Origin of the sequence: Pseudolabrys sp. (genome assembly GCF_050250095.1) — a bacterium.
In the GTDB taxonomy this organism is placed as follows: domain Bacteria; phylum Pseudomonadota; class Alphaproteobacteria; order Rhizobiales; family Xanthobacteraceae; genus Pseudolabrys.
Genome location: NZ_JBFWPH010000001.1, coordinates 227,995 through 340,065, shown reverse-complemented (window position 1 = coordinate 340,065; position 112,071 = coordinate 227,995). Strand labels below are relative to the sequence as shown.

109 protein-coding genes, 1 other RNA gene and 1 pseudogene (2 of these 111 cut by a window edge) are annotated in these 112,071 nt (G+C 66.6%); 50 read left to right on the top strand and 61 right to left on the bottom strand.

The features are described from left to right. A protein-coding gene (locus tag AB7F10_RS01670; protein WP_428558025.1) for a bifunctional riboflavin kinase/FAD synthetase crosses the window boundary here: on the bottom strand, window positions 1–376 show its beginning. 617 nt of this gene lie to the left of the window's left edge; 376 of the gene's 993 nt are visible here — the first part of the coding sequence; its start codon is at window positions 374–376; the stop codon falls past the left edge of the window. 193 nt (window positions 377–569) lie between these two features. Here AB7F10_RS01670 and AB7F10_RS01665 point away from each other — a divergent pair, with 193 nt between their 5' ends. Beyond that, on the top strand, window positions 570–968 hold the full coding sequence (locus AB7F10_RS01665; protein WP_428558027.1) for a response regulator: 399 nt from the start codon (window positions 570–572) through the stop codon (window positions 966–968). On the opposite strand, the gene AB7F10_RS01660 is transcribed toward AB7F10_RS01665, so the two are convergent. The 4 genes from AB7F10_RS01660 to AB7F10_RS01645 all read right to left on the bottom strand — a co-directional run bounded on the left by AB7F10_RS01660 (window position 969) and on the right by AB7F10_RS01645 (window position 6,331). Further along, window positions 969–1,826 (bottom strand): TIGR01459 family HAD-type hydrolase, encoded by an 858-nt coding sequence (locus AB7F10_RS01660; protein ID WP_428558029.1) that lies wholly within the window; start codon window positions 1,824–1,826, stop codon window positions 969–971. 39 nt (window positions 1,827–1,865) lie between these two features. After that, on the bottom strand, window positions 1,866–3,314 hold the full coding sequence (locus AB7F10_RS01655; protein ID WP_428558030.1) for an EAL domain-containing protein: 1,449 nt from the start codon (window positions 3,312–3,314) through the stop codon (window positions 1,866–1,868). 111 nt (window positions 3,315–3,425) lie between these two features. Next, window positions 3,426–4,958, bottom strand: a complete 1,533-nt coding sequence (locus AB7F10_RS01650; protein WP_428558031.1) for a glycosyltransferase family 39 protein — start codon at window positions 4,956–4,958, stop codon at window positions 3,426–3,428. 32 nt (window positions 4,959–4,990) lie between these two features. Further along, a complete protein-coding gene (locus AB7F10_RS01645; RefSeq protein ID WP_428558032.1) occupies window positions 4,991–6,331 on the bottom strand; it encodes an aspartate aminotransferase family protein in 1,341 nt (446 codons plus the stop codon). Between the two features lie 124 nt (window positions 6,332–6,455). Between AB7F10_RS01645 and hisS the strand changes: the two genes are divergently transcribed. Then, the gene (gene hisS / locus AB7F10_RS01640; protein WP_428558033.1) at window positions 6,456–8,075 is read left to right on the top strand and encodes a histidine--tRNA ligase; all 1,620 of its coding nucleotides are present in this window, start codon (window positions 6,456–6,458) and stop codon (window positions 8,073–8,075) included. Window positions 8,076–8,207: 132 nt separating this feature from the next. On the opposite strand, the gene AB7F10_RS01635 is transcribed toward hisS, so the two are convergent. Both AB7F10_RS01635 and AB7F10_RS01630 read right to left on the bottom strand, forming a co-directional pair. Continuing rightward, window positions 8,208–8,669, bottom strand: a complete 462-nt coding sequence (locus AB7F10_RS01635; protein ID WP_428558034.1) for a nuclear transport factor 2 family protein — start codon at window positions 8,667–8,669, stop codon at window positions 8,208–8,210. Window positions 8,670–8,745: 76 nt separating this feature from the next. Further along, a complete protein-coding gene (locus AB7F10_RS01630) occupies window positions 8,746–9,201 on the bottom strand; it encodes a nuclear transport factor 2 family protein (RefSeq protein ID WP_428558036.1) in 456 nt (151 codons plus the stop codon). A gap of 254 nt (window positions 9,202–9,455) precedes the next feature. Between AB7F10_RS01630 and AB7F10_RS01625 the strand changes: the two genes are divergently transcribed. Together AB7F10_RS01625 and hisG are read left to right on the top strand one after the other, a co-directional pair. Next, the gene (locus tag AB7F10_RS01625; protein WP_428558037.1) at window positions 9,456–10,604 is read left to right on the top strand and encodes an ATP phosphoribosyltransferase regulatory subunit; all 1,149 of its coding nucleotides are present in this window, start codon (window positions 9,456–9,458) and stop codon (window positions 10,602–10,604) included. Further along, window positions 10,601–11,590 (top strand): ATP phosphoribosyltransferase, encoded by a 990-nt coding sequence (gene hisG / locus AB7F10_RS01620; protein WP_428558038.1) that lies wholly within the window; start codon window positions 10,601–10,603, stop codon window positions 11,588–11,590. The genes AB7F10_RS01625 and hisG overlap by 4 nt, the downstream gene beginning before the upstream one ends. Here hisG and AB7F10_RS01615 read toward each other — a convergent pair. Beyond that, the gene (locus AB7F10_RS01615) at window positions 11,545–12,006 is read right to left on the bottom strand and encodes a GtrA family protein (protein WP_428587081.1); all 462 of its coding nucleotides are present in this window, start codon (window positions 12,004–12,006) and stop codon (window positions 11,545–11,547) included. The genes hisG and AB7F10_RS01615 overlap by 46 nt on opposite strands. A 143-nt stretch (window positions 12,007–12,149) precedes the next feature. On the opposite strand from AB7F10_RS01615, the gene AB7F10_RS01610 reads away from it, so the two are divergent. The 3 genes from AB7F10_RS01610 to AB7F10_RS01600 all read left to right on the top strand — a co-directional run bounded on the left by AB7F10_RS01610 (window position 12,150) and on the right by AB7F10_RS01600 (window position 14,792). Beyond that, window positions 12,150–13,190 carry a glycosyltransferase gene (locus AB7F10_RS01610; protein WP_428558040.1) on the top strand — a complete coding sequence of 347 codons (1,041 nt, stop codon included), beginning with the start codon at window positions 12,150–12,152 and terminating at the stop codon, window positions 13,188–13,190. An 11-nt stretch (window positions 13,191–13,201) separates the two neighbouring features. Then, window positions 13,202–14,023, top strand: a complete 822-nt coding sequence (locus tag AB7F10_RS01605; protein ID WP_428558041.1) for a ChbG/HpnK family deacetylase — start codon at window positions 13,202–13,204, stop codon at window positions 14,021–14,023. Between the two features lie 94 nt (window positions 14,024–14,117). Further along, a complete protein-coding gene (locus AB7F10_RS01600; protein ID WP_428558043.1) occupies window positions 14,118–14,792 on the top strand; it encodes a DUF2076 domain-containing protein in 675 nt (224 codons plus the stop codon). Here the strand turns inward: AB7F10_RS01600 and AB7F10_RS01595 are convergent. Continuing rightward, window positions 14,789–15,538, bottom strand: a complete 750-nt coding sequence (locus AB7F10_RS01595) for a L,D-transpeptidase family protein (RefSeq protein ID WP_428558044.1) — start codon at window positions 15,536–15,538, stop codon at window positions 14,789–14,791. The two genes, AB7F10_RS01600 and AB7F10_RS01595, sit on opposite strands and share 4 nt — an antisense overlap. Window positions 15,539–15,781: 243 nt before the next feature. On the opposite strand from AB7F10_RS01595, the gene AB7F10_RS01590 reads away from it, so the two are divergent. Beyond that, entirely contained in the window at window positions 15,782–16,453 is a 672-nt protein-coding gene (locus AB7F10_RS01590) for a protein phosphatase CheZ (protein WP_428558046.1), read from the top strand. Here AB7F10_RS01590 and AB7F10_RS01585 read toward each other — a convergent pair. Further along, window positions 16,450–17,655: an MFS transporter gene (locus AB7F10_RS01585; protein ID WP_428558047.1), complete on the bottom strand. Its 1,206-nt coding sequence runs from the start codon at window positions 17,653–17,655 to the stop codon at window positions 16,450–16,452. The two genes, AB7F10_RS01590 and AB7F10_RS01585, sit on opposite strands and share 4 nt — an antisense overlap. Window positions 17,656–17,753: 98 nt before the next feature. Then, the gene (locus tag AB7F10_RS01580) at window positions 17,754–18,293 is read right to left on the bottom strand and encodes a hypothetical protein (RefSeq protein WP_428558048.1); all 540 of its coding nucleotides are present in this window, start codon (window positions 18,291–18,293) and stop codon (window positions 17,754–17,756) included. Window positions 18,294–18,490: 197 nt separating this feature from the next. Between AB7F10_RS01580 and AB7F10_RS01575 the strand changes: the two genes are divergently transcribed. The 6 genes from AB7F10_RS01575 to AB7F10_RS01550 all read left to right on the top strand — a co-directional run bounded on the left by AB7F10_RS01575 (window position 18,491) and on the right by AB7F10_RS01550 (window position 24,479). Further along, the gene (locus AB7F10_RS01575) at window positions 18,491–18,787 is read left to right on the top strand and encodes a co-chaperone GroES (RefSeq protein WP_428558049.1); all 297 of its coding nucleotides are present in this window, start codon (window positions 18,491–18,493) and stop codon (window positions 18,785–18,787) included. Window positions 18,788–18,819: 32 nt separating this feature from the next. Continuing rightward, window positions 18,820–20,457, top strand: coding sequence for a chaperonin GroEL (gene groL / locus AB7F10_RS01570; protein ID WP_428558050.1), 1,638 nt, complete (start codon window positions 18,820–18,822; stop codon window positions 20,455–20,457). Window positions 20,458–20,635: 178 nt separating this feature from the next. Beyond that, on the top strand, window positions 20,636–21,598 hold the full coding sequence (locus AB7F10_RS01565) for a cation diffusion facilitator family transporter (RefSeq protein ID WP_428558051.1): 963 nt from the start codon (window positions 20,636–20,638) through the stop codon (window positions 21,596–21,598). A gap of 191 nt (window positions 21,599–21,789) precedes the next feature. After that, on the top strand, window positions 21,790–22,851 hold the full coding sequence (locus AB7F10_RS01560; protein WP_428558052.1) for an ABC transporter substrate-binding protein: 1,062 nt from the start codon (window positions 21,790–21,792) through the stop codon (window positions 22,849–22,851). Between the two features lie 4 nt (window positions 22,852–22,855). Further along, entirely contained in the window at window positions 22,856–23,668 is an 813-nt protein-coding gene (locus AB7F10_RS01555; RefSeq protein WP_428558053.1) for an ABC transporter ATP-binding protein, read from the top strand. A 1-nt stretch (window position 23,669) separates the two neighbouring features. Then, window positions 23,670–24,479, top strand: a complete 810-nt coding sequence (locus AB7F10_RS01550) for an ABC transporter permease (protein WP_428558054.1) — start codon at window positions 23,670–23,672, stop codon at window positions 24,477–24,479. Window positions 24,480–24,504: 25 nt separating this feature from the next. On the opposite strand, the gene AB7F10_RS01545 is transcribed toward AB7F10_RS01550, so the two are convergent. Beyond that, on the bottom strand, window positions 24,505–24,942 hold the full coding sequence (locus AB7F10_RS01545) for an META domain-containing protein (protein ID WP_428558055.1): 438 nt from the start codon (window positions 24,940–24,942) through the stop codon (window positions 24,505–24,507). Between the two features lie 336 nt (window positions 24,943–25,278). On the opposite strand from AB7F10_RS01545, the gene AB7F10_RS01540 reads away from it, so the two are divergent. Next, entirely contained in the window at window positions 25,279–25,464 is a 186-nt protein-coding gene (locus AB7F10_RS01540) for a hypothetical protein (protein WP_428558056.1), read from the top strand. Window positions 25,465–25,471: 7 nt separating this feature from the next. On the opposite strand, the gene AB7F10_RS01535 is transcribed toward AB7F10_RS01540, so the two are convergent. The 4 genes from AB7F10_RS01535 to AB7F10_RS01520 all read right to left on the bottom strand — a co-directional run bounded on the left by AB7F10_RS01535 (window position 25,472) and on the right by AB7F10_RS01520 (window position 29,950). After that, window positions 25,472–26,806: an amidase gene (locus AB7F10_RS01535; protein WP_428558057.1), complete on the bottom strand. Its 1,335-nt coding sequence runs from the start codon at window positions 26,804–26,806 to the stop codon at window positions 25,472–25,474. A gap of 3 nt (window positions 26,807–26,809) precedes the next feature. Beyond that, a complete protein-coding gene (locus AB7F10_RS01530) occupies window positions 26,810–28,138 on the bottom strand; it encodes a TRAP transporter large permease (protein WP_428558058.1) in 1,329 nt (442 codons plus the stop codon). Continuing rightward, window positions 28,135–28,698, bottom strand: coding sequence for a TRAP transporter small permease subunit (locus tag AB7F10_RS01525; protein ID WP_428558059.1), 564 nt, complete (start codon window positions 28,696–28,698; stop codon window positions 28,135–28,137). Before AB7F10_RS01525 ends, AB7F10_RS01530 begins: the two co-directional genes overlap by 4 nt. Before the next feature lie 118 nt (window positions 28,699–28,816). Then, complete coding sequence (locus tag AB7F10_RS01520; RefSeq protein WP_428558060.1) at window positions 28,817–29,950, bottom strand: TRAP transporter substrate-binding protein; 1,134 nt, start codon at window positions 29,948–29,950, stop codon at window positions 28,817–28,819. A gap of 322 nt (window positions 29,951–30,272) precedes the next feature. Between AB7F10_RS01520 and AB7F10_RS01515 the strand changes: the two genes are divergently transcribed. Further along, window positions 30,273–32,009 (top strand): ABC transporter ATP-binding protein/permease, encoded by a 1,737-nt coding sequence (locus tag AB7F10_RS01515; protein WP_428558061.1) that lies wholly within the window; start codon window positions 30,273–30,275, stop codon window positions 32,007–32,009. A gap of 10 nt (window positions 32,010–32,019) precedes the next feature. Here the strand turns inward: AB7F10_RS01515 and AB7F10_RS01510 are convergent, their stop codons facing one another. Further along, window positions 32,020–33,783: a chloride channel protein gene (locus AB7F10_RS01510; RefSeq protein ID WP_428558062.1), complete on the bottom strand. Its 1,764-nt coding sequence runs from the start codon at window positions 33,781–33,783 to the stop codon at window positions 32,020–32,022. Between the two features lie 162 nt (window positions 33,784–33,945). Next, window positions 33,946–34,863, bottom strand: coding sequence for a TorF family putative porin (locus AB7F10_RS01505; RefSeq protein WP_428558063.1), 918 nt, complete (start codon window positions 34,861–34,863; stop codon window positions 33,946–33,948). Window positions 34,864–35,257: 394 nt separating this feature from the next. Here AB7F10_RS01505 and AB7F10_RS01500 point away from each other — a divergent pair. The 3 genes and pseudogenes from AB7F10_RS01500 to AB7F10_RS01490 all read left to right on the top strand — a co-directional run. Beyond that, window positions 35,258–35,902, top strand: a pseudogene (locus AB7F10_RS01500) (PAS domain-containing protein); the annotation flags it as partial. Then, complete coding sequence (locus tag AB7F10_RS01495) at window positions 35,894–37,483, top strand: ATP-binding protein (protein ID WP_428587118.1); 1,590 nt, start codon at window positions 35,894–35,896, stop codon at window positions 37,481–37,483. The pseudogene AB7F10_RS01500 and the gene AB7F10_RS01495, both read left to right, overlap by 9 nt. A 74-nt stretch (window positions 37,484–37,557) precedes the next feature. Further along, a complete protein-coding gene (locus AB7F10_RS01490) occupies window positions 37,558–37,995 on the top strand; it encodes a response regulator (protein WP_428558065.1) in 438 nt (145 codons plus the stop codon). On the opposite strand, the gene AB7F10_RS01485 is transcribed toward AB7F10_RS01490, so the two are convergent. Then, the gene (locus tag AB7F10_RS01485; RefSeq protein WP_428558066.1) at window positions 37,992–39,053 is read right to left on the bottom strand and encodes a hypothetical protein; all 1,062 of its coding nucleotides are present in this window, start codon (window positions 39,051–39,053) and stop codon (window positions 37,992–37,994) included. The genes AB7F10_RS01490 and AB7F10_RS01485 overlap by 4 nt on opposite strands. A 258-nt stretch (window positions 39,054–39,311) precedes the next feature. On the opposite strand from AB7F10_RS01485, the gene AB7F10_RS01480 reads away from it, so the two are divergent. Next, complete coding sequence (locus AB7F10_RS01480; RefSeq protein ID WP_428558067.1) at window positions 39,312–39,767, top strand: hypothetical protein; 456 nt, start codon at window positions 39,312–39,314, stop codon at window positions 39,765–39,767. Here AB7F10_RS01480 and glcF (AB7F10_RS01475) read toward each other — a convergent pair. The 3 genes from glcF (AB7F10_RS01475) to AB7F10_RS01465 are packed head-to-tail and all read right to left on the bottom strand — an operon-like array spanning window position 39,730 to window position 43,780. After that, on the bottom strand, window positions 39,730–41,058 hold the full coding sequence (gene glcF / locus AB7F10_RS01475) for a glycolate oxidase subunit GlcF (RefSeq protein WP_428558068.1): 1,329 nt from the start codon (window positions 41,056–41,058) through the stop codon (window positions 39,730–39,732). The genes AB7F10_RS01480 and glcF (AB7F10_RS01475) overlap by 38 nt on opposite strands. 6 nt (window positions 41,059–41,064) lie before the next feature. After that, a complete protein-coding gene (gene glcE / locus AB7F10_RS01470; RefSeq protein WP_428558069.1) occupies window positions 41,065–42,279 on the bottom strand; it encodes a glycolate oxidase subunit GlcE in 1,215 nt (404 codons plus the stop codon). A 7-nt stretch (window positions 42,280–42,286) separates the two neighbouring features. Next, the gene (locus AB7F10_RS01465; protein ID WP_428558070.1) at window positions 42,287–43,780 is read right to left on the bottom strand and encodes an FAD-linked oxidase C-terminal domain-containing protein; all 1,494 of its coding nucleotides are present in this window, start codon (window positions 43,778–43,780) and stop codon (window positions 42,287–42,289) included. Window positions 43,781–43,925: 145 nt separating this feature from the next. Here AB7F10_RS01465 and AB7F10_RS01460 point away from each other — a divergent pair, with 145 nt between their 5' ends. The 3 genes from AB7F10_RS01460 to AB7F10_RS01450 all read left to right on the top strand — a co-directional run bounded on the left by AB7F10_RS01460 (window position 43,926) and on the right by AB7F10_RS01450 (window position 45,786). Then, the gene (locus tag AB7F10_RS01460; protein WP_428558071.1) at window positions 43,926–44,312 is read left to right on the top strand and encodes a c-type cytochrome; all 387 of its coding nucleotides are present in this window, start codon (window positions 43,926–43,928) and stop codon (window positions 44,310–44,312) included. 125 nt (window positions 44,313–44,437) lie between these two features. Next, complete coding sequence (locus AB7F10_RS01455; protein WP_428558072.1) at window positions 44,438–45,265, top strand: universal stress protein; 828 nt, start codon at window positions 44,438–44,440, stop codon at window positions 45,263–45,265. Beyond that, window positions 45,262–45,786, top strand: a complete 525-nt coding sequence (locus tag AB7F10_RS01450) for an N-acetyltransferase family protein (protein ID WP_428558074.1) — start codon at window positions 45,262–45,264, stop codon at window positions 45,784–45,786. The genes AB7F10_RS01455 and AB7F10_RS01450 overlap by 4 nt, the downstream gene beginning before the upstream one ends. On the opposite strand, the gene AB7F10_RS01445 is transcribed toward AB7F10_RS01450, so the two are convergent. The 3 genes from AB7F10_RS01445 to AB7F10_RS01435 form a co-directional block, all read right to left on the bottom strand. After that, window positions 45,783–46,454, bottom strand: a complete 672-nt coding sequence (locus AB7F10_RS01445) for a TetR/AcrR family transcriptional regulator (RefSeq protein ID WP_428558076.1) — start codon at window positions 46,452–46,454, stop codon at window positions 45,783–45,785. The two genes, AB7F10_RS01450 and AB7F10_RS01445, sit on opposite strands and share 4 nt — an antisense overlap. 63 nt (window positions 46,455–46,517) lie before the next feature. Next, entirely contained in the window at window positions 46,518–48,203 is a 1,686-nt protein-coding gene (locus AB7F10_RS01440) for a thiamine pyrophosphate-binding protein (RefSeq protein WP_428558077.1), read from the bottom strand. Window positions 48,204–48,328: 125 nt separating this feature from the next. Next, window positions 48,329–48,658, bottom strand: a complete 330-nt coding sequence (locus tag AB7F10_RS01435; protein WP_428558078.1) for an NIPSNAP family protein — start codon at window positions 48,656–48,658, stop codon at window positions 48,329–48,331. 195 nt (window positions 48,659–48,853) lie between these two features. Between AB7F10_RS01435 and AB7F10_RS01430 the strand changes: the two genes are divergently transcribed. After that, a complete protein-coding gene (locus AB7F10_RS01430; RefSeq protein WP_428558079.1) occupies window positions 48,854–50,407 on the top strand; it encodes an AAA family ATPase in 1,554 nt (517 codons plus the stop codon). Window positions 50,408–50,513: 106 nt separating this feature from the next. Next, window positions 50,514–51,725, top strand: a complete 1,212-nt coding sequence (locus AB7F10_RS01425) for an MFS transporter (RefSeq protein WP_428558080.1) — start codon at window positions 50,514–50,516, stop codon at window positions 51,723–51,725. On the opposite strand, the gene AB7F10_RS01420 is transcribed toward AB7F10_RS01425, so the two are convergent. The 16 genes from AB7F10_RS01420 to AB7F10_RS01345 form a co-directional block, all read right to left on the bottom strand. After that, window positions 51,722–52,333: a hypothetical protein gene (locus AB7F10_RS01420; protein ID WP_428558081.1), complete on the bottom strand. Its 612-nt coding sequence runs from the start codon at window positions 52,331–52,333 to the stop codon at window positions 51,722–51,724. The two genes, AB7F10_RS01425 and AB7F10_RS01420, sit on opposite strands and share 4 nt — an antisense overlap. 11 nt (window positions 52,334–52,344) lie before the next feature. Then, window positions 52,345–52,662 (bottom strand): AzlD family protein, encoded by a 318-nt coding sequence (locus AB7F10_RS01415; protein ID WP_428558082.1) that lies wholly within the window; start codon window positions 52,660–52,662, stop codon window positions 52,345–52,347. Further along, window positions 52,659–53,381: an AzlC family ABC transporter permease gene (locus tag AB7F10_RS01410; RefSeq protein ID WP_428558083.1), complete on the bottom strand. Its 723-nt coding sequence runs from the start codon at window positions 53,379–53,381 to the stop codon at window positions 52,659–52,661. The genes AB7F10_RS01415 and AB7F10_RS01410 overlap by 4 nt, the downstream gene beginning before the upstream one ends. A 74-nt stretch (window positions 53,382–53,455) precedes the next feature. Next, a complete protein-coding gene (locus tag AB7F10_RS01405; protein WP_428558084.1) occupies window positions 53,456–54,640 on the bottom strand; it encodes an NnrS family protein in 1,185 nt (394 codons plus the stop codon). A 136-nt stretch (window positions 54,641–54,776) separates the two neighbouring features. Continuing rightward, on the bottom strand, window positions 54,777–56,702 hold the full coding sequence (gene ftsH / locus AB7F10_RS01400; protein WP_428558085.1) for an ATP-dependent zinc metalloprotease FtsH: 1,926 nt from the start codon (window positions 56,700–56,702) through the stop codon (window positions 54,777–54,779). Window positions 56,703–56,869: 167 nt separating this feature from the next. Beyond that, complete coding sequence (gene tilS, locus AB7F10_RS01395) at window positions 56,870–57,964, bottom strand: tRNA lysidine(34) synthetase TilS (protein WP_428558087.1); 1,095 nt, start codon at window positions 57,962–57,964, stop codon at window positions 56,870–56,872. A 144-nt stretch (window positions 57,965–58,108) separates the two neighbouring features. After that, window positions 58,109–59,221 (bottom strand): tol-pal system protein YbgF, encoded by a 1,113-nt coding sequence (gene ybgF / locus AB7F10_RS01390; protein WP_428558089.1) that lies wholly within the window; start codon window positions 59,219–59,221, stop codon window positions 58,109–58,111. Between the two features lie 114 nt (window positions 59,222–59,335). Beyond that, window positions 59,336–62,473 carry an efflux RND transporter permease subunit gene (locus AB7F10_RS01385; protein ID WP_428558090.1) on the bottom strand — a complete coding sequence of 1,046 codons (3,138 nt, stop codon included), beginning with the start codon at window positions 62,471–62,473 and terminating at the stop codon, window positions 59,336–59,338. A 13-nt stretch (window positions 62,474–62,486) separates the two neighbouring features. Beyond that, complete coding sequence (locus AB7F10_RS01380; protein ID WP_428558091.1) at window positions 62,487–63,668, bottom strand: efflux RND transporter periplasmic adaptor subunit; 1,182 nt, start codon at window positions 63,666–63,668, stop codon at window positions 62,487–62,489. Window positions 63,669–63,937: 269 nt separating this feature from the next. Beyond that, entirely contained in the window at window positions 63,938–64,429 is a 492-nt protein-coding gene (gene pal / locus AB7F10_RS01375) for a peptidoglycan-associated lipoprotein Pal (RefSeq protein WP_428558093.1), read from the bottom strand. Between the two features lie 200 nt (window positions 64,430–64,629). After that, complete coding sequence (tolB, locus tag AB7F10_RS01370) at window positions 64,630–65,982, bottom strand: Tol-Pal system beta propeller repeat protein TolB (RefSeq protein WP_428558094.1); 1,353 nt, start codon at window positions 65,980–65,982, stop codon at window positions 64,630–64,632. A 29-nt stretch (window positions 65,983–66,011) separates the two neighbouring features. Continuing rightward, window positions 66,012–66,866, bottom strand: a complete 855-nt coding sequence (locus tag AB7F10_RS01365; protein ID WP_428558095.1) for a cell envelope biogenesis protein TolA — start codon at window positions 66,864–66,866, stop codon at window positions 66,012–66,014. 6 nt (window positions 66,867–66,872) lie between these two features. Then, window positions 66,873–67,325 carry a protein TolR gene (gene tolR, locus AB7F10_RS01360; RefSeq protein WP_428558096.1) on the bottom strand — a complete coding sequence of 151 codons (453 nt, stop codon included), beginning with the start codon at window positions 67,323–67,325 and terminating at the stop codon, window positions 66,873–66,875. Between the two features lie 3 nt (window positions 67,326–67,328). Further along, window positions 67,329–68,048, bottom strand: a complete 720-nt coding sequence (gene tolQ, locus AB7F10_RS01355; protein ID WP_428558097.1) for a protein TolQ — start codon at window positions 68,046–68,048, stop codon at window positions 67,329–67,331. Between the two features lie 413 nt (window positions 68,049–68,461). After that, window positions 68,462–68,908, bottom strand: coding sequence for a DUF2852 domain-containing protein (locus AB7F10_RS01350; protein ID WP_428558098.1), 447 nt, complete (start codon window positions 68,906–68,908; stop codon window positions 68,462–68,464). 213 nt (window positions 68,909–69,121) lie between these two features. Then, entirely contained in the window at window positions 69,122–69,754 is a 633-nt protein-coding gene (locus tag AB7F10_RS01345) for a TetR/AcrR family transcriptional regulator (protein ID WP_428558099.1), read from the bottom strand. A 142-nt stretch (window positions 69,755–69,896) separates the two neighbouring features. On the opposite strand from AB7F10_RS01345, the gene AB7F10_RS01340 reads away from it, so the two are divergent. Then, complete coding sequence (locus tag AB7F10_RS01340; protein ID WP_428558100.1) at window positions 69,897–70,358, top strand: carboxymuconolactone decarboxylase family protein; 462 nt, start codon at window positions 69,897–69,899, stop codon at window positions 70,356–70,358. Then, window positions 70,358–71,245: a sigma-70 family RNA polymerase sigma factor gene (locus AB7F10_RS01335; RefSeq protein WP_428558101.1), complete on the top strand. Its 888-nt coding sequence runs from the start codon at window positions 70,358–70,360 to the stop codon at window positions 71,243–71,245. Before AB7F10_RS01340 ends, AB7F10_RS01335 begins: the two co-directional genes overlap by 1 nt. Before the next feature lie 10 nt (window positions 71,246–71,255). Here the strand turns inward: AB7F10_RS01335 and AB7F10_RS01330 are convergent, their stop codons facing one another. From AB7F10_RS01330 to ruvC, 6 genes are read right to left on the bottom strand one after another with little or no spacing between them, the layout of a single operon-like run. Further along, entirely contained in the window at window positions 71,256–71,825 is a 570-nt protein-coding gene (locus tag AB7F10_RS01330) for a methylated-DNA--[protein]-cysteine S-methyltransferase (RefSeq protein WP_428558103.1), read from the bottom strand. 42 nt (window positions 71,826–71,867) lie between these two features. Then, window positions 71,868–72,320 (bottom strand): tol-pal system-associated acyl-CoA thioesterase, encoded by a 453-nt coding sequence (gene ybgC, locus AB7F10_RS01325; RefSeq protein ID WP_428558104.1) that lies wholly within the window; start codon window positions 72,318–72,320, stop codon window positions 71,868–71,870. 10 nt (window positions 72,321–72,330) lie between these two features. Continuing rightward, window positions 72,331–72,726, bottom strand: coding sequence for an NUDIX hydrolase (locus tag AB7F10_RS01320; protein WP_428558105.1), 396 nt, complete (start codon window positions 72,724–72,726; stop codon window positions 72,331–72,333). Beyond that, complete coding sequence (gene ruvB / locus AB7F10_RS01315; protein WP_428558106.1) at window positions 72,719–73,759, bottom strand: Holliday junction branch migration DNA helicase RuvB; 1,041 nt, start codon at window positions 73,757–73,759, stop codon at window positions 72,719–72,721. Before ruvB ends, AB7F10_RS01320 begins: the two co-directional genes overlap by 8 nt. Next, window positions 73,756–74,373, bottom strand: a complete 618-nt coding sequence (gene ruvA, locus AB7F10_RS01310) for a Holliday junction branch migration protein RuvA (protein ID WP_428558107.1) — start codon at window positions 74,371–74,373, stop codon at window positions 73,756–73,758. The genes ruvB and ruvA overlap by 4 nt, the downstream gene beginning before the upstream one ends. Continuing rightward, the gene (gene ruvC / locus AB7F10_RS01305; protein WP_428558406.1) at window positions 74,370–74,879 is read right to left on the bottom strand and encodes a crossover junction endodeoxyribonuclease RuvC; all 510 of its coding nucleotides are present in this window, start codon (window positions 74,877–74,879) and stop codon (window positions 74,370–74,372) included. Before ruvC ends, ruvA begins: the two co-directional genes overlap by 4 nt. A gap of 145 nt (window positions 74,880–75,024) precedes the next feature. On the opposite strand from ruvC, the gene AB7F10_RS01300 reads away from it, so the two are divergent. The 4 genes from AB7F10_RS01300 to AB7F10_RS01285 all read left to right on the top strand — a co-directional run bounded on the left by AB7F10_RS01300 (window position 75,025) and on the right by AB7F10_RS01285 (window position 79,281). Next, a complete protein-coding gene (locus tag AB7F10_RS01300) occupies window positions 75,025–75,801 on the top strand; it encodes a sulfite exporter TauE/SafE family protein (protein WP_428558109.1) in 777 nt (258 codons plus the stop codon). 86 nt (window positions 75,802–75,887) lie between these two features. Continuing rightward, on the top strand, window positions 75,888–77,141 hold the full coding sequence (locus tag AB7F10_RS01295; protein WP_428558110.1) for an FAD-dependent monooxygenase: 1,254 nt from the start codon (window positions 75,888–75,890) through the stop codon (window positions 77,139–77,141). 2 nt (window positions 77,142–77,143) lie between these two features. Next, window positions 77,144–78,400 carry an LVIVD repeat-containing protein gene (locus tag AB7F10_RS01290; RefSeq protein ID WP_428558112.1) on the top strand — a complete coding sequence of 419 codons (1,257 nt, stop codon included), beginning with the start codon at window positions 77,144–77,146 and terminating at the stop codon, window positions 78,398–78,400. 32 nt (window positions 78,401–78,432) lie between these two features. Then, on the top strand, window positions 78,433–79,281 hold the full coding sequence (locus tag AB7F10_RS01285; RefSeq protein WP_428558114.1) for an EamA family transporter: 849 nt from the start codon (window positions 78,433–78,435) through the stop codon (window positions 79,279–79,281). A 5-nt stretch (window positions 79,282–79,286) separates the two neighbouring features. Here AB7F10_RS01285 and AB7F10_RS01280 read toward each other — a convergent pair whose 3' ends face one another. From AB7F10_RS01280 to AB7F10_RS01265, 4 genes are all read right to left on the bottom strand, one after another. Continuing rightward, on the bottom strand, window positions 79,287–80,033 hold the full coding sequence (locus AB7F10_RS01280; protein WP_428558116.1) for a YebC/PmpR family DNA-binding transcriptional regulator: 747 nt from the start codon (window positions 80,031–80,033) through the stop codon (window positions 79,287–79,289). 195 nt (window positions 80,034–80,228) lie between these two features. Continuing rightward, window positions 80,229–81,602, bottom strand: a complete 1,374-nt coding sequence (locus AB7F10_RS01275) for a hypothetical protein (protein WP_428558118.1) — start codon at window positions 81,600–81,602, stop codon at window positions 80,229–80,231. A 137-nt stretch (window positions 81,603–81,739) separates the two neighbouring features. After that, window positions 81,740–82,573, bottom strand: coding sequence for a TIGR00282 family metallophosphoesterase (locus AB7F10_RS01270; protein ID WP_428558119.1), 834 nt, complete (start codon window positions 82,571–82,573; stop codon window positions 81,740–81,742). Window positions 82,574–82,578: 5 nt separating this feature from the next. Beyond that, window positions 82,579–83,166 (bottom strand): 5-formyltetrahydrofolate cyclo-ligase, encoded by a 588-nt coding sequence (locus AB7F10_RS01265; RefSeq protein WP_428558120.1) that lies wholly within the window; start codon window positions 83,164–83,166, stop codon window positions 82,579–82,581. A 119-nt stretch (window positions 83,167–83,285) separates the two neighbouring features. Between AB7F10_RS01265 and AB7F10_RS01260 the strand changes: the two genes are divergently transcribed. Beyond that, window positions 83,286–83,672 (top strand): hypothetical protein, encoded by a 387-nt coding sequence (locus tag AB7F10_RS01260; RefSeq protein WP_428558121.1) that lies wholly within the window; start codon window positions 83,286–83,288, stop codon window positions 83,670–83,672. A 127-nt stretch (window positions 83,673–83,799) separates the two neighbouring features. Here AB7F10_RS01260 and ssrS read toward each other — a convergent pair. The 4 genes from ssrS to AB7F10_RS01240 form a co-directional block, all read right to left on the bottom strand. Continuing rightward, window positions 83,800–83,953, bottom strand: a non-coding RNA gene (ssrS, locus tag AB7F10_RS01255) — 6S RNA. Window positions 83,954–84,018: 65 nt separating this feature from the next. Beyond that, window positions 84,019–84,402: a PaaI family thioesterase gene (locus tag AB7F10_RS01250; protein ID WP_428558407.1), complete on the bottom strand. Its 384-nt coding sequence runs from the start codon at window positions 84,400–84,402 to the stop codon at window positions 84,019–84,021. A gap of 63 nt (window positions 84,403–84,465) precedes the next feature. Continuing rightward, complete coding sequence (locus tag AB7F10_RS01245; RefSeq protein WP_428558122.1) at window positions 84,466–84,855, bottom strand: cell division protein ZapA; 390 nt, start codon at window positions 84,853–84,855, stop codon at window positions 84,466–84,468. A gap of 2 nt (window positions 84,856–84,857) precedes the next feature. Beyond that, a complete protein-coding gene (locus AB7F10_RS01240; protein WP_428558123.1) occupies window positions 84,858–85,142 on the bottom strand; it encodes a DUF4164 domain-containing protein in 285 nt (94 codons plus the stop codon). Between the two features lie 205 nt (window positions 85,143–85,347). Between AB7F10_RS01240 and tkt the strand changes: the two genes are divergently transcribed. The 4 genes from tkt (at window position 85,348) to AB7F10_RS01220 (ending at window position 90,924) form a co-directional block, all read left to right on the top strand. Further along, window positions 85,348–87,402, top strand: a complete 2,055-nt coding sequence (gene tkt, locus AB7F10_RS01235; RefSeq protein ID WP_428558125.1) for a transketolase — start codon at window positions 85,348–85,350, stop codon at window positions 87,400–87,402. A gap of 34 nt (window positions 87,403–87,436) precedes the next feature. Next, window positions 87,437–88,444 (top strand): type I glyceraldehyde-3-phosphate dehydrogenase, encoded by a 1,008-nt coding sequence (gap, locus tag AB7F10_RS01230; protein WP_428558126.1) that lies wholly within the window; start codon window positions 87,437–87,439, stop codon window positions 88,442–88,444. A 127-nt stretch (window positions 88,445–88,571) separates the two neighbouring features. Continuing rightward, window positions 88,572–89,765 (top strand): phosphoglycerate kinase, encoded by a 1,194-nt coding sequence (locus tag AB7F10_RS01225; RefSeq protein ID WP_428558127.1) that lies wholly within the window; start codon window positions 88,572–88,574, stop codon window positions 89,763–89,765. Window positions 89,766–89,898: 133 nt separating this feature from the next. Then, entirely contained in the window at window positions 89,899–90,924 is a 1,026-nt protein-coding gene (locus AB7F10_RS01220; protein ID WP_428558128.1) for a class I fructose-bisphosphate aldolase, read from the top strand. Window positions 90,925–91,049: 125 nt separating this feature from the next. On the opposite strand, the gene AB7F10_RS01215 is transcribed toward AB7F10_RS01220, so the two are convergent. Next, window positions 91,050–91,979, bottom strand: coding sequence for a helix-turn-helix domain-containing protein (locus tag AB7F10_RS01215; RefSeq protein WP_428558129.1), 930 nt, complete (start codon window positions 91,977–91,979; stop codon window positions 91,050–91,052). Window positions 91,980–92,089: 110 nt separating this feature from the next. Here AB7F10_RS01215 and glcF (AB7F10_RS01210) point away from each other — a divergent pair, with 110 nt between their 5' ends. Next, complete coding sequence (glcF, locus tag AB7F10_RS01210) at window positions 92,090–93,412, top strand: glycolate oxidase subunit GlcF (RefSeq protein WP_428558130.1); 1,323 nt, start codon at window positions 92,090–92,092, stop codon at window positions 93,410–93,412. An 11-nt stretch (window positions 93,413–93,423) separates the two neighbouring features. Further along, the gene (locus AB7F10_RS01205) at window positions 93,424–94,935 is read left to right on the top strand and encodes an FAD-binding oxidoreductase (protein WP_428558131.1); all 1,512 of its coding nucleotides are present in this window, start codon (window positions 93,424–93,426) and stop codon (window positions 94,933–94,935) included. A 108-nt stretch (window positions 94,936–95,043) separates the two neighbouring features. Here the strand turns inward: AB7F10_RS01205 and AB7F10_RS01200 are convergent, their stop codons facing one another. Continuing rightward, the gene (locus tag AB7F10_RS01200) at window positions 95,044–95,334 is read right to left on the bottom strand and encodes a hypothetical protein (protein WP_428558132.1); all 291 of its coding nucleotides are present in this window, start codon (window positions 95,332–95,334) and stop codon (window positions 95,044–95,046) included. Window positions 95,335–95,429: 95 nt separating this feature from the next. On the opposite strand from AB7F10_RS01200, the gene AB7F10_RS01195 reads away from it, so the two are divergent. The 9 genes from AB7F10_RS01195 to AB7F10_RS01155 all read left to right on the top strand — a co-directional run bounded on the left by AB7F10_RS01195 (window position 95,430) and on the right by AB7F10_RS01155 (window position 103,401). Next, window positions 95,430–96,059: a glutathione S-transferase family protein gene (locus AB7F10_RS01195; RefSeq protein WP_428558133.1), complete on the top strand. Its 630-nt coding sequence runs from the start codon at window positions 95,430–95,432 to the stop codon at window positions 96,057–96,059. A 231-nt stretch (window positions 96,060–96,290) separates the two neighbouring features. Then, on the top strand, window positions 96,291–97,628 hold the full coding sequence (locus AB7F10_RS01190) for a lytic transglycosylase domain-containing protein (RefSeq protein ID WP_428558134.1): 1,338 nt from the start codon (window positions 96,291–96,293) through the stop codon (window positions 97,626–97,628). Between the two features lie 40 nt (window positions 97,629–97,668). Continuing rightward, a complete protein-coding gene (locus AB7F10_RS01185) occupies window positions 97,669–98,322 on the top strand; it encodes a thiamine phosphate synthase (RefSeq protein WP_428558135.1) in 654 nt (217 codons plus the stop codon). Between the two features lie 2 nt (window positions 98,323–98,324). After that, window positions 98,325–99,302, top strand: a complete 978-nt coding sequence (locus AB7F10_RS01180; protein WP_428558409.1) for a tetratricopeptide repeat protein — start codon at window positions 98,325–98,327, stop codon at window positions 99,300–99,302. A 55-nt stretch (window positions 99,303–99,357) separates the two neighbouring features. Beyond that, entirely contained in the window at window positions 99,358–100,152 is a 795-nt protein-coding gene (locus tag AB7F10_RS01175; RefSeq protein ID WP_428558136.1) for an inositol monophosphatase family protein, read from the top strand. A gap of 171 nt (window positions 100,153–100,323) precedes the next feature. Then, a complete protein-coding gene (locus tag AB7F10_RS01170) occupies window positions 100,324–101,319 on the top strand; it encodes a flagellar motor protein MotA (RefSeq protein WP_428558137.1) in 996 nt (331 codons plus the stop codon). Window positions 101,320–101,383: 64 nt separating this feature from the next. Continuing rightward, window positions 101,384–102,415: a peptidoglycan -binding protein gene (locus AB7F10_RS01165; RefSeq protein WP_428558138.1), complete on the top strand. Its 1,032-nt coding sequence runs from the start codon at window positions 101,384–101,386 to the stop codon at window positions 102,413–102,415. Next, window positions 102,412–102,867, top strand: coding sequence for an N-acetyltransferase family protein (locus AB7F10_RS01160; RefSeq protein ID WP_428558139.1), 456 nt, complete (start codon window positions 102,412–102,414; stop codon window positions 102,865–102,867). Before AB7F10_RS01165 ends, AB7F10_RS01160 begins: the two co-directional genes overlap by 4 nt. Before the next feature lie 90 nt (window positions 102,868–102,957). Next, the gene (locus AB7F10_RS01155; protein WP_428558141.1) at window positions 102,958–103,401 is read left to right on the top strand and encodes an SRPBCC family protein; all 444 of its coding nucleotides are present in this window, start codon (window positions 102,958–102,960) and stop codon (window positions 103,399–103,401) included. A gap of 115 nt (window positions 103,402–103,516) precedes the next feature. Here AB7F10_RS01155 and AB7F10_RS01150 read toward each other — a convergent pair whose 3' ends face one another. Together AB7F10_RS01150 and AB7F10_RS01145 are read right to left on the bottom strand one after the other, a co-directional pair. Further along, window positions 103,517–103,942, bottom strand: a complete 426-nt coding sequence (locus tag AB7F10_RS01150; RefSeq protein WP_428558142.1) for a DUF1801 domain-containing protein — start codon at window positions 103,940–103,942, stop codon at window positions 103,517–103,519. 756 nt (window positions 103,943–104,698) lie between these two features. Next, on the bottom strand, window positions 104,699–106,507 hold the full coding sequence (locus AB7F10_RS01145) for an ABC transporter transmembrane domain-containing protein (protein WP_428558143.1): 1,809 nt from the start codon (window positions 106,505–106,507) through the stop codon (window positions 104,699–104,701). A gap of 208 nt (window positions 106,508–106,715) precedes the next feature. On the opposite strand from AB7F10_RS01145, the gene rpmE reads away from it, so the two are divergent. Continuing rightward, window positions 106,716–106,949 (top strand): 50S ribosomal protein L31, encoded by a 234-nt coding sequence (gene rpmE, locus AB7F10_RS01140; RefSeq protein ID WP_428558144.1) that lies wholly within the window; start codon window positions 106,716–106,718, stop codon window positions 106,947–106,949. 77 nt (window positions 106,950–107,026) lie between these two features. Here the strand turns inward: rpmE and AB7F10_RS01135 are convergent, their stop codons facing one another. Further along, window positions 107,027–107,548: a DUF1465 family protein gene (locus tag AB7F10_RS01135; protein WP_428558146.1), complete on the bottom strand. Its 522-nt coding sequence runs from the start codon at window positions 107,546–107,548 to the stop codon at window positions 107,027–107,029. Window positions 107,549–107,951: 403 nt separating this feature from the next. Continuing rightward, complete coding sequence (locus tag AB7F10_RS01130; RefSeq protein ID WP_428558147.1) at window positions 107,952–108,146, bottom strand: DUF1192 domain-containing protein; 195 nt, start codon at window positions 108,144–108,146, stop codon at window positions 107,952–107,954. 104 nt (window positions 108,147–108,250) lie between these two features. Between AB7F10_RS01130 and AB7F10_RS01125 the strand changes: the two genes are divergently transcribed. Both AB7F10_RS01125 and AB7F10_RS01120 read left to right on the top strand, forming a co-directional pair. Next, the gene (locus tag AB7F10_RS01125) at window positions 108,251–109,246 is read left to right on the top strand and encodes an NAD(P)H-quinone oxidoreductase (RefSeq protein ID WP_428558148.1); all 996 of its coding nucleotides are present in this window, start codon (window positions 108,251–108,253) and stop codon (window positions 109,244–109,246) included. 194 nt (window positions 109,247–109,440) lie between these two features. Beyond that, window positions 109,441–112,071 carry the 5' portion of an EAL domain-containing protein gene (locus AB7F10_RS01120; protein WP_428558410.1) on the top strand. Its footprint extends 228 nt past the window's final position, so the window shows 2,631 of its 2,859 coding nt (coding positions 1–2,631); the start codon lies at window positions 109,441–109,443; its stop codon lies beyond the right edge, outside the window.

Genomic DNA, 112,071 nt, shown 5'->3' with positions numbered 1-112,071 from the left:
AAATCTTCAGCTGCCCGACCAGCACCTTCTCGATGAAGTCTTCGGCCGGCGTCGCGGCGAAAGCGGCGTCGAAGGTAAAGACGATCGCGCCGGCAAGGCCCGTCGCCGCCAAGAGGCGCATCTTCGAGCGCTCGTCGCTGAGCGCGAACAACGGCTCCTGCGGCCGCAGGAACGTGCGCGGGTGCGGCGAGAAGGTCAGCGCGGCAGCCGGCATCCCGAGTTCCGCGGCGCGTTTTTGCGCCGCCCCGATCACGGCGCGGTGGCCGCGATGAACTCCGTCGAAATTGCCGATCGCCACCACCGCGCCCTGCAGCGCGGCTGGCGCGCCGTCGCGCGCCACAATGAAGCTGTTCGCCGGCTTGCTCGAGAGGGCCATTTGGACGCTGAGACAACCTTGTCGGAACGGAAACGGGGCGGAACCTGATGATTTACGCCACTTTCGTCAAGCAGCGCCAGCACGGTTACCGTGCCGTTAACGGAATACAGGGATTAACTGGATTTTCAATCTGCGCTGGTATCCAGCCGCCAGGACTCCGGGGAGGCACCGCAAAGCGGGCTTGAGAGCGCAAATGGCTATCGATTTTTCGACACCGGTTCTCGTCGTCGACGACTATGGCACGATGGTGCGGATCATCCGCAATCTGCTGAAACAACTCGGCTTCACCACGGTCGACGACGCCAATGACGGCGCGACCGCGCTCGACAAGATGCGTCAGCGCAAATACGGCCTCGTCATCTCCGACTGGAACATGGAGCCGATGACCGGCTACGAACTGCTCCAGCAGGTGCGCGCCGATCCCGACCTGAAGCAGACGCCCTTCATCATGGTGACGGCGGAAACGAAATCCGACAACGTCATCGCGGCGAAGAAGGCCGGCGTCAGCAACTACATCGTCAAGCCGTTCAACGCCGAAACGTTGAAGAGCAAGATCGAGGCGGTCTTCAATCCGCCGGTCCCGGCCGCGTAACTACCAGACCAGCTTCCGCATCACCGCCTTCGGCTGTTCGCCGGCGAAGATTTTCGCCAGGGCGGCAGGGTCCGGCTTTTCGCGCGCGCCGAGTTCTTCCGCGTGGATGCCGGCGGTGATGAACAGGCAGTCGATGCCGAAGGCATGCGCGCCTTTCAGGTCCGTGCGCACCGAATCCCCGATCGCCAGCACCCGCGCGCCGGCTTTCGCGCCCGCCGCTTTCGCGAGCCGCATCGCCTCGTCATAGATCGGGCGATACGGCTTGCCGGCATAAAGCACCTCGCCGCCCATCCCCGCGTAGAGATCGGCGATCGCGCCCGCGCAATAGATAAGCTGCTCGCCACGCTCGACCACGACGTCCGGGTTGCCGCACACCATGAACTGGTTGCGCGCGCGCATGCCTTCGAGCTGTTCGCGATAGTCCTCTGGCGTCTCGCGTTCGTCGTCGAACAGTCCCGAGCAGATCACGTAGTCGGCGCGCTCGAGAGGCGCAAAGGCAACGTCCAGCCCGGCGAAGATCGAGACGTCGCGCTCCGGCCCCATGTGATACAGCGTCTGCCCCGCCCGCGAGCGGATCACGCCGCGCGTCAGTTCGCCCGACGAGACGAGGCCGTCATAGACCTTCGCCGGCACATTCAGGCGTTCGAGCTGGCGGATGACGGACTCGGTCGGCCGTGGCGAATTGGTGATGAGCACCACGGCCCCGCCGGCGGCGCGAAACCGCATGAGCGCGTCGCAAGCCTCGGGGAAGTATTCGAGGCCGTTGTGAATGACGCCCCAGACGTCGGACAGCACGACGTCATAGCCGGAAGCGATTTCGGAAAAATGCGCGCCGAGCGCGATGGAATCGGATGTCATGGGACAGCGGATAGCATGAAGCCGGGGCGGAAACGAACCTCAGGCGCGCGCGGCGAAGGCTTTCGCCGGCTCGCTCGCCGCCCCTGCCCCGATGTCGGAGCCTTCGCCGTCGCCGGCCTTGGCTCCGTCCCTGGCGACGGCATCGCTGACGCCGGACAGCGCCTCGGCGCGCACCGGGCGCGGCGGCGAGAACAGGAAGCCCTGGCCGAAGCGAACGTCGTAGTCGAGCAGGTCCAGCACCATGCTCTCGGTCTCGATGCGCTCCGCGATCAGGTCGACGCCGTTGCGCGCCATCAGGTCGGCGAGATCCTGCGGATGAATATCGGCGCGGGCGCCGGCCTCCGGATTGAGCAGGAGCTTGGCCGGCACCTTGATGAACTTGAACGAGCGGTCGGCGAGTTCGCGCGGCTCGATGCGCAGGTCTTCGACGTGATCGAGCGAGAAGCGGAAGCCTCGCTCGGCGAGCGCCGACAGGCTTTCGTGCTCGATCGGCCCGAACGAGCGATAGGCCTGCTGGGTGAACTCGAACATCATGGCGGGCGCGAGCGCGCGGTTCGCTTCCATGAAATCGAGGAACTGCTGGAAATAGGTCGCGTCCGACAGCGTCGTCGAACTGACGTTGCAGAACAGGCCGACGTCGCGGTTCTTCAGTTGCAGGCGACGCACCACCTGCACGCAGCGGAACAGCAGGAGATTGTCGATCTTCGGCATCAGGCCCGCGGCCTCGGCGAAGTCGATGAAGTCCGCCGCGGGCATGATGTCGCCGTTCTCGGCGCGCAGCCGCGACATCGCTTCGTAGAAGCGCACCTTGCGCTGCGGCAGCGTGACGATCGGCTGGAGATAAAGGTCGATGCGGTTTGAATCGACGGCCGACACGATCATGTCGGTGATGGCGTCGCGGCCCTCTTGCGGTTCGGGGAGAACGGCGAGCGGCGCGGCGGGCACGGTCTCGGCCGCGACTTCGGCCGCCGGTTCATCGGCAGCATCGGCCTCGGCATTCCCGGCGCCGGCGAACTCGGCGACGTCCACGTTCTCTTCGGCCGGCGCGGGTTTCGCCATCGCCTGCAACGCCATGCGGCGCTTGATCTCGATGTCATGCACGGCAACGGTTTCGGCGAGCTGTTTGACCAGCCCGCCCAGTTCGCCGATCTCGGCCGCGAGCGGATCGGGTCCGCTGCGCGTGCGCGGCGCGGCGTGGGAAACGTTCGGCCGGCTCTCGACGACGCCGAGCCGGCGCGCGATCTCCGCGACCTGGCGGGCGAGATCGGCGGTGCCGCGCGACAGATCGGCGATCTGGTCGCCGAGGTCGCGCCGGTCGCGCATGCGGCCGGTCACGGAATTGTAGAGCGCCATGCTGGTCAGCAGCGTCAGCGCGGTCACCGCCGACACCGGCCCGCCCGCCCCGGCAAGAAGATAGAGTACCGCGCCGACCGAGCCGGCGATGAGCACCATGCAGATGGCGATGAACACGGCGCTGATGCGTACCATGTGCGGTCCTGCCGGGCGCAAAGACCCATTCCCCGGGTGATTCGCGCTCCCCGCCGCAACTTTTCACAAGGGCGGCGATCCGCGCAACCTCGAATAGCGGTTTTTCGGCGTTTACCGGACCGTTCCGGCCTGCGGCGGCACGAAAGCGTAGTCCACGATGACCGGCTGGTGGGCGTAGGGCGAGGCCGATTTCAGGGTGAGGCTCGGCTGCAGCTCGGCGGTCGGGAACGTCCGCCGGATGTCGGGCGGCAGTTCCTTGGCCGGCACGCCCGATTGCCAGAGGATCACCGCGCCCCGGCGGCGGACGTCGGCGGGATCGACCCAGGGACTGAGATTGAAGTTGCCGTGCGGGATGACGTGCGGGCGGTCCGGCGAATAGACCGCGACGTTGTTGGCGGCAAATTCGCCCGGCCCGTAGCCGATGGCGGTGCCGCCGACATAACGCAGCGGCTGGCCGGTTCGCAGATGCCAGCGCTCGGTGACGAGATTGGCAAGTCTGCGGCCGGGAAAATCGCTCGCCTTGGCGCGTTCATGGACCACCGGCTCGTAGACCTCGATGGCCGCATAGCTCCCGATATAGGCGATGAAGACCGCGACGAACACGGCCGCGAAACGCCGCAGCACGCGGTCGGAAAAATTCGGCTCGAACCAGGCGAGAAAGGCGAGCGGCGCGAAGATCCAGAACGGGAAGCCCCACATCGACACCGGCATGCGGCCGAGTGAGGCCGCGATCGCCGTCGTCACGACGAAGGGACCGAGCGCCAGCGCGGTGAGATACCGGCGCGCGAACGGCGCGACGTCGGTGCGCCGCCGCAGCCCGCCGAGATAGAGCACACCGACCAGCACCACGACCGGCAGCAGAAAGAAGGCCTGGCTGACGATCCATTCCAGTTGGAAGGTGATGAACTGGTACCAATGCTGCGCGGCTTCGGCGCGGACGTTGACGTAGCGGAACGGCAGGAAGTCATATTCGACGAGCCACCACAGGTTCGGCGACAGCGTCGCAAGAAACGCCGCCGCCATCGCATAGGGACCGGCCGTGCGCCAGCAGGCCCTCGCCTCGCGGTCGAACAGCAGCACGAGGCCGACGGTGAGGCCGAGCGCGAAGGCGGTGTATTTCGCCCAGAACGCCAGCGCGAGGCAGACACCGGCAAAGATCCAGTCACGCAGCTTCCGGTCGACGATCGCGCGATAGCTGATCCAGCCGGCCAGCGCCCAGAACGGCATCTGCATCGGATCGTGGCTGAACTTCACCGCGGAGAAATTGATGAAGTGCAATCCTTCGAGCGCCAGCACACCAACCAGCGCGGTCACCGGCCCGACCGTGACGCGGCCGAAGCGCCAGACGACATAAAGACACGCGACCGCCGATAATGGCCCCAGCACATAGACGGAATAAATCGAACCGGTGAGACGATAGACGAGATCGGAGGTCCACCACGGCAGCGGCGGATGCTTCCAGTAGCCGAGCTGCCATTCCTTGCCGAGCGCGAGACCCTCGACGAGGTCGAGTTGCAGGTTGTCGGACACCAGCATGGGCACGACCGACCACAGCACGAGATGCACGCCGACAAGCCACGCCAGCACCGTCCGTGGACGGCTGCGGATGGCGTCCGCCAGCGCGCTGACAAAATGAACGTTCATCGTGCGGATCGCCCCAGCCCCGTCCGACCCTATTACGCCACGGCTTTGACGATGCGGGCAACCTTGTCGAAAATCTCGCCAATCTGCGCCTCGGTGATGATCAGCGGCGGCGACAGCGCGAGCGTATCGCCGACCGCGCGCAGCATCAGCTCATGCTCGAAGAATCCGGCGTCGAGCGCCGCGTAGCCGCGCTTGCCCGGACCTTCAGCTGCCGGCGCAAGATCGATGCCGACGGTGAGGCCGATCGGGCGAATGTCGAGCACGTTCGGCAAGCCCTTCAGGCCCATCGCGGCCTGCGCCCAGACCGGCTCCAGCTTGCGCGCGCGCTCGAACAGTCCCTCTTCGCGATAAAGATCGAGCGTCGCGAGGCCCGCCGCGCAGGCGAGCGGATGCGCCGAATAGGTGTAGCCGTGGAACAGTTCGATGACATGCTCCGGGCCTTGCATGAAAGCGTCGTAGACGCCCTTGCGCACCAGCACGCCGCCCATTGGCACCGCGCCCGACGTGATGCCCTTGGCGAAGGTGATCATGTCCGGCACCACGCCGTAACGTTCGGCGGCGAAGGAATAGCCGAGCCGTCCGTAGCCGGTGATGACCTCGTCGAAGATCAGCAGGATGCCGTGCTTGTCGCAGATCGCGCGCAGCTTCTTCAGATAACCCTTCGGCGGCGGCAGCACGCCGGTCGAGCACGCCACCGGCTCGACGATGACGGCGGCAATCGTCGAGGCGTCGTGCAGCGCGACGAGACGTTCGAGTTCGTCGGCGAGATGCGCGCCCCACTCCGGCTCGCCGACCGAGAACGCCTGCTGCTCGCGATTGTAGGTCGAGCCGAGATGATCGACGCCGGCGACCAGCGCGCCGAACTGCTTGCGGTTGGCGACGATGCCGCCGACCGCGATGCCGCCGAAGCCGACGCCGTGATAGCCGCGCTCGCGGCCCAGAAGCCGCACGCGCGAAGCCTGCCCCTTCACATTATGATAGGCGAGCGCGACCTTGAGCGCGGTGTCGACGGCCTCCGATCCCGAATTGCAGAAGAACACATGATCGAGGTCGCCCGGCGCGAGCGCCGCGATGCGGCTTGCGAGTTCGAACGCCTTGGTGTGGGAGAACTGGAAGGCCGGCGCGTAGTCGAGTTCGGCCGCCTGCGCCTGGATCGCGGCGACGATCGGCGCGCGGTTATGCCCGGCATTGGTGCACCACAGCCCCGCCGCGCCGTCGAGCAGCTTGCGGCCCTCCGGCGTCGTGTAATGCATGTCCTTGGCCGAGGCGATCAGGCGCGGGCGCTTCTTGAAGGCGCGGTTCGGCGTGAACGGGACCCAGTACGGCTCGAGGTCGTTGGGGACCGTGGACAGCGCGGGACGTGCGGCAGACATGGGATAACTCCTTGGCGGGCCTTTTATCAGAGGCTGCCCGGCGGCGCAGCCCTTGCCGGCTCGGCTCCCGGCCAATAAACCCTGATTTATCGCCCCAACAATCGACCCGAAATCCCTGGCCGTTATGTCCGACAAACCCGCCAAAAAGCCGCAGAAACTGAAAGCCCGCCGGCCGCGCGGCCTCGAAGACCGCACCGCGGGCGAGCTTGCCGCCACGCGGGCGATGGTCGAGACCATCCGCGCCCAGTTCGAGCGCTACGGCTTCGAGGCGCTGGAGACGCCGGCCATCGAATACACCGACGCGCTCGGCAAGTTCCTGCCCGACCAGGACCGGCCGAACGAGGGCGTGTTCTCGTTCCAGGACGACGACGAGCAGTGGCTGTCGCTGCGCTACGACCTCACGGCGCCGCTCGCCCGCTATGTCGCGGAGAATTTCCAGAACCTTGCGCTGCCCTATCGCAGCTACCGGCAGGGCTGGGTGTTCCGCAACGAGAAGCCCGGACCGGGGCGCTTCCGCCAGTTCATGCAGTTCGATGCCGACACGGTCGGCTCCGCATCGATGGCCGCCGACGCCGAGATGTGCATGCTCGCCGCCGACACCATGGAGGCGCTCGGGATCGAGCGCGGCCAGTATGTCGTGAAGGTGAACAACCGGAAGGTGCTGGATGGCGTTCTAGAATCGATTGGGCTTGGTGGCGATCTAAATGCTGGGACAAGGCTTACGGTTTTGCGCGCTATCGACAAATTAGATCGTGTGGGAATCGATGGCGTCCGCGAATTGCTTGGCGAAGGCCGTAAAGACGAAAGCGGTGACTTCACAAAGGGCGCCGGCCTTGAAAAACGTCAAATTGAGAAAGTGATTGTGTTCGCTCAATTACAGTCCGGCACAGTGACCGAATTGGAAGACGTAACGAACTTGCCGAAAGTACAGCGTGAACAGCGCGGAAACACCTTGGAATTTCGCTCACAGGAGAGCGAAGACGCCACGTTCTTTGTTGAAAGCAACAAAGGAGTAGTTGATGGGCTGATGGTCCATTTTGGATCAAGCCCTATTTCTAGGTCTGGAATTGACGAGTTAAAGGAAATCGCTCGCCTAGCTGAAACTGCCGGCTATGGAAGGGACCGCATCCGCATCGACCCCTCCGTCGTCCGCGGTCTCGAATATTACACCGGCCCCGTCTACGAAGTTGAGCTGCTGCTCGAGACGAAGGACGAGAAAGGCCGTCCGGTGCGGTTCGGCTCGGTCGGCGGCGGCGGGCGTTACGATGGATTGGTGTCTCGCTTTCGCGGCGAACCCTGCCCGGCGACCGGCTTCTCCATCGGTGTGTCGCGCCTGCAGGCCGCGCTGACGCTGATCGGCAAGCTCGATGCGAAACCACAGGCCGGCCCGGTGCTCGTCACCGTGTTCGGCCCCGACAATGTCGCCACCTCGCAGGCGCTGGTCGCGCAACTGCGCAACGCCGGCATTCGCGCCGAACTCTATCTCGGCAACCCGAAACACGGCATCGGCCAGCAGTTGAAATATGCCGACAAGCGCCACGCGCCCTGCGCCGTCATTCAGGGGCCGGACGAAAAGGCCAAAGGCGAAGTCATCGTGCGCGACCTGATCGCCGGCGCCGCGCCGAGCGACACTGCCGACCGCGACGCGCATCTAAAGAAGCAGGCCGAAGCGCAGCGGGCTGTGAGTGAAAACGCAATGATCGAGGAAGTCCGTAACATCCTCAAGCGCAACGGGATCGCGTAGCGACCGCCTAATCTCCGCTCATTCCCGCGAAAGCGGGAATCCAATGCTATAAAAAGCTTCCCGCTGTTTGACCTTGGACCCCCGCTTTCGCGGGGGTGAGCGGAGCTACTCGGTGACGGCGTCAGGACAGCGTCACACCGTCACGATGGAATTGTTGGGACCCTCGTTCGCGTCCTGCGCGACATCGAGCCGGCGGCCGATCACCTGCTCGGCGGCGTCGAAGCTGTCGAGCAGAACATGGACCTCGTGCACCTTGCCGTCGCGCATCGTGAAGAACAGCGCGACGCGATAGGCAATCGTCAGCCCGCCCGGCAGATGGCCGATCAGCCGGCCGAGCAGCCCGCCGCGGTCTCCATCGGCGAGGAAATAGTCGGCGGCGATCTTGCGGCGGCCGAGCGTCTCCGCGACCTTGTGCTCGAGCATCTGGCGGATGCGCGCGCGGCCGCGATAGACGCCGCAATAGGGCAGCGCGTCGACCGGACCGCCGATCGACCACACCGCATCGTCGGCAAGGAAGCTTTCGATCACGGCGTAGTCCTGCGCGCAGAGCGCGCGATAGAACGTGTCGAGCAGATCCCGTTTCGTCTCGGACATGATGCCTGGCCTCGCGGTCGGCAATTGGACCGCCCTATTCTTGACGGAACGTTACGCGGCGCAGTCAGTCGCTCGCCTAAACCGCAAACAATTCTTCATCAAGGCCGATCAGCGGCGGCGACTCCGCGACCTCGATCCGGTGCCCAATCACCTGCTCGGCGGCGTCGAAACTGTCGAGCACCGAGCAGTAATGCACCACCTTGCCGTCACGCAGGGTGAAGAACTGGGCCAGGCGGTAGCTGATGGTCTGGCCGCCGCGGCCCTTGGCGATCAGCCGGCCGAGCGCCGCGCCACGGTCGCCCTCGATCAGGAACATGTCCGGCGCGATGTAACGCCGGCTGAGCGTTTCCGGCACCTTGCGCTCCAGCATCGCGGCGACCGCCGCCTTGCCGCGATAGCTCCCGCAGAACGGCAGCACGTCCACCGGACCGCTGATCGTCCAGTCGACGTCGTCGGCCAGAAAGCCGGTGATGGCCCCATAGTCGTGCCGGCACATCGCGTCGAAGAAGGCCTGGATATCGGACCGTGACATTCCTGGCTCCGCATACCCGGCGCCGCGCTTCGGGTGCTCCTACAACCTGTCATTGAAGCATGGTTGTATTGACGCTCCGTTACGGACAAAAAGGCGTCCCGAACCCCGCCGGGACCGGTCGAAAAACATTAACGACGACAGAGATTTGGGGGCCGCGCGCATTAATCCCAAGCGCGTTTGGCGGTCGAAACCTTAATCCTCGCGTGATAAAGCGAGCCGAATTTTACAGGGCGCGCGGGCGTAACAGGGCCAGAATGAAGGCGGACGGACCAGATCGGGGCGGACAGGCGGACGGGCGGGCCGAGGCGCTGGTCGCCTCCTATGAGCGCGCCGGTTACCGGCGCACCGCGCCGGCCATCCTGCAACCGGCCGAGCCGTTCCTCGACCTGTCGGGCGAGGACATCCGCAAGCGCATGTTCCTCACCGCGACGCCGGGCGGCGACGAAATGTGCCTGCGCCCGGACCTCACCATCCCGGTGTCCTGCGACTACCTCGCCTCGGCCGACCGCGGCAGCCCGGCGAACTTCTGTTATCTCGGCACGGTGTTCCGTCACCGCACGGCGGGTCCGAGCGAATTCCTGCAGGCCGGCATCGAGTCGTTCGGCCGCGCCGACGAGGCGGCCGCCGATGCCGAAATGCTGGCGCTCGGCCTCGACGCCACCATGCATTACGGACTCGCCGCGCCGGCGATCCAGACCGGCGACGTCGCGCTGTTCAACGCGCTGGTCGACGATCTCGAACTCGCTCCGGCGTGGAAGCGGCGGCTCGTGAAGGATTTCAACCGCAAGGGCAACCTCGCGCAGGATCTGCAGCGTCTCGTGCTCGGCGGCACCAATGGCCGCCCGGAATATCAGGGCGTGCTCGCCGCGCTCGCCGGCTCCGATCCGAAAGGCGCCCACGCGCTCGTCACCGACCTGTTGTCGATTGCCGGCATCACCGCGGTCGGCGGCCGCTCGGTTGCCGAAATCGCCGACCGCTTTCTCGAACAGGCCGCGCTCGGCGCCAGCGCCAAGCTGCCGCGCGACGTGCGCGCGCTGATCGAACGTTTTCTCGCCATCGAAGGCGACCCCGATGGCGCAGCGACGCAGTTGCGCGCGCTCGCCGCCGAGGCCGGACCGGCGCTTGCCGCCGCCATTGCGCGGTTCGAAAGCCGCACCGGCTTCATCGAGGCGCGCGGCATCGATCTTTCTCGCGTGCGTTTCTCGAGCGCGTTCGGGCGCGGCTTCGACTACTACACCGGCTTCGTGTTCGAACTGACCGACCCGGCCCGCGAGGGCGACCCGCTGGTCGCCGGCGGCCGTTACGACGGCCTGCTGACGCGGCTCGGCAGCGCGGAGCCCATTCCGGCCATCGGTCTTTCGATCTGGATCGAGCGCCTCGCCGTTTATGGAGGCGCCGCATGAGCGCTCCCTTCGTTCTCGCCGTGCCCGCCAAGGGCCGGCTGCAGGAAAATGCGGAAGCGTTTTTCGCCCGCTCCGGCCTCAATCTTGTCAAGCCGCGCGGCGCGCGCGACTATCGCGGCGCCATCGTCGGCCTCGACGGCGTCGAGGTCGCTTATCTTTCGGCCTCCGAGATCACCACCCAGCTCGCGCAGGGCGCGGTGCACATGGGCGTGACCGGCGAAGACCTGATCCGCGAAATGATCCCGGATGCCGACCGGCGCGTCGTCTTCATTCAGGGGCTCGGCTTCGGCTTCGCCAATGTCGTGGTCGCCGTGCCGCAGGCCTGGATCGACGTGCGCACGATGGCCGACATCGACGACGTCGCCACCGCCTTCCGCCATCACCACGGCCGCAAGATGCGGGTCGCCACCAAATACGTGAACCTTACGCGCGGCTTCTTCTCGGCCAACGGCGTGATCGACTACCGTATCGTCGAAAGCTCCGGCGCGACCGAAGGCGCGCCCGCCGCCGGCACCGCCGAGCTGATCGTCGACATCACCACGACCGGCACCACGCTCGCCGCCAACGGGCTTAAGATCGTCGATGACGGCCTGATCCTGAAGTCGCAGGCCAATCTGATCGCCGCGCGCGGCGCCGACTGGAACGAGGAGGCGCGCGCCGTCGCCCGCGTCATCCTCGATCGCATCGCCGCGCAGGCACGCGCCCGCGCCTTCCGCGAGGTGCGCGCCCGGCTCGCCAACAGCGACACCGCGCTGCTCGAGGCGGTACGCCAGCAGTTCGGCGCACAGACTCCGTTCGGCGGCCCGACCTGGTCGGGCCTGCTGACGCTGCACTGCCCGCCCGATCAGGTTTATGCGCTGACGAATTTCCTGCGTGACAAGGGCGCGGAGGCGGTGGCGGTCGCCGATCTCGATTACGTCTTCTCGCGCGACAATCCGCTCTACACGCTGCTCGAAGGCGGGCTCGACGGCGGCGGCGCGTCCTGACCGAGCGTCCCGCCGCGGCGGCGGAACACCACGAAGTGCGACAGCGAGAAGTTGACGACGAAGCTCGCGCCGATGGCGAGCAGCTTCCCGAACAGCACCGGAATGAAATAGGACGCGATCAGGACGACCGCGGTATTGGCGATGAAACCCGCGACCTGCGCGACGACGAAACTGACATAGGTACGCGCGGCGAGTTTGCGGCCGGACTCCGCCGCGAAGGTGAACATCGAATTGAGCACGTAGGAGAACGTGACGGCGACCGCCCACGACATCAGATTGGCCGGGATGATCGGCAGCGCCAGCCACACGAACGCCAGAGTGAACACCGCAAAATCGACCGCCGAATTGACGACGCCGATCGCGCCGAAACTGGCGGCCTTGGCGATGAAGGTCCGGTCGCGGAGGGCGCGGGTCACGCGCCGCACCGGCGAATGCGTCTCGGACGTGCTCTCCGGAATATTCATGGGGCTGTCGTTAGCACGGTCAGGAGACGCGCGACAGAAAATCTCCGGGACGTTATAGTCCGGCCGCACCGATAATTCGGACGACACACGCGCTTATGGCCGACCGACCCGCAGACAAATCCCCCCGCACCGCGTCCGGCGACCCGGCCTCGGGCCTGTCGATCGTCGTGCCGGTCTATAACGAGGCGCCGGGCCTCGCGCATCTGCACGCCCGCCTCGTCGAGGTGGCGCGCAGGCTCACAAGCGAGCGCGGCCTCGCGGTCGAGATCGTCTATGTCGACGACGGCAGCCGCGACGGCACCGGGCAGATCGCGGCGGGCCTGCCGGCCGACGCCGTCGATGTTCAGGCGATCACGCTGTCGCGCAATTTCGGCAAGGAGGCCGCGCTGCTTGCGGGCCTCGACCATGCCCGTTTCGGCGCCATTCTGTTCATGGACGGCGACGGCCAGCATCCGCCGGCGCTGATCGAAACGCTGGTCGCGCGCTGGCTCGATGACGGCTACGACGTCGTCTACACCGCCAAGGCGCATCGCGAGAACGAATCCTGGGCGCGGCGCAAGCTGGTGCATGGCTTCTACTGGCTGATCAATCTCGGCGCGCGGCAGAAGATCCCGGAAGATGCCGGCGACTTCCGCCTGCTGTCGCCCCGCGCGGTCGCGGCGCTGCGGCAGCTCCCCGAGCGGACCCGTTTCTTCAAGGGCCTCGCGAGCTGGATCGGCTACCGGCAGGTCCGGGTCGATTACGAGCCGGCGCCGCGCGCGCATGGGCAGACGACATGGGATCTGCGCGGACTGGTCGGCCTGTCGATCGACGGCCTCACCGCCTTCTCGGTCGCGCCGCTGCGCGTCGCCAGCGTGCTCGGCTTCGTCTTCGCGATCGTCGCGCTGCTGTTCGGCGTGCAGATCCTGATCGAGACGCTGCTGTTCGGCGGCAATGTCGCCGGCTACCCGTCGCTGATCGTCAGCGCGATGGTGATCGGCAGCGTCCAGCTCATCATGATCGGCGTGCTCGGCGAATATATCGGCAAGGTTCTCGCCGAGTTGAAAGGGCGGCCCAATTACTTCGTGTCCGAACGCAGCCTGAACACGGCGAGCGCCGAGGCGAAACCGAAGACGCCGGCGCGCATCAAAAAGTGAGCGCGAGAGGCGTGACCGCACCGCTCCGCACCATCCGCATCTGCGCCGATGACTACGGCATCGCGCCGGGCGTCAACCGCGCGATCCTCGACCTGCTCGATGCCGGTCACATCGATGCGACCTCGGTGATGATGTTGCCGAAAAGCCTCGACGCCGACGCCGTCGTCGCGCTCGCGGCGGTCAAGCAGCGCAGGCCCACTATCTCGGTCGGGCTTCACCTGACGCTGACCGCGCCGTTTCGCGCGATGACGACCGGGCAGCCCTTCAAGCCGATCAAGGACACGCTCGTTGCAGCATTGATGCGCCGCCACGACCGCGCCGTGCTCGACGCGGAAGTTCGCGCGCAGCTCGCGGCCTTCACGGAGCGGTTCGGCCAGCCGCCGGATCATGTCGACGGCCACCAGCATGTACATCTGTTTCCGCAGGTTCGCGACGCCGTGCTGGCCGCTATCGCGGAGGCCGCGCCAAGTGCCACCGTGCGTCAATGCGGCCGCGCCGGCTCGTGGGCCGCGCGCATTGCTGATCGCAAGGGGTTGGTGCTCGACCTTCTCAGCATCGCATTCCGCCGCCGCGCGGTACGCCACGGCATCGCGACGAACACGGCCTTTGCCGGCACCTATGATTTCGACGCGGATGCCGACTTCGGCGCGCTGTTCCCGCGCTTCCTCGACAGCCTGCCGGATGGCGGCCTAGTGATGTGTCACCCCGGTTTTGTCGACGCGGAGTTGCAACGGCTCGACCCGCTAACCGGCCTGCGGGAGCGGGAATATGCCTATTTCATGGCCGAGGCTTTTCCCCGGACGCTGGCGGATAAAAATATCGTTCTCGCCTGACCTTGCCGGCCGCTGGAAAAGCGCCGCACCCTCCCCACATCTCTCGCAGCGATCCCGTAAAGGTTTCGGTCCTTTGGGATTTTGGGAGGAGTCCATGACGCCGCAGGAACGCCAACTGGTGTCCGATCTGTTCGACCGGCTTGCGAAGCTCGAAACCACGCCGCGCGACCCCGACGCCGAGCGCACCATCGCCGACGGTTTGCAGCGCGCGCCGCACGCGATCTATCCGCTGGTGCAGACTGTGCTGCTGCAGGACGAAGCCCTGCGCCGCGCCGATGCGCGCCTGCGCGAGCTTGAAGGCGAACCCGAACAGGGCGGCGGTTTCCTCGATTCGATGCGCGGCGCGCTGTTCGGCGGCCGTCCCAACACTTCAGTGCCGGACGTGCGCCAGAACCTCGGCGGCGATCCCCGCGGGCGCGAACCGGCGCAAGCGCCGGGCGGCGGCGGTTCGTTCCTCGGCACCGCCGCGGCGTCCGCCGTCGGCGTGGTCGGCGGCATGATGATGGCCAACATGATCGGCTCGCTGCTCGGCGGCGGCTCGCACGGTCAGGCTTTCGCCGGTCAGGGACAGAGCGACCGCTCGTCGCCGTGGGACCAGCAGGCCGCAGGCAGCGACCTCGCCCGTGACGCCGGCGCCGGCGACATCGGCAGCCGCGGCGATGCCGGTGAAACGCGCCGCGCCGGCTTGTTCGGCGACAACGACGACATCGCAGCCGACTATGACAGTGACGACGCCGACTTCGACAGCGATCTCGGCGGCGATCTTTAAATAACGACGACCTTGGTGCCGACCTTGACGCGGCCGTAGAGGTCGATGACGTCCTCGTTGCGCATGCGGATGCAACCCGACGACACCATCTGCCCGATCGTCCACGGCTCGTTCGAGCCGTGGATGCGGTAGAGCGTCGAGCCGAGATAGAGCGCGCGCGCGCCGAGCGGATTGTTCGGTCCGCCGTCCATGTGGCGCGGCAGATAAGGCTGCCGTTGCAGCATTTCCTCCGGCGGCGTCCAGTCCGGCCATTCGCGCTTGGCGGTCACGGCGTGGGTGCCGGACCAGGTGAAGCCCGGCCGGCCGACGCCGATGCCGTAGCGCCGCGCGCGGCCGTTGCCCTCGACGAGATAGAGAAAGCGGTTCGGCGTGTCGATGACGATCGTGCCGGCGTCTTCCTTGCCCTGATAGGCGACGTCCTGCGGCAGATATTTCGGATCGATCGGCACCGCCATGCGCGGCTGCGCATAGGTCGGATCCTGCGCCGCCGGCGCGGTCGCGAGATAGACCGGCTGATAGCTCTGCTGCGGCGGCACCACCGCAGGCTGCGGCCCGCGGTCGCCGAACAGGAATTCGATGAAGCCACCGCCGAGTTCGGCGCGCTGCTGATGCACCGGCGCCACCACGACCATGCGCGGCTGCGCGGCTTGCGCGTATTGACCTTGCGGCACGACATAGACCTGCGCGCCGGCCACGGAGACGGACAGACATGTCGCCGCGGCAGCGGCAGTGGCAAGGCGGATCATCGGCGGCACCTGACTTCACTCACGAAAACGCATGGTGAGTAGAAGGTGAAAAAGCCACCGATTGGTAAAATTGAAGGTATCGCGCTGCGCGGATGCAGCGCGCGCGGCCCGCTTCGTCGCAACAGCCCTAACGGCCGGTAAAGGCGCGCGCCGCATGGTAAACGCCGCGTGAACGCGCAGCGCGAAACGCCACGTTAAGCGGCGACGGATTAGATAGGCTGATCAACCGTCGGAGTTCCTTGCGTGCAGAAGCCCATTTTCCGTGTCGAACAGATGTTGTCGGAGCGGCCCTCGCGCGGCGCGGCAAATCCGCTGGCGCGACGCAGCGACGAGCCCCGCGTCACGCGGCCGACGGCACGGCACAACGCCGTCGCGCCGAGCGACCGCACGGAGCAGGAGTTCAAGCGCGACGTCGAGATGGTCAACCGCGCCATCGACTGCAGCAAGCGCGAATTGTCGGCTCTGCAGGGCGCACCGGGTGAGGAGTCGCGCATCGCGCGTGCGCGCCACGAACTCGCCTCGGCAATCGCAGGCATGGAAAAAGCGACGCAAACCATCCTCAAGGCCGCGGAGACGATCGACGAAAGCGCCCGCGCCCTGCACGCGACGCTCAAGAACGACTACAACCGCGGCCTGTCGCAGGACATCGTCGACCAGATCGTGCGCATCTACGAGGCGTGCAATTTCCAGGACCTGTCCGGCCAGCACATCAGCAAGGCAGCGGATACCTTGAAGTTCGTCGAGGGCCACCTCGCGCGCATGACCGACATCTGGGGCAACGTCAGAATAGCCGAGACGCAGGCCTTGCCCGATCATCGTCCGCTCGGCCGGGCGCTCGCCAACGGGCCGAAGCTCGACGGCGACAGTGGTCATGTCGACCAGAGCGCCATCGACAACATGTTCGGCTGCGGCTAATCCGCCGGCTTCCTGATCAGCACGAAGCATCCAAGCGCAACCACGGCAAAGCCCGCGGTGAGCGCCATCGCGGCCGCGTCGGAGGCTCGTTCGATGACGAGCGCCATCAGCAGGGGCGCGGCGGCCTGCATCAGCAGGAACGGCCCGGCGAGACGGCCGAGCAGATGGCCGTAACCGGCGGCGCCGAACAGCGCGAGCGGCACCGCGCCGCGTGAGATCGTGACGAGCCCGTTGGCGCCGCCGAACATCAGCGCGAACACCGCCGCCGTGACCGGCGACACGCCGAGCACGGCAAGCCCGGCGAAGGCGACGAGCAGCACCCCGAGCGCAAAGCGCATGATCCACAGGGGATGCACGTCCCGCACGATGGCGAATTCGATCAGCCGCGCGCCGACCTGCGCGGGACCGAACAGCGCGCCGATCCACACCACCGTCGAGGCCGCAATGCCGGCGCGGTCGAAGATCGCCAGCAAATGCGCGGCGAGCCCCGACGGCACGAAGGCGTAAGCCGTGAATCCCGCGGCGACGAGAGCGAAGGCAAGCCCCTTCGGCGGCATGACGCGCGCCGGCCTCGCCTCGCCGCTCGCCGATGGCTGCGTCTCGGTGGCGGCACGGCTGCGCGGCAGACCGAAGGCGTGGAGCGGCGCCGAGACGAAGGCGAGCACGCCGGCATAGATCAGGTAGGTCGCATGCCAGTCGAACCGCTCGAGCAGCGCATGCGTCGCCGGCCAGCTCACGGTCGAGGCAAAGCCGCCGGCGAGCGTCAGCGCCGTGATCGGCCGCCGCGCCGCCGCGCCGAAAATGCGGCCGAGCGTCGCGAAGGCGGCATCGTAAAGATTGGCGGCCATCGCCACGCCGAGCACCGCCCAGACCGCGAAATAGGCGACCGGATGCGTGACGTGGACGATCAGCACCAGACCGAGCGCGCCGACGAGAGAGCCCGCCGTCATCACGACATGGCCGCCGAGCCTGTCGATCATCCGGCCGACATAAGGCAGAACCAGACCGGCCGTCAGCAGCCCGGCGGAGAAGCCGCCCATGCCGAACGCGATCGACCAGCCGCGCTCGGACACGATCAGCGGCACGATCAGAACCGGCGTGTAGTAGATGCAGCCCCAACTGACGATCTGCGTGACGCCGAGGACCAGGACCGCCCGCCAAGGTCCGTGAAGCCAGTCGTTCGTCGTTATCGATGAGCGCATGCCGGCTCATGCCTTAGCACGCGGCCGCAATCGGCCGCGTTGCAAAGCGCGCATGAGGCTATCGCGATGGCTTTTAACTGCCGGCTTTGGCCGCCGGCTCAGGTTTTCGGCTTCGGCTTGGCAGCGGGCTTTTTCCTCGCCGGCGGGCGCTTCTGTCCCTCGGGCGCGCAGCGGACATAGACCATCGTGCCGTAGCGGCCCTGCACTTCGGGGTCCATCCACCGCAAGGTCAGGATCCGGCCGGTGAAGGACACCACCTCGCGGTCCTGGATGCCGCCGGGTTCGCCCTCGGGACCGATATAGGTCTTGCCGCCCGGCGCACCCTTCAGGCGCAGTTCTTCCGGCGTCGCCTGGTCGGCCAGATGCATCATCACGCCGCCGGTCGGGCCGAGCGAGATCACGTAAGGCTGACGGCACTGGTTGGCCGCGGCGGCTTCGGTGCGGGCGCGGTCCTCTTCCTTGTGGTAGGCGGCGAGACCCCAGCGGCCGACGATGTCCTGCGGCGGGAAGGCGGGCGGCAGGACCGGCACCGGCGCCGGCGTCGCCACTGGCGGCGGCTCGGGCGCGCTGCTGGCGCAGGCACCGAGCGCGAGCGCACCGAAGACCAGCGCGGCAGCCGTGACGATGTGTCGTCGCATGGAAAACCTCTTGATTGGACGGTGAATGTGCGGGGCGCAGCCGGGAAGCGCAAGCATTGATGCGGCACCCCTTCCCTTGACTTGCCCCGCGTCCATGCCCTATCTCCCCCGGATGCTTGGCACTCGCACAGAATGAGTGCTAAACAATTGAAAAAACATAAATATCTGTCACCCCGAACACCGCTGGCGAGGAATACATGGCCAAGACCCAGTTTCGTCCGCTGCATGACCGCGTCGTCGTGCGCCGCATCGATGCCGAGCAGAAGACCAAGGGCGGAATCATCATCCCCGATACCGCACAGGAAAAGCCCTCGCAGGGCGAAATCGTGGCGGTCGGCCCCGGCGGCCGCGACGAGGCCGGCAAGCTGATCCCGATCGACCTGAAGGCCGGCGACAAGGTGCTGTTCGGCAAGTGGTCGGGCACCGAGGTGAAGATCGACGGCGAGGATCTCCTCATCATGAAGGAATCCGACATCATGGGCGTGATCGCCTGAGCCGCGTAACCGAGTAAACGGAGTTTTCTGAAATGGCTGCCAAGGACGTGAAGTTTTCCGGCGACGCCCGCGACCGCATGCTGCGCGGCGTCGACATCCTCGCCAACGCCGTGAAGGTGACGCTCGGCCCCAAGGGCCGCAACGTCGTGCTCGACAAGACCTTCGGCGCGCCGCGCATCACCAAGGACGGTGTGACGGTGGCGAAGGACATCGAACTCGAGGACAAGTTCGAGAACATGGGCGCGCAGATGGTGCGCGAGGTCGCCTCCAAGACCAACGACATCGCCGGCGACGGCACCACCACCGCGACCGTGCTCGCGCAGGCGATCGTCAAGGAAGGCGCCAAGTCGGTGGCCGCCGGCATGAACCCGATGGACCTGAAGCGCGGCGTCGACATCGCGGTCGCCGCGGTCGTCAAGGACATCCAGAAGCGCGCCAAGCAGGTGTCGTCGACCGCGGAAGTCGCGCAGGTCGGCACCATTTCGTCGAACGGCGACGCCAACATCGGCAAGATGATCGCCCAGGCGATGCAGAAGGTCGGCAACGAAGGCGTCATCACGGTCGAGGAAGCCAAGGCGCTCGACACCGAAGTCGAGATCGTCGAGGGCATGCAGTTCGACCGCGGCTACATCTCGCCCTACTTCGTCACCAATGCCGAAAAGATGCTGGCCGAGCAGGAAGATGTCTATGTCCTGCTCTACGAGAAGAAGCTGTCGGGCCTGCAGGCGCTGCTGCCGGTGCTCGAGGCGGTGGTGCAGTCGGGCAAGCCGCTGCTGATCATCGCCGAGGACGTGGAAGGCGAAGCCATCGCCACCCTCGTCGTCAACAAGCTGCGCGGCGGCCTCAAGGTTTCGGCCGTCAAGGCACCGGGCTTCGGCGACCGCCGCAAGGCCATGCTCGAGGACATCGCGATCCTCACCGGCGGCCAGCTCATCTCCGAAGATCTCGGCATGAAGCTGGAGAACGTCACGCTGAACATGCTCGGCCGCGCCAAGAAGGTCATCAGCGAGAAAGAGAAGACCACGATCGTCAAGGGCGCCGGCAAGAAGGCCGACATCGAGGCCCGCGTGGCGCAGATCAAGCAGCAGATCGACGAGACGACCTCCGACTACGACCGCGAGAAGCTGCAGGAGCGTCTTGCCAAGCTCGCCGGCGGCGTCGCGGTGATCCGCGTCGGCGGCGCGACCGAAGTCGAGGTGAAGGAGAAGAAGGATCGCGTCGACGACGCGCTCAACGCCACCCGCGCCGCGGTCGAGGAAGGCATCGTGCCGGGCGGCGGCGTCGCGCTGCTGCGCGCCAAGAAGGCGGTCGGCCGGCTCACCAACGACAACCCGGACGTTCAGGCCGGCATCAACATCGTTCTGAAGGCGCTGGAAGCCCCGATCCGCCAGATCGCGGAAAACGCCGGCGTCGAGGGCTCGATCGTGGTCGGCAAGATCCTCGACGAGAAGTCGGAGACCTTCGGCTTCGACGCCCAGAACGAAGAGTATGTCGACATGGTCGCCAAGGGCATCATCGACCCGGCCAAGGTGGTGCGCACCGCGCTGCAGGACGCCGGCTCGGTGTCCGGCCTGCTGATCACCACCGAAGCGATGGTGGCCGAGGTGCCGAAGGACGAGGCTCCGCCGGCCATGCCGCCGGGCGGCGGCATGGGAGGGATGGGCTTCTAGAGCCCAGACCGACCGCTTCTTAAAATGCCGAAGTCGGGCAAGCCCGACTTCGGTGGAGGCATGGGCTTCTAAGCCCATCCCTCGCGAAAAGACGACGAGAAGCCGCCGCGAGGCGGCTTCTTTCGTTTCGGACGTCCATTCCGGCGAACCGAATGGGAACTGGCGCGTTTGCAACAGAATGAGCGCAAGAAACCAGTCCAAGGGCGTCGTCTATGCCGCGCTGCTCGGCAATCTGCTGGTGGCGCTGACCAAGCTCGGCGCCGCGCTGTGGACCGGAAGCTCCGCGATGCTGTCGGAGACGGTGCACTCCTTCGTCGACACCGGCAATCAGGGTGTCCTGCTCTACGGCATTCACCGCGCCGCGCTGCCGCCCGACGAGCGGCACCCGCTCGGCTACGGCCGCGAGCTTTATTTCTGGAGCTTCACCGTCGCACTGCTGATGTTCACCGTCGGCGCCGGCGCGACCTTCTATGAAGGCGTGCAGCACATCATCTCCCCGCACCCGGTCGAGAACGCGCTCGTCAACTATGCCGTGCTCGGTGCCTCGGCCGTGTTCGAAGGCTCGACGTGGATTTATGCCTGGCGCGAATTCCGCAAGTCCGCCGGCGGCGAAGGGCTGCTCGCCGCCGCCCGGCGCAGCAAGGACCCGCCCGGCTTCATCGTGCTGTTCGAGGACAGCGCGGCCATGCTCGGCCTCCTCATCGCGGCGGTGGGCCTCGCGGCGGCGCAGGCCTTCGACATGCCGATGCTCGACGGCGTCGCCTCGATCGGCATCAGCCTGTTGCTCGGCACCGTCGCGATCCTGCTGGCTTACGAAAGCAAGGAGCTGCTGATCGGCGAGCCGGCCGAGCGGGGAATCCGCCAATCGATCATGGAGATCGTCGGCGGCAACGGCGCGATCGAACGCTCGCGGCTGTTGTTCACCGTCCACCTTGCACCGCACCAGATCATCGTCGCGCTCAGTCTCGAGTTTCGCGACAGTCTCGATGCAACGGCCATCGAACAGGCGGTGCGGGATGTCGAGACCGCCATCAAGCAACGCCATCCGGAAGTGCTCGCCATTTTCGTCAAGCCGCAGGCAATCGGCAGCGCATCGACGGCCGATCTGTTGCGCCTCGGCCAGTCCCGTCCGGCCGGCTGACCCGTCGCCCTTTCAGGCGGTAAGCATCGCGAAACAACACAAACACCGCGGTCGCCGCCCACCCTTTGCGTATGACGAAAGCCGGTCCGCGCACTTTGCCGCGCCGGGATGACGCGACGTTGCAGCGCATTTGCTTGCGGCGGCATCGCAACGGGGGCAGACTTTGCACGGTTTCAACCGGGAGTTCTGTTATGCCGACGCTCGATACGACCCGCCGGAAATTCCTCGCGACCTCCGCCGCGGCCGGCGCCCTCGCCGCGTTTCCCGCTCCGTTCGTCCACGCGCAGAACAAGCTCAAGCTGCGCATCGGCATCGTGCCGCTGATCTCGTCCGGCCCGATCTTCCTCGCCGAAGCGCGCAAGTATTTCGACAAGGTCGGCCTCGACGTCGACGTGCAGTATTTCAAGGACGGCGCGCTGGCGATGCCGGCACTGGTCGCCGGCGAGCTCGACATGACGGCGACGACGATGAACGCCGGCCTGTTCAATACCGTCGGCAAGGGCGCGCCGTTCAAGGCGTTCCTCGACCGCGGCATCGAGAAGCCGGGCTCCGGTTCGATGACGATCGCCGCCAGCAACGCGATGGTCGAAGCCGGCATGACCGCGCCCGACAAGATGGCGCTCCTGAAGGGCAAGAAGATCGCCCTGCAGGCGCCGGGCAGCATCGACCAGTATCTGTTCGGCCGGGGCATCCAGCGCGCGGGGCTCGACCCGCGCGCCGACGTCAACTGGTCGGCGGGCCTGAGCTATCCCGACATCGTCAAGGCGATGGGCGCCGGCCAGGCCGATGCCGCCAACATTCCCGTGCCGCTCGGCTTCCTCGTCGAGAAGAACAAGTTCGGCAAGCTGGTGTTCTCCGGCTGGGACGTCGAGCCGAACTGCCAGCTCGCCTGCTGGGTCGTCTCGACCAACTACCTGTCGAAGAACAAGGAAGCCGCCATCCGCTTTGCGATGACGCATATCCACGCCGGCCGCGAATACAACAAGGCGGCCGCCGAGAAGAATGCCGAGGTCGTCAAGATCATCTCCGACGCCACCAAGGTTCCCGCGCCGCTGATCGTTGCCGCCGCGCCGCGCTGGACCTGGTTCGCCGACGACGGCATGCCGAACGTGAAGTCCTGCATGGAGCAGGGCAAGTTCTGGACCGACACGCTCAAACTCGTGAAAGCCGACGTCACCGAGGATCAACTGTTCGATCTGTCGATGGCGAAGGAAGCAACCGAGCGGCTGAAATCCAAGAACCCGTTCGGCTGACGGAATGGCCTCCACGGCGGCTGCGATCGATCTCCAGTCGATCGGCTTGACCTTCGCGAGCCGCACCGGCGTCCCGGTCGTGGCCTTGAAGGACGTGTCCTGCCGGTTCGAGCCCGGCAAGGTCACGGCGCTGATCGGGCCGAGCGGCTGCGGAAAAAGCACGCTGCTGCAGATCGCCCGCGGCTTCCTCGCGCCCGGCGAAGGCCGGCTGCGCTATCTCGCGGCGGACGGCGGCGAAAGCGCCCGCCCGCCCGAAATGGCGACCGTGTGGCAGTCGTTCAATCTGTTCCCCTGGCGCACCATCCTCGACAACGTCGCGTTCGGGCTGGAGATGATCGGCGTGCCACGCGCCGAACGCGAGGCCCGCGCGCGGCAGGCGCTGGCCCGCGTCGATCTCGCCGGCTTCGAGGACAAGTTTCCGCGCCAGCTGTCCGGCGGCATGCGCCAGCGCGTCGGCCTCGCCCGCGCGCTGGTGATGAAGCCGGACGTGCTGCTGCTCGATGAGCCGTTCGGCGCGCTCGACGCGCAGACCCGCCTCGTGCTGCAAGAACAACTCGCCAAGCTCGTCGAGGAGAGCGGCACCACCGCCCTGCTCGTCACCCATTCGATCGAGGAAGCGATCCTGCTCGGCGATAAGATCTTCGTGATGACCGCGCGACCCGGCCGCATCGCCGCCGAGATCGCTGTTGACCTGCCGCGGCCGCGGAGCCTCGCCACCACGCACGATCCGCGCTACGGCGAATTGTTCGACCGCATCTACGGCCTTCTGCGCGACGAGGTGGTGCGCGCGATGGCGAACGATCGCGAGACCGGCTGACATGAGCGAACGCAGCCTCGCGGACAAGCGCCCAACGGCGAGCAAGGGGATCCTCGGCCTCGTCGCGGAGCCGCGCATACTCGCCTGGCTGTCGGTCGTCCTCCTGCTCGCGGCTTGGGAGTTCACCGTCTGGGCGGCCAAGCTCAATCCGATCTATCTGCCGGCGCCGAGCGGCATCCTCCGCGCGCTGATCGACCTGTTCCGCACCGGCGGGCTAGGCTTCGACCTCGTCATCACGCTGTGGCGCATCTTCGCAGGCTTCGCCATCGCCATCGTTCTCGGCGTGGCGATCGGCATCTGGATGGCGACCTCGGAGCGCATGCGCGCGGTCGCCGACCTCTACATCGCCGCGCTCTACCCGTTGCCGAAGATCACGCTGATCCCGCTGCTGATCATCTGGCTCGGCACCGGCGGGCCGTTCATGCTGACGATCAGCGCGCTCGGCGCGATCTTTCCGATCATCATCAACACCGTGCTCGGCATCCGCCAGTGCGACGCCGGCCTCGTGCTCGCGGCGCGCGACCTGCGCGCCAACCAGTCGCAGATCATCATGAAAGTGCTGCTGCCGAGCGCGATCCCCTCGATCTTCGCCGGCATCCGGCTTGGACTCGGCGTCTCGATCATTCTGGTGGTCGCCGCCGAAATGGTGGTCGGCAAGGTCGGCCTTGGCGGACGGCTGTTCCTCGCCGGTCAGGTGCTCGAAACCGAGCAGGTCTTCGCCGTTCTGATTGTGCTCGCCATTCTCGGCATCGTCGTCACGAAAATCCAGGACATGATCGACGTCTGGCTCGGCCACTGGCGCATCGACTGAAGCCTTCGGCCGTCGACGGCTGTATTCAGTGACTGCTCGGCGTAAAGCGCAGCGTCGTCGCGCCGGAAAACACCACCGTCTGGCCGTGACGCTGCCAGCTTGTCATCTGCGTGAGCGCGGCAAGCACCTGTTCGTCGGCCTGCATCCGCGCCGGCGTGCACTGGCCGCGCGATTGCATATCCGGCGGATTGGCCGGCAGCGGCTCGGCCTGGATCGCCACCGTGCCGGCGCCGACCTCGACGACGCCACGCACGCTGCGGCACCACAGATCGAGCAGCGCCTTGCCATCCTGCGCCACCGTCATGCTCGGCATACGCTTGCCGGGCGGCATCGGCCGCGTGTCCATCAGCAGTTCGAGATCGTAGGGAAAGCGGCCGTCATTCGCGGGCGCGACGGCGGCGGCGCCTGTCGCCATCGCGGCGGCGAGCGCCAGCATGACGGACCGGCGGCGGAGAACGGGCATCAACGGCATCGTGATCGCTTTCGCTTGCGGATTTGCGACGTCATCGCGGTCGGATGAACGCGGCGAAATGGAGCATGGCGACCGCAGGGCACGGCGGCGCACGGATTGATTTTTTGAATGCCGCGACGATGCCGGCGGGTCAAGCCGGACGCCGGATTGTCACCAGCCGAGTGCCCGCATCATCTCGACGCAGCCCGGTTCGCGCCGGCCGCCAGCCGTTGCCGACGGCCCCCGGAGCGCAAACGGAGCGCGGTAGAAAGGCGAAAGCCCGTAGCGCGGCCCTTCTCACTCGGCTATAATTTGACACGGCAAATGGCCGGCGGGAGAAAGCGCATCATGGCGGACGCAATCACCTCACTGATCGGCGGCGTGCTGATGACAGCGTTCATCCTCCTGATCGTCGCCAAACTGAACCAGCTGCCGCTCTGGATTATCTCCCTTGTCGGCCTCGCGCTGATGGCTTGGGCGATCTGGACCGATGCCCTGGCGCCACTGTTCAGGCGCTCCGCGCCGCAGCGCTGATTTCGCCTCAACTGCCGAGATTTTCGATCAGCCAGCGCGCCGTGCGCAGCAGGCGGGCGTCGGAATTCGGCGCGCCGATCAGCTGAAGACCGAGCGGCATCCCGCCTTCCCCGGACATGACAGGCAGCGTGATCGCCGGCAATCCGGTCAGCGTCCATAAACTGCAGAACGCGGGATCGCCGGTCGCCGCATGCCCCATCGGCGCGACGCCCGGCGCCGCCGGCGTGATGATGGCGTCGTAATAGGCGAACAGCTCGGCGATCCCGGCGCGATAGCGCGGTGCGCGGTCGCGCGCGGCGAGGTATTCGACCGCCGGCGTCGCGCGTCCTTTCGCGATCAGTTCGCGGAAGATCGGGCTCGCCCCGTCGCCGCCGCGATCGACCATCGCGCCGAGATTGTGCGCCATCTCGGTCGCCATGATGGTCGCCTGATCGGTCCAGGCCGCGGCGTAGCTGTCCGGCAGGTCCACGGTTTTCACCCGCTCGCCGAGATGGCCGACCAGCGTCTCGAAAGCCGCGCGGGTGTCGGACGTAGCCTTGTCCCAGACCGGCGTGCGCACGAAGGCGAAATCCGGCACCACCGGCGGCGGCTCCATCAGCGTCGCGCGGAAATCCGGGCTTGCAACCGGCCTCGTGTCGCTGTCGAGCGCGTCGTATCCGGCAAGAACGTCGAGCGTAAGGGCGATGTCCGCGAGCGAGCGCGCAAAGATGCCGACGTGATCGAGCGTCTTCGACAGCGTCAGCACGCCGGCCCGCGAAATCAGACCATGGCTCGGCTTCATGGCGAACACGCCGCAGAACGCGCCGGGCCGGATCATCGAGCCGTTGGTCTGGCTGCCGAGCGCGAGCGGCGCCATGCCGGCGGCGACCGCCGCAGCGGACCCCGATGACGAGCCGCCCGGCGTGCGCTGCGGATCGCGCGGATTGACCGTCGGTCCGGGATTGAAATAGGCGAACTCGGTCGTGACGGCCTTGCCCAGGACGATGGCACCGGCGGCGCGCAGCCGCGCCACCACCGTCGCATCCTTGCCGGGCCGGCGGCCCTTCAGGATCGGCGAGCCGCATTCCGTCGGGAAATCCGCGGTGTCGAAGATGTCCTTGACCGCAACCGGAATGCCGTGGAGCGGCCCGACCGCCGCGCCGCTCGCCCGCCGCTCGTCCAGCGCGCGCGCTTGCGCAAGGACATGGCCGCCGTCGAAATGCGCGAAGGCATGGATCGTGCCCTCGACCGCCTCGACCTGCGCGATCAGCGCCGAGGCATAGTCGGTCGCGGAAATGTCGCCAGCCGCGATCTTCTGCGCGACCTCACCGGCGGTGAGCGTCGCCAATTGCCGATCTGCCACGATTTATCGTCCGTAAAGTTGATCCGGCAGCCACAACGCAATGCCAGGGAAAATATAGACCAGGATCATGGTAATGAAGACCATGAACACGAATGGCAAGGCGCCCGAGAAGATGTCGGTCAGCTTCACATGCGGCGGCGCAACCCCCTTGAGGTAATAGGCCGCCATCGCCATCGGCGGCGTATTGAACGACGTCTGGATGTTCAGCGACACCAGGATGCCGAACAGGATCGGATCGATGTTGAAGGTCTTCAGGAGCGGCAGGAAGATCGGCACGAAGATGATGATGATCTCCGTCCACTCCAGCGGCCATCCGAGCAGGAAGATGATCGCCTGCGCGATAATCAGGAACGCAACCGGGCTGAGATTGAGCGCCTGCACCCAGTGCTCGATCACCTCATGGCCGCCGAGATAGGCGTAAACCGAGGAGAAGGTCCACGAGCCGATGAACAGGAAGCAGACCATCGCCGAGGCGCGGGCCGTCAGATACACGGCCTCCTTCAGCCGCTCGAAAGTCAGCGAGCGGTAGAGCGCGGCCAGCAGCACCGAACCCGCAGCACCCACGGCCGCCGCTTCCGACGGTGTCGCGAGGCCGAACAGGATCGCGCCGAGCACGGACAGGATCAGGATCGCCAGCGGGAAGAACGAGGTCACCAGCGCGACGAAGACCTCTCTGAACGGAATATGGCGTTCGAACTCCTTCGGCCGCGGGCACAGGCTCGGATTGAGCACCGCCCGCATGACGACATAGAAGATATAGAGCGCCGCCAGCAGGAAGCCCGGCAGGAACGCCGCCGCGTAGAGCTTCACCACCGAGGTCGCGGTGGTCGCACCGTAAAGGATCAGCAGCACGCTCGGCGGGATCATGATGCCGAGGCAGCCGCCGGCGCAGACCACGCCCGCGGCGAGCTTGGTGTCGTAGCCCGCGCGCAGCATCGCCGGGAAAGCCAGCAAGCCCATCAGCGTGACGACCGCGCCGACGATGCCGGTCGCGGTGGCGAACAATGCGCAGGTGATCAGTGTCGCAACCGCCAGCGAGCCCGGCACGTTCCGCGCCGCCATCTGGATCGAGTAGAAAAGCCGGTCGAGGATGTTGGCGCGCTCGACGACGTAGCCCATGAACAGAAACAGCGGCACGGCGGTCAGCACGTCGTTCTGCATCACGTCCGCGGTGTTGGTCACCAGCAGATCGAAGATGCGCGGCCCCATCGCGTGGTAGCCGAAAAAGATGCCCATCGCGACGAGCGTGAAGGCGATTGGAAAGCCCAGCAGAATGATGATGATGAACGCACCGAGCTGGATCATCCCGAGTTCGGGATTGGTGAACATCATCGGGCAGCCCCCACGTGTAATTCTTCTTCGATCCGCTTGCGGTCGGCGGCTTCCGCCAGAATCGCGGATTCCATTTCTTCGACGTCATGGAGGCGTTGCGGCCAGGCGCCGTCACGAATGCAGATGATGCAGCGCGCCACCTCCGCCAACCCTTGAATCAGCATGAACAGCGCGCCGAGCGGGATCAAAACCTTGAGCGGCCAGATCGGCATGCCCGCCGGGCTGTAGATCGACAGTTCTCGGATCAGGAACGACGTATAGGCGTAGGGCGTGCCGTACCACAGCAGCGCGAGGAAGCCGGGAAAGAAGAAGATGATGTAGAGGACCAGTTCGATGGTGGCCTGCGTGCGGAACGGCAGCAGGCGGTAGACGACGTCGCCCCGCACATGCCCGTTGCGCGACAGCGTGTAGGCGCCCGCCATCATGAACAGGGCGCCGTACATGCAATAGGACATGTCGAAGGCCCAGTCGGTCGGCGCGCGCAGCACGTAGCGCATGAAGACTTCGTAGCAGGTGCCGATCGTCATGATCGCGATGCACCAGCCAAACGTCTTTCCCACGCCTGCGCTCAGGCGGTCGATAAACAGCAGAAATTTTTCCAAGGCAGCCCCACTCGCCTGTCGATGCATCAAAAGAAAGCACCGGGGTGTGATCCCCGGTGCTTATATCGGCATACGGTCAGGTCTTGAGAGCGCCGAAGTGGTGCTCCCAGGCGGTCTTGTAGTCGGCGTCGTTGTTGAAGAAGTAGTAGCCGACGCGCTTCGCCCAGGCCTTCTGGCTGTCCAGCACCTTCTTGATGAAGGGGCCGTTGGTCGTGTCGGCAACGAGCTCCTTCTCGACCTCGTCCCAGGCCTTGAGCTGCGCCTCGAAGATGGACTTCATCGTGCGCTTCACGTTGACGCCCTTCTTGATCAGCTCCTGAAGATCCTTGGAGTAGCTATCCCAGGCCTTCCATTCGTTGTCGGCCGCGGCAGCCTGCGCGGCGTATTTCAGCATCGCCTGCTGTTCCTTCGGGAGGCTCTCGTACTTCTTCTTGTTGAAGACGATTTCGAACGCCTCCGAGGCCTGATGGTAGGACCCCATGTAGTAGAACTTCGCGACGTCCTGGGCGCCGAACCGCATGTCCGACGTCGGGTTGTTGAATTCGAAGGCTTCGATGACGCCGCGCTCCATCGCCGGCAGAATCTCCGGCCCCGGAAGCTGCGCGACGCTCGCGCCCATCTTCTGGAACATGTTGGTGGAGAGACCGACGGTGCGGTACTTCAGGCCCTTGAAGTCATCCGGACCCTTCAGCTCTTTCTTGAACCAGCCGAGCGGCTGGGTCGGCATCGCGAAGGCGAGGAAGCCGACGACGTCGAGCTTCAGGGTCTTCTGCACGAGCTCGTTGTAGAGATCCATGCCGCCGCCGTACCAGAACCAGCCGAGGCACTGGCTGCCGTTGAAGCCGTAGGCCGGGCCGGTGCCGAACAGCGAGGCCGCGCGATGCTTGCCGTACCAGTAGGCCGGCACGCTGTGCGCGCCATCGAGAACGCCGGAATGCACGCCGTCCATCACCGAGAACGGCTTCACCACCGCGCCGGCGTTGAGATAGTCGATCTTCAGGCGGCCGCCGCCCATGTCGTTGACCTTGGCGACGTAGTCCTTCGCCATGTCGTTCAGAATGTCTTGCGCACCCCACGCACCCTGCATCTTCAGCGTGACGGTCTGCGCGCGCGAAACCTGCGGCATGGCGATCGTCGCCACGCCGGCAACTGCGGCGCCGCCGAGAAACTTGCGGCGGGTCGCGGTCGTCGAATCCTTCGCTTTAGCCATCGGTTTCTTCCTCCCTTGGGTTCCAACCCATCAAATTATTTTTTCTTGGCCTTATTCGAGGATCACCATCAAACCCTGCGATCCCATAGCCAATGACAATTGATGCTAGTTGGTGGGACGGCGGGACGCAACCGGCGAAAGCATCGGCTCCGCATCTAACCGCATCATAAATAAGGGGATATACAGAATAACTTGGGCTTCGCAGCTGCGGTATCGATGGGCTGCGGCGCTACGGTATCGGCGTCCGCATCGGCCGGGCATTCGCCCGCTCCAGCGAAGGCCGGAGGGGTGAGCCCGGCTCGCGCAAAGAGGAGAATGACTTGTGAGAACAACGCCTTCGATCTTTGCGACGCTCTGGCGGCTGGCCAGCCCCTATTTCTACTCGGACGACCGCTGGCCGGGACGGGTGCTGCTCGCCGCGGTGATCGCAATCGAACTGTCGATCGTCGGCATCAACGTTCTCATCAATCAGTGGAACAACCGCTTCTATAACGCACTGCAAGATCGAAACTGGGATTTGTTTGTCCACGAACTATGGATTTTCTGCGGGCTCGCCGCCGCCTTCATCGTCCTCGCAGTCTATCAGCTGTACCTCAATCAGTGGCTTCAGATCCGGTGGCGGCGATGGATGACCGCACGCTATCTCGACCACTGGCTTGCCGGCGCCAACCACTACCGCATGCAGCTGCTCGGTGACGCCGCCGACAACCCCGATCAGCGCATCGCCGACGACATCCGGCTGTTCATCGAGCTGACGCTGACGCTCGGCGTCGGCCTATTGAGTTCGATCGTCACGCTCGGCTCCTTCGCGACCATCCTCTGGACACTGTCGGCCGCCGCGCCGCTGCATGTGTTCGGCGTGCCGTATGACATTCCGGGCTATCTGTTCTGGATCGCCCTCGTCTACGCCATCGTCGGCACCGCGCTCACCCATCTCGTCGGCCGGCCGCTGATCCCGCTGAACTTCCAGCAGCAGCGTTACGAGGCGGACTTCCGCTTCAACCTCGTGCGCGCGCGCGAGAACTCCGAGCAGATTGCGCTGCTCGACGGCGAGCCGGCCGAGACCGCGCGGCTGCTCGAACGGTTCGGCCATGTCGTGCGCAACTGGCATGGCATCATGATCCGCCAGAAGAAGCTGACATTCCTCACCGCCGGCTACGGACAGATATCGCTGATCTTTCCGCTGGTCGTGGTCAGTCCGGCCTACTTCGCCGGAAAGATCGCGCTCGGCGGCATGATGCAGACGGCCTCCGCCTTCAACAGCGTCCAGGGCGCATTGTCGTTTTTCGTCACCGCCTATCCGCAACTCGCCCAGTGGCGCGCAGTGATCGACCGGCTCGACGGCTTCAATCGCGCGGTGACGGCCGCACGCGATGCCGCCACCACGCCGCCGCGGGTCGAGATCGACGCCGGCGACGCGCCGGAGATTGCGACGGACGACCTCGCCTTGCGTCTGCCGCAGGGCACACCGCTGGTGAGCGCCGGCGATATCGCCTTCAAGGCCGGCGACCGCGTGCTGGTCACCGGACCGTCCGGGTCCGGCAAGTCGACGCTGTTCCGTGCGCTGGCCGGCATCTGGCCGTTCGGTTCGGGACAGGTTCACGTTCCCAAGGGTGCGACCGTGATGATGCTGCCGCAGCGGCCTTATTTCCCGATCGGGCCGCTCGCCGCCGCCGTCGCCTATCCGGCGGCGCCGGAAACCTACGACAAGGCGGCGGTCGCCGAGGCGATTTCGGCCGCCGGGCTGCCCGGCCTCGCCGAGCGGATCGACGAAGAAGCGCACTGGAACCGGATGCTGTCGCTCGGCGAGCAGCAGCGGCTCGGCCTTGCCCGCGCCCTGCTCCACCGGCCCGACTACCTGTTCCTCGACGAGGCGACCGCCTCGCTCGACGAAACCTCCGAGGCGAACCTCTATCGTCTGCTGAAGGAACGGCTGCCCGGCACCGCGCTCGTTTCGATCGGCCACCGCTCGACGCTCGGCGAATTCCACGACCGCCGCCTGACACTCGCCCGCGACGGCGCGGTGTTCGCGCTCGCCGAGACCGGCGCGCAGCGCTGACGCGAACGGACTATTTGCTCAGGTCGGCGATGATGGTGTCGGCGATGCCCGTGCGCGTGACTACGCCGAGCACATCCTGCGGACGCGGCACGCCGCGCCGGTCGACGACGATCGCAAGCTGCGGCCTGCGGTTCGATTTCGCCATCCGGCTCATGATGTCGCGGATGAAGTCGCTGCTGCGCACCACGACGAAGGTCTTGTCCACCACCGTCTCGCCGGGGTCGATCGTTTCGCCGACCTTGAGCAGGCCGGCGACGTGGTTGCCGTCGCGCACGATCAGGTAGCCGGCCGCCCCGCCCTTGGCGGCGGCGGCCGCGGCGGAAATCCCGGCGCTGTCGACGATGCCGCGAACCGGCAGCATGACGTCGCTCGCGTGGCGGATCATGAACATATGCGAATGACGTTCGCGCGGGATGTGGTGGCCGCGGCGGGCGAGCTTGATGGTGTAGATGTTCTCGTAGGACAGCGTGCGGCGCACGCCGAGCGCGACGGCGACTGCGATGATCGAGGGCACCACGACCGCATAGGCGTGGGTCATCTCGAAGATCATCAAAATTGCCGTCATCGCCGCGCCGGTGCCCGAGCCGACCACCGCCGCCATGCCGATCAGCGCCATGATTTCGACGCCGACGCCGAGTTGCGGCCAGATCGCAGCCACCACCGCGCCGAACGCGCCACCGAGCATCGCGCCGAGAAACAGCGACGGCGAAAAGATGCCGCCCGACGCGCCGGCGCCGAGGCTAACCGTCGTGGCGATCAGCTTCAGGACGAACAGCAGCGCGAGGAACCAGGCCGCCGCGCTGCCGCCCGACAACACCCACTGGATCGTCGCATAGCCGACGCCGTCGACGTGGCGATGGCCGGTCCACGCCTCCAGCGAATAGATCAGAACGCCGATCAGCAGCATGCCGGCGATGTTGCGCGTATAGGCATTGCCCGGCATGCGCTCGAACAGGTCTTCCATGAAGGACAGCGTCTTCACGAACGCGGCCGAGGCGACGCCCGACAAGACGCCGAGCAGCACGCAAAGCACGAGCAGCGCGGCGGACGCGCTCAGTTCCGGATAGTCGACCGGCGGAATCTGGAAGGCCGGCAGATAGTTGAAAAACAGCCAGCCGATATAGGTCGCGGCTCCGGTCGCGATCACGACCGGCAGGAAGGTCCGCGACGACACCTCCGGCAGCATCAGCTCCAGCGCAAACATGACGCCGCCGAGCGGCGTGTTGAACGTCGCCGCGATGCCCGAGCCTGCGCCCGCCGCGATCAGCGTGATGACCTGCCACGGCGGCAGCCGCAGCAGCCGGCCGACCGTCGAGCCGATGCCGCTGCCGATCTGGATGATCGGCCCTTCCCGGCCGACCGAGGCGCCCGAGCCGATCGACAACGCGGAGGCCAGCGACTTGATGAAGATGACCGCCATGCGGATGCGGCCGCCCTTGTAGTAGATCGCGTCCATCACCTCTGGAACGCCGTGGCCGCGCGCTTCGGGCGCGAAGGTCCGCACCAGGAAGACGACGATCAGGCCGCCGATCACCGGCACCAGGATCATCCCCGCCCCCCAGATATTGGGCGGGTCGAAGGTGTTGGAGTCGTAGAGGAGCGAAAACTCGCCGAGGAAAAACAGGTTGTGGAACAGCGCGATCAGCGCGCGCAGCACCACCGCGCCCAGTCCGGTGACCGCGCCGACGCCGAGCGCGCAGATGCACAGCCAGACGAGGCCGATACGGCGAAGGGAGGCGTCGGTCGTCGATGTCGAAGCGGTCGAAAGCGTCAAGGTCGAAACGGTTTCAGTCGTGGGGATTGGCAGCACCTCCCCTTACAACTTCCACTCCCGACAATGCAATTTAGGAGTGCTATCGGCCGATTTCGCCCGCGCGCAACGAAAACGGCGGCATCCGCAAGGATGCCGCCGTCAAAGGGCAGTACGACGGAGCGCTTACTTGACGATGCCGAGCGCCGACAGCGTCGTATCGACCTTCAGCGTGACGATGTAGGCGTCGTTGCACCACTTGTTCGAGCCGTTGCCGACGGCCGAGAACAGGAAGGTGGCGCACTCGGTCGTGCTCAGGTCGTTGCCGTGATAGCGGAAGTCAAGCGTGAAGACCTTGTAGGTCAGCGCCGCGCCGATGTTCCAGTAGGTGTAGCTCGGGTCGGCCGTGTAGCCCGCGCTGCGGAACGGCGCGTCGTCGATCCACCAGTGGCCGAGTTCGCCGGACAGGTAGGTGCCGAAATCGCCCCACTTCAGCGGCGTGACCCACTTGCCGGTCAACGACACATAGAGGCCGTCAGGCTTGCCGGTTCCGGGGCCCGAGGCCGGCGCCGCGATGCTCGTGCTGTAGTGCAGGAGATCCGGCGTGTAGAAGAAGTTCAGGCCGAAGCTGAGATCGGGGGTGACCGCGTAGCCGAACTTGGCATACAGCTCGTAGAAATCGCTCTGCGAGGTGAAGCCGTTGAAGCTCTCGCTCGGGTAATAATAGTAGATCAGGCCGAGATCGGCCGAGATCGGACCCCAGGTGTTGCGCCAACCGCCGTAGAAATCGACTTCCGCCGACGGGTCGGTGAAGCCGAGCGAGGCCGGCCAGTCGATGCGCGCGATCGCGGTGCCGACATAGAGCTGGCCGAACGACGTGTTGAACTGCGGCTCGAAATAGGCGCCGCCCGACGCCTTGCGATTGGACTGCGAGATGCCGCGGAAGTTGTAGTCGGAACCGACCCAGGCGCCGAACGCGATATCGAACACCGGCGTCGCCGGTGCCGGCGTCGCCTTCACGGCCTTGACCGGCATGTCGGCTGCGAACGCGGACGTCGCAAACAGCGCGGCCGCCGCAACCACAGACAAACCAATTTTCTTCATTGACCCTGCCCCTTTTTCGCGGCCAGACGCGCCGGCCCTTTTGCAAACTTGTCAGCACACCCTGGAAACGCCGGTTTCGTTGGCTCCCCCAAACGCGACAGGACGTACATGCGCGCAAATTAAGACCCGCGGCCTCGCGACGCGGCAACGCCAAAACACCGGCAATTGCTGCCTCTTTAGGCAGATTCGGCCGCTATCCAGAGAAACCGGCCCCCTGTTGCGGGATTGTCACGAGATTGACACGCGGAACGGCTGCGGACCGGACGCGGGACGCCCCGTCCGGCCGGACCGAATGCTGACGCCACGACGGACATTTGCGCGGTTACGCGGAGGGCCGCCGCAGGGCCGCGGCATTGGATAACGCCAATGGCGGCGGGCGAATCCCACTTTATCAATGCAAAATAACATTGCCCCGGTTGATTCGCGAACGGGCGCAACCGAGGAGCCGCGCGTGACCGACCAGCCTCCCGTTGCAACGATGGCGCGGTCCTTCCTCAGCCCGCGCGGCCGCAGGCTGCTGCGATGGTTGATTCTGGCGCTGGCGGCCGCGGTCGCCGCATTCGTCGCCTTCTTCGCCTACGAACGGGCCGACCTCCTGGGCGCCCTCGCCGCCGGTCTGGGCCTTGCCCTGATCGGCTGCGTCTACCTGCTGTCGAACGACGGCATGCGCCGCAGGCTGTCCGCACGCAAGGAACACCAGAACGAAATCACCCAGCTCCGCTACCTGTTCGAAAGCTCGCTCGATCTCATCCTGGTCACCGACCGGCGCGGCACCTTCACGCGCGTCAGCCCCAGCGCCGCGCCGATCCTCGGTTACAGCCCGGACGAGATGGTCGGACGCAACGGCGTCGGCTTCGTGCATCCCGACGACCTCGACTCCACCCGCGAGGAAATGCGGATGGCACGGCGCGGACACGACGTCCGCAACTTCGAGACGCGCTATCTGCGCAAGGACGGCGGAATCGTCACGCTGAACTGGATGGGTGTGTGGTCCGACGAGATCGACCGCCATTTCTTCATCGGCCGCGACATGACGGCCCAGAAAAAATTGGCGGCGGCCGAACGCAACGCCAAGGAAGCGTTGACCGCGATCATCAACACCTCGCCGGTCGCCATCATCTGCCTGAACCTCGACCGCACCGTCCTGTTGTGGAGCCGCGCGGCGGAAGAAATCTTCGGCTACACCAGCGCCGAAATCGTCGGCAAGCCCTACCCGCTGGTGCCGCCGGGCGGCGACGCGGAGTTCGATGCGCTGGTCAGCCGCGCCACCGCCGGCGAGGTGCTGCGCGACATCCGCGTGAAACGTCTGCGCAAGGACCGCACGCCCGTCGAGGTGAGTTTCGAAGGTGCGGCGATCATGGACAACGGCAAGGTCAAGGCCCTTGCCTATGCGCTCACCGACATCACCGAACGCAACAAGATGGAGCAGCAGCTCCGCCAGTCGCAGAAGCTCGACGCCATCGGCCAGCTCACCGGCGGCATCGCGCACGACTTCAACAACATGCTCAGCGTCATCACCGGCACGATCGACATTCTCGCCGCCGGCGTCGCCGACCGGCCCGATCTCGCCTCGATCGCCCGCCTGATCGGCGAAGCGGCCGAACGCGGCTCGGCGCTGACGGGCCACCTGCTCGCCTTCGCCCGCAAGCAGCCGCTGCAACCGCAGATCACCGAAATCCGCCGGGTGCTGATGGAGGCGATCGCGCTCCTGCGTCCGACGCTCGGCGAGCACATCGAAATCGACTGGCGGCTGCGAGAAGACGCCTGGCCGGCGATGGTCGATCCCGCGCAGCTGGTGACGGCGATCCTCAACCTCGCCGTCAATGCGCGCGACGCCATGTCCGACGGCGGCAAGCTCACCATCGAGACCTCGAACGTGCAGTTCGACGACGGCGATGTCGGCGCCGGCGTCGACGTCACCGCGGGTTCCTATGTGATGATCGCGGTCAGCGACACCGGCCCCGGCATTCCGGACACCATCAAGGACAAGATCTTCGAACCCTTCTTCACGACCAAGGGCGTCGGCAAAGGCACCGGCCTTGGTCTCAGCATGGTCTACGGCTTCGTCAAGCAGTCGGGCGGCCACATCAGGCTCTACAGCGAAGTTGGCCAGGGAACGACCTTCAAGATTTATCTGCCGCGCGCGGACGCCGCGTCGGCAACCGGCGAGACGCAAGCCGAAGCCGCGCCGGGCGGCGGCAGCGAATGTATCCTCGTCGTGGAAGACGACCCGACGGTGCGCTCGTCGGTTCTCGTCCAGCTTGCCAATCTCGGTTACGCGACCATCACCGCCGGCAACGCGCAGGAGGCGCTGGACCTGATCGACCGCGGCACGCCGTTCGATCTCATGTTTACCGACATGGTGATGCCCGGTCCGCTGAACGGCCGGCGGCTGGCGGAAGAGGCGCGGCTGCGGCGGCCCGACATTAAGGTTCTGTTTACCTCGGGCTACACCGAGGATGCTTCAATTCGCCACGGCCGCATCGAGGCCGGCGTGCTGCTGCTCGTAAAGCCTTACCGGAAAAACGATCTGGCCCGCATGATCCGCCTCGCGTTGTCCCGCGATGAGGCCGAACAACCGCAATACGCAGAACGCCGCACCGCTACCCCGCGGTTGTAATTCATTCACCTTTCACACCTACTTTAAGACCCGCTGGGCACCTCGCGCCGGTTTGCCGGGTGGAGACTGTTTTCATGCCGCGCATTCTGATTATCGACGACGACAATTTCGTTTGCGAAGCCACGGGGATTTTACTCCGCGCCAACGGCTACGATGTCGCGACCGCCTCGAGCGGCAAGGCCGGCATCGCGCTGATCCGCGCGGAGCCGGTCGATCTCGCCATTGTCGATCTGTTCATGCCGGACATGGACGGCATCAAGGTCGTGGAGACGATCCGTGAGATCAATCCGGACCTCCCGCTGATCCTCGCCTCCGGTTTCATGCTCGGCCAGAGCAGCAGTCCGCAGATGCCGGGCTTCGAGGCGATGGCGTCCGAGGCCGGCGCGGTGCGCACGCTTTGCAAGCCGCTGCGCCCCAAAGAGGTCATCGAAGCCGTCACGGAAGCGCTGGCGAACCGCGACGCCGCCGCGGCGCCGGCCGCGGATGCCGACAAGGTCGTCCGGATCGGCTAGGCTTTCTTCCGGTTCGCCTCGAGCCTGCGGTCGACCCGCGCCACGATGGCGTCGACCACCGGATGGCTCATGCCTTTCTGCTTGCCGATCAATTGCACCAGCTTGTCGGCGCGCTCGATGTTCGGCGCGCCGTTCTGCAGCGCGCGCGCGGCGGACGCCGGGCGCGACAGGCTCTGCGCCGCGGCGGCGTATTTCTCGAACGGCACGAGATCGTTCGGATTGGCGCCGAGCTTCACGCAGAGGTCGACCACGAAATTATAGACCGACTTCGATTCCTCGATGTTGGAATGGACCGCTTCCTGCGCCGTGCGCATGCCGTCGTCGGTGATGCAGCGGTAGTTGCCGGCGAGCAGCATCGACCATTTCGCGAGCGGAACGAAGATCGAGTCGTAGACCTTCAGCTTCACCGGCAGCTCGATCTTGCCCTCCGGCGCATCGAAGCGCGCGGCGTCGACGTCCTTCTCGAGCTGGCGGATGAGCCCCGTGTCCTTGTCGTCCTCAAAGCGCGCGCATTTGAAGTTGGTCGGCAGCGTGACGAGCAGTTCGTTCGCCTTGCCGTCCGGCGGACGGATCGCCTGCGGGTCCGGGCTGTTCAGCGTGATCTTCTTGGCATCGACCGAATCCCACACCCGCGGATCGGTATAGGCGGCTTCGAGCGCCTTGTAGTCGAGGCCGGGGATGCGCTTGATATATGGCAGCGGCGGCATGTTCATGATCGACATGCAGGGCACCCGCGACTTGCCGACCGCGTCGAGCAGTTCACGCACGCCGGGCGAGCGGTATTGCGGCTCCTGCATGCACAGGCCAACGAGGTCGTATTTGGAGGGATCGACGCCGGCCGCGGGTCCGGCCGTCACCTTGCCGGGCAGTTTTCGGGACTCGAGCAGCACCGGCTCGGAGCGCCCGCGCACCGGCAGCTTCACCTTGAAGCCCTCGGCATTGATGAGATCGGCTTCCGCCGGCAGGCAGACAAGATGGATGGAGTGGCCGCCAAACAGCAGCTTGGAGGCGAGCAGCGAACCGTAGGACGCGCCCATCAGAAGGATGTTGTAGGCCATGGCGGTATCGCTCCCTTGTTTTTTGAGATGATCGTGGCGTTCGCCCATCGGACCCGGCGGCGGCAGAGCGCCAGCCGCAAGCTCTTGATATTCAACTGACGATGTTATTCGGCATATAGCGGCGGCGCAATCCGGGGCAGCAAACGGCCGCCACCGCCACTCTCGCATCGGCGCGTTATCGTGCGACGTGAATTTGCTCGCGTGACGAAACCGCGACAGACAAAAATGCCCTAGCGGTTCTGCCCACCGGACGAGAACATGCTGAGGAGGCTGCTAAACAAGCCGCCCGACGGCGGCGGCGCGGCCGGTTCGGTCGAAACCTTTGACGCGCCCGCGCCGTTGCGCGCGGCCACCGCCGGCTTCTTCGCCGCCGTTTTCGCCGCCGCTTTGGCGGTCTTCGTCGCGGCGACCTTCGCGCTGGCCTTGCCCTTGTTGTTGCCGGCAGCCTTGCGCACCGCCGCCGCGCGCTTTGCCGCCGTCAATGCTTTCGCATTTGCCTTGCTCTTCCCGTTTCCGGCTTTGCTGCCGGAGCGCTTCTTCGACGCCGACGCCGATTTTGACGTTTTGGACTTCGCCATGGGCCAATCTCCAAATCTGAATGTCCTTGAGGCGGAGCCAGTACGACCGCCGGATCAAAACGCGAATCAAAACGGAATTGCCGGACCCGGCATAGCAATCATGCGCCGTTTTGTAATGCTTCTTCGCGGTCCTTGAGAGCCTCGGGCACCGGACCGCCGGTCGCCCAGTCGACCAGCTCGATCGTGTGGATCACCGGCACATCGATTCCAGCCGCGATCTGCGTGATGCAGCCGATATTGCCGGCCGCGATCACGTCGGGTTTCACCGTGCGGATATTGGCGACCTTGCGCTCGCGCAGCCGCGTCGCGATGTCCGGCTGGAGAATGTTGTAGGTGCCGGCCGAGCCGCAGCACAGGTGGCTTTCCGGCACGTCGCGCAGCGTGAAGCCGAGCCGCGACAGCAGATCCTTCGGCTCGCGCGTCAGCTTCTGTCCGTGCTGCAGCGAGCATGCGGCGTGATAGGCGACGCGCAGCGCCGACACGTCGCGCGACGGCGCAACCTGTTTGAGCGCGAGATATTCGGAAATGTCCTGCGCCAGCGCCGACACCCGTGCCGCCTTGGCGGCATAGGCGGGATCGTTGCGGAACATGAAGCCGTAATCCTTGATCGTCACGCCGCAGCCGGAGACGTTGATGACGATGGCGTCGAGCCCCTCGCCCTCGATCTCGGCGGTCCAGGCGTCGATATTGGCGCGCGCCTGCGCCAGCGCCTCGTGCTCGCGGCCCATGTGATGCATCAGCGAGCCGCAGCAGCCCTCGCCCGCCGGCGCCACCACCTCGACGCCGTGCCGGTTCAGCACGCGGATCGTCGCGTCGATGGTCGCGGGGGCCAGCACCGGATTGACGCAGCCCATCAGCAACGCGACGCGGCCGCGCTTCACTCCTTCCGCCGGATAGACCTTGCCGAGCCGCTCGGCCGGCGGTGCGGCGCGGCCCGACGGCGCAAGCCGCAGCATCGCGGCGAGCGGCTTCAGCGGCCCGATATCGAACAGCGCCGCGAACGGCCGCGCCACCATGCCGGCGACCAGCGCGAAACGAAACCGCGACGGATAAGGCAGCACCGCGGCGAGCAAAGCGCGGATCGCGCGGTCGATCGGCGGCCGCTTGTAGGTCTCGGTGATATGGGCGCGGGCATGATCGACGAGATGCATGTAATGCACGCCGGCCGGACAGGTCGTCATGCAGGACAGGCACGACAGGCATCGGTCGACATGGGTAACGACCTCGCGGCTCGCCGGCCGGTCGTGCTCCAGCATCTCCTTGATAAGATAGATGCGCCCGCGCGGGGAATCGAGTTCGTCGCCCAAGAGCACATAGGTCGGACAGGTCGCGGTGCAGAAGCCGCAATGCACGCAGGCGCGCAGGATCTTGTCGGCTTCCTTGATCTGCGGGTCCATCAGTTGCGCGAGCGTGAACGAGGTTTGCATGACGTCTCAGACTCCCGCCCACATACGGCCCGGATTGAGCACCGCCTTCGGATCGAAGCTCGCCTTGATCCGCTTCGTCAGCGCCGCGACGCCCGGTTCCTCCGGCTGAAACACGTCGGTCGCGGCGCGGATCGCCTCCGGCGCGCGGATCAGCGTGGCGTGGCCGCCGAGTTCGGCGACGGCGGCGCGCACAGACGCTTCGTCCGGCTCGTCGGCGATCGGCATCGCCACCCAGACGAGGCCACCGCCCCAGTCGTAGAACATCTGCGCGGCGGGCGTCAGCCGCGCGGCAATCTCGTGGCCTTTGCCCGGCGCGGTCGAAATGCGCCACAGCGGCCGCTCGCTCGCATGCGCGGCGGTGAACGCCTTGACCTGCCGGATGCTGCGCCACAGCGCACGCGAACCCGCCTCGTCGAGCAGCGCGACCGGCCCGAACGGCTTCATCAGCGCGGCCAGCGCCTCCTTGCGGTGCGCGACCGACGGCGCGAAGCCTTCGAGCCGCAGCACGGTCGAGGCTTCGGCTTTCGGCAGACCGTCGAAATACGATGCGACATGGTCCGGCAGATGCGCGGCGCCGGAAACGTCGTAAGACGACCCGAGCGCCGCGCTCATCGCCTGCGCCGCGCGAGCGTCGTCGAGGCCGCCGACCACCACGGTCGCCTCGGTCTCGGCGCGCGGCAGCACCTTGATTGTCACCTCGGTCATCGCCGCGAGCGTGCCCCATGAGCCGGCCAGCACCTTGCAGAGATCGTAGCCGGTCACGTTTTTCACCACCCGGCCGCCGGACTTGATCGTGTCGCCGCGCCCGGTCACCGCCGTCACGCCGAGAAAGTGATCGCGCGCCGCGCCCGAACGGATGCGGCGAGGGCCCGCGAGATTCGCCGCGATCGTGCCGCCGAGCGTGCCCTCGCCCGCCTCGCGCCCGAGCAGCGGGCCGTAATCGACCGGCTCGAAGGCAAGCTCCTGGCCGTTCGTCGCGACCAGCGTCTCGATCTCCGCCAGCGGCGTGCCGACGCCGGCCGACAGGATCAGTTCCTCCGGCTCATAGAGCGTGACGCCGGAAAGCCCCGACAGGTCGAGCGTCAGATCGGTCTGGCTCGGCCGGCCGATCACGCGCTTGCTGCCGGAGCCTGCGACCTCCAGCGCCTTGTCGTGGCCGAGCGCCCATTGCACGGCGTCCTCGGCGTCCTTCGCGTCACGCGGCTTCAATGTGTCGGACATCCCCGGCCTAGAATCTCGGAATGTCGGGAAACGGCAGCCGGCCAGCCGCGACATGCATGCGGCCGAGTTCGGCGCAGCGATGCAGCACCGGGAACACCTTGCCGGGATTGAGCAGGCCCTTCTCGTCGAAGGCGCATTTGACACGCTGCTGCTGGTTCAAATCGGTTTCGGAGAACATCGTGGGCATCAGGTCGCGCTTCTCGACGCCGACGCCGTGTTCGCCGGTCAGCACGCCGCCGACTTCGACGCAGAGCTTCAGGATGTCGGCGCCGAATTCCTCGGTCTTCTCCAGCTCGCCAGGCTTGTTGGCATCGAACAGAATGAGCGGATGGAGATTGCCGTCGCCGGCGTGGAACACATTGGCGACCCGCAGCCCGTAGCGTTCCGACATCTCGCTCATGCGGGCGAGCACCTCGGGCAGCTTGGCGCGCGGGATGGTGCCGTCCATGCACATATAGTCCGGCGAGATACGCCCAACCGCCGGGAACGCCGCCTTGCGGCCAGCCCAGAACAGCAAACGCTCCTCCTCCGACGCCGAGACCCGGCATTTCACCGCGCCGCAGGACTTTGCGATCTCTTCGACGCGCGCGATCAGGTGATCCACTTCCGTTTTCGGCCCATCGAGTTCGACGATCAGCAATGCTTCGACGTCGAGCGGATAGCCGGCATGGACGAATTCCTCGACCGCATGGATCGCCGGACGGTCCATCATCTCCATGCCGCCCGGAATGATACCGGCGCCGATGATGCGGCCGACGCAGGCGCCGGCGTCTTCCGAGCTGTTGAAGCCGACCAGCAGCGCGCGCGCGGTTTCCGGCTTCTTCAGGATGCGCACCGTCACCTCGGTGACGACGCCGAGCAGCCCTTCCGAGCCGGTGATGAGGCCGAGAATGTCGTAGCCCGCCGCATCGAGATGCTTGCCGCCGATGCGCACGGTCTCGCCGTTCATCAGCACCATTTCGCAGCCGAGCACGTTGTTGGTGGTCATGCCGTATTTCAGGCAATGCAGCCCGCCGGAATTCTCCGCGATGTTGCCGCCGATCGTGCAGGCGATCTGCGAGGACGGGTCCGGCGCGTAGTAGAAGCCTTCATGCGCCACCGCGTTGCTGATCGCGAGATTGGTCACGCCCGGCTCGACCACCGCGACGCGGTTCTCGAAGTCGATCTCCCGCACGCGGTTGAATTTCGCCATGCCGAGCAGCACGCCGTCCTCGAGCGGCAGCGCGCCCCCCGACAGCGAGGTGCCCGCGCCGCGCGGCACCACCTTGATGCCCTCGGCGTGGCAGTAGGCCAGAACCTCGGAGACCTGCTTGGCGGTGTCCGGCAGCACGACCACCATGGGCAGTTGCCTGTAGGCGGTCAGCCCGTCGGACTCGTAGGGACGCATTTCGCGCTCGGTCGCGATCACGCCCTCGCCCGGCACGATATTGCGCAGTGCGGCAACGATCCTGGCGCGCCGCGCCAGCACGTCCTTGTCGGCTTCCGGCATTTTGACCGGCATTGGGTCTTCCTTCGAGGTTCGCCGTTACGATAGCGCGTTTTCACGGTTGACACATCGCCCGTGCATACGTCATTTCGAATATGAAATGGCGCGGGTTCCGGCCGTGGGCTGCTCTGCGCCGGTCACTGCAACGGGAGACCGACCGATGAAATCCGCCTTCGTTCTCGCTGTCACGATCACACTGGCCGGCATCGGAGCGGCGCAGGCCCAGGACGTCGCCGAAGGGGAAAAGTCGTTCCGCAAATGCATGGCCTGCCACGCCATCGGCGAAGGCGCGAAGAACAAGGTGGGTCCCGAGCTTAACGGCCTCGACGGCCGCCACTCCGGCGCGGCGCCCGGCTACAATTACACCGAGGCCAACAAGAAGTCGGGCATCACCTGGAACGAGGCGAGCTTCCTCGAATACATCAAGGACCCGCGCGCCAAGATTCCGGGCACGAAAATGGCCTTCGCCGGCATCAAGAAAGAGAGCGAGGCCAAGGATCTTTGGGCCTACCTGAAGCAGTTCGGTGCCGACGGCAAAAAGAAGTGAGATTTCGGCCAAAAAGCCGATAATTCCGCTGAAATTTCGCGCCGGCGTTTGATCGCCGTCAAACTGCCCTCCACATTTCCCTCTAGGCTCGTTGCGATTGGGAAATTCATTCCGTGGAGACAGATATGCTTAAGGACATCATCGTCAGTCTTGGCCAGAACGAACGTGATGCGGCCGGCGATTTCGCCGTCTCGGTCGCTGCGGCCTGCGAGGCGCATCTGCTCGGCGTCGTCTGCGCCTACGAGCCCGTATTGCCCGGCTCGGTGATGGGCGGCATTCCGCCGGAATTCATCGAGGCGCAGCGGCGCGAGTCGGACAAGAAGGCGCAGGCCGCGCTGACACGCTTCGACGCCGCCGCCAAGCGCAACGGCCTGTCCTACGAAACGCACACGCTGCGCGCCAGCATCGGCGAATCCGCCACCATGCTGAGCAGACTGGCGCGGCGGTTCGACCTCGCGATCTGCTGCCAGCAAGATCCGAAGGACACCATCCCGAGCGATCTGATCACCGAGTCGCTGCTGTTCGAATCCGGCCGCCCGGTCATCGTGGTGCCTTACATCCAGAAGCAGCCTCTCAAGCTCGACCGCATCATGGTGTGCTGGGACGGCGGACGCGCCGCGACCCGCGCCATCGCGGACTCGCTGCCGCTGCTCAAAATGGCCAAGCAGGTCGAGATTGTGATGGTCGCCGCCAAGGCCGGCAGCGACAAAGAAGTGCCCGGTGCCGATCTAGGCCAGCATCTCGCCCGCCACGGCCTCAAGGTCGACGTCAGGCGGCTGACCTCTCCCGACATCGACATCAACAGCACACTTTTGTCCCATGCTGCGGATATCAGTGCCGACATGATCGTGATGGGCGGTTACGGCCATTCGCGGCTGCGCGAATTCGTGCTCGGCGGCGTCACCCGCGGTATCCTGTCCAGCATGACAGTGCCGGTGCTGATGTCGCATTGAGGGCGCAAACCGAAACCCTGCGCGATGGATCGCGCGTCGTCATCCGGCAGCTCAGGCCGGGCGACGGCGTGCTTTACCCCGATTTTCTTGCCGGCGTCACGCGCGAGGATTTGCGGCTGCGGTTCTTCGCGCCGATTGCGGAACTGAGCGACGCGCTGATCCACACGCTCACGCATTACGATCCCGCGAAGGCGATGGCCTTCATCGCCCTGTCGGAAAGCGACGGCCGCATGCTCGGCGTGGTCCGCCTGCATGACGATACCGGAGCCGGCAAAACCAGGGGCGCGGAATTCGCGGTGCTGCTGCGCTCCTCGCTCAAGGGCAAGGGGCTTGGCTGGCTGCTGATGCAGCGCATGATCGCTTATGCGCGCGAGCACGGCATCGCGCTGGTGCACGGTCAGGTGCTGGCCGAGAACACCACGATGCTGGAGATGTGCGAACATCTCGGCTTTCACATCGCCGACGATTCCAGCGAGCGCGGGATGAAATATGTGACGCTGACGACCGGCGCGGCGGCCTAACGCCGCCCGCCGATCGGCGGCAGCGTGACCTGCGCGATCAGGCCGCGCGCGCGGGCATCGACCACGCCGAGGCCGCGCAGGGCGAACAGCGTCATCGACTGCACCGCCTCCCTCATCTTGACGGGATCGCCGTCGCCGGCCGGCGCCTGCGGGCCGACCAGCCCTTCGAGCAATGCGCCGACGATGGCCGGCGCGGCGGTCGCCGCATCGGCATCGGGGAAATGACCGTGGTTTGCCGCGGTGCGAATCCGGCCGGCGATTTCCTCCACCAGCGCATCGCGGAAATCGCGCCGCGCCGCCTCGACGCCGCTTTCGGTCGGCTCCGCGATCACCGCCCAGGACAGCCGCCGCTCGGCGAGAATGCGCGCCGCAAATGTCGCGATGGTGGCGGCGAGCGCCGACAACGGCCCCGGCGCGGCGTCTCCCGCCGCGCGCATCGCCTCGATCTCGCGCTCCGCGACCGAGGTGACGAGATCGGTGACGAGATCGGATTTCGACGGGAAGTAGCGATAGACGGTGCCGGCCGCGATACCGGCGCGCTGCGACACCGGCACGATCTGCACCGCCGCCATGCCGCCGTTGCCGGCGATGGTGCGCGCAGCGCCCAGGATCGCCTGCTCACGCTCGGCCATGCGGCGGGTGACGTTCGGAGTGCGGCGATAGGCCATGCAACGACTGAATGCTGATTCACCGCATTCAGGCAAGCCTAATTCGGCAGCAGATGTTGCCGCTCAGTTTTTCCCCGCGGACAGCGCCTTGTCGCGGATGCCGGAGAGCGTCGCCGCCGGCGAGATGCCGTCCGGATCGACCTTGAGATGGATGATGGCCGGCAGGCCGGACTTTTCCGCCGCCTCGAAAGCGGCTGGGAAATCGGAGGTCTTGTCGACCCGCACGCCGAAGCCGCCGAACGCCTGCGCATAGGCGGCGAAGTCCGGGTTGCGCAGCGCGGTCGCGATGACGCGGCCGGGATATTCGCGCTCCTGATGCATGCGGATGGTGCCGTAGATGCCGTTGTCGAACAGCACCACGATGATCGGCAGTTCGTATTGCACGGCGGTCGCGAAGTCCTGGCCCGACATCAGGAAGTCGCCGTCGCCGGCGACACAAATCACGGTACGCGACGGATCGAGCCGCTTCATTGCGATCGCCGCCGGCAGGCCGTAGCCCATCGAGCCGGAGGTCGGCGCGACCTGCGTGCCGAACTGGCGGAAGCGATGGAAGCGATGGATCCAGCCGGAGAAGTTCCCCGCGCCGTTGCAGATCGCGGTGTTCGCCGGCACGCGGTCGCGCAGCCATGTGACGATCTCACCGAGATTGACCGGACCCGGCACCGCGGTCGGCTTCTCCGACCAGGCGAGATAGTCCGCATGCGCGGCTTCGGTTTGCGGCCGCCACGGCATCGCTCCCGGCGGCTGCAAGCTTGCGAGCGCGGCGCAGAACGCATCCGGCGTCGCATGGATGGCAAGCTGCGGCCGATAGACCCGGCCGAGTTCTTCCGCGCCCGGATGGACATGGACAAGCTTCATCTGCGGCACCGGAATGTCGAACAGCGTGTAGCTCTGCGACGGCATTTCCGAGAGCCGCGTGCCGATCATCAGCACGAGGTCGGCGGCCTTGATGCGCGCGAGCAGTTTCGGGTTCGGCCCGATGCCGAGATCGCCGGCGTAGCAGGGATGCAGCGCATCCATCACATGCGCGCGGCGGAACGTGGTCGCCACCGGCAGCGCGAATTTTTCCGCAAAGCGCATCAGCGCGGCGCAGCCTTGCGCCGTCCACCGGCTGCCGCCAGCGAGCACGATCGGCCGCTCGGCCGCCGCGACCATGCCGCGCAGGCGATCGAGGTCGGCGGCACCCGGCGAGGTTTCGACGACATCGGCCGCCGGCGCATCACCGACGACGACGCGATCGACCAGCATGTCCTCCGGCAGCGCAATCACCACCGGTCCGGGCCGTCCGTTCATCGCGGTATAGAATGCACGCGACACCAGTTCGGGGATGCGCGCGGCATCGTCGATCTCGGTCACCCATTTCGCCATGGTGCCGAACACCGAGCGGTAATTGACCTCCTGGAACGCCTCGCGCTCGCGCATCTCGCGCGCCACCTGCCCGACGAACACGATCAGCGGCGTGGAGTCTTGCTGCGCGATGTGGATGCCGGAAGTCGCATTGGCGACACCCGGCCCGCGCGTGACGAAGCAGATGCCGGGCCGGCCCGTCGTCTTGCCGACGGCTTCCGCCGCCATCGCCGCCGCGCCCTCGTTGCGGCACACCGTCAATGCGATCTTGCGGTCATGGAAGGCGTCGAGCGCGGCGAGATAGCTCTCGCCCGGCACGCAGAAGACGTGGCTCACGCCCTGCGCGGCCAGTTGATCGACCAGGATCTCGCCGCCGGTGCGGGTGCCGTCATTCGAACGCATCGTCTGTCTCCACGCGCGCGCCAACGGGCGCGAGCCCACCTATAAAGGATCGGCCGAAGCGGGGCGAGAGGCCACGGGCGCGGGCCTCATACCCTGCCCGCGGACCTTCGCCTGTCGAACGCGGCTTACTTGCGCTTCAGCGGCGGGCAGAACTTCACCGGCGTCATCAGCGTCGTGCGCTGATTGATGAGGTAACCGGCCTTCACGTTCTCCTCGAGATAGACCTTCCAGTCCGGATCGGCGGCCTGCGCGGCGCGGCGATTCTCGCGGTCGGCGGCGCTCTCATAAACCCACATGTGGACGAGCGTGTTCATCTCGCCGCTCTCGGCCTGCAGGTAGCACAGCGGCTGGCCGATGTGGCGGACCTGCACCGGCAGGCCGTACTTCTCGTAAAGCTCGAGTTGGGCAGGACCGGTTCCGGGGCGGACGGTGTAAGTGCGGACGTCGACAAGCACGTCTGATCTCCCTTTCGTAGTCGCCGCGGCAGGCGGCAATGCGCGGACTCTTCCGGCAGCTATCGCCGCGGTCAATAGCGCGGACAACGGTGGGACGCCGCTCTGTCGCCACCTGAAAGTGGCGCGCACGCCATCACGAAATCGGCCATTTGTCCGCTATAGTCGCGTGCGTTCGCCGCTCGAAAACGGAGTATCATGCAGAACGAGGTCTTTGCGTTCCTTGCCGACGCCGCGACGCACGGCGGCCAGCCGGTCACGCGCATCGACACCCATGCGGCCTGCGTGTTCCTGACCGGCGACACGGTGTACAAGGTCAAGCGCGCGGTGCGCTTTCCCTTCCTCGATTATTCGACGCTGGAAAAACGCAAAGCGGCCTGCGACGCGGAGATCGCGGTCAACAGGCCGTTTGCGCCGCAACTCTATCGAAAGGTCGTGCCGATCACGCGCGGCAGCGGCGGCCGTCTCGCCATCGGCAGCCATAATGGGGACGTCGACGGCGAGGCTGTCGAATGGGCGCTGGTGATGCGGCGCTTCGACGAGACGCAGACGCTCGACCATCTCGCCGATGCGGGCAAAGTGGACGCACGGCTCGCCGACGCGCTTGGCCGCGCCGTCGCGTCGGCTCACGCGAAGCTGCCGGACACCGACGCCGGCGCGTGGATCGACTATCTCCCGACCATCATCGCGCAGAACGACGAAGACCTGCGCCAATCGCCCGCCCTGTTCCCGCCGGACAAGGCCAAGGAGCTGCGCCGCGACACCGAGGCTGCGCTGGCAAAAATCCGTCCGCTGCTCGTCGCACGCGGCAAGGCCGGCGATGTCCGCCGCTGTCATGGCGACCTGCATCTCGGCAACATCGCGCTGATCGACGGCAAGCCGGTGCTGTTCGACGCCATCGAGTTCGATCCGCTCATCGCCGCCGGCGACCTGTTTTACGACCTCGCCTTCCTGCTGATGGATATGGTCGAGCGGGGCTTGCGCGATGAGGCGACGATCGTGCTCAACCGTTATCTCTATGAACGGCGCAACGCCGACGATCTCGACGCGCTCGCCACGCTGCCGCTGTTCATGTCGCTGCGCGCCGCGATCCGCGCCAAGGTGACGGCGGCGAAAAGCAGGGACGGCAAGAACAAGGACGGCAAGAACTTGGACAACAAGGACGCCGAGGCCGCCCGCGCCTATTTCGCGCTGGCGCGGCGTCTGCTCGCACCGCCGGAGCCGCAACTGATCGCCGTCGGCGGCCTGTCCGGCACCGGCAAGTCGGTGCTCGCCGCAAGCCTCGCCGCGCACATTTTCCCCGAGCCGGGCGCCGTGGTGATCCGCAGCGACATCGAACGCAAGGCGCTGTTCGACAAGGCCGAAACCGAGAAGCTGCCGGCGGAGGCCTATCAACCGGAGGCGACCGCGCGGGTCTATGCCCGCGTCACGGAGGCCGCGGGCCGCGCGCTGCGCGCCGGCCACTCCGTCATCGCCGACGCAGTGTTTGCCCGTCAGGACGAACGCGCGGCGATCGCCGCGGTGGCGCGCGAGGCTGGCGTTGCGTTTCACGGCCTGTTCCTGACCGCCGATCTTGCCGTCCGCGTTGCGCGGGTCGGCGCGCGCAAGCTCGATGCCTCCGATGCCGACGCCGGCGTCGCGCGGCAGCAGGAAACCTACGATCTCGGCGCGCTCGACTGGCGCCAAGTCGATGCCGGCGGCACGCCGTCCGACACTCTGCGGCACGCCACCGAGGCGCTCCATCGCAGCTGACATCAGCCATGCGCGTTTCGGCACTGGCCGCGGCCGCCAAATCGGTGCATAGATTTCACGGTCCATCGCCGGACAACCCGCGACCCCGAGCCGGTTCGACCACCGCATGACGCCGACGGCGCCAACCTCATCCTTCACCACGCGCTATATCGCGGTCGGCCTTGCCGGCTACTGCTGCTTCATCAATCTCTATTCGCCGCAGGCGATCCTGCCGCTGCTGTCGGCCGAGTTCGGCGTCGGCGCGGCGGAAATATCGCTGCTGATGACGGCCGGCACGCTCGCCATCGCGCTCACCGCGCCGTTCACCGGCTCGGTCGCGGACGTGATCGGCCGCAAGCGCATCATCGTCACCGCCATGCTGGTGCTGACGATCCCGACCATCATGATCGCGCTGTCGACCACGCTGACGCAGATGATCGTCTGGCGCTTCATCCAGGGGCTGGTGCTGCCGCCGATCTTCGCGGTGACCATCGCCTATATCGGCGAGGAATGGCCGCGCGGCGAAGCGACCGCAGCGGCCGGCGTCTACACCTCCGGCGCAAGCATCGGCGGCTTTTCCGGGCGGTTCTTCGGCGGCATCCTCGCCGATCATTTCGGCTGGCCGGTTGCGTTTTATGCGCTCGCGGCCATCGCCTTCGCCGGCGGCATCGCCGTGCTGTTGCTGCTGCCGCGCGAGCGCAAATTCGTGCGGTCGGAGGGCCTGCTCATCTCGCTGCGGCAGATGGTCGGCCACTTCCGCAACGGGCAACTGGTCGCGACCTACGCGGTCGGCTTCGGCGTGCTGTTCAATTTCATCTGCACTTTCACGTTCATTAGCTTCCACCTCGCCGCCCCGCCCTACAATCTGTCGGCCACCGCGCTCGGGCTGATCTTCATCGTCTATCTTGTCGGCTCGGCGGCGACGCCGTGGAGCGGCTGGGCGGTGGCGCAGTTCGGCCGCCGCCGTTTCGTCATTCCGGTCATCGGCGCGTGGCTCGTCGGCATCGCGCTCACGCTGCTGCCCTCGCTGTGGGCGATCCTGATTGGCCTTGCGCTGTGCGCGGCCTGCGGCCTCGTCTGCCAGGCGGTCTCGACCGGCTATGTCACCATCACCGCGCAGGTCGGCCGCTCCTCGGCGGTCGGCCTTTATGTCACGAGTTTCTATGTCGGCGGCAGCTTCGGCGCGGCGGTGGGCGGCGTCGCTTTCATTGTCGGAAAGTGGCCGGCCTGTGTCGCGCTGGTCGCGATCATGCTGGCGATCATGGCGGCGATCGTGAAATTCGGCTGGACGCCGCGGGTGCCGCCAGCTCCTGCCACCACGCCGGTCGAACCCGCCTAGTCTCTATTCGCGCTCTTATGCCACGCCGGCGCGTAACCATTGGCGAGTGCGCGCAAAACTGACGGCGGCGTCAGCACATCGACCTCAACGCTGCGCGGGCGGCGTACCGCGTCGCGATAGCCCTCCGGCGTCCAGCGCAACATCTGCCTGCCACGCAGCGCGAAGGCCTCGCCGTCGCGCACGATCGTCGCGCCGTCCGGCAGCGCATCGACGGCACGGGCATGCAGCCGCTTGTCGCGACCATCGAGCCGTTCGCGATGCAGGATGACGTCCATCTCCGGCGCGCTGATGCGCTTGCCGCGCGGCGCGAAGGCTTTGGCGAACCGTGCGGCATCCCTGCGCCGGCACTCGAAACAGGGCCGGTGACCGGCGGCGAGCGCCGTCACCTCGTCGAGAAAGAACAGCTCGGTATAGAAGCGGCCCCAGACGTCGCGCTGGCGGCCCTTGAAGTCGAGCACGCAGCAGATCCATTGCCGCGACGCCCAGCGCCGCGTCGTCAAGGTACGCGCGTCGGTGTGGATGCGGCCGCCGCGATTGCCGAACATCGTGCCACGCGCCTTCACGGCGACGAGTTCACCGAATGGCGTCACGCGGTTCTGCAATGTCATCGCAAACCTGCTCAGAAACCGGCGAAGCGGACCAGCGCGGCGGCGGCCATGCCGGCCAGCACCGCGGCGAAATCGTTGCGCAGCGCGAGCATCGCCGCAAGGGCCCCGGCCACCGCGGCAAGTCCCGCGAGACCGCCATGCACCAGCAGCGGCGCGACCGTCGCGGCGATGATCGCGCCCGGCAGCGTGTCGAGCATGCGGCGCAGCCGCGGGCCGATGGCGAAGCGGCCGATCAGCCAGAAGCCGCTGACGCGGGTGAGATAGACCGCCGCCGCCATCGCGAGCACGATGCCGGCGAAGGCTAACGGGTCGTGCGCGCTCAACGTCATGCGCGCTCCTCGACAAAGGCGCCGACAAGACTGCCGGCCAGCGCGCCGAGCACGACATACCAGAAGCCGCCGAGCGTCAGGTCGGCGGCGACCGCGACGACACCGGCGACCGCCCAGGCCGCCGCCATGCGCGGCCCCTGCCACAGCGGCACCAGCATCGCCATGAAGAAGGCCGGCATCACCATGTCGAGGCCGAACGTGAGCGGATCGACCGCCGAGCCGAGCCAGTAGCCCGGCGCGGTCGACACCACCCAGACCACCCAGCACACCGCCGCGCTGCCGATCACGAAGCCCGGATCGTCGCCGCCCTCGCGCTGGTAGCGCGCGGCGAGCAGCCACGGCGGCTCCACGAGAAAGTGCAGGAAAGGATAGACCTGCCGCGCCGGCAGCCGGCCGAGCAGCGGCTGCATCGCCGCGCTGACGAGGATGAAACGCGAGCAGATCACGAATGTTGCGACCGTGGCGGCGAAGGTCGTCGCGGCGGTGATTTCCGATGGCCAGGCGTCGACCACGATGATCTGCGCGGTGCCGGAAAACACCACCGCGCTCATGATCACCGCGTCGAACAGGCTGAAACCCTTGCGTGCAGCAACGGTGCCGAACGCCATGCCGAAGGCGAACAGCCCCGGCATCAGCGGCAGCGTGGCGATCGCGCCGGCGCGGAAACCGGCGGCGGTCCAGTACGATTTGAAGGGCTTGGGGGCGGCAGGCTCGGACATGGTTCGGGGCGAGAGAGCTAGCCCACTCGCCCCGCCGCGGGAAGTCACAAAACGGAGCGCCCGTTATGCGCGCCCTACTCCCAGACCGGCGGCTGTTTCACCAGCAATGGCCCATAGGCAATGACAAAGCCGACGAAAGCGGAAATCCATGCTCCGGCCGCGAGATCGACGAGCAGCGCGTCGCCGGTCAGCGCGCCGGCGATGCGCAGCACCGCGGCGATGAAGGCGAGCGCGTAGATCGCCTGCGTGCCGGCCGAGGCATAGAGCTTGCGGCCGGTATGGCCGAGACTCGCCCGCGTCATCACCGCGAGCGTCATCATGCCGATGGCGCCTGCCGTCCAGGCATGGATGCCGGCGCTCGGCGCAATCGACGGCCGGAAGACGGCGGCCGCGAGCAACAGAAAACCCGCCGGCACGAAGGCGTAAGCCACGTGCAGCACCAGCACCAGCCGGTCGGCGACGGCGCGGTCGCCCGCCCAGCGCGTAAGCCGGGCAAGATGCGCGAGGCCCGCGACGGCCAGCAGCGCCCCGGTCACGCCGTGCAGCGGCGCGATCACCCAGACGACGATCGCCACCGCGCCGCTCGCGATGCACAGCGCATCGAAGCGCGAGAACGGCGCCGGCAGGCGGCCGGGATTGTTCCGCGCGAGCCAGTTGTTGGTGAAACTCGGCACGATCCGCCCGCCGACCAGCGAGATCAGCAGGATGACGGCGCCGAGCGACAGGCGGATGCCGTAATCGGCCGCGCCGTTGCGCACCGCCTCGACGTGGAACACGATATTGCCGGCGGCGAGCACCGCGATCACGATCAGCACCCGCAGATTGCGCCAGTTCTTGCCGGCGACGATTTCACGCACCGCGACGCCGGCGAGCGCGACAAGGAACGACACGTCGATCACGGCAGCGAGCGCCGGCCCGATCAGCGCGGAAGTCGCGATCGCCACGCGGCCGGCAAGCCACAGTGCGGCAAGCGCAGCGAGCGGCCAGCCGTTGACCGGCAGCCGCCCGGTCCAGTTCGGCACAGCCGTCAGCAGAAATCCGGCGACGGTCGCGGCGACATAACCGAACAGCATCTCGTGGATGTGCCAGTCGAGCGCGCCGAACGCGGTCGGCAAGGCGATGTTGCCGTAATACTGCGGCATCCACAGCAGGATGCCGAACGCCGCCCACAGGCCGGCGCCGAAGAAAAACGGGCGAAACCCGTAGGAGAACAGCGCCGGCCCGGCGTAATCGCGGCGGCGCGACAGCGCGACATTCATGGCGAACTCCTCGACGGCATCAGCATCGGCGATACGCCTGCCTTGCGTCTTTGCGCCCGGTCAAACTCGCGTGGCTGCCACGCGAAAGCAAAACGCCCGCCGGAGGGCGGGCGTTTGCGTGTTTCGGATGAGGCCGTCAGCCCTGCGGCTGCGGCGCGACGTCGCCGGTCGGCGCGTCGGGCCGCGGGCGCGGCTTGCCGGACGGCGGCACGGCGGACGAACGCGGCGTCGAAGGCTCGACCACCGTTTCGCGGTTCGGCCGCTTGCCGTCCAGGAGATCCTTGATCTCGTCGCCGGTCAGCGTCTCGAACTCGATCAGACCCTTGGCCAGCACTTCGAGGTCGCCGCGCTTTTCGGTGAGGATGCGCCGCGCTTCGGCGAGACCCTCCTCGACCAGCTTGCGCACTTCGGCGTCGATCTTGCGGCTGGTCTCTTCCGAGATATTGGTCTGCCGCGCGACCTGATAGCCGAGGAACACCTCGTCCTGGTTCTCGCCATAAGCGACGGGACCGAGTTCGGTCGAGAAGCCCCAGCGCGTTACCATCATGCGGGCGAGCTTGGTGCCCTGCTCGATGTCGGAGGCCGCGCCCGAGGTCACCTTGTCGGCGCCGAACACCATGTCCTCGGCGACGCGGCCGGCCATGATGATCGCGAGTCGCGAGGTCATCTGCTCGTAGCTCATCGATAGCTTGTCGCGTTCCGGCAGCTGCATGACCATGCCGAGCGCGCGGCCGCGCGGGATGATCGTCGCCTTGTGCACCGGATCGGTCGCCTTGACGTTGAGCGCGACCAGCGCGTGGCCGCCCTCGTGATAGGCGGTGAGGAGTTTCTCCTCCTCCGTCATCACCAACGACTTGCGCTCGGCGCCCATCATCACCTTGTCCTTGGCGTCCTCGAATTCGGACTGCGTGACCATGCGCTTGTTGCGGCGCGCGGCCATCAGCGCAGCCTCGTTGACGAGGTTCATCAGGTCCGCGCCGGAGAAGCCCGGCGTGCCGCGCGCGATGGTTTTCAGGTTCACGTCGGGCGCCAGCGGAACTTTCCGCACATGCACCTTCAGGATCTGCTCGCGGCCGACCACGTCCGGGTTCGGCACCACGACCTGACGATCGAAGCGGCCGGGACGCAGCAGCGCGGGATCGAGCACGTCCGGGCGGTTGGTCGCGGCGATCAGGATGATGCCTTCGTTCGCCTCGAAGCCGTCCATCTCGACCAGCAACTGGTTGAGCGTCTGTTCGCGCTCGTCATTGCCGCCGCCGAGGCCGGCGCCGCGATGACGGCCGACCGCGTCGATTTCGTCGATGAAGATGATGCACGGCGCGTTCTTCTTCGCCTGCTCGAACATGTCGCGCACGCGGCTCGCGCCGACGCCGACGAACATCTCGACGAAGTCGGAACCGGAAATCGTGAAGAACGGCACATTGGCTTCGCCCGCGACCGCGCGCGCGATCAGCGTCTTGCCGGTGCCGGGCGGGCCGACCAGCAGCACGCCGCGCGGAATGCGTCCGCCGAGCCGCTGGAACTTGCCGGGGTCGCGCAGGAATTCGACGATCTCCTGCAGGTCTTGCTTGGCTTCATCGACGCCCGCGACGTCCTCGAACGTCACGCGGCCATGCGCTTCCGCCAGAAGCTTCGCGCGGGACTTGCCGAAGCCCATCGCCTTGCCGCCCGCGCCCTGCATCTGCCGCGACAGGAAAATCCACACGCCGATCAGCGCGATGAAGGGCAGCCACGACACAAGCAGCGACACGAACCACGGCACGTTGTCCTGCTGCGGCCGCGCCGTGATGGAGACGCCCTTGTTGTAGAGCTTCTGCACGAGGCCCGGATCGCTCGGCGCATAGGTCTGGAAGCTGCGGCCGTCAGAGAAGGTGCCGTGGATTTCCGGCCCCTGGATCACGACGTCGCGGACGCGGCCCTGATCGACCTCATTGAGCAACTGCGAGAAGGAGATGTCCTGGGACGTGGTCCGCTGGCTGGGATTCTGGAACAGCGCGAACAGCGCCAGCAGCAGCAGAACAATGATCACCCAGAGGGCGAAGTTGCGCAGATTGGCGTTCATTTCGCGTCCTTAACGTGCACGGGCCGCCGCAAAAACGCCCGTCTCCCAAGACCCTAGACCTCAACATGGCCATGCCCGCATTCCGCGGCAAAGTCACGGCCAGTTCATTCACAATGTAGGCACGGGTCGGAACCCTGCCAATGGCGGGGCCGCCGATTCCACCCATCCTACCGCGTTTTGCCGCGCCCGGCCCGGCGCGATACCGCCTTGGTTAAGGGCTTTCCGCGCGGTTTTACGCCGCGGCGGCGCGGCGGCGCGGTCTCGACCGTCATTTGCCCCCTCGAGACGGTCACGACCGCCCCCGCGAGCGTCCGGCGGAAAACCGGGCGGCCGGTCGTCCGAGAATCCGCCCAGGCCTGCGCGGCCGCCCCCAGCAGGGCCTCGAGCTTGCCCAGTTCCGCCGGCCCCTCGTTTCCGGCCCGGTCGACCGCGTGGCGCAGCATCCGCAGGCCGATTTCGGCCGGCATCGCGAAAAAGCCGCCGGCTTCGAGGGTGAAAACACCGGGTTCCGGGCCGGCGACCGCCAGAATCGAGAAAGCGCGCGCCGCCGTCGCCTCCAGCGCCTCGTCGGCGCGCCGCATCCGCCGCGCCAGCAAGGCAAGCCGCGGCGCGTCGAGCCCCTCGCGCGCCAGCGCCGGCATCATCTCGCGCCACCGCGCACGGGTGAAGCGCGGATCGCGGTTCGAGGGATCGTCGGCGAAGCCGAGGCCCGCCTTCTGCACCGTGGCAACGAGCCGCGCCTTCGGCACGTCGAGCAGCGGCCGCAGCAGCACGCAGCCGCCGAGCGGCGTATCGCGCAGCATCGCGCCGAGCCCGCCGATGCCGCTGCCGCGCGCCATGCGAATCAGCACCGTTTCGGCCTGATCGTCGCGCGTGTGCGCGGTGACGACATGCGAGGCGCGCCCCTTGAGCGCCGCCGTTCCGAGCAGCCGGTAGCGCGCGTTGCGCGCGGCTTCCTGCAACCCGGTCGCGGGCTTATTGCCGCTCCAGCGCAGCACGCGATGGGGCACGTTCAGCTTGCGCGCGAGACGCGCGACGGCGATCGCCTCCGCTCGCGCTTCCTTGCGCAGACCGTGATCGACCGTCACCGCGAATAATTTCGGTTTCGTTTTCAAGCCGTCGCGCCAGCGCGCGGCGAGATACAGGAGCGCGACCGAGTCCGGCCCGCCCGACACCGCGAGCATGATGCCGCGCGCGCCGCCGAGGCCGGCGAACAGCTGCTTGGCTTCCGAGATGGAAACTGGACGGTCGCTAACGCGCATCGGTGTCTCGTAACATATTTCGTGTCATCGCCCGCGAAGGCGGGCGATCCAGTACACACGACACTCTCAGAAGTTTACTGGATGCCCCGCCTTCGCGGGGCATGACGCAGAAAAAGATTCAGACAGTCCGCGTACCGAACGAGCCTAGCACTTCGCGCGCTTCTGTTCCTGCTCGACGGCACGCTTCACGCTCGCCGAGGCGCGGGGATATTTGCGCTCCACCTCGCCGAGCGAGGCGCAGGCGAGTTCCTTCTGGTGCATCGCCGCAAGCGACTGGCCGAGCCGCAGCAGCGCCTCGGGCGCCTTCGTGGACTTCTCGAAATTGCGCACCACGATCAGGAACGAGTCCGCCGCATCCTGATAGCGCTGGCGCTGGTAGTAGGTTTCGCCCAGCCAGTAGCGCGCTTCCGGCTCGAGCGAGCTTGTCTGGTGCTTCTTCAGGAAGGTCTGGAACGCCTGTTCGGCCAGCGCATAGTCCTTGTGCAGCACATAACCATAGGCGAGGTCGAACTCATCCTTCGGCGAGGCGCTCGGCGGCAGCGTGGCGACCTGGGTGCGGCCCTGTCCCGTCTGCGGCGAACCGCCGGCGACCGGCGGCGGCGCGGCGGCAGCGTTGCCGGACAGCGTCGACAGGTCGAGCGGCGCACCGGCGGCGCGGCCGCCCGGAGCGCCGACCGGCGCCATCTCCGGCTGCATGATCGGCGCGGGACCGGCGGAGGCCTGACTGTTCATCTGGCCGCTCATGCTGCCGAGCGCGCGCGGCGCGCCGGGCGCATTCGGCTGCTGCGAGGGATCGAACACATCGGAGCGGCGGCCGCCCTGGCCGGACGGCGCGGGCGCCGACTGCGGCGCAACTTGCGGCGCGACCTGCGGCGGCTGGCGTCCGCCGGACGGCGGCGATTTCGCGCCAAGCTCGCGGAAGCGAAACTCGTTGTCCTCCTGCATGCGCTGGAGCTGCGCCTTGAGCTGCTGGTTGTCGTGCTGGAGACGCTCGATTACGCCGGTCATCTCTCGCAGCGCGCCCTCGATGCGGCTCATGCGGCCCGACAGGTCGGATGCATCGGGACCATCCTGCGGCATGCCTTGCGGCGCGCCCTGCTGGGCGCCCTGCTGACCCCCTTGCGGCTCGCCGCGCGAGAACAGGTTGTTGAGGAAGCCGCCGCCGCCGCGATCCTGCGCCGGGCTCGGGCTCGCGGCGAGCAGAACGGGCACGGCGACAAGCGCCGCGAAGGCGAGACGATAGGTCGATGTGGTCATGAATCCGTCGCCAACTGTGTCAAATGGCTGCGTTGAGGCGGAACGCATAGCATAGCCAGCCGCGCGTCGAAATTGTGGCTCCCAAGGCCCTGATTCCGGACCGTTTTGGCCCGTTCAGGGCTGCGCCGCCGCCTTCACCTGCTTGCGGCTCGCGAGCCATTCCTCGAAGCGCTGCGTCATGACGAAGAACGACGGCACGAACAGCACCGCGATGCAGGTCGAGGCCAGCATGCCGGTGAACACCGCAAGGCCGATCGAGGCACGCGCATTGGCGCCGGCGCCGGTCGCCAGCACCAGCGGCAGCGTGCCGAGGATGAAGGCGAACGACGTCATCAGGATCGGGCGGAACCGCGCCCGCGCCCCTTCGACCGCCGCGTCCGTGATCGACCTGCCCCCCTCGCGCAGCTCGCGCGCGAACTCGACGATCAGGATCGCGTTCTTCGCCGACAGCGCGATCAAGAGCACGATGCCGATCTGGGTGTAGAGATTGTTGTCGATGTGCAGCGCGCGCAGCGCCAGCACCGGACCGACCAGCGCGATCGGCACCGACAGCAGCACCGCGAAGGGCCGCAGCCAGCTTTCGTACTGGCCGGCGAGCACGAGATAGACCAGCAGCATCGCCATCGCGAAGACGAGATACATCTGGTTGCCGACCAGTTTTTCCTGGAACGACATCGCGGTCCATGCGTAACCGACATTGTGCGGGAAGGTCTTGGCCGCCACCTGCTCCATCAGCGCCATCGTCTGCCCGGTCGAGAAGCCGGGCGCCGGCAGGCCGATGATCGCGGCCGATGGATAGAGATTGTAGAGGCTGATGAGCGGCGGCCCGACCACCGGCTTGATGTCGACCAAAGTGCCGAGCGGGATCATGTTGCCGGCGCTGTTGCGCACCGACAGCCGGTTGAGGTCGTCGACGTTGAGGCGGAAGTCGGACTCCGCCTGCACATAGACCTGGAACACCCGGCCGAACTTGGTGAACTGGTTGACGTAGCTGGAGCCGAGATAGCCCGACAGCGTCGAGAACACCTGATCGAGCGTGACGCCGAGGCTCTGCGCCTTCACCCGGTCGACATCGACCATGTATTGCGGGCTGTCGGAGCGGAACGAGGTCAGCACCAGCCGGATCGCCGACTGCGACTCCGCATTGGCGAGCGTTGCGTTGGTGACGCGCGCGAGGCTGCCGTAGTCGGTGCTCGAGCCCTGCAACAGCAGCTGCATGGTGAAGCCCGAGGCCATGCCGATGCCCTGGATCGGCGGCGGCGGCAGCACGCGGATCTGCGCCTCCTCGATGCCCGCCATCGCCTTGTTGAGGCTGGTCAGCATCGGCAGCAGGCCGAGCTTCTTGCCGCGTTCGCCCCAGTCCTTGAGGATGATGTAGGCGACGCCGGCGCTCGACAGCGAGGCATTGCCGTCGAGCGGCGACACGCCGGCGATGGTGATGACCTGTTTCACGCCGTCGGTTCCGCTCGCGAGCTTGTTGACCTCGTCGAGTACCTTCTGGGTGCGCGCGAGCGAGGAGCCGTCCGGCAGCTGCACGGTCGCGAGCATGTAGCCCTGGTCTTCCGGCGGAATGAAGCCGGTCGGGATGCGCGAGAACGCATAGATGGTGCCGCCGACGATCACGAGCGCGATCAGCACCATGATCGTCGAAACGCCGATCAGCGCGCCCATCAGCCGCGCGTAGCCGCGCTCGAGCACGTTGTAGCCGGCGTTGAAGGTCCGATAGGCGACGTTGCGCTTCTCCATCGGCACCGACGGCCGCAGCCACAGCGCGCATTGCGTCGGCTTCAGCGTCACGGCGTTGACGGCGCTGATCAGCGCGGTCGCGGCGATGACGAGCGCGAACTGCGCGTACATCTGCCCGGTCAGGCCCGGCAGGAACGCCGCCGGCATGAACACCGCCAGCAACACCAGCGTGATGCCGATGATCGGCCCGAGCAGCATGCCCATCGCCTTGATCGAGGCGTCGTGTGGCGTCATGCCGTGGTCGATGTTGTGCGCCGCGCCCTCGACCACGATGATCGCATCGTCGACCACGATGCCGATCGCCAGCACGATGGCGAACAGCGTGGCGAAGTTGACCGTGAAGCCGAGCGCCGCCATCGCGGCGAAAGCGCCGATCAGCGTCACCGGCACGGTGGTCGCCGGCACCAGCATCGCGCGCCAGTCCTGCAGGAACACCATGATGACGATCAGCACCAGGATCATCGCCTCGAACAGCGTGTGATAGACCTCCTCGATCGAAGCCTCGACGAAGATCGTGGTGTCGAAGGGAATCGAATATTTCAGCCCCTGCGGAAACTTCGCGGAGAGTTGCTTGGTGCGCTCCCCGACCGCTTTCGCGACCTCGAGCGCGTTGGAGCCCGGCGCGAGAAAGATCGCGAGGCCGGCCGAGGGCTTGCCGTCGAGCCGGAACACCTGGCCATAAGTTTGCGCGCCGAGTTCGACCCGTCCGATGTCGCGCACCCGCGTGATCTCGCCGGCGTTGCCGGTCTTGACGATGACGTCGGCGAACTGCGCGGCGTCGTCGAGCCGCCCGGCGACATTGAGCGTGTACTGGAAGGCTACCGAGTCCGGCCCCGGCGGCGCGCCGATCTGTCCGGAGGTCACCTGCGCGTTCTGCTGCTGCAGCGAATTGATGACGTCTTTGACGTTCAATCCGCGCGCTTTCATCTTCAGCGGATCGAGCCAGACCCGCATGGCGTACTGGCCGGAGCCGAATACGAACACGCTGCCGACGCCCGGCACGCGGGCGATCTCGTCCTTCAGGCTGATGGTGGCGTAGTTCGCCATGTAGAGGCTGTCGAACCGCGGATTGTCGGCGGTCAGCGCGATGATCTGCAGGATCGAGGTGGACTTCTTTTCCACCGTCACGCCCTGCGACTGCACGGCGTCCGGCAAAGCCGACAGCGCGGTGTTCACGCGGTTCTGCACCAGCACCTGCGCGAAGTTGAGGTCGGTGCCGATCTTGAAGGTCACGGTCAGCGAATAGCTTCCGTCGGAAGCGGCGTAGGACTGCATGTAGAGCATGTCCTGCACGCCGTTGACCTGCTGCTCGATCGGCAGCGCGACGGTATCGACCACGGTCGCCGCGCTGGCGCCCGGATAGCGCGTCGTCACCTGCACGGTCGGCGGCACCACGTCGGGATATTGCGCGACCGGCAAGCCCCACAGCGCGGCAAGCCCGATCACCATGATGAGGATGGCGATGACGTTGGCGAGAACCGGACGCTCGATGAAGAATTTCGACATGGCGCGCCGCCTGCTACTTCGCGCCGGGCGCTGTCGCGGCGGCCTGCGTCTGCGGATCGACCTTCTGCCCCGGCACGGCGCGCTGCAAGCCGGCGACGATCACGCGATCCTCCGCGCTCACGCCCTTGGTGATGACCCGCAGGTCGCCCTGGCGCGCGCCGATCTCGACCGGGCGCTGCTCGACTACGTTGTCCTTGCCGATCACGAGCAGATAGCGGCCGGCCTGATCGGTGCCGAGCGCAGTTTCCGGCACCAGCAGCGCCTCTTGCGCGGGGCCGAGCGGCACCCGCACATGCACGAACATGCCGGGCAGCATCACGCGCTGCGGATTGTCGAAGATGCCGCGCGCGGTCAGCGTGCCGGTCGAGGAATCGACCGTCGGCGCCGCGTAATCGAGCCGCCCCTTGATCGGATAGCCGGTGTCGGTCTGCAGGCCGACCTCGACCGGAACCTGGCGCAGTTGCTCCGGCGTCAGCCCGCGCTCGCGGACCATCGCGCGCACGGCGATAACATCGCGCTCGCTGATGCTGAAGTTGACGTAAATCGGATCGGTCTGCACCACGCTCGCCAGCACCGTCGGCGTGCCGCTGGAATTGACGTAGCTGCCGATCGAAACCTTGCGCGCGGTCACCAGACCGTCGAACGGCGCCGCGACGCTGGTATAGCTCAAGTCGTTCTGTGCGAGCTTGAGGCTCGCCTGCGACTGGTCGAGCGTGCTGCGGGCGCTGTCGCGCGTGGCAAGCGAATTCTCCAGCGTCGACTTCGACGCGCTGCCGGACTGCGAAAGTTCGACCTGGCGCTGATAGTCGGATTCGGATTTTTTCAGCGTCGCCTGCGCGCTGACGACGGAGGCCTGCGACTGCTCGACCTTGAGCTTGTAGGGCTGCGGCTCGATGACGAACAGCACGTCACCCTTCCTGGCCTCCTCGCCGTCCTTGGCCGGCACCTTCTCGACGAAGCCGGAGACGCGCGCGACGAGATCGGCGGAGTTGACCGCCGCGGTCGAGCCGGTGGCCTCGAGATAATGCGTGACCGGCTGCTTGGCCGGGGCTGCGACCGTGACCTTCGGCGGCGGCGGCGCGACATAGGTGTTGCTCTCGCCGCAACCCGCCAGCGACAGTGCCGCCAAAGACAAAATCGCCGGCACGGCCATCGTCAGCCGGCCGGTCAAGCCGCTCGTGCGCAAATCACGCATGGTCATCCCCTTGCGGCAAAAAACGCCGCAGCACGGCGGCTTTCCGGTGAAAGCCGCCCCGCCTCAGGGGTTCAAAATTTTCGCACTTTCAGGGGTTTTGCAAGCGCCATTGCACCGCAAAATCTCCACCACCCGGCGGTCGAGTATTGTTCGGCGTCATGCCCGGCCTTGTGCCGGGCATCCACGCCTTACTTTCTTAATGACACGAAAGACGTGGATGGCCGGGACAAGCCCGGCCATGACATTTCTTGTTGCTTGTACTTCGCCGCTCAGGAGCTGGCGTTGAGCACCGTCACCGCGCGGCGGTTCTGCGACCAGCACGAGATGTCGTTGCACACCGCGACCGGGCGTTCCTTGCCGTAGGAGATGGTGCGCATCCGCTGCGGGTTGACGCCGCGCGAGGCGAGATAGTCGCGCACCGTCTGGGCGCGGCGGGCGCCGAGCGCGATGTTGTATTCGCGGGTGCCGCGCTCGTCGGCATGACCTTCGATCGTGAAGCTGTAGTTGCCGTAGTTGGCCAGCCACTGCGCCTGCTTGTCGAGCGTGGCACGGGCCTGCGGCGTCAGGTCGGTCTGGTCGGTTTCGAAGAAGACGCGGTCGCCGACGTTGACGACGAAGTCCTGCTGGCTGCCCGGCGTCGCTGCGCCGCCGGCATTGGCCTGCGACTGATCCGCCTGATTGGCGCAAGCCGCAACCGACAGGGCTGCGATCAGCACGGCCGCAAAACGCAATCCGCGGACGAGGTTCTTCTCACTGGTCATGCGACCGTCTCCATCTCGAACAAAATGTCAGGCGTTGGCGTCCGGTCTAACAGTCCGTTGGTTAAGCGAATATTCCATCAACCTTGATGGAGCGTTTGCGCATCCGCGAAAATGCGCCGGACCCCCTAAAACCATTTTTAATGGTTAAAGCCCGGTGAAAATAAGGCGGCGGAAAAATGGCGGCGCGGCCGCGCCGCCCGCTACGACAGCAGCGGCGACCAGGCCGGATCCGACGCGAAAGACGGCGTCGGCACACGCTGGTCGTGGCGGCCGGTGATGTCCACGGTGAACAGATACGGGCCGCCGCCATTGTCGCGGAAGAACATCAGCACGCGGCCGTTCGGCGCCCAGGTCGGGCCTTCGTTGTGGAAGCCTTCGGTCAGCACGCGCTCGCCGGAGCCGTCCGGCTTCATCACGCCGATCGCGAACTTGCCCTGCGCCTGGCGCGTATAGGCGATGTAGTCGCCGCGCGGCGACCACACCGGCGTCGAGTAGCGGCCGTCGCCGAAGCTGATGCGCTGCGCCGGCCCGCCGTTCGCCGGCATGACATAGATCTGCTGCGAGCCGCCGCGGTCGGACTCGAAACAGAGGCGCGAGCCGTCCGGCGCGTAGGAGGGCGAGGTGTCGATCGCCGGCGTGTCGGTCAGCCGCGTGGTCTGCTTCGAGCGCAGATCCATCACGAACAGGTTCGAGTAATTGCCCTGCTGCAAACTCATCACGACGCGCTGGCCGTCCGGCGAGAATCGCGGGGCAAACGTCATGCCGGGGAAATTGCCGACGATCTCGCGCTGGCCGGTCTCGATGTTGAGCAGGAAGACCTTGGGGTCGCCCTGCCCGTAAGACATATACGTGACTTCCTGCGTCGAGGGATTGAACCGCGGCGTCAGCACCAGCTCGTCGCCGCGCGTGAGATAACGCACATTGGCGCCGTCCTGATCCATCAGCGCGAGCCGCTTGACGCGGCGGTCCTTCGGCCCCGTCTCGTCGACGAACACGATGCGGGTGTCGAAATAGCCGCGCTCGCCGGTCAACCGCTCATAGACCGCGTCCGAGATGATGTGCGCGATGCGCCGCCAGTTCTCGGGCGTGGTGAAGTACTGCTTGCCGTCGAGCTGCTGGCCGGCGAACACGTCCCACAGGCGGAACTCGGCCTTGAGGCGGCCGTCGCCCTGCCGGGTGATGCGGCCGGTGACCAGCGCCTGCGCGTTGATCGCGCGCCAGTCGCCGAAGCGCGGCACCACGTCGGTGTTGACCACCTTCTCGATGAAGGCCTGCGGATTGATCGGCGCGAACAACCCGGAGCGCTGCAGGTTGGCCGAGATCACGCCGGTGATGTTGCGCGCGACTTCCGCGTCCTGCGGCGCGCCAGCGACGAAGTCCGGCAGCGCGATCGGCATCGGCTGGATGTTGCCTTGCGTGATGTCGAGCCGCAGCACGGCGGCGGCCTGCCGCGACGTCAGTGCCAGCAGCGATCCCGCGGCAGCGCCCGCCAGCAGATCGCGCCGGCTCGGGAGAACGGTCAGGGATGAGAGCCGGCCAGTGAAATGGGTCATGGTGTGCGCTTGCTGTTCAATTCAATGGATCAGCCGCGGAACATGTCGCGCGGATCGAAGGTCACTTCAATATCTTTCCAGGTGTCGTAGGTTTCCTTGCGCAGCATATCGAACGGCTGGGCGCGGAATACCGCACGGATCGCGCTGTCGCGCGCGGAATCATACAATTGCCCGTGGCCGCTGCTGAGCACCTGCGGCGGGCCGGCGAGCTTGCCGTCCGGCCGCAGTTGCATGCGCACGCGGATGATGAACTCTTCCGGATTCTTGATGCCGACCGGCGGGTTCCACAGCGCCATCAGCCGGGCGCGCAGCGCCTCGAGTTCGGACGCCGACAGCCGCTTGGCGTTGCCCTGGCTAGCGCCGAGCGAAGGCGTGGAATTGATATCGGTGCCGGTCGCGGCGTTGCGCTGCGCCTCGCGCTTGTCGAGCAGCGCGGCGATCTTGTCGGCGTCGAATTTCGGCTGCTTGGGCACCGGCGGCCGCTTCGGCGGCAGGCGCTCCGGGGGCTTCGCGGCCTGTTGCTGGGGCTTCGGCGGTTCCTGCTTCTCGATCTTTTCGGCGATCGGATCGGGCTTGGTCTCCTGAGGCGGCGGCGGCGCTTCTTCCTTGGCGGCCGCGACTTCCTTCTTCTCGGTGACCTTCGGCTTCACCTCTTCCGGCTTCTTGACCTCTTCCTGCTTCTTCTCGACGAGAGGCTTGGGCTCTTCCTTCTTCGGCGCATCCTTGGCGCCTTTCGAGAGCTTGGTGAAATCCTCGACCGGAATCATGTCGACCGGCATCGCCTCGACCGGCGGCACGTCGAATGCCTTGCCGTTGAACGAGATCATCGCCCAGGCCAGCACGGCAACGTGCAACGTGACCGAAAGTGCTGAGGCGGTCTTCATCACTCCTTACGAGCCTTGTTCAAACTCGGAGACGAGCGCGACGCGATGGAAGCCCGCGGAATTGAGCTGCCCCATCACCTTCATCATCGTTCCGTAATCCACCCTCTTGTCGCCGCGGACATAAACCCGCGCCTCGGTGCCGCCGCGGGCCTCGGCGACGGCTTTAAGCTTCGGAATGAGCTCCTTGATGTCAATCTCGGAGTCCTGAAGGAACACCTGGCCCTTGTCGTTGACCGAGACCGTCAGCGGCTCCTTGTCCTGGTCGAGCGTCGTCGCCTGGCTCTGCGGCAGATCGAGCGGCACGCCGACCGTCAGAAGCGGCGCCGACACCATGAAGATGATCAGCAGCACCAGCATCACGTCGACCATCGGCGTGACGTTGATCTCACTCATCACGCCGCGGCGGCGATGCCGGCGGCGGCGTCCTCCAACCTGCGGTGTGCCGGCGTTGGCGGCCATGCGTCAGCCCTGCCCGCGTTCGTCGATCTGACGAGACAGGATCGCGGAAAATTCGTCGGCGAAGCCTTCCATGCGCTGCGCCTGCTTGTTCACCTCGGATGCGAACTTGTTATAGAAAATCGTCGCCGGTATGGCGGCGATCAGGCCGATTGCGGTCGCAAACAGCGCCTCGGCGATGCCGGGCGCGACGACCGCGAGCGAGGTGTTCTTCGAGGCCGCGATCGACTGGAAGCTCGTCATGATGCCCCAGACGGTGCCGAACAGGCCGATGAAGGGACCGGCCGAGCCGACCGTCGCCAGCACCAGCAGCCGCTTCTCCAGACGCTCGACCTCGCGCGCGATGGTGACGTCCATCACCTTCTCGATCCGCATCTGCAATCCGGCAAAGGAGCGCGACGAGCCTTCGAGGCTGCGCTTCCATTCGCGCATCGCGGCGACGAACAGCGCCGGCATCGCGTGCACGGTGCGCGCCGACAGCGTGCGATAAAGCTCCTCGAGCGACTGGCCGGACCAGAAAGCCTGCTCGAAATTGTCCATGCTGCGCTTGGTGCGCGTGTAGAGCACGGTCTTGTCGATGGCGATCGCCCAGACCCAGACCGAGCACGCCAGCAGGCCGAGCATCACCCCTTTGACGATCCAGTGGGCATGCCAGAACAGCGTGATGAGCGAGAGATCCGAAGACGTGAGCGGCAACACCGACTGGCCGACGTCGGCAGGATTCATGATGAGGTCCTTTCGGCACGCCCTTTCGGTCCGTGCGACTTCGCCGGCGGACGCCGGCGTCCTTCCGCCCCCATGACCGCTTTGGACGGCCCCGGCATCGGCGCGTGCGATGCTTTTGCCGGAAATCCGTCCTGTTGCGAGCATCCCCGATCCGGAAGGCCCGGAAATTCCCGCTAAACTTGGCCAAACTTGGGCGCAGCGCTCCGCACGGGACCGCTCAGTACCCGCCTAAACAGCGCCGAATATGGTTAAGGACACGTTAGCGGCGGCTCCCGCAAGTCCCTTCCGCGCCAGCCAAAAAGCAGAAGCCGCCCGGCTTTTGCGGGGCGGCACCGGCGGCGCGCAGGCCGCCTTCCAAAAAAGAGAAGCCGCCCTTTCGGGCGGCTTCATGCGTCAGGCGCGCTTGGGGGACTTTACTGCGCCTGAGGCTGGGGGCCGTTGTCGGCCGGCCGGTTGCGGCGTTCGGCCATGAACTGATCGAACTCGGCCTTGTCCTTGGCCATGCGCAGGCGGCCGAGGAAGTCGCGGAATTCGCTCTGTTCCTCTTCGAGCCGGCGCAGGGTCTCGCTGCGGTATTCGTCAAAGGCCCGGTTGCCGCTGGAGGGACCGCCCCAGCCGCCGCCAAAACCTCCGCCAAAACCTCCGCCTTGGCCCATGCGCTCGCGCAGCCGGTCCATTTTGGCCTGCATGCGCTCCATCTTGTTGTTCCAGTGACCGTGATGCCCGCATCCCATGCGTCCGCTCCAGATAACGAAAGCGAGGGTGGCGAGACCGACCGGCCACCAGATCACGAAGCCGAGGACCGTTGCCGCGATCCAGGCCGGTTTTCCCAGTTCGTCCATTTTGGCAGTCAGCGTCATCGCAAACCTCGCTGGTGGGTGGCTGTGTGAATGTTAATAACATTTACATAGAGCCGGTCCCTCGGACTGTCAAGGCGCTCTGTGGGCCACCGCGGTTCAAAGGAGCCAGAAAAACATGGGTGCGGCCGGGCCGCTGCGTTAGAGGCCGGGCGAGACTTTTTCGCCGCAGGAGCGGTTTCGCGCGATGTGGGTACTGGCCTTCGCCGGAAGGCTCTAGGACTGCGGCAGCCCGAGACCCTTGAGATAAACCAGCGTCCCCGCTTCCAGCAGTTCCTCCGGCGACATCGGCAGCGCGCGGCGCGCCGCATCGCCGCGGCCGAACAGCGAGGCGATGCCGTGCGACATCGCCCAGATGTGCAGTGCCATCATCAGCGACGGCGGCCGCTGGCCCGCCGGCAGCCGCGCGATCAACGTCTCGGTCGCCGCGCGCAGCACGCCGAAGGCGCGCTCGCTCGCCGCCAGAAGCTCGGCATTGTTGGCGATCGGCACGCCCGCCTCGAACATCGCGGAGTAATAAGCCGGCTCGGTGCGCGCGAAAGTGAGATACGCCTTGCCGAGATGATCGAACGCGGTCGAGGGATCGGGCCGCCCGTCGTTCCACGCCGTCGTCAGCATCGCGGCGAAACGCTCGAAGCCCTGCAGCGCGACATTGGCGAGCAACTCGTCGCGGTCGCGGAAATGCCGGTACGGCGCCGCCGGACTGACGCCGGCCCAGCGCGCAGCCTCCGCGAAGGTGAAGCCCGCCGGCCCCTTCTCGGCGATCAGTTCGAGCGCCGCGCGGGTCAGCGCCTCTTTCAGATTGCCGTGATGGTAGCCGCGTTCGCCGCCGTGTCGGGTCCATCGCATGTGAAGGGTGTTTACATGAGCCGCCCGATGGCGTCGAGTGGCGTCGCTCTGCGCGGTAAACGGTGAAAAAATTCCGCGCTCCATGTCACACCGGGCCGGCCCGTCTCGTCATGTCTCCAGAAGGCCACCAAAGGAGATCATGATGACACCGAGACTGAACCTCTTCGCCACCGGCGGCGCCACCATGCAGGCGTGGGTCGAGCTGGCAAAAACATCCGCCAATGACGGCCTCGAGCCGAAGCTGAAGGAACTCGTGGCCATGCGGATCTCGCAGATCAACGGCTGCGCGTTCTGCCTGCACTTCCATCTCGCCGACGCCCGCAAGGCCGGCGAGAGCGAGGACCGGCTGCATTTGCTCAGCGCGTGGCGCGAGTCCGCGCTCTACTCCGACCGCGAGCGCGCCGCGCTCGGCTGGACCGAGGCGCTGACGCTGATCGCGCAGACCCATGCGCCGGACGAGGCTTACGAGGATCTGCGCCGCCACTTCAGCGACGAGGAGCAGGTAAAGCTCACCTCGATCGTCGCGCAGACCAACGCCTGGAACCGGTTCAACATCGGCTTCCGGTCGGCTCACCCGGCCGAGGCGCAGAAGAAAGCCGCCTGATGGCATCGCGCGACGACACAACGAACGACGAGGCCGCAGCGGTGTTCGATCCGCTGCGGCCGATGCTGACCCGCGTCGCCTATCGCATGCTCGGCTCGGTCGCCGACGCGGAGGACGCGGTGCAGGACGCCTTCCTGCGATGGCTCGATGCGGATCGCACCACCGTGCGCGAACCCGGCGCCTTTCTGCGCCGGGTCGTCACGCGGCTGTGTCTCGACCGGCTGAAGTCGGCGCAGCACCGGCGCGAGACTTACATCGGCCCGTGGCTGCCGGAGCCGGTGGTGGAGCCGGCCGAGAACGATCTCGACGACGACGTGACGCTGCCGCTGATGATGGCGCTGGAGCGATTGTCGCCGCTCGAACGCGCCGCGTTCCTGCTGCACGACGTATTCGGCCTCGACTTCGAGGAGGTCGCGACGACCATCGGGCGCGACCCGGCCGCCTGCCGCCAGCTTGCCAGCCGCGCCCGCGATCATGTGCGCGCTGACCGGCCGCGTTATCCGGTCGCGCGCGAACATGGCCTCGAAATCGCGGAAGCCTTCTTTGCCGCCTCGCGCAACGGCGACATGGAGCGGCTGCGTGGACTGCTCGCGGCGGACGTCACCGTCTATGCCGACGGCGGCGGCAAGGCATCCGCGGCCAAGAGGCCGGTCGGCGGCCGCGACGACGTGATGCGGCTGTTCACGCGGCTGGCGACGGCGCTCGCCGCCAATCCATCGCGCCTGGTGCGTTACGGTCTGATCAACGGCCTCCCCGGCTTCGTCACCGTCGAGCATGGCGGCATCCTGCAAACCACCGCGCTGGAGATCGGGCCTAACGGCGTCGCCGCGGTCTACATCACGCGCAATCCGGACAAGCTCCGCCACATGAGCGGCGCGCTGCACTAAACCAGTGCGGTCAGCGCCGCCCGCGCGCGGCCAAAGGCAGATCGTCGAACAGCGTCGGCCCGCCGGGCTGCGCGCCTTCGATGGTGAGCAGTTTCAGTTTGGTGTCGACGCCGCCGGGCGCGGAAAAGCCGCCGGTTTTGCCGCTCGCCGCCAGCACGCGATGGCACGGCATCACGATCGGCGTCGGATTCTCACCCATCGCCTGCCCGACCGCGCGCGCCAAGAGCTTGTCGCCGAGCCGTTCGGCGATCGCGCCATAGGTCATGGTCTCGCCCGGCGGGATCGCGCGGGCAATGGCATAGACGCGGCGGTTGAAAGCGGGAATCGCGCTGTCGTCGATGGCGATGTCGCGCAGGTCGCGGCGCTCACCGGCGAGCAGCGCAAGGATCGCCGCGATGGCTTGCGCGATGACCGGCGGCGGCACGGCTTCGGCCGCATCCGGCACGCGCTTCATCAGCCGCGCACGCGTTCCGTCCGCATCGCCCTCCGGCAACTGCACGGCGACGAGGCCGGCCTCGCTCCAGGCGATGCCGCACGGGCCGATGGGCGTCTCGAACACGGTGAAATGGCGCTGGCTCATGAATCCAAATCTATGCGCTTTGCCGCGGAGCGCCACCCGATTTCAGCGGGCGCTGTCCTGATCCGCCTTCATCGCCTCGCGCAGCGGCTTCGGGATAGGCTTCGCCCGGCCGGCCGACACGAAGGCGACCCGCACATGCGCCTCGACCAGAAGCTCCTCGCCGCGCATCACGTTCTGATGCAGCGTGATCGAGGCGCCCTTGACCTCCTCCGGCGTGGTGACGACGGCGAGCACGTCGTCCATCCGCGCGGGCTTGAGGAAATCGATGGTCATCGACCGCACCACGAAGGCAAAGCCGGGCGCTTCCTTCTCGGTCTGCTCGAACAGTTCGCGATGCCCGGCGCCCAAGAGCCGCAGATAGTTGGTGCGCCCGCGCTCCATGAAGCGCAGATAGCTCGCGTGGTAGACGACGCCGGAAAAATCCGTGTCCTCGTAATAGACCCGCACCGGCTGCGTGTGCCGGCCGTCGCGGATATCGCCGTCGAGACTGGACATGGCCGTTCCGTTATCCGGCCAGCGGCAGCACGTAATCGCGCGTCAGCGGCGCGAGCGGAAGGTCGGGAAGCGCCCGCGGATCGACCCAGACCGCCTGTTCTATTTCCGCCTGCGGCCGGATGTCACCTTCGACGTCGACGGCATAGACCGACGCGCGCAGCCGGAAACCCGGCTCGTTCGCCGCAGCGCATTCAAAGGTGCCAAGAGCCCGCGCCCTGCTCTGATCGACGCAGCAACCAAGCTCCTCGACGATCTCCCGCGACAACGCCGCAAGGTCGGTCTCGCCATTGTCGCGTTTGCCGCCCGGTTGCATGAACGCCGAGGTGCCGCGCTTGCGCACCAGCAAGACCCGGCCGGCATCGTCCTTGATGAGAGCGGCAACAACGCTGATCACCCTGTCAGTCATCGCCGTCACCGTTGAACAGCCCGAACTGACCGGGATCGCGTTTCGGCTCGGCCAGGCCCAGATGCTTGAACGCCGCGGCGGTGAGCAATCGCCCGCGCGGCGTGCGCTGGATGAAGCCCTGCTGGATCAGGAACGGCTCGATGATGTCCTCGATAGCGTCGCGCGGCTCCGACAGCGCGGCGGCCATCGTCTCGACCCCGACCGGACCGCCGCCGTAGCTCAAGGCAATGGTCGACAGATAGCGCCGGTCCATCGCGTCGAGGCCGGCGGCGTCGACTTCGAGTTCCGACAGCGCGCGGTCGGCGAGCTTGCGGTCGACCGAGGTTGCGCCGCCGACCAGCGCGAAGTCGCGCACGCGGCGTAAGAGCCGCCCGGCAATGCGCGGCGTGCCGCGTGCGCGGCGCGCCACTTCGTTGGCGCCGTCGGCCGCCATCGACAGCCCGAGCACCCGCGCGCCGCGATTGACGATCTGCTCCAGTTCCTTCTCGGTGTAGAAGTTCAGCCGCACCGGAATGCCGAAACGGTCGCGCAGCGGATTGGTGATCAGTCCCGCGCGCGTCGTCGCGCCGACCAGCGTGAACGGCGCCAGCTCGATCTTCACCGAGCGCGCCGCCGGTCCCTCGCCGATGATGAGGTCGAGCTGGAAATCCTCCATCGCGGGATAGAGAATTTCCTCGACCGCCGGCGTGAGGCGATGAATCTCGTCGATGAACAGCACGTCGCGCGGCTCAAGATTGGTCAAGAGCGCTGCGAGGTCGCCGGCCTTGGCGATCACCGGGCCGGACGTGGCGCGGAAGCCGACGCCCAGCTCGCGCGAGACGATCTGCGCCAGCGTGGTCTTGCCGAGGCCGGGCGGGCCGACGAACAGCACATGGTCGAGCGCATCCTTGCGCTTCTTCGCCGCCTCGATGAACACCGTGAGATTGGCGCGCGCTTTTTCCTGGCCGATGAAGTCGGCGAGCCGCTGCGGACGCAACGAGGCGTCGGCGTCTTCGTTCCGCTCCTCGGCGGCCACCAGGCGGCGCGTGTTCACTTCGCGAGCTCCTTCAGGCCGTGGCGGATCAGCGTCGCGGTGTCGGCGTCGTCACCGGCGTTGCGCGCGGCCGCCGCGATGGCCGCCGCCGCCTGCGGCTGACCGTAGCCGAGATTGACCAGCGCGGACACCGCATCCGCCACCGGCCGCGGCGCGGTCTTGTCCTCGAGCGCGCCGGCGAGATGCACCACCGCCGGGTCGATATTGGCGATTGCCGGCGCCTTGTCCTTGAGTTCCGACACGATACGCTCGGCCACCTTGTTGCCGACGCCGGGCGAGCGCGCCACCGCCGCCTTGTCGCGCGTCGCGATGGCGGTCGCAAGCTCCGAAGGCCTCAGCGTGCCGAGCACCGCCAGCGCGACCTTGGCGCCGACGCCCTGCACGGTCTGCAGCAGGCGGAACCACTCGCGCTCGACGTCGCTCGCGAAGCCGAACAGTTTGATGGCGTCCTCGCGCACATAGGTTTCAATGGAGAGCGTCGCGGCTTCCCCCGGCTGCGGCAGCGACTGCATGGTGCGCGCGGCGCAGTGCACCTGATAGCCGACGCCGTGCACGTCGAGGATCACATAGTCCTCGCCGTAGCTGTCGATCACGCCTTTCAGCTTGCCGATCATGACGCCACCACTTTCAACATCCCGCTCTTGCGGTGATGCGCGTGACAAATGGCAATGGCGAGCGCGTCGGCGGCGTCGTCGGATTGCGGCTCCGCCTTCGGCAGCAGCACGCCGATCATCACGCGGATCTGCGTCTTGTCGGCGTGCCCCGCGCCGACGATGGTTTTCTTGACGAGATTGGGCGCGTATTCCGCGACGCTCAATCCGGCCTTGGCGGGCACCAGCATCGCGATGCCGCGCGCCTGCCCGAGTTTCAGGGTCGCCGCGCCGTTGACGTTGACGAAGGTGGCTTCCACCGCCGCCTCGTCGGGCCGGAACTCCGCGACGGTCGCGACCAGCGCGTCGTGGATCGCGACCAGTCTTTCGCCGAGCGAAAGCCGGTCGCTCACGACGTGCGAGCCGCAGGCGACATGGCGCAAAGTGTTGCCCTCAATGTCGACGACGCCCCAACCGGTGCGGCGGAGCCCCGGGTCGATGCCGAGGATGCGAATCGGGCGTGCCATCAGACTTCGTTGATAACCCCGCCGCCACGTTCCGGCCAGAACGGCCATGCCGGACGCAGGCAGCCCATGCGCTCCGGTGGATCGCCGCGACCGGCCGGGACTGCTATGCAGGCTCACTTCGTGCCGTTTCCTGCCGGTCGACGCCCGAATGGACCTCCCCACCCTCGCGACCTATTCCGAGATCGTCGCCGACCGGCGTTTTCCGGCCATCGTCGGTATCGCGCTGCTGTCCGGCGTGGTCCGCGGCTTTTCCGGCTTCGGCTCGGCGCTGACCTATATCCCGCTGATGAGCGCGGTCTACGGCCCGGTGGTCGCGGCGCCGACCTTCGTGCTCGCCGATCTCGTCACCGGCTCGGTGTTCCTCGCCCGCACCTGGCGGCTCACGCTATGGCGCGAGGTGCTGCCGATGGTCGCCGCGGCGATCTGCGCCGCCCAGTTCGGCGCGCTGATCCTGCAATATGCCGACCCGAACATCCTGCGCTGGTGCATGTCGGCGCTGGTGCTCGCCGCCGTCGCGCTGATGGCGAGCGGCTGGCGCTATCACGGCCGCCCCAAGCTGATCGTCTCCATCGCGGTCGGCCTCTTGGCCGGCACGCTTGGCGGCGCCGTGCAGATCTCCGGCCCGCCGATCATCGTCTACTGGTTCTCCAGCGGACACCCGGCGGAAATCCTGCGCGCCAATTTCTTTGGCTATTTTTCCGCGTTCTCGTTCGCCTCGGCCTTCACCTACGCGCTGCACGGCCTGCTGACGGCGAAAGTCATCGCCATCGCAACCTTCGTCGCGCCGATGACGATCGGCGGCATGGCGATCGGCACATGGCTTTTTCAGTTCGCGAAAGAACGGACCTATCGCCTGGTCGGCTATCTCGTCGCCATCACCTCGGCGATCATGAGCATGCCGCTGCTCGACCGGTTATTGCATTGATGCATTTTGGCTAGTTGCGGCGTCGGGCAATTTCGTCATCATGACGGCTCGCGACGACCATACCTTGCAATGCCGGAATCAACGTCATGAGTTCACGCCGCAAGCGCCGCGCCATCATCATCGGCGGTTCGATGTCGGGCCTGTTCAGCGCCGCGTTCCTGCGCCAGATCGGCTGGGACGTCGATGTCTATGAACGCTCCGGCGTCGAGCTGGTCGGCCGCGGCGCCGGCATCACCACGCATCCCGAATTGCTCGACGCGCTGGAGTCCTGCGGGGCCGGCACCGCCGATCTCGGCATCGAAGTGCCCAAGCGTTTCGCCATCGACCGCGACGGCAGGGTCACCGGCGAGAAGCCGCTGCGGCAGATCCTCACGTCATGGGATCGCCTGCAGCGCCTGCTGCGCGAGACGATCGACGAGGCGCATTATCATCTCGGCTGGGCGTTCGAGCGCGTCGAGCAGAACGGCAGCGGCGTGCGCGTGCATTTCAACAAGGGCCGCGTCGAGGACGCCGACCTGCTGATCGGCGGCGACGGCATCCGCTCCAGCGTGCGCGGCGACGTCGCGCCGCAGATCCAGCCGCACTATGCCGGCTATTACATCTGGCGCGGCGCGCCGGAGGAAGCCGACCTCGCGCCGAAGACGTTGAAGGAAATCTTCCCCTATTTCGTGTTCTATCTGCCGCCGCGGCAGGAAATCATCACCTACCCGATCGCCGGCTTCAACAACGACCTGCGCCCCGGCCACCGCCGCTACAATTTCATCTGGTACCGCGTCGCCGACGAGAACCAGTTGCGCGAGATGAATGTGGACAGCCGCGGCGTGCAGCACGAACATTCGGTGCCGCCGCCGCTGATCCGGCCCGACCTGATCGAAGGGATGTATTCCGACGCGCGCGACATCATGCCGGAGGTGATGCTCGACTGCGTGATGACGATGAAGCAACCTTTCATCACGCCGATCTACGACTTCACCGCCGACCGCATCGTGTTCGGCCGCGTCGCGATGGTCGGCGATGCCGCCGCCAACGCGCGTCCCCACATGGGCTTCGGCGTCGCCAAGGCCGGCGGCGACGCCAAGGCGCTGGCGCGCTGCCTCGACGCGCATGACGACATCGACGCCGGCCTCAAAGCCTACAACGCCGAGCGGCAGCCGATCGGCAACGTCATCGTCAAGCACAGCCGCAAGCTCGGCACCCACATGGGCGTCAACCTCAGGACCGAGGAAGACCGGCGGATGCACGACCTGTTGCAGACCGACGAGGCGATGATGGACTGGATCGCCGTGCCGAATTTCCTCGACGCCTACGACATTCCGGGCCGCGTTCCCGGCCGCGTGTAGCGATGATCGGCCTCCCGCAGCCCGACTTCGCGCACAACATGCGCATCCTCGGCCACTCCGATCAGGGCGGCCGGCCCGACGGCGTGCAGGTGATGGTGCATCGCGGCTTCGCCTATGTCGGCCACATGTTCTCCAAGGGCTTCAGCGTCATCGACGTGCGCGACCCCAAGAACCCGAAGCCGGCGGCCTATCTCCCCGCCTCGCCGAACACCTGGAACATTCATCTCCAGACCCACGACGACCTGCTGCTGGTCATCAACGCCCGCGACATGTTCGCGGCCGCCGAATTCGCCGACGAGAAGGCCTACTACAAGGGCCAGCTCGGTCAGGTGGTCGGCACCGCGCAGAAGAAAGCAGAAGCGCCGCGCAACTGGACCGCCGGCATGGCGGTCTATGACATTTCAAACCCGGCAAGCCCGAAGCAGATCGGCTTCATGCCGGTCGAGGGCGGCGGCATCCACCGCATCTGGTACACCGGCGGGCGCTGGGCCTATGCGTCCGCGCTGCTCGACGGCTTCACCGACTACATCTTCATCACCATCGACATGAGCGACCCGACGCAGCCGCGGGAAGCCGGCCGCTGGTGGATCCCCGGCATGAACACCGCTGCCGGCGAGCAAATCTCGTGGTCGCCGGCCGCGCGCTACGGGCTGCATCATGCGATCATCAATGGCGACACCGCTTACGCCGCATGGCGCGACGCCGGCATGGTGGTGATCGACGTCAAGGATCGCGCGAAGCCAAAGATGATCGTGCATCGCGACGGCATCCCGCCGTTCGGCGGCGGCACCCACAATTGCCTGCCGCTGCCCGACCGGCAACTGCTCGTCGTGCTCGACGAGGCGGTGCTCGACCATCAGGAAGACGGCGTGAAGAATATCTGGGTGATGGACAACCGCGTCGCCTCCGACCCGAAGATCGTCTCGACCTTTCCGCAGCCGGCGGAAGCCGACTACAAGGCCAAGGGCGGCCACTTCGGCCCGCACAACCTGCACGAAAACCGCCCCGGCACCTTCGTGTCCTCGGAGCTGATCTTCACGACCTTCCAGAACGCCGGCGTCCGGGTGTTCGACATCCGCGACGAAAACAAACCAATCGAGACCGGCGCATGGGTGCCGCCGCAGCCGGCGCGCCTCGTCGACCACCGGCCGAACCGCGCCCGCGTCATCCAGTCGGCGGATATTTTCGTCGACAAGGCTGGACTGGTCTATTCGACCGACTACAACGGCGGCCTGTATATCCTCGAATATGGCGGCTGACGCGCCGCCGTCCTGAAAGTCTCCGCAGCACGATGACTCCCGGAATAGGCTTCGCGCTCGGCGCCATGCTGTGCTTCGGCGCGGGCGACCTCCTCTACAAGCAGGCCGCGTCGCGGCGCATCGCGCCGATGCAGTTCGTGATGCTGCAGGCCTGGCTGTTCTGCCCGGCGATCACGATCTATGCGTGGCTGACCGGCACGCTGGAGCCGAACCTCGCCTCGCTCTGGGGCGCGCTCGCCGGGCTTTGCTCGCTGGTCGGTTTCACCAATTTCGCCGCCAGCCTGCGCGACGGCGCGGTCAGCACCAACGCGCCGATCTTCCGGCTGAACTTCACGCTCACTGCGGCGCTGGCGATCCTGCTGCTCGGCGAAACGCTCACCGTTTCGAAAGGCGCGGCGCTGGCGCTGGCGCTCGTCGCGACATGGCTGCTGCTCGCCGAGCCCGGCGCTTCCCGCGCGCGCAGCAGCGCCGGCTCGCTCGCGCGCGTGCTGGGCGCCACCGTCGCGATGGGCTTCGCCAATCTGTTCTACAAGCTCGGCCTGCAGGGCGGCGCCTTGCCGGAGACGATGGTGGCGATGCAGGCTTGGGCGTTCTGCCCGACCGCGACGCTGCTCGTGTTCCTGCCGCGGTTGCGCTTCGACCTCACGCCGGGCGCGTGGCGCCCCGCGATGTCGGCGGGCTTCGCGCTGCTCATCGGCTTCGTGCTGATGATGCACGGCCTCGCGATCGGAGCCGCGAGCACGCTCGTTCCGGTCGCGCAGATGGGCTTTGTCTTTACCGCGCTGATCGGCGTCGTTCTGTTCCGCGAGCGGCTCCACGCCCGCAAGCAGATCGGGCTTGTGGTCGCGATCGGCGCGCTGGCGCTGTTCGCCTTCGGGTAAAACGCTTACGCGCTCATCTTGGCGACGAGCGCGTCCGACAGTTCGAAATTGGCATAGACGTTCTGCACGTCGTCATGGTCGTCGAGCGCGTCCATCAGCTTGACCAGCTTCTCGCCCACCTCGTCGTCGACCGCGATGGTGTTCTGCGGCTTCCACGTCATCGCCGATTTCTTCGGCTCGCCGAACTTCGCCTCCAGCGCCTTCGACACGTCGCGCAGGCTCTCCTGCGTGGTGAAAATCTGATGGCCGTCGTCGCTCGAGGTCACGTCGTCGGCGCCGGCCTCGATCGCGGCTTCGAGCATCGCGTCGGCGCTCGCGACCTTGGCGTCGAATTCGACGATGCCGACGCGGTCGAACATGAAGGACACCGCGCCGGTCTCCGCGAGATTGCCGCCCGACTTGGTGAACACCGAGCGCACGTCGCCGGCGGTGCGGTTGCGGTTGTCGGTCAGCGCCTCGACGATCACCGCGACGCCGCCGGGGCCGTAACCCTCGTAGCGGATCTCGTCGTAGTTCTCGGTGTCGGCGCCCGACGCCTTCTTGATGGCGCGCTCGATATTGTCCTTCGGCATGTTCTCGGCGCGCGCCTCGATGATCGCCGCGCGCAGCCGCGGGTTCATCGCCGGGTCCGGCAGGCCGAGCTTCGCCGCCACCGTGATTTCACGGCCGAGCTTGGAGAACAGCTTGGACCGCACTTTGTCCTGCTTCCCCTTGCGGTGCATGATGTTCTTGAATTGCGAATGTCCGGCCATCGCTCCGCGCCCGTGTTCATCGACCCTGAAAGATGAGGGTCGCTATATAATCCGGGGCTGTCAGAAAATAAATACGGGAAGAGCTTGCACTTCTCGATGTCATGGCCGGACTTGTTCCGGCCATCTCGCTTAGGAGCGCAATGCCTTCCTAAGCGGGACCCGCGGGACAAGCCCGCGGGTGACAAAGGAGTGTTTCTAGGCCGCTGCGCGGGCTTTCGCCTCGATCAGGGCCGCGATCTTCTCGCGCATCGCCACGACATTGGCGCGGACGCGGGCCTTGTAGCGCATCACCGCATCGCGATCGACCAGAAAGAAGTCCTTCTCCGGGAAGCTCCGCCCGAACACGTCGATCAGCAGGCTGCGGAATTCGCCGGACGGCAGCCCCGGCAGCCGGCTGTCCGGCGTCTCGCACCAGGCCGCCGTTTCCGCCGCCGTGAGCGCGCACAGGAACGCCGCCGGATGGGTCGTGAAGATGCCGGCGTGGCGCTGGATGAAGGCGATGGTGGCGGCGAGGTCGGCGTCCGCTCCGGCATTGGCGCCGATCAGCAGCGGCTCGTTGATGGTGCCGCGTGCCAGCGGGAAACGGTCGATCAGCCAATCGCCGAGATGCGTGACATTCTCGCGGCCGCGGCCGTACATCATCGCGTCGGCCTCGTGGCGCGCGTACCAGACATCGAGCCGGTCGATCAGCCGCTCGATGCCCGCGCGCGGGATGAGTTCGCGGTATTGCGTGCCGAAGATGCCGATCGCGGCGCGGCCGCAAGATGCAAAGCCGAGCAGCGCATCGTTGATGACGGACGGCGGCAGCGCGCCGCCGGCGCCGAGCACGACGAGATCGTAGCCCGGCTGCACCGTCTTCATCTGGTCGAAGCCGAACCAGTCGATGCTCGCCTCGCCCGGCAGCACGGACGCGATCAGCTCGCGGCCCACGCGCGCACCGAAGTCGTCGCCCTCGGCCAGCACCGCGACGCGGCAGCCGATCACCGGCTTGATCTTCCGCTCCGGCGCAAGCCGCATCACCATCTGTCCCTCGCCGGCCGGCGCCGAACATTCGATACGGAAGCCGTGACGGTCGAACAGCCGCGTCAGTTCGTAGAAGCCGAAACGATGATTGGCGCCGCGCGCGGCGTCGCCCGCAAGATCGGCGGTCAGGTCGGTCGGCGCGCAGGACAGGATCACCGTGCAGCCGGCCGCGCGCAGATGCGCGGCGAGCGCGTCGGCGTCCGCGACGCGCTCGATCATCTGGTGCAGCACCACGATGTCGGCGCCGCTCGCGGCGTCGGCCGGAAATTCACCGCCCTCGAGATCGCAGGGCAGCACGCCCTCGCGCGAGGCGGACTTGCCGCAGGCCATGTAGGCGCAGCCATGCGGCAGCAGGCTGTGCAGCTCCGGCACCGTCGCGCCGAGATCGAGCACGCGCGCGCCGGCCGGCACGAAGTCGGCGATCAGGAAAGCGGGGTCGATGCCGAGCGTGATATCGAGCGCGGCGTCGTCCGCGCCCGGCGCAGCAAGGTCCGTACTCCGGCCGGAGTCGGAATCCTGCTCGATTGCGAATCTGGGTTTGCCCATCGCCGCCCGCCGCTGTGCATTTGGTTGCCGGACGTTGCACAAGCCGGCCGCGAATCACTCAACCCTTCGACCCTACGCCAGTCGCGGAATCGGCAAAAGAGTCCCAAAGGCAACAGGCTGAGTCCGATCGGCAACACTCAAACGGCGGCCTGGCCCCAGAACGCCGGCTTTGCCTCGTCCAGAATGCCGCCGAGCCGCACCGGCGCGATGCGGGTGGCAAGCCCCGTCTTGTCGTCGGTCTCGACGGCGATGCCGCACAGCGTCGCCGTGCCGTCCGCCGCCTCGAAACGGGCGCGCGAGATCTTGCTCTGGAACCGCTGCAACGGCTCCTCCTTCGCCATGCCGATGATCGAGTCGAAGGCGCCGGTCATGCCGACATCGGAGATGAAGGCGGTGCCGGCCGGCAGGATGCGGTGGTCGGCGGTCGGCACATGAGTATGCGTGCCGACGACGAGCGAGGCGCGGCCGTCGCAAAACAGGCCCATCGCCTGCTTCTCGCTGGTCGCCTCGCAATGCATGTCGAGGATCACGAGGTCGGCGGCCTCGCCGAGCGGACAGGCGTTCAGTTCGCGATCGGCGACCGCGAAGGGATCGTCGAGCGGGTCCATGAAGATGCGGCCCATCATGTTGATGACGAGCGCGCGCTTGCCGGTCCTGGTGTCGACCAGCGCCGCGCCGCGGCCGGGCGTGCCGGCGGGATAGTTCGCCGGGCGCACGAGACGCGGCGCGCGCTCGATGAACACCAGCGCCTCGCGCTGGTCCCACGAATGATTGCCGAGCGTGACGGCGTCCGCGCCGGCGTCGATGAATTCGTTGTAGATCGCTTCGGTGATGCCGAAGCCGCCGGCGGCGTTCTCGCCGTTGATGACGACGAGGTCGAGCGTCCAGTCGCGGATCAGGCCCGGCAGCCGTTCGTTGACGATGGCGCGCCCCGCGCGCCCGACCACGTCGCCGATGAAAAGAAGACGCATGCGGCTTACGACCTGTCGACCGTGATGACCTCGCGCTCGGTGAGCACGAAGTCGAGTTGCTGGTCGCGTTCGGTGTTGGGAACGCGCGGAATTTCCTGCACCGCGAAGGCGATGCCGAGCGCGATGACGTTCTTCTTCGCGCGCAGGCCCGCAATCGTCATGTCGTAATAGCCCGCGCCGTAGCCGATGCGGTGGCCGCGCCGGTCGAAAGCCGCGAGCGGCACGATGAGAATGTCGGGATCGACCTGCGGCGCCTCCGGCACCGGTTCGCGGATGCCCCACTGTCCGCTGGCGAGCGGATCGCCCACCTTCCACGCCCGCATGATGAGCGGCTTGCCGCGCCTGTCGATCGCCGGCAGCGCGAGCGGCGCTCCGGCCGCGGCGAGCTGGCGCAACAGCGGCAGCGGATTGATCTCGGTCTTCATCGGCATGAAGCCGGAGACGATGGCGCCCGGGGCGACCGCCACCGGCAGCCCGCGCGCGGCGACTGCGTCCGCGCCGGCCTGCCGCTGCGCGGCCGGCATGGCGTCGCGGCGCGCCAGCGCCTCGTTGCGAAGTTGCGTTTTCTGCTGATCGACGGTGGGAGCGTCCATGGCCCTCACCTTAGCGCCCCAATTCCGACGCGACCACCTCCGCCGGCGCACGACGGCCTTGAACTTTTTGCCGATCCGCCGCGACCAACCCACCAGCGCCGCCATGCGAGGAGACCGCCATGAAACGCCAGTTCGTTGTCGCCGCGTTAGGCGTCTTCGTCGCGATTGCCGCGGCCCACGCGAAAGCCGAGACGCAGGACGCCGCTCCCTGCGCCGCGTTGCAGACGCGCTATGAGACCGAGTTCAAGCGCACGGTGGTGAAAGCGATCGGCACGCTCGACCGCAAGGAGCGTTGCGAGATCGGCCGCGAGGGCATGGCGATCCTCGACAAGCTCGCGGCGGCAACCGAGAACTGTCCGGCTCAGGCAGCCGAAACGCCCGCTGAGAACTCGGGCGACCGGATTGCGGACCTCGCCGCGCGCATGAAGATTATCAACGACGGCGAAAGCATCCGGGAGATGGTGGCGCGCCGCAAGGCGTCGTTCGCCCGCGCCTGCGGCCGGTAGTGGACGGAACGTTAGACATCGTCGCCGTCATGCCCGGCTTTATGCCGGGCATCCACGTCCTTTCTTCGCTAACAAGCTAGACGTGGATGGCCGGGACAAGCCCGGCCATGACAGAAAAAGTAGGAAGTGCGGAGCCGCATAGGCCGTTGGAGACCGATCCCGGGAACCTACATAAGTAGGTGGGCGCCATGTGACCGGAACCAGGGTCCCGGCCAGGGACAGCTCCCGTAGAGATCGTAAGGCCCCGAGCATATTGCTCCTGACGCGCCTCGCAGCCCCGCCCGGACAATGTAGTGCCGAACCCGTCCCGGCGCCATGGGGAGCGAAAATGGCCGGCGGAGCGCGGTTAATCCTTCAATCCCGTCCCGGTATTGACCACCATCATCGTGGCGGTCATCAGCGCGACCTGCTTCGATTGGCCGCCCGTTTCCGCGAACACTTCGCCGAGGCAGACCATCAGCGTCTTGCCGGCGCGCACCACGCGCCCCTTCGCGCGCAGCCGCTCGCCCTTGGCCGGCGACATCAGGTTGACCTTGAACTCGGTGGTCAGCACCGCGGCATCGTCCGGCATCTTGGTCAGCGCGGCAAAGCCGCAGGCGGTGTCGACGATGGTCGTCACCGCGCCGGCATGAATGAAGCCGTGCTGCTGCGTCAGCGCCGCCGAGAACGGCAGCACGATCTCCACTTCGCCGTCGCGCACCGCGTCGAGCCTCGCGCCGAGCGTCGCCATGAACTGCTGGCGCGCGAAACTCGCCTCGATCCGCGCAACGGTTTTGTCGGCAACGCTCACGGCCTATCCGATCGCCACGCCGCCGCCCTCGCCGAGCGTCTGGTTCAGCTTTCGGGTGATGCCCTCGATGCGCTCGGCCGCCGAGTTGAAGGCGTTGACCACCGCGGCGGAAGCGTCCTTGGCGCGGTCGGCGGCGGCGACGCGCGCATCCTGCAAGGCGGTGAGCTCTTCCTCCAGCCGCCGCACCCGCGTCGTCGCTTCGGACAACTCGTCCGCCACCATCAGCGCCGCCATCACGGTGAGCCGCGTGTCGCCGATCTCGCCGAACTTGCCGCGCAACTCGTTGATGCGCTGCTCAATGCCGGCGGCGAGCGAGCGCAGATGCTCCTCCTGCCCGTCCTCGCAGGCGAGGCGGAACTGCCGTCCGTTGATCGTGGTGACGACGGTCGCCATCGTCAGGTCTGCCCGTTCGCCGCGATCACGGCGCGGATCGAGCCGATCGCGGCGTCGATGCGCTGCGCGATGTCGCGGTTGGTCTGCTCCAGCGCGCGCACCCGCGCCGTCTCGCCGTCGAGCGCGGCGGCAAGCTTGGAGCGATCGGAGCCGAGCGAATGCACCTGGCTCGCGAGATCGTTCGCGCCGCGATCGGCCTCGCGGCGGCGCTCGACCGCCGCGTCGAGCGCATCGAGCGCGAGCGCCAGCCGCTTGACCGCGGCGTCGACTGGACCTGGCTCCGTCATCGCCTGTTCCGCTCTCGAAAAATGATGTGCTGGCAGGTGCTTACAGGCAGAACCTTACGTTCCGTGCGACCGCGGCGTCAACGCCCGGCGCAGCTTTGGCCCCGGTGTTTTTTCCCCCTGTGCATCGCCCCCGCCGGCCGGCCCCGTTTCATTGACTCCGGGGGACCACATGCTAAGTGACCCTCGCAACCGGGCATTATTATTCATGAGTTCAAACGCCTCGCCGTCCGCCGCTGTCGCCAGTTCGCAGCGTCGCGCTGCGGATGCGCCCGCCGTCGCCCCAAATTCCCCACATGCGCGGCTGGCCAATGCCGTCCGCGCCCTCGCGATGGATGCCGTCGAAGCCGCCAAATCCGGCCATCCCGGCCTGCCGATGGGCGCCGCCGACATCGCCACCGTGCTGTTCACGCAGTTTTTGAAATTCGACGCCGCCGCGCCGAAATGGGCGGACCGCGACCGCTTCGTGCTCTCCGCCGGCCACGGCTCGATGCTGATCTACGCGCTGCTGCACCTCACCGGCTACGAGGGCGTGACGCTCGACCAGCTCAAAAACTTCCGCAAGCTCGGCTCGAACACACCGGGGCACCCCGAGAATTTCGAGACGCCGGGCGTCGAGACCACCACCGGCCCGCTCGGCCAGGGCATCGCCAATGCCGTCGGCATGGCGATCGCCGAGCGGCACATGGCCGCGGTGTTCGGCGACGTCGTCGACCACAAGACTTATGTGCTCTGCTCCGACGGCGACCTGATGGAAGGCATCAGCCAGGAAGCCATCGCGCTCGCCGGCCATCTGAAGCTCAGCAAGCTGATCGTGCTGTTCGACGACAACGGCATCTCGATCGACGGCGCGATCTCGCTGTCGGACTCGGTCGATCAGGTGAAGCGTTTCGAGGCCGTCGGCTGGTCCGCGATGCGCATCGACGGCCACGATCCCTCCGCCATCGCCGCCGCGCTGGAAAAGGCGCAGGCGAGCGACAAGCCGACCATGATCGCCTGCAAGACGACCATCGGCTTCGGCGCGCCGACCAAGGCCGGCAAGTCGTCGTCGCACGGCTCGCCGCTCGGCGCCGAAGAGATCGCCGGCGCGCGCAAGAATCTCGGCTGGGACCTGCCGCCGTTCGAGATCCCGCAGGACGTCCGCGACGCCTGGCTTGCCGCCGGCGCGCGCGGTCAGTCCGCGCATGCCGACTGGACGAAGCGCCTCGCCGCGCTGCCGGCCGGCGAGCGCAGCGAATTCGAGCGCCGCATGCGCGGCGACCTGCCGACAACCGCGCTCGCCGACGCGGTGCGCAGCGTCAAGGAAACGCTCGCCGCGACGCCGAAGAACATCGCGACCCGCTCTTCGTCCGAATTCGCGCTGGAGACGCTGGTGCCGGCGGTGCCGGAGATGATCGGCGGCTCCGCCGACCTCACCGGCTCCAACAACACGCGCACCAAATCGATGAAGGCGATGAGCGCGGCGGATTTCTCCGGCCGCTTCATCCATTACGGCATCCGCGAGCACGGCATGGCCGCCGCGATGAACGGCATGGTACTGCACGGCGGCATCATCCCCTATTCCGGCACGTTCCTCGTGTTCTCCGATTACTGCCGGCCGTCGATCCGCCTCGCCGCGCTGATGGGCGAACGCGCCATCCACGTCATGACGCATGACTCGATCGGCCTCGGCGAAGACGGACCGACCCACCAGCCGGTCGAACATCTCGCCGCGCTGCGCGCCGTTCCCAATCTTCTCGTGTTCCGCCCCTGCGACGCGGTCGAGACGCTCGAGTGCTGGCAGTTGGCGCTCGAGTCGAAAGACCGTCCGAGCGTGCTGGCGCTGACGCGGCAGAACCTGCCGCAGCTGCGCACCGGCGTCGACGCCGAGAACATCTGCGCCCGCGGCGCTTACGAGATCGCCGGGCCGGACGGCGCGTCGGACGTGTCGATCTTCGCGACCGGCTCCGAGGTCGAAATCGCGGTCGAGGCCGCCAAGCTTCTCGCGCAGCGCAGCATCGCGGCGCGTGTCGTCTCGGTGCCGAGCTTCGAACTGTTTGCCGAGCAGCCGGCCGAGGTTCGCCGCGCCATCCGCGGCAATGCGCGCGTCAATGTCGGCGTCGAGGCCGCCGTGCGGCAGGGCTGGGACGCCATCATCGGCTCCGACGGCCTGTTCGTCGGCATGACGGGCTTTGGCGCCAGCGCGCCTTACAAAGACCTTTATAAGCACTTTGGAATAACGCCCGAGGCCGTGGCGGACGCCGCCGCGAAAGCACTCGGGTAAGCGAACTTGCAAACTTGATACAGGAGCCGGGGCGATGACTGTGCGCGTGGCGATCAATGGTTTCGGACGGATCGGGCGGAACATTCTCCGCGCCATCGTCGAGAGCGGTCGCAAGGATATCGATGTGGTCGGCATCAACGATCTGGGGCCGGTCGAGACCAACGCGCACCTGCTGCGCTACGACTCGGTGCACGGCCGCTTCCCGGCGCAGGTCACCGTCTCGGGCGACACCATCACCGTCGACCGTCACAAGATGAAGGTCAGCGCCGAGAAGGACCCCGCCAAGCTGCCGTGGAAGGACCTCGGCGTCGACATCGCGCTCGAGTGCACCGGCATCTTCACCACCAAGGAGAAGGCTTCGGCCCACCTCACCGCCGGCGCCAAGCGCGTGATCGTGTCCGCGCCGGCCGAAGGCGTCGACCTCACCGTCGTCTACGGCGTCAACCACGACAAGCTGACCCCGGATCACAAGGTCATCTCGAACGCTTCCTGCACGACCAACTGCCTCGCGCCGGTCGCCAAGGTGCTGAACGACGCGATCGGCATCGAGAAGGGCTTCATGACCACGATCCACGCCTATACCGGCGACCAGCCCACGCTCGACACCATGCACAAGGATCTCTACCGCGCCCGCGCGGCGGCGATGTCGATGATCCCGACCTCGACCGGCGCGGCCAAGGCGGTCGGCCTCGTGCTGCCGGAACTGAACGGCAAGCTCGACGGCGTTTCGATCCGCGTGCCGACGCCGAACGTCTCGGTGGTCGATTTCAAGTTCGTCGCCAAGAAGAAGACCGACAAGGACGAGATCAACGGCGCGATCAAGCGCGCAGCCGAGCAGCAGCTCAAGGGCATCCTCGGCTACACCAACGATCCCAACGTCTCGATCGACTTCAACCATGACCCGCACTCCTCGGTGTTCCACATGGACCAGACCAAGGTCATGGACGGCACGCTGGTGCGCGTGCTCGCCTGGTACGACAACGAGTGGGGCTTCTCCAACCGCATGGCGGACACCGCCGTCGCGATGGGCAAGCTGATCTGATCCAGCGCCGTCATCCTGAGGTGCGCGTCTCTTGACGCGCCTCGAAGGATGACGGGTTCGGGCTGCCATCCTTCGAGGCTCGCGGCTTCGCCACTCGCACCTCAGGATGACGAGTAAGGTTGTTCACATGCCGCAATTCCCCACGCTCGATCAGGCTGACGTGAAGGGCAAGCGCGTGCTTGTCCGGCTCGACCTCAACGTGCCGCTCGACAACGGCACGGTGAGCGACGCGACGCGCATCGAACGCGCCAAGCCGACCGTCACCGAACTTTCGGCCAAAGGCGCGAAGGTCATCCTGCTCTCGCATTTCGGCCGGCCCAAGGGCCGCGATCCGAAAGAGTCGCTCAAGCCGGTGGCGGACGCCGCCGCTCGCATCTTCGGCAAGCCGGTCGCCTTCGCGGACGACTGCGTCGGCGCGAGCGCCGAGCAGGCCGTCGCCGCGATGAAAGCCGGCGACATTCTCTGTCTCGAGAACACCCGCTTCCACAAGGAAGAAGAAAAGAACGATCCGGCCTTCGTCGCCGCGCTCGCGAAGCTCGGCGACGTTTACGTCAACGACGCCTTCTCGGCGGCGCATCGCGCGCATGCCTCGACCGAAGGTCTGGCGCACAAGCTCCCTGCCTATGCCGGCCGCAGCCTGCAGGCCGAACTCGAAGCGCTCGGCAAGGCGCTCGAGACGCCGCGGCGTCCAGTCGCGGCCATCGTCGGCGGCGCCAAGATTTCGACCAAGCTCGACCTGCTCGGCAACCTGCTGAAGAAGGTCGACAGCCTCATCATCGGCGGCGCGATGGCCAACACCTTCTTGCTTGCGCAAGGCAAGCCGGTCGGCAAGTCGCTGGTGGAGCGCGACCTGATCGCCACCGCGCAGCAGATCATGCGGCAGGCCGCCGAGGCCAATCGCGAGATCGTGCTGCCGGTCGACGTCGTGGTGGCGCAGAAGTTCGAGGCCAACGCGCCCTCCCGCGCGGTCGGCGTCGATCAGGTCGGCGCGGACGACATGATCCTCGACATCGGCCCAAAGAGCATCGAGCACGTCGTTTCGGTGCTGGCGCGCTCGAAAACGCTGGTCTGGAACGGCCCGTTCGGCGCCTTCGAGATGGAGCCGTTCGACACCGGCACCGTCGCGGTGGCGGAGGCCGCCGCCGAACTGACGGGCGCCGGCAAGCTTGTCTCGATCGCCGGCGGCGGCGACACCGTGGCCGCCGTCAACGCGGCCGGCGTGGGCGACCGCCTCACATATGTGTCGACCGCCGGCGGCGCCTTCCTCGAATGGCTCGAAGGCAAGGCGCTTCCGGGCGTCGAGGCGCTCAAGAAGCCCTGAACATCGCGTCGCACCCCCTCCCGCCCGGCGCGGGGGAACGCTAGAAATGTGCCCGAAAAACGCCGGCTGGCCGGCGCAGAATTGCAGCACGCAGACTTGCGACACATAAGAGCACTGGCTCAAGGAGACTGAGATGAACCTGGCCGAACTGAACAAGGTCGCCGAAGCGATGGTCGCGCCCGGCAAGGGCATTCTCGCCGCCGACGAATCCTCCGGCACCATCAAGAAGCGCTTCGACGCCATCGGCGTCGACTCGACCGAGGACAATCGCCGCGACTATCGCGAGATGATGTTCCGCACCACCGACGCGATGATGAACCACATCTCCGGCGTCATCCTCTATGACGAGACGATCTGGCAGAAGGCGAAGGACGGCACGCTGCTGGTCGACGTCATCAAGAAGGCCGGCGCCATTCCCGGCATCAAGGTCGACGAAGGCACCAAGCCGCTGCCGAACTGCCCCGGCGAGCTCATCACCATCGGCCTCGACAAGCTCGCGGACCGCCTGCCGAAATATTACGAGCAGGGCGCGCGCTTCGCGAAATGGCGCGCGGTGATCGACATCGGCCAGGGCATCCCGAGCTATGCCGCGATCTCGACCAACGCGCATGCGCTCGCGCGCTACGCCGCGCTGTGCCAGGCCGCGCAGATCGTGCCGATCGTCGAGCCGGAAGTGCTGATGGACGGCGCGCACGACATCGACCGCTGCTACGAGGTCACGGAATTCGCGCTGAAGGAAACTTTTCAGCAGCTTTACTATCAGCGCGTCGCGCTCGAAGGCATCGTGCTCAAGCCGAACATGGCGATCGCCGGCAAGAAGAGCGCGAAGAAGGCTTCCGTGCAGGAGGTCGCCGAGAAGACGGTGAAGATGCTGAAGAACTGCGTGCCGGGCGCGGTGCCGGGCATCGCCTTCCTGTCAGGCGGCCAGTCCGACGAAGAAGCGACCGCGCATCTCGACGCGATGAACAAGATCGGCAACCTGCCGTGGAAGCTGACCTTCTCCTACGGCCGCGCGCTGCAGGCCGCGCCGCAGAAGGCCTGGGCCGGCAAGAGCGAGAACGTCGCCGCCGCGCAGCGCGCCTTCTCGCATCGCGCCAAGATGAACGGCCTCGCCGCGATGGGCCAGTGGAAGCAGGATCTCGAGAAGAAGGCGGCCTAGAGAATTACCTGCTCGGCTCGAACACACTCCGCTCATTCCCGCGAAAGCGGGAATCCAGATACAGAAAATGGACCCCCGCTTTCGCGGGGGTGAGCGGCTCCTGAGCGGCCGCACGAACGGACAATTCAGTTCCGCCGCATATCCCGCGGTGCCTGGCCAAACCGCGCGCGGAACGTCTTGCTGAAATGCGACAGGTCGCTGAAGCCGAAACGGTAGGCGACCTCCGAAATGCTCGACGCGCGCTGTGCCGGATCGCACAGCGCGCGTTTGCATTCCTCCAGCCGGTTTTCCAGCAGCCACATGCCGAAGCTCTGCCCCGTCGCCGCGAAGCGCGAATGCAGCGTGCGCGGCGAAATCCGGAACTGCGCGGCCACCTGCCCCGGCGTCAGGTCCGGATCGCCGAGACGGTCGCGGCAGAAGGCGAGGATCGCCTGCATCTGCACGTCGGGATGCGCGTGCGCGTCCGCCGCATCCGGCGCGGTGGCGAGCGCCAGCAGATTGCACAGATTGTCGGTCAGCACCTGCGCCTGCCCGGCGGCGAACGGCTCCTCGCCGGCCAGCTGGCGGATGTGCCGCCGCGCCAGATCGACGAACGGCGATGACGCCGCGATGCGCTGCATGCCGCCTCGCCGGATCCACGGCGCGCGGGCATCGAGCGTGCGCCGCGGCACCACCGCGAGGATGCGGCTCACCGCGCCGGGAAACGTCACGCGGAACGGCTGCGTGCCGTCCATCACCGCGATCTCGCCGGGCGCGAGCCAGAACTCGCGGCCGCCCTGCGACAGCCCGCTGCGCCCGCGCGACTGCAGGCTGATGAGATAATGGTCCTCGCCGGCGCGCGCCGCGCGGCGCGGATCGCGCAGGATCGAGTGGCCGCTGGCGTGGAACGTCGCGAAACGCAGCGGCCCGAAATTGCGGCCGGCGATGCTGGCGCGGAACTTCTCGCGCGGCGCCTCGACCGCGACGTCGAGCACGGTCGCGCACACCGCCTCGTGCCAGTAGGCGATGCCGTCGTCAGGCTTGACCGTGTCCGTGGACCAGACGCGCGCGGCCACCGCGACCTCCTAAGAATACCGACCGGAATCTACACCTTTTGCACGCTCAGCCAAATCGCCTCGCGCTCGGGACCAAGACCCGCGCACCGGGACGGCCCTAAGTTGCGGCCATGCAGACGCATTTTTCCGAGGCGCAGTTGCGCGACCCGGCGCTCGCCGAGGCCAAGGGCATCATCGAGACCTGCGTCCATTACGGCTTCTGCACCAACACCTGCCCGACCTATGTGCTGACCCGCGACGAGAACGAATCGCCGCGCGGCCGCATCGACCTCATTCGCGAGATGCTGGAAAATGGCGGCACGCCGAAGCCGGCGACCGTCGCCCATCTCGACAGTTGCCTGTCGTGCCTCTCCTGCATGACCACTTGCGCGGTAAAGGTCGATTACGTCCATCTGATCGACCGCGCCCGCGTCCATATCGAACGGCACTACCGCCGCGGCGCGGCGGACCGTGCGTTGCGCGCCCTGCTCGCTTTTGTGCTGCCGCGCCCCCGGCTGTTCGCGCTGATGATGAGCGCCGGCCGCATGGTGAAGCCGCTCGCGCCGCTCCTCGGCAAGCGCCTCGCCGCCATGCTGGCGATGATCCCTGCCCGCACCGCGCCGGACATCGTCGCGCCACAGGTTTTCGCCGCCGATGGCGCGAAGCGCCATCGCGTTACGCTGCTCGCCGGCTGCGCCCAGCAGGCGCTCAACGGCGACATCAACGCGGCGACCGTTCGCCTGTTACAACGGCACGGCTGCGAGGTGGTGATCGCGCCGGGCGCCGGCTGCTGCGGCTCGCTGACGCTGCACATGGGCCACGAGGACGACGCCCGCCGCGCCGCCCGCGCCAATGTCGCGGCATGGCGCGAGGCCGGCGACCTCGACGCCGTGATCGTCAACGCCTCGGGCTGCGGCACCACGGTCAAGGACTACGGCCACCTGCTCGGCGGCGACGACGCAAAACGCATCGGCGCGCTGACCCGCGACGTCAGCGAGTTCCTGCTCGGCATCGGCTTTGCGCCTCCGGCGCCGCTGCCGCCGTATCGCGTCGCCTACCACGACCCCTGCTCGATGCAGCATGGCCAGCGCGTCATCGAACAGCCGCGCGCGCTGCTGCGCGCCGCGGGCTTCGAGGTCGTCGACGTGCCGGAGCGGCATTTCTGCTGCGGCTCCGCCGGCACCTACAATCTGCTGCAGCCGGCGACGGCGGCGCAGCTCGGCGCGCGCAAGGCCGCGCATATCGCCAGTACCGATCCCGACATCGTCGCCACCGCCAATATCGGCTGCATGACGCAGATCGCGCATCACCTCGGCCGCCCGGTGGTTCACATCGTCGAGCTGCTCGACTGGGCGAGCGGCGGCCCGCGCCCGCCCGCGCTCGCCAACGTCACGCTGCGCGAACCGCAACCGCAAACCACGACCGCGCCGGCCGCCGATGCCGGCTTTTGGTGAGGACAAGGATCATGACCGCGAACTTCGACGCCTTCTTCAAGGACATCGCGAGCAAGCTCGGCGCCAATGCCGTCAACCGCGCCGAGGAAACGCTGGTGCGCTACGGCGAGAACACCATGCCCGGCGGCGACCGCCGACCGGCCGGCGTGGTCTATCCGAAATCCACCGCCGACGTGCAGGCGATCGTGCGCAGCGCCAACGCACACCGCATTCCGCTCTATCCCGTCAGCACCGGCAACAATATCGGGCTCGGCAGCCGCTCCGCCTCGACCGCCGGACAGGTCATCGTCGATCTCGGCCGCGACATGAATCGTATCCTGGAAATCAACGACCGCCTCGCCTATGCGGTGGTCGAGCCCGGCGTCACCTATCAGGCGATGCACGATGAACTCGTGCGGCGCGGCAACCAGTTAATGGTCGACGTCACCTCCGGCCCGCCGCAGGGCGGCATGATCGGCAACGCGCTCGACAAGGGCGCCGGCTACACGCCCTATTTCGATCACTTCGGCTTCGCCTGCGGCATGGAGGTCGTGCTCGGCAACGGCGAGGTGCTGCGCACCGGCGACGGCTCGCTCGATCACGACACGCTGGTGAACTGGCACACCTCGAAATATTCCTTCGGGCCGATCCTCGACGGCCTGTTCACACAGTCGAATTACGGCATCGTCACAAAGATGGGCATCTGGCTGATGCCGCGGCCGCCGGCGGTGCAATCGTTCCACTTCACTTTCCCCGACGACGACGACCTCGAGGAGGTCATCGAGCTGTGCCGCCCGCTGAAGCTGTCGAACTTCGTGCCGACGCTGTTCCGGGTGGCCAACGATCTTTATCTTTGCGCCTCCGAAGGCGAGAGCCCGGAAGCGCACACCGGCAAATCATTGTCCCGTGACGCGCGCGTCGCGTTGCGCAACAGGTTCGGCCTCGGCGCGTGGAACGTCTCCGGCGCGTTCTACGGGCCGAACGAGGCCGCCATCGCGCCGATGATCCAGCGCGTGCGCGACCATTTCTGCAAGTCCGGTAAGGCGACTTACATCGACCACAACGCCGCGCAGGCGGTGCCGGCCTTCCAGGTCGCGATCAATGCCTTTTCCGGCAAGCCGAGCCTCGGCGAGTTGGGTCTGCTGAAGTGGCGGCCGGGCGGCGGCAATATCTGGTTCACGCCGGGCACGCCGATGGACGGCAGGATCGCCAACGAATTCCAGAAGCTCGGCCGCAGGATCTTCGAGGATCACGGCCTCGATTACACCGTTATGAATGTCTGCGGGCCGCGCTTCGCGCGCGGGCTGCACGTCATCACCTTCAACCGTCAGGACGAGGATGAGTGCCGGCGCGCCGATGCCTGTTACCGCGCGATGGCGGCCGAGGTCGCCAAGCGCGGCGTCTTCGTCGGCCGCGCGCCGCTCGACTATCACGACATGCATTTCGCGCAGACGATGCCGGCGTTCCGGCAGGCCTGCTCGGACATCAAGCAGGCGCTCGATCCCAACGGCGTCATCGCGCCTGGCCGCTACGGCATCACCTGACGAGGCAAGACTGTCGAGACAGACTTTCTCATCGCGCAAACGAAAAGGCGGCCGCTGACGGCCGCCTTCTTTATTTCAGCGCCTGAAACTCGTCGCTTCAGGATTCGATCAGTAGCACGTTTCGGTCGTCTTGCTGTTCGAGCCGAGCAAGGTATTCGTCTGCGTGGTGTGACGACGGCAATTTCCGTTGTCGGTCGTGGTCCGGCGCTCGCTGCCGAGAATACCGCCGATGCCGAATTCGGTCTTTTCCGAACGCACGGTCGCGGTCGGCGCGGGCTCGACGATCACCGCGGGAGGCGGCGCCGGCGTGGTTTCGATCACCGTCGTCGTCTGCGCATTCGCGGCGGCGGAAGTGAGCACGGCGGCCGACATCGCGACCGCGAAGATATTGAGCTTCATGGTCTGCTCCTGCTATTGGACTGACGGGATAACGCTTTCGCCCGCGGCGGGGTTCCCGGCCCCGTTTCACCGACACTGCGACAAGGACATATCTCGTGATCGATCTTTATACCTGGACGACACCGAACGGCCGCAAAGCCTCCATTGCGCTCGAGGAACTCGGCCTGCCCTACACCGTTCATCCGATCGACATCGGCAAGGATGAACAGTTCGCTCCCGACTTTCTGAAAATTGCGCCGAACAATCGCATCCCCGCGATCGTCGACCGCGACAACGGCATGTCGCTGATGGAGTCCGGCGCGATCCTGATCTATCTCGCCGACAAGGCCGGCAAGCTGCTGCCGAAATCCGGCGAAGGCCGCTACCGCGTCATCGAGTGGCTGATGTGGCAGATGGGCGGCCCGGGGCCGATGCTCGGCCAGGTCCACCACTTCGTGAAATACAATCCCGGCAAGGCGCCCTATGCCGAGGAGCGTTATCTCAAGGAAGCGCAGCGCCTCTACAAGGTGCTCAACACGCGCCTCGAAGGCCGCGAATTCGTCGCCGACGACTACTCCATCGCCGACATCGCGATCTGGCCGTGGATCTCGCGTTTCGAGTGGCAGACCATCGATCTCAAGCAGTTCCCCAACGTGAAGCGCTGGTATGAAACCATCGCCAAGCGTCCGGCGGTGCAGAAGGGCTACGCGGTGCCCAAGGACATGGGCCCGATCCCGATGCCGTAAACGGCAACGCTACAATTTGAATGACTCGAACCGGCGTCGCGGAACCCGCGGCGCCGGTTTTATTTTGCGCGGGCCGCGCGGGGTTCCCTCATCGCGGAATGACCGCGCTTTCGCCGCAATGCTTTCAAATTACCGAACGATTTCGCGAGCAATGAAACTCCGGAAACGGGGGATCTCCGCACAACGCAGGCGGCCCGCGCCGTCAAACAGGAATTCCGAAGAATGCAGCGGATGCTCGCGACCGCGTGCGCGGTGATGCTGGCCTCGTTGATGCCGGCAATCGAGCTGGAAGACGCCACTCCGGTCGACGCAACGGAAACGGCCGCGCGCCACGATCGTTCCGCCGTCCCGGAAAAAAACACGAACGAGAAAACGCCGGCGCTCCGCCTCGCCTCCCTGAGCGACGGCGATCGCTTGTTGCAGGACGGCGCCGCGCGAGACGGCGCAAATGACGCGCCTGAGAGCATGCGCGACGAGGAGCTTGAGCCGGAGACCACACGGCACGCCGCGCCGGTGCCGGACGCGCGCGACCTCGCTTTGCCCGGCCTGCCCTCGCTCGACGCGCTCGATGCCGCCTTCGACGTTCCGGCGTTTCCGACCCTCGCCGCGCTCGACGCCGCTTTCGACAATCGTCCGATCGAGCTGCCGCCGGTGCCAATCCCGTCGCGGCGGCCGCCGACTTACGCCGAGATGTGCGAGGCGCTGGCGAGCGCGGCCAGCGCGCACAGTCTGCCGGCGCCGTTTCTGATTCGCCTGATCTGGCAGGAGAGCCGCTTCCGTCACAACGTCATCAGCCATGCCGGCGCGCAGGGCATCGCGCAGTTCATGCCGGAAACCGCCAACTACATGGGGCTCGACGATCCGTTCGACCCGCTCGAGGCGCTTCCGGTTTCGGCGCGCTTCCTGCGCAAGCTGATCGAACGCTTCGGCAATCTCGGCCTCGCCGCCGCCGCCTACAATGCGGGACCCAAGCGCGTGCTCGACTGGCTCGCCGGCAAGGGCCAGCTGCCGCAAGAGACGCAGGATTATGTGAAGACGATCACCGGCCAGCCGGCGGAGAAGTGGCGCAAGCCGGAAGCCACCGCCTCGCTCCAGCGCGTGCCGGTTCGCGCGCCGTGCCAGCGCGAGGCCGGGCTCTATGCCGCCAACGGTCCCGACCGCATCCCGCTGCCGCCCGACCGCACGCCGGAAAAAACCGTCGTCGCCGCCGCTGATAAGAAAGCCGATGGCGAGAAAGCCGGCAAGAAAGCCAAGGCGGCGGAAACCAAGCTGGCCAAAGCCGAAACGAAAACCGAAAGCAACAAGTCCGAGGCCGGCAAGTCGGAAGCCAAGTCGGACGCCAAACCCGAGCGCAAATCGATTCAGCTCGCCGCCATGAGCAAGGCCAAAGCCGACACGCGACATGACCGGAAAGCCGCGGGCCGCACCAGGCCCGCGCCGAACAAGCCCATCAACCTGAAGCCCGCCGCCGCCAAAGCGCAGGCGCAGGCGGACGCAAAGAGCGATTCGAAATCCGGCCGCCACGCCCCGAAGCCTGCGAAAAAAATCGCCGTCGCTGCGTCACGCTGATCGACCTCCTTTGCGCAAAATGCGCTAAGGTGCCGCCGCCATGACCTCCCGCCCCCGCAAGGCAGAACCGCGGCCGCGCCCGCGTCTTTATCTCATCACGCCCCCGGTGGCCGACGCCGCCGCCTTCGCGGGCGAGCTTGGCGCCGCGCTCGAAGGCGCCGACGTCGCCGCCGTGCTGCTGCGGTTCGCCGAGGGCGACGAGCGCACCCAGACCAACCGCATCAAGACGCTGGCACCGGCCGTTCAGGCGCGGGACGCCGCGCTGCTGAGCGACGGCCATGCCCGCCTCGCCGCGCGCGCCGGGGCGGACGGCGCCAACCTCACCGGCATCCGCGACCTGATCGACGCGCTCGAAACCCTGAAGCCCGACCGCATCGCCGGCTGCGCCGGCCTCGAGACGCGCCACGACGCCATGCTCGCCGCCGAAAGCGGCGCCGACTATGTGATGTTCGGCGAGCCGTCGGACGCCGGCCGTCCGGCGTTCCCCGCGGTGCTCGAGCGCATCGGCTGGTGGGCGGAGGTGTTCGAATTGCCGTGCGTCGGCTATGCCGCCGACGCGGACGAGGCGGAAGCGCTCGCGCGCGCCGGCGCCGATTTCGTCGCCGTCGATTTCATCTGGAACGATCCGCGTGGAGCGGCTGCGGCCGCCGCCGAGGTTGCCGCGCGCCTCGCGGCCGCGGAGCCGGTGTCGTGACGATGCTGCGCCGTCTGCTGTTCGTGTCTGTCGCGAGCCTCGCCTTGAGCGCGCAAGTTCTCGTCCCTGTTTTTGCGCAGCCCAAAAAACCGGCGGCGCCCCCGCTGCCGCCCGAGCAGCCGGCCGCCGCGGTATCGCCGGAAGACGTCGCCTATGGCGCCTATCAGCGCGGCTATTTCCTCACTGCCTTCAACGAGGCCACCAAGCTCGCCACGCAGAACAACACCAAGGCGATGACGCTGCTCGGTGAACTTTACGCCAACGGTTTCGGCATCGGCCGCGACGACCAGAAGGCCGTCGAGTGGTACAAGCTCGCCGCCGACCGCGGCGACCGCGAAGCGATGTTCGCGCTCGCCCTGATGAAATTCCAGGGCCGCGGCGGACCGCGCGACGCGGCGGAAGGCGCCAGGCTGTTCGAGCAGGCCGCCAATCTCGGTCACGTCGCCGCCGCCTACAATCTCGGCCTCCTCTATCTGCAGGGCCAGCAGGTCAAGCAGGACATGAAGCGCGCCGCCGAACTGTTCCAGATCGGCGCGCGGGCCGGCGTGCCGGAGGCGCAATACGCGCTGGCGACGCTTTACAAGAACGGCAACGGCGTGGCGAAGAACGAAGACGAGGCGATGCGGCTGATGGGCAAGGCGGCGACCGCCGGCAATCTCGACGCCATGGTCGAATTCGCCATCGCGCAGTTCAACGGTACCCATACGAAGAAGGACGAAGCCGCCGCCATCGCGCTGTTCGAGAAGGCGTCGCGGCGCGGCAGCGCCATCGCACAGAATCGCCTCGCCCGCATTCTCTCGGCCGGCAAGGGCATCGCCGCCGATCCGGTCGAAGCGATGAAATGGCACATCGTCTCCAAGGCCGGCGGCGCAAGCGACCCCGAGATGGACATCTACGCCTCCAAGCAGAAGCCGTCCGACCGCGACAAGGCCGAGGCGCTCGCGAAAAAGTGGCTCGCCAGCGCCGACGGGCATCAATAACCCTGAAAAGCCGACGCGCTTGACGGAACGCCCGGCGGCGGGCAGATCACGCGCCATGCTCCGTTCCGCACTCCTCAACGTCATGGTCCAGGCCGCGCAGAAGGCCGGGCGCAACCTCCGCCGCGACTTCGGCGAGATCGAGAAGCTGCAGGTCTCGATCAAGGGGCCTGGCAACTACGCCAGCGCCGCCGACCGCAAGGCCGAGGAGACGCTCTACAAGGAACTGACCAAGGCGCGGCCGGGCTACGGCTTCCTCGGCGAGGAAGGCGGCACGCGCGAGGGCGCCGACAAGACCCATACCTGGATCGTCGACCCGCTCGACGGCACCACCAATTTCCTCCACGGCATCCCGCATTTCGCCGTCTCGATCGGCCTCGAGCGCGAGGGCACGCTGATCGCCGGCGTGGTCTACAATCCGGTCACCGAGGACATCTACTTCGCCGAGCGCGGCAAGGGCGCCTTTCACAACGACAGCCGCATCCGCGTCGCCGGCCGCGGGGAAATCAATCACGCGCTGGCCGCCTGCTCGCTGCCGCATATCGGCCGCAACTTCCCGGAGACCGACGCCGAGCTGGCAGCGATGCAGACGCGCGTCGCGGGGCTGCGCCGCTACGGCGCCACCGCGCTCGACCTCGCCTATATCGCGGCCGGGCGATTCGACCTCTGCTGGGACCGTGGCGTGAAGCCGTGGGACCTCGCCGCCGGCATCGTGCTGGTGCGGGAGGCCGGCGGTTTCGTCACCGACATCGATGGCGGCGACGCCATGTTCGCCAAGGGCCATTTCGCCGCCGGCAACGAGGCCATGCACCGGGAAGCCCTCGCCATTCTGGCGCGCGCCGAAAAAGCCTGATCCCGGGCGTCGATTTACCTCAATGGCGGCAATATTGCCGTTGCAGAGCCGTGCGATATTTCTAACGATACCGCGGCTGTGGCATAGTGAACGCCGATGTCCCGGCCGCCGGATCGCGTGCGGCGACCGCCCGACAGAGCGCCAGACAAGATCGCCCCGAGATATCCGCCAATGGCATCCGAATCCGATCCGCTGAAACTGTCCTCGCCCCGCATCTTCCTGGTGCGGATGCTGATCTTCATCATCCTCGGCGGGCTGGTCGCCTTCGTGCTGCTCAAGCAGATCGAAGTCGCGTTCATGGCCAATCCGGGGCTGAACGCGCTGATCATCGGCGTGCTGGCGATCGGCATCCTGCTCGCGATGCGGCAGGTGATCCGGCTCTATCCGGAGATCCGCTGGGTCAACAATTTCCGGCTCGGCGATCCGGGCCTCGCGGTCGAGCGGCCGCCGACGCTGCTCGCGCCAATGGCGGCGATCCTCGGCGGCAGCCGCGGCTCGGGCTTTGCGATGTCGCCGCAGCTGATGCGCGGCATCCTCGATTCGATCGCCACTCGTCTCGACGAAGCGCGCGACATCTCGCGCTACATGACCGGCCTGCTCGTGTTCCTCGGCCTCCTCGGCACCTTCTGGGGCCTGATCGAGACCGTCAGCTCGGTCGGCAACGTCATCCAGAACCTGAAACCCGGCGGCGATGCCGCCACGATGTTCGATGGCTTGCGCGAGGGCCTCGCCGCGCCGCTGTCCGGCATGGGCATCTCGTTCTCGTCCTCGCTGTTCGGCCTCGCCGGCTCGCTGATCCTCGGCTTCCTCGACCTGCAATCGAGCCAGGCGCAGAACCGCTTCTACACCGAGCTCGAAGACTGGCTCTCCACCACCGTCTACGATCAGGCGGCCGAAATGCCGGTCGGCGCCGGCGGCGGCGCAGCCCTCGGCGGCGAGTTCCGCACCGCGATCGAGCGGCTGCGCGAGGCGATCGGCGAAGCCGGCTCCAGCAAGGCCGCGACCAGCGCGATGGCCAACCTCGCCGAGGCGATCCAGGGCCTCGTCCATCACATGCGCTCCGAGCAGCAGATGATCCGCGACTGGGTCGACTCGCAGAGCGAACAGCACCGCGAAATCCGCCGCCTGCTCGACCTGCTGGTGCGCGAAAACGTCAACGACAGATAAGGGCATGATCCCGAAAATTGGAAGCCGGTTTTCGGACAAGATCATGCCCAAAAAGGCGTAACTGATGGCTCTTGCCCGCACCCGCCGCAGCGACAGCGGGATGAACTACTGGCCCGGCTTCGTCGACGCGCTGTCGACGCTGATCCTCGGCATCATCTTCCTGCTCACCGTGTTCGTCGTGGTGCAGTTCTTCCTGCAGCAGGAAGTCGCCGGCAAGGACACCGCGCTGAACCGCCTCAACGCGCAGATCGCGCAGCTCACCGAGCTCCTGTCGCTCGAGCGCACCGGCAAATCCGACTTGCAGGATCAGCTTGCCCAGTTGCGCGCGAGCCTGTCGGGCGCCGAAGCCGAGCGCGACCGGCTCAAGGGCGAACTGGCCGGTGCGGGCACCGGTGCGAGCGAGGCGCAGGGCCGCATCAGCACGCTCACCACCGAGCTTGAAGGCGAGAAGCGCATCTCGGCGCGGGCGCTGGCGCAGGTCGAGGTGCTGAACCAGCAGATCGCCGCGCTGCGCCGCCAGCTCGCCGCGCTCGAAACCGCGCTCGACGCCTCCGAGTCGAAGGACAAGGAATCCCAGGCCCGCATCGCCGATCTCGGCCAGCGCCTCAACGTCGCGCTCGCCCAGCGCGTGCAGGAACTGACGAAATACCGCTCCGACTTCTTCGGCCGCCTGCGCGAAGTGCTCGGCAACCGCCCCGACATCCGCATCGTCGGCGACCGCTTCGTGCTGCCCTCCGAGCTCCTGTTCGAGACCGGCAAGGCCGAGCTGCTGCCGGCGGCGAAAACGGAGATCGACAAGATCGCCACCGCCCTGCTCGACATGGCCGCCAAGATCCCGGCCGATATTCCCTGGGTGCTGCGCGTCGACGGCCACACCGACGTGCGCCCGACCGGCACCGCCGGCCAGTTCAAGTCGAACTGGGACCTGTCAGCCGCGCGCGCCATCGCGGTGGTGCAGTATCTCGTCAGCAAGAACATCCCGCCGCAGCGTCTCGTCGCCGCCGGCTTCGGCGAATTCCAGCCGCTCGACACCGGCACCACCGAGGAAGCCTACCGGCGCAACCGCCGCATCGAATTCAAGCTGACCGAGCGGTGACCTTTTCGGCTTTCACACTGCGGCCCTACACCGAAGCCGACGAGGACGCGGCCATCGAGCTGTGGCGGCGCACCTGGGCGACGCATTTTCCGCATATCGACTTCAACAGCCGCGTCGCCTGGTGGCGCGAGCGCTGGCGGCAGGATCTGGTGCCGGTCACCGCGATCGTCGTCGCCGAATGCGAAGGCGTCCTTGCCGGCTTCATGACCATCGACCAGACCAGCGGCTATCTCGACCAGATCGTGGTCGCGCCGGAACACTGGGGCAAGGGCATCGCGCTCGCGCTGGTCGGCGAGGCGAAGGCGCTGTCACCCGGCGGCATCGAGCTTCTGGTCAACAAGGACAACCTGCGCGCCATCCGTTTTTATGAGAAGCACGGCTTCGCTTATGCCGGCGAGGACAAGAACCCGGTCTCCGGCATTGCCGTCAACCGGATGGCGTGGAAGCCATAACGTCATCTGCGCGTTTCAGGCGAGCCTCGTTTCAGACGTATTTTCCGGTTGGATTCCGCACCATCGAATGCCCGCTCAGGAGAGACAGACATGCCCGGCACCGTCCGCCTGCACCGCGTTCTCGCCACCAAGCCTGAAAAGGTCTATCGCGCCTTCACCGAGGCCGACGCTCTGGCGAAGTGGTTGCCGCCCAACGGGTTCACCTGCACGGTGCACAGCTTCGACGCCAAGGTCGGCGGCAGCTTCAAGATGTCGTTCCGCAACTTCACGACCGGCGGCAGCCATTCCTTCGGCGGCAAATATCTCGAACTCACGCCCAATGAGCGGCTGCGTTACACGGACACGTTCGACGATCCAAACCTGCCGGGTGAAATGACCGTCACGGTGACGCTGAAGACAGTATCGGTCGGCGCCGACGTCAGCATCGTTCAGGAAGGCATTCCGGACGCCATTCCGGTCGAGGCCTGCTATCTCGGCTGGCAGGAGTCGTTGCGCAATCTCGCGCGACTGGTCGAGCCGGAGATCAATCAGTAGCGACCCCACAACATAGTCCGCTCATTCCCGCGCAAGCGGGAATCCAGCTTGGACCCCCGCTTACGCGGGGTGAGCGGAAGAATTTTCGCGAAGCTCGTCCTTCGCAAAGCGCGAACTACCCCTTCTTCTTCTCGTTCAACGCCACCGCGGCGCGCACCAGCGCCTTGAACGGCGCCGCCTCGACCGTGCCGCCTTCCGCGATATCGATTGCGCGCCGCACATTGCCGTCGAGACTTGAATTGAACAGGCCCGCGGGGTCGGGCAATGCCGCGCCGCGCGCGAAGGTCAGCTTCACCTTGTCCTTGTAGGTTTCGCCGGTGCAGACGATGCCGGCATGTTCCCACACCGGAACGCCGGCCGGGTTCGAGGGCTTGCGCCACTTCACCTCTTCGACGACCTGCGGATCGGCCTCTTTAATCATCGCGCGCATGTGCGCCAGCGTCCTGGCCCGCCAGTCGCCGGCCGGCGTCTTGGCGGCGGTCTTTTTGGCGGCGGCCTTTTTGGCCGGGGTTTTCTTTCGCGCGGTCTTTGCCTGTTTCATGTCGTCGATGCCCGATGAAGATCACTCGGTCTGCCATGCCCGGACTTGACGTCCAAGTCGGATGTTTCCGACTTGGACTCAAATTGACGATGCGGAAGTCGGATAAATCCGACTTCCGCTGCATCCATCATGACGTGCAGCCAATTAAGCCTTCCTGACGACCGAAAAGCCTCGGCGAAAAATATTGACAGCCTCCGTGACATTGATTATATTCCTATAGCCTCATCCACGCGAGGGCGCCGCTCGAGAGGCGTTTCAAGTGGCGGGATGAGGTGCGGCGTTCGCGCGTGAGGTTCGCAGCCTTGCACCCGAACGGCCCGGGACCCTGCCCCTCCGGCACTACGACCGGGGTGCGAGGAGCTCGCTGACGGATGAGGCGGACATCATGCCGCCCAACGAAAAGCGCGGCCCGGAGCCGATAAATCCCGCCACTGGAGCGCCGAGAGGCGGCGTGTCTTCGCAGGACACGCGCCGCGTTTCGCAAGAACGCGGACCCGAACGACCGAGCGCCTTCCGGCGCTCCAGTCCCTCGCACTTTCGAAGTGCGAGATGAATGTGAACCGCAGGCGTGCCCGCGCCTTCTAGAACAGGGTCGCCCCCGCGCGTCCATCGCCCGAGGACAATCTACAAGGCCACCACGCACTCCGCTCATTCCCGCGAAAGCGGGAATCCAGACTGGACCCCCGCTTTCGCGGGGGGTGAGCGGAAAACTCAACCCGCTCAGTGGAAGAAATGGAAAGCAACTGGCTCGCGAGCCTACGCCGCCTCGAACTGCAGCTTGGCGAGCCGCGCATAAAGCCCGCCGGCGGCGGTGAGGCTCGCATGCGTGCCCTCCTCGACGATGCGGCCCTGGTCCATCACCAGGATGCGGTCGCAGGACAGCACCGTCGCGAGCCGGTGCGCGATCACGATGGTTGTGCGCTGCTCCATCAGCTTGTCGAGCGCGGCCTGCACCAGCGTCTCGCTTTCGGCGTCGAGCGACGAGGTCGCCTCGTCGAGCAGCAGCAGCGGCGCGTCGCGCAGGATGGCGCGCGCGATGGCGATGCGCTGGCGCTGGCCGCCGGACAGCGTCACGCCGCGCTCGCCGAGCATGGTGTCCATGCCTTCCGGCAGCCGCGCAATGAATTCGGACGCGCGGGCGAGTTCCGCGGCGCGGTCGATCTCGGCGTCGCTCGCCTCGGGGCGGCCGAAACGGATGTTTTCGCGGGCGCTCGCGGCGAACACCACCGAGTCCTGCGGCACCAGCGCGATGTGCCGGCGCAACTCCGCCGGATCGAGACTGGCGAGCGGCACGCCGTCGAAGCCGATGCGTCCGCCCGCCGGATCGTAGAAGCGCAAAATCAGATGGAAGATCGTGCTCTTGCCAGCGCCGGACGGGCCGACCAGCGCGACGCGCTCGCCCGGCTTCACCCGCAACGTGATGCCGTCCAGCACCGTGACGTCCGGCCGCGAGGGATAAGCGAACCGCACATCTTCCAGCGCGACCTCGCCGCGCACCGGCTGCGGCAGGGCTGCGGGATTTTCCGGCGCGGTGATGTCCGGCTTGACCCGCAGGATCTCGAACAGCCGCTCGGCCGCGCCCGATGCCTGGCTGATCTCGCCCCACACCTGCGACAGCTCGCCGAGACCGCCGGCGGCAAACACCGCGTAGAGCACGAACTGGCCGAGCCGGCCCGGCGTGATGTCGCCGGCCAGCACGTCCTGCGCGCCGACCCACAGCACGATGACGACGCTGGCGAAGACGAGGAAGATCGCGATGGCGGTGAGCACCGCGCGCGCCATGGTGGCGCCGCGCGCGGCCTCATAGGCGCTTTCGACCGCGCCGCCGAAGCGGCGAACCGCAAGACGCTCGTTGGTGAAGGCCTGCATGGTGCGCGACGCGCCGATCAGCTCGGATGCGTAGGCCGAGGCGTCCGCCAGCGTGTCCTGCGCGCGCCGCGAGCGCCGGCGCACCGAACGGCCGAATCCGACCAGCGGCAGCACGATCACCGGGATCGCGCCGAGCACGAAGCAAGAGAGCCGCGGGCTGGTGAACACCATCATGCCGGCGCCGCCGATGAACAGCACGAGATTGCGCAGCGCGATCGACACCGACGCGCCGACCGCGGATTTGATCTGCGTGGTGTCGGCGGTCAGCCGCGAGATCATCTCGCCGGTCTTAGCCTGATCGAAGAAGGCCGGCGACAATCGCGTCAGATGCGTGAAGACGTCGTTGCGGATGTCGGCGACGATGCGCTCGCCGATGGTGGTGACGAGGTAGTAGCGCATGGCGCTCGCGCCCGCGAGCACCGCGACCACCAGGATCATCACCGCGAAATAGCTATCGATCAGCGCCACGCCTTCGGCGGTGAAGCCGAAGTCGATCATGCGGCGCACCGCGATCGGAACGACCAGCGTGGTCAGCGCGGCGACGACCAGCGCCACCAGCGCGGCCGCGGCCCGGCCCTTGTAGCGCCCGACATAGGGCGCAAGCAGCATCAACGGCCGCAGCTTCACCCGGCGCCCCGCGCCCGCCTCGAGCGGCACATCGAGGCCGCCCCGCCCGTCACTTCCTGCCGCACTCATGATCGCAAACGAAACCCCGGACTGGACCTTTTGCCGCCCCTTTCAGGTCTGCGCCGGACAATGCCCCGGCCTCCGGGCAAGCGCAAATGCCGCCAAAAGCCACGATTTTCCGGCGGCTTGTGTCATGGGGCCTACTCCTGTATAGACCCGGCCAAATTCGGCCGAAGGCGCTCCGCGCCCGCCGGCGCGCCTGAGCGAGTTAACGATCATGAAAACCGACATCCATCCCGACTACCACACCGTCACCGTCAAGATGACCGACGGGTCCGAGTTCACCACGCGCACCACCTGGGGCAAGGAAGGCGACGTGCTGCATCTCGACATCGACCCGAAGTCACACCCGGCCTGGACCGGCGGCCAGCAGCAGATCCTCGACCGCGGCGGCCGCGTGTCGCGCTTCCAGAAAAAGTTCTCGGGCTTCCTGAAGGAAGACAAGAAGTAAGCCGTTTTCGACCTGCTTCGGATATGAAAAAGCCCCGCTTCGGCGGGGCTTTGGTTTTTCGGGGCTTTGATGCCCGCTCAGGCGGCGCCGCCGAACGCGGCTTTCAGCAGGCCGAGCTGGCGTTCGACTGGATTGAGCTTGGGCTCGTCGGTCGCCGCATTGGCATTGTGGATCGTGACGTCGAGCCGGCGGATGCGAAGCTGCAGCTTCTGCGAACGCTCGATCAGCTCGCGCAGTTGCGCCGGCAAGAGCGCGATGTTCTGCGGATCGCTGGTGTCGGCGGTCGACAGCTTCACCTTGGCTTTTTCCTTGCTCGCCTGCGCGAGCGACATCTCGCCTTCCTTCACTGCGCGATGCAGCAGCAGCCACGAGGCGAGTTGCATCAGCCGGGTGGTGAGACGCATGCTTTCGGTCGCGTAAGCGAGCGCCGCGCCGCGGGTCAGCGCCTTCGATTCTTGCCGTCCCGCGCCGTCGAGATAGGTCGCGGTCTCTTCGACCAGCGCCATGCCCTCGCGAAACAGTTCGGAGAAAGCTTGCGAGTTGGCGAGCTTCTCACCGAAAGAAACGGTCTGAGCCTCGCTCATGGTTTTCTCAGCCATCGCGTTACGCCTTACCAACCGGGAACGGGATACGCGCCCCTTGCGAGCGGGAGAATTGCGCGCATCGGTCGGACTGTCCAGACGTTAAGCCGACAAACCTCGAAGCATAGTTGCCGTGCAACCTTAAGATCACAGTTTCCGCAGCAGATTCAGCGATTCCGAAAAATTCGAACTGCAGTTTGGTGCGATTTCAAAATGATTTTGCGGCGCACGCGAGCGCTGCCCCGAAATGGGACAAAAAAGAGCCGCCGTTGCCGGCGGCTCGAAGGTGATAACAGGGAGGCGTCAAACAGAGTGGACAGGAGCCACTCAACGTCCATGAAGATGGACGAGACCAGTAATGAACGAGAAAGCTTAACGCCGGGTTAAGTGCTTAAAATTTTATCTACCGGCGGGCAGCGCTCTATCGCTTGAAAACGTCGTCGGCCGCGCTGCGGGAGGCTTTCTTCTTCCCGATGTCGGCTTCGAGCCGCGCGATCTCCTCGCGCATCAACGCGATCCGCGCGGCAAGCTCCTCGACCGACAACAGCGCGAGATCCTGTCCGATCTCGTGGGTGATCTTCTTCTTGGGCCTGTCCTCGTCGTCGAATGCCGCCATGAATGCGCTCCCTTGGCCCGAAATTTAGCGCCACAAGTCCGGGTTGTCACACCGTGAAGGCCCGCCTAAACAATTGTATTCCCGCACACAGAAAGCTGCGCCTCATGTCCGCCCTGCCCGAAAAAATGACCGCCATCGGTATCCGCGAACTCGGCAAGCCCGAGGTGCTGGTGCCGCAGCAGCGCCCGGTGCCGCAGCCCGGCGCGGGAGAAATCCTGATCAAGGTCGAAGCCGCCGGCGTCAACCGCCCGGACGTGATGCAGCGGCAAGGCCTCTACCCGCCCCCGCCCGGCGCACCGGACATTCCCGGCCTCGAAGTCGCCGGCACCGTCGCAGCACTCGGCAACAACGCCACGCGCTGGAAGGTCGGCGACAAGGTGATGGCGCTCGTGATCGGCGGCGGCTACGCCGAGTATTGTCTCGCGCATGAGAGTCACGCGCTTGGCGTCGGCGGCATTCCGATCGTCGAAGCAGCGGCGATCCCGGAAACCTTCTTCACCGTCTGGCACAACGTGTTCGAGCGCGGCGCGCTGAAATCCGGCGAGACATTTCTCGTGCATGGCGGCTCGTCCGGCATCGGCACCACCGCGATCCAACTCGCCAAGGCATTCGGCGCGCGCGTCATCACCACCGCAGGCTCAGATGAAAAATGCGACGCGTGCCGCAAGCTCGGCGCCGACGTCGCGATCAACTACAAGACCGAAGACTTCGTCGCCGCCACCAAGGCCGCAACGAACGACAAGGGCGCCAACGTCATCCTCGACATGGTCGGCGGCGATTACATAGGCCGCAACTACGAGGCCGCGAGCGTCGAAGGCCGCATCGTGCAGATCGCGTTCCAGGGCTCGCCGAAGGCGACCGTCGATTTCCGCCGCATCATGCTCAAGCGGCTTCATCACACCGGCTCGACGCTGCGCTCGCGCTCGGTGGCCGACAAGGGCGCGATCGCCCGCGCGGTCGAAGCGCAGGCGCTGCCGCTCGTGGCCGCCGGCAAGGTGAAGGTGCTGATCGACAGCACTTTCCCGCTGGCCGAGGCCGCCAAGGCTCACGCGCGCATGGAAAGCAGCGCCCACATCGGGAAGATCGTGCTAACTCTTTGACGATTGTTGTGAAATTTCGAACCTCAGGGGTCGTCTCAGGCCGCGAATTTGGCACAATGTGGGCGATACTCTGCCACCTTGAGAAGAGAGCGACAGAGACTGCCCGACGTGAGAGCCGGAACGGCACCGGGGCAGCGGGGGGTTGCGGGTTGAAACGGACTTGGCGCAACGCCGCGGCGTGTCTCGCCGCCGCGCTGGCGATCGTCGCATTTGCGCCGTCGCTCGCGCGGGCGGTGGAGGGCGTCAACGTGCGCCTCGACGTGCCGGCCATCGACCTCACCCGCGCCACCGAAGTCCAGAAGACCGAAAGCGACCGCATCCAGGTTTCGACCGCGGCGGCGGCCGACGGCATCATCCGCCGCATCGAAGTCCGCGCCCGCGAGGGCGGCACCAACTGGGCGGTGTTCGCGCTCACCAACAACAGCGACGAGCAGATCGACCGGCTGATCGTCGTGCCGCACTACCGGATGGTCGGCTCCGGCATCATCTGGCCCGACCTCGGCCTGTCGCGCATCGCCAACATCACGCCGTCGTCCGGCGACCGGCCCGACCGTCAGGAAAGCGCAACCGCGGACGTGTTCCGCGTCACGCTCGATCCCGGCACCGTCATCACCTATGTCGCGGAGATGCGGACCGACCAGCTGCCGCAGATCTATCTGTGGGAGCCTGACGCCTACAAGGACAAGGTCAACAGCTTCACGCTCTATTACGGCATCGTCATCGGCATCGCCGGCCTGCTCGCCCTGTTCCTCACCATCCTGTTCGTGGTGAAGGGCTCGATCATGTTCCCGGCTGCCGCCGCGCTCGGCTGGGCGGTGCTCGTTTACATCGGCATCGATTTCGGATTCTGGGGCAAGGTGTTCGACATGACGGCGGGCGCCGAGCGCATCTGGCGCGCCTGCGGCGAAGCGATCCTGGCCGCCACTCTGCTCGTGTTCCTGTTCGCTTATCTCAACCTCAATCGCTGGCACGTCCGCTACGTTCACATCACCGCTGCCTGGCTGCTCGGCCTCGCGATGCTGGTTGCGGTCGCGGTCTACGATCCCGCGGTGGCGGCCGGCATCGCGCGCATCTCGCTGCTCGCCATCGCGGTGGTCGGCTTCGCGCTCGTCGTCTATCTCTCGACCCACGGCTTCGACCGCGCCGTGCTGCTGATCCCGACATGGCTGCTGCTTGTCGTCTGGGTGCTCGCCGCGAGCCTCGCGGTCGAAGGCTTCGTCACCAACGACATCGTCGCGCCGGCGCTGCTCGGGGGCCTCGTCCTCATCGTCATGCTGATCGGCTTCACGGTGATGCAGCACGCCTTCGCCGGCGGCGTCACGCAGGGCATCGTCTCCGACGTCGAGCGGCGCGCGCTGGCGCTGACCGGCTCCGGCGACATGATCTGGGACTGGGACGTCTCCGCCGACAAGGTGTTCACCAGCCACGAGACCGAACAGGCGCTTGGCCTGAAACGCGGCAGCCTCGAAGGGCCGGCGGCCGGCTGGCTCGAGGTGCTGCATCCGCTCGATCGCGACCGTTTCCGCGCCGCGCTCGACGGGATCGTCGAGCAACGACGCGGCCGGCTGGTGCAGGAATTCCGCCTGCGCGGTCCCGACGGGCATTACCTGTGGTTCTCGCTGCGCGCGCGGCCGGTGGTCGCGACCGACGGCGAAGTGGTGCGCCTCGTCGGCACGCTATCCGACGTGACGGAAGCGAAGAACGCCGAGGAACGGCTGTTGTTCGACGCCGTCCACGACAACCTCACCGGCCTGCCGAACCGCGAACTGTTCCTCGATCGGCTCGAGGCCGCGTTCGGCTTCGCCCGCTCCGACAGCTCGATCCGCCCGACCGTGATGGTGATCGACATCGACCGCTTCAAGCAGGTCAACGACTCCGTCGGTATCGCGGTCGGCGACTCAATTTTGCTCACCATCGCGCGCCGCCTCGGCCGGCTGCTGAAACCGCAGGACACGCTGGCGCGGCTCGCCGGGGACCAGTTCGCGCTGATCCTGATGTCGGAAAAGGAGCCGGCGCGAATCGTCGCCTTCGCCGAGACGCTGCGCCGGACGTTGCGCGCGCCGATCGTCTTCAACGAGCGCGAGATTTTCCTCACCGCGTCAATGGGTCTTGCGCTGGCCGACAGCCAGCCGCACCGCACCGAGGAAGTCCTCAAGGATGCGGAACTCGCGATGTACTACGCCAAGCGCATCGGCGGCGACCGCATCGAGGTATTCAAGCCGGCGATGCGCGCCCGCAAGACCGACCGGCTGACGATGGAATCGGAACTGCGCCGCGCCATCGAGCGCGAGGAGATCGTGATCCTCTACCAGCCGATCGTCCGGCTCGAGGACCGCGCCATCGCCGGCTTCGAGGCGCTGGCGCGCTGGGACCATCCGAAGATGGGCCGCTTATCGCCGGCCGAGTTCATCAGCATCGCCGAGGAAATCGGCCTGATCGTCGACCTCGGCCTGTTCGTGCTCGACCGCGCGGCCAAGCAGCTCGCGACGTGGCAGCGCCACGCCAAGAGCGAGGAGCCTGTCTTCGTCAGCGTCAACATCTCGTCGCGCCAGCTTCTGCGCCACGATCTGATCCACGACCTGCGCACCGTGCTGGCGCGCTCCTCGGTCGCGCGCGGCTCGCTGAAGCTGGAGCTGACCGAATCCCTCGTGATGGAAAATCCGGAGCACGCCTCGCAAATGTTGACCCGCATGCGCGAGCTCGGCGCCGGCCTTGCGCTCGACGATTTCGGCACCGGCCATTCCTCGCTCGCCTATCTACAGCGCTTCCCGTTCGACACCATCAAGATCGACCAGTCCTTCGTGCGCACGACCTCACGTGGCACG

Bases quoted from the DNA above. Each gene is read 5' to 3' on its own strand.
- AB7F10_RS01175 (WP_428558136.1), top strand. From the start codon at position 99,358: ATGCTCCGTTCCGCACTCCTCAACGTCATGGTCCAGGCCGCGCAGAAG.
- AB7F10_RS01665 (WP_428558027.1), top strand. From the start codon at position 570: ATGGCTATCGATTTTTCGACACCGGTTCTCGTCGTCGACGACTATGGC.
- AB7F10_RS01555 (WP_428558053.1), top strand. From the start codon at position 22,856: ATGGCCTCCACGGCGGCTGCGATCGATCTCCAGTCGATCGGCTTGACC.
- AB7F10_RS01200 (WP_428558132.1), bottom strand. From the start codon at position 95,334: ATGAAGCTCAATATCTTCGCGGTCGCGATGTCGGCCGCCGTGCTCACT.
- AB7F10_RS01625 (WP_428558037.1), top strand. From the start codon at position 9,456: ATGAAGGCGGACGGACCAGATCGGGGCGGACAGGCGGACGGGCGGGCC.
- AB7F10_RS01490 (WP_428558065.1), top strand. From the start codon at position 37,558: ATGCCGCGCATTCTGATTATCGACGACGACAATTTCGTTTGCGAAGCC.
- AB7F10_RS01545 (WP_428558055.1), bottom strand. From the start codon at position 24,942: ATGCCCGTTCTCCGCCGCCGGTCCGTCATGCTGGCGCTCGCCGCCGCG.
- ybgF (WP_428558089.1), bottom strand. From the start codon at position 59,221: ATGACCACATCGACCTATCGTCTCGCCTTCGCGGCGCTTGTCGCCGTG.
- AB7F10_RS01350 (WP_428558098.1), bottom strand. From the start codon at position 68,908: ATGACGCTGACTGCCAAAATGGACGAACTGGGAAAACCGGCCTGGATC.
- AB7F10_RS01565 (WP_428558051.1), top strand. From the start codon at position 20,636: ATGAGCGCAAGAAACCAGTCCAAGGGCGTCGTCTATGCCGCGCTGCTC.
- AB7F10_RS01275 (WP_428558118.1), bottom strand. From the start codon at position 81,602: ATGGGCAAACCCAGATTCGCAATCGAGCAGGATTCCGACTCCGGCCGG.
- AB7F10_RS01280 (WP_428558116.1), bottom strand. From the start codon at position 80,033: ATGGCCGGACATTCGCAATTCAAGAACATCATGCACCGCAAGGGGAAG.
- glcF (WP_428558130.1), top strand. From the start codon at position 92,090: ATGCAGACGCATTTTTCCGAGGCGCAGTTGCGCGACCCGGCGCTCGCC.
- AB7F10_RS01320 (WP_428558105.1), bottom strand. From the start codon at position 72,726: ATGACTGACAGGGTGATCAGCGTTGTTGCCGCTCTCATCAAGGACGAT.
- AB7F10_RS01440 (WP_428558077.1), bottom strand. From the start codon at position 48,203: ATGCGTTCGAATGACGGCACCCGCACCGGCGGCGAGATCCTGGTCGAT.
- AB7F10_RS01635 (WP_428558034.1), bottom strand. From the start codon at position 8,669: ATGTCCGAGACGAAACGGGATCTGCTCGACACGTTCTATCGCGCGCTC.
- ruvA (WP_428558107.1), bottom strand. From the start codon at position 74,373: ATGATCGGCAAGCTGAAAGGCGTGATCGACAGCTACGGCGAGGACTAT.
- AB7F10_RS01250 (WP_428558407.1), bottom strand. From the start codon at position 84,402: ATGGCGACGCTCGGCGCGAGGCTCGACGCGGTGCGCGACGGCGAAGTG.
- AB7F10_RS01660 (WP_428558029.1), bottom strand. From the start codon at position 1,826: ATGACATCCGATTCCATCGCGCTCGGCGCGCATTTTTCCGAAATCGCT.
- ybgC (WP_428558104.1), bottom strand. From the start codon at position 72,320: ATGTCCAGTCTCGACGGCGATATCCGCGACGGCCGGCACACGCAGCCG.
- AB7F10_RS01290 (WP_428558112.1), top strand. From the start codon at position 77,144: ATGATCGGCCTCCCGCAGCCCGACTTCGCGCACAACATGCGCATCCTC.
- AB7F10_RS01600 (WP_428558043.1), top strand. From the start codon at position 14,118: ATGACGCCGCAGGAACGCCAACTGGTGTCCGATCTGTTCGACCGGCTT.
- AB7F10_RS01595 (WP_428558044.1), bottom strand. From the start codon at position 15,538: ATGATCCGCCTTGCCACTGCCGCTGCCGCGGCGACATGTCTGTCCGTC.
- rpmE (WP_428558144.1), top strand. From the start codon at position 106,716: ATGAAAACCGACATCCATCCCGACTACCACACCGTCACCGTCAAGATG.
- AB7F10_RS01645 (WP_428558032.1), bottom strand. From the start codon at position 6,331: ATGTCTGCCGCACGTCCCGCGCTGTCCACGGTCCCCAACGACCTCGAG.
- AB7F10_RS01380 (WP_428558091.1), bottom strand. From the start codon at position 63,668: ATGCGTGATTTGCGCACGAGCGGCTTGACCGGCCGGCTGACGATGGCC.
- AB7F10_RS01340 (WP_428558100.1), top strand. From the start codon at position 69,897: ATGACACCGAGACTGAACCTCTTCGCCACCGGCGGCGCCACCATGCAG.
- AB7F10_RS01655 (WP_428558030.1), bottom strand. From the start codon at position 3,314: ATGGTACGCATCAGCGCCGTGTTCATCGCCATCTGCATGGTGCTCATC.
- ftsH (WP_428558085.1), bottom strand. From the start codon at position 56,702: ATGAACGCCAATCTGCGCAACTTCGCCCTCTGGGTGATCATTGTTCTG.
- AB7F10_RS01300 (WP_428558109.1), top strand. From the start codon at position 75,025: ATGGACCTCCCCACCCTCGCGACCTATTCCGAGATCGTCGCCGACCGG.
- AB7F10_RS01495 (WP_428587118.1), top strand. From the start codon at position 35,894: ATGACGGCCCAGAAAAAATTGGCGGCGGCCGAACGCAACGCCAAGGAA.
- AB7F10_RS01530 (WP_428558058.1), bottom strand. From the start codon at position 28,138: ATGATGTTCACCAATCCCGAACTCGGGATGATCCAGCTCGGTGCGTTC.
- AB7F10_RS01520 (WP_428558060.1), bottom strand. From the start codon at position 29,950: ATGGCTAAAGCGAAGGATTCGACGACCGCGACCCGCCGCAAGTTTCTC.
- AB7F10_RS01420 (WP_428558081.1), bottom strand. From the start codon at position 52,333: ATGACATTGCAGAACCGCGTGACGCCATTCGGTGAACTCGTCGCCGTG.
- AB7F10_RS01405 (WP_428558084.1), bottom strand. From the start codon at position 54,640: ATGAATGTCGCGCTGTCGCGCCGCCGCGATTACGCCGGGCCGGCGCTG.
- AB7F10_RS01270 (WP_428558119.1), bottom strand. From the start codon at position 82,573: ATGCGTCTTCTTTTCATCGGCGACGTGGTCGGGCGCGCGGGGCGCGCC.
- AB7F10_RS01295 (WP_428558110.1), top strand. From the start codon at position 75,888: ATGAGTTCACGCCGCAAGCGCCGCGCCATCATCATCGGCGGTTCGATG.
- AB7F10_RS01220 (WP_428558128.1), top strand. From the start codon at position 89,899: ATGAACCTGGCCGAACTGAACAAGGTCGCCGAAGCGATGGTCGCGCCC.
- AB7F10_RS01455 (WP_428558072.1), top strand. From the start codon at position 44,438: ATGCTTAAGGACATCATCGTCAGTCTTGGCCAGAACGAACGTGATGCG.
- AB7F10_RS01580 (WP_428558048.1), bottom strand. From the start codon at position 18,293: ATGCGACGACACATCGTCACGGCTGCCGCGCTGGTCTTCGGTGCGCTC.
- glcF (WP_428558068.1), bottom strand. From the start codon at position 41,058: ATGCAAACCTCGTTCACGCTCGCGCAACTGATGGACCCGCAGATCAAG.
- AB7F10_RS01205 (WP_428558131.1), top strand. From the start codon at position 93,424: ATGACCGCGAACTTCGACGCCTTCTTCAAGGACATCGCGAGCAAGCTC.
- hisS (WP_428558033.1), top strand. From the start codon at position 6,456: ATGTCCGACAAACCCGCCAAAAAGCCGCAGAAACTGAAAGCCCGCCGG.
- tolQ (WP_428558097.1), bottom strand. From the start codon at position 68,048: ATGAATCCTGCCGACGTCGGCCAGTCGGTGTTGCCGCTCACGTCTTCG.
- AB7F10_RS01430 (WP_428558079.1), top strand. From the start codon at position 48,854: ATGCAGAACGAGGTCTTTGCGTTCCTTGCCGACGCCGCGACGCACGGC.
- tilS (WP_428558087.1), bottom strand. From the start codon at position 57,964: ATGCGCGTTAGCGACCGTCCAGTTTCCATCTCGGAAGCCAAGCAGCTG.
- AB7F10_RS01460 (WP_428558071.1), top strand. From the start codon at position 43,926: ATGAAATCCGCCTTCGTTCTCGCTGTCACGATCACACTGGCCGGCATC.
- AB7F10_RS01130 (WP_428558147.1), bottom strand. From the start codon at position 108,146: ATGGCGGCATTCGACGACGAGGACAGGCCCAAGAAGAAGATCACCCAC.
- AB7F10_RS01610 (WP_428558040.1), top strand. From the start codon at position 12,150: ATGGCCGACCGACCCGCAGACAAATCCCCCCGCACCGCGTCCGGCGAC.
- AB7F10_RS01345 (WP_428558099.1), bottom strand. From the start codon at position 69,754: ATGCGATGGACCCGACACGGCGGCGAACGCGGCTACCATCACGGCAAT.
- tolR (WP_428558096.1), bottom strand. From the start codon at position 67,325: ATGGCCGCCAACGCCGGCACACCGCAGGTTGGAGGACGCCGCCGCCGG.
- AB7F10_RS01265 (WP_428558120.1), bottom strand. From the start codon at position 83,166: ATGGACGCTCCCACCGTCGATCAGCAGAAAACGCAACTTCGCAACGAG.
- AB7F10_RS01335 (WP_428558101.1), top strand. From the start codon at position 70,358: ATGGCATCGCGCGACGACACAACGAACGACGAGGCCGCAGCGGTGTTC.
- AB7F10_RS01180 (WP_428558409.1), top strand. From the start codon at position 98,325: ATGCTGCGCCGTCTGCTGTTCGTGTCTGTCGCGAGCCTCGCCTTGAGC.
- AB7F10_RS01155 (WP_428558141.1), top strand. From the start codon at position 102,958: ATGCCCGGCACCGTCCGCCTGCACCGCGTTCTCGCCACCAAGCCTGAA.
- AB7F10_RS01135 (WP_428558146.1), bottom strand. From the start codon at position 107,548: ATGGCTGAGAAAACCATGAGCGAGGCTCAGACCGTTTCTTTCGGTGAG.
- AB7F10_RS01170 (WP_428558137.1), top strand. From the start codon at position 100,324: ATGGCATCCGAATCCGATCCGCTGAAACTGTCCTCGCCCCGCATCTTC.
- tkt (WP_428558125.1), top strand. From the start codon at position 85,348: ATGAGTTCAAACGCCTCGCCGTCCGCCGCTGTCGCCAGTTCGCAGCGT.
- gap (WP_428558126.1), top strand. From the start codon at position 87,437: ATGACTGTGCGCGTGGCGATCAATGGTTTCGGACGGATCGGGCGGAAC.
- AB7F10_RS01480 (WP_428558067.1), top strand. From the start codon at position 39,312: ATGCTGAGGAGGCTGCTAAACAAGCCGCCCGACGGCGGCGGCGCGGCC.
- AB7F10_RS01585 (WP_428558047.1), bottom strand. From the start codon at position 17,655: ATGCGCTCATCGATAACGACGAACGACTGGCTTCACGGACCTTGGCGG.
- AB7F10_RS01425 (WP_428558080.1), top strand. From the start codon at position 50,514: ATGACGCCGACGGCGCCAACCTCATCCTTCACCACGCGCTATATCGCG.
- AB7F10_RS01260 (WP_428558121.1), top strand. From the start codon at position 83,286: ATGAAACGCCAGTTCGTTGTCGCCGCGTTAGGCGTCTTCGTCGCGATT.
- AB7F10_RS01330 (WP_428558103.1), bottom strand. From the start codon at position 71,825: ATGAGCCAGCGCCATTTCACCGTGTTCGAGACGCCCATCGGCCCGTGC.
- AB7F10_RS01560 (WP_428558052.1), top strand. From the start codon at position 21,790: ATGCCGACGCTCGATACGACCCGCCGGAAATTCCTCGCGACCTCCGCC.
- groL (WP_428558050.1), top strand. From the start codon at position 18,820: ATGGCTGCCAAGGACGTGAAGTTTTCCGGCGACGCCCGCGACCGCATG.
- hisG (WP_428558038.1), top strand. From the start codon at position 10,601: ATGAGCGCTCCCTTCGTTCTCGCCGTGCCCGCCAAGGGCCGGCTGCAG.
- AB7F10_RS01225 (WP_428558127.1), top strand. From the start codon at position 88,572: ATGCCGCAATTCCCCACGCTCGATCAGGCTGACGTGAAGGGCAAGCGC.
- AB7F10_RS01485 (WP_428558066.1), bottom strand. From the start codon at position 39,053: ATGGCCTACAACATCCTTCTGATGGGCGCGTCCTACGGTTCGCTGCTC.
- AB7F10_RS01465 (WP_428558070.1), bottom strand. From the start codon at position 43,780: ATGCCGGTCAAAATGCCGGAAGCCGACAAGGACGTGCTGGCGCGGCGC.
- AB7F10_RS01365 (WP_428558095.1), bottom strand. From the start codon at position 66,866: ATGAAGACCGCCTCAGCACTTTCGGTCACGTTGCACGTTGCCGTGCTG.
- AB7F10_RS01540 (WP_428558056.1), top strand. From the start codon at position 25,279: ATGGCGGACGCAATCACCTCACTGATCGGCGGCGTGCTGATGACAGCG.
- AB7F10_RS01285 (WP_428558114.1), top strand. From the start codon at position 78,433: ATGACTCCCGGAATAGGCTTCGCGCTCGGCGCCATGCTGTGCTTCGGC.
- AB7F10_RS01410 (WP_428558083.1), bottom strand. From the start codon at position 53,381: ATGTCCGAGCCTGCCGCCCCCAAGCCCTTCAAATCGTACTGGACCGCC.
- tolB (WP_428558094.1), bottom strand. From the start codon at position 65,982: ATGACCCATTTCACTGGCCGGCTCTCATCCCTGACCGTTCTCCCGAGC.
- AB7F10_RS01190 (WP_428558134.1), top strand. From the start codon at position 96,291: ATGCTCGCGACCGCGTGCGCGGTGATGCTGGCCTCGTTGATGCCGGCA.
- AB7F10_RS01240 (WP_428558123.1), bottom strand. From the start codon at position 85,142: ATGACGGAGCCAGGTCCAGTCGACGCCGCGGTCAAGCGGCTGGCGCTC.
- AB7F10_RS01165 (WP_428558138.1), top strand. From the start codon at position 101,384: ATGGCTCTTGCCCGCACCCGCCGCAGCGACAGCGGGATGAACTACTGG.
- AB7F10_RS01385 (WP_428558090.1), bottom strand. From the start codon at position 62,473: ATGTCGAAATTCTTCATCGAGCGTCCGGTTCTCGCCAACGTCATCGCC.
- AB7F10_RS01445 (WP_428558076.1), bottom strand. From the start codon at position 46,454: ATGGCCTATCGCCGCACTCCGAACGTCACCCGCCGCATGGCCGAGCGT.
- AB7F10_RS01505 (WP_428558063.1), bottom strand. From the start codon at position 34,863: ATGAAGAAAATTGGTTTGTCTGTGGTTGCGGCGGCCGCGCTGTTTGCG.
- AB7F10_RS01125 (WP_428558148.1), top strand. From the start codon at position 108,251: ATGTCCGCCCTGCCCGAAAAAATGACCGCCATCGGTATCCGCGAACTC.
- AB7F10_RS01150 (WP_428558142.1), bottom strand. From the start codon at position 103,942: ATGAAACAGGCAAAGACCGCGCGAAAGAAAACCCCGGCCAAAAAGGCC.
- glcE (WP_428558069.1), bottom strand. From the start codon at position 42,279: ATGTCCGACACATTGAAGCCGCGTGACGCGAAGGACGCCGAGGACGCC.
- AB7F10_RS01185 (WP_428558135.1), top strand. From the start codon at position 97,669: ATGACCTCCCGCCCCCGCAAGGCAGAACCGCGGCCGCGCCCGCGTCTT.
- AB7F10_RS01415 (WP_428558082.1), bottom strand. From the start codon at position 52,662: ATGACGTTGAGCGCGCACGACCCGTTAGCCTTCGCCGGCATCGTGCTC.
- AB7F10_RS01550 (WP_428558054.1), top strand. From the start codon at position 23,670: ATGAGCGAACGCAGCCTCGCGGACAAGCGCCCAACGGCGAGCAAGGGG.
- AB7F10_RS01575 (WP_428558049.1), top strand. From the start codon at position 18,491: ATGGCCAAGACCCAGTTTCGTCCGCTGCATGACCGCGTCGTCGTGCGC.
- AB7F10_RS01145 (WP_428558143.1), bottom strand. From the start codon at position 106,507: ATGAGTGCGGCAGGAAGTGACGGGCGGGGCGGCCTCGATGTGCCGCTC.
- AB7F10_RS01650 (WP_428558031.1), bottom strand. From the start codon at position 4,958: ATGAACGTTCATTTTGTCAGCGCGCTGGCGGACGCCATCCGCAGCCGT.
- pal (WP_428558093.1), bottom strand. From the start codon at position 64,429: ATGACCAGTGAGAAGAACCTCGTCCGCGGATTGCGTTTTGCGGCCGTG.
- AB7F10_RS01630 (WP_428558036.1), bottom strand. From the start codon at position 9,201: ATGTCACGGTCCGATATCCAGGCCTTCTTCGACGCGATGTGCCGGCAC.
- AB7F10_RS01245 (WP_428558122.1), bottom strand. From the start codon at position 84,855: ATGGCGACCGTCGTCACCACGATCAACGGACGGCAGTTCCGCCTCGCC.